Source organism: Pandoraea terrigena (assembly GCF_902459705.1).
GTDB classification, from domain to species: domain Bacteria; phylum Pseudomonadota; class Gammaproteobacteria; order Burkholderiales; family Burkholderiaceae; genus Pandoraea; species Pandoraea terrigena.
In genome coordinates this window covers 55322-166294 of record NZ_CABPRU010000011.1, presented here as the reverse complement: position 1 = coordinate 166294, position 110973 = coordinate 55322, and the positions used below count along the sequence as shown (strand labels likewise).

The 110973-nt window shown below is 59.4% G+C and carries 122 protein-coding genes and 1 pseudogene (1 of these 123 running past the window's edge); 71 read left to right on the top strand and 52 right to left on the bottom strand.

Annotated elements, in window-relative coordinates:
• The 3 genes in view from PTE31013_RS19825 to PTE31013_RS19815 are tightly spaced (at most 29 nt apart) and all read left to right on the top strand, a layout consistent with a single transcriptional unit that may run on beyond the window.
• Positions 1-2311: the 3' portion of a VirB4 family type IV secretion system protein gene (locus PTE31013_RS19825; protein ID WP_150609165.1), read on the top strand. It extends 236 nt beyond the left edge of the window; 2311 of the gene's 2547 nt are visible here — the last part of the coding sequence; its start codon lies beyond the left edge, outside the window; its stop codon occupies positions 2309-2311.
• Positions 2262-3077 (top strand): TrbJ/VirB5 family protein, encoded by an 816-nt coding sequence (locus PTE31013_RS19820; RefSeq protein ID WP_150609163.1) that lies wholly within the window; start codon positions 2262-2264, stop codon positions 3075-3077. Before PTE31013_RS19825 ends, PTE31013_RS19820 begins: the two co-directional genes overlap by 50 nt.
• A gap of 29 nt (positions 3078-3106) precedes the next feature.
• Complete coding sequence (locus tag PTE31013_RS19815; protein ID WP_150614378.1) at positions 3107-4519, top strand: type IV secretion system protein; 1413 nt, start codon at positions 3107-3109, stop codon at positions 4517-4519.
• A 76-nt stretch (positions 4520-4595) separates the two neighbouring features.
• Here PTE31013_RS19815 and PTE31013_RS19810 read toward each other — a convergent pair whose 3' ends face one another.
• Positions 4596-5309: a hypothetical protein gene (locus PTE31013_RS19810; protein WP_150609159.1), complete on the bottom strand. Its 714-nt coding sequence runs from the start codon at positions 5307-5309 to the stop codon at positions 4596-4598.
• 340 nt (positions 5310-5649) lie between these two features.
• Between PTE31013_RS19810 and PTE31013_RS19805 the strand changes: the two genes are divergently transcribed.
• The 14 genes from PTE31013_RS19805 to pilV all read left to right on the top strand — a co-directional run bounded on the left by PTE31013_RS19805 (position 5650) and on the right by pilV (position 20392).
• The gene (locus tag PTE31013_RS19805) at positions 5650-6363 is read left to right on the top strand and encodes a VirB8 family type IV secretion system protein (RefSeq protein WP_174966664.1); all 714 of its coding nucleotides are present in this window, start codon (positions 5650-5652) and stop codon (positions 6361-6363) included.
• Positions 6363-7247: a TrbG/VirB9 family P-type conjugative transfer protein gene (locus PTE31013_RS19800; RefSeq protein WP_174978643.1), complete on the top strand. Its 885-nt coding sequence runs from the start codon at positions 6363-6365 to the stop codon at positions 7245-7247. Before PTE31013_RS19805 ends, PTE31013_RS19800 begins: the two co-directional genes overlap by 1 nt.
• Before the next feature lie 8 nt (positions 7248-7255).
• The gene (locus PTE31013_RS19795; protein WP_150609153.1) at positions 7256-8668 is read left to right on the top strand and encodes a TraB/TrbI/VirB10 family type IV secretion system protein; all 1413 of its coding nucleotides are present in this window, start codon (positions 7256-7258) and stop codon (positions 8666-8668) included.
• Between the two features lie 5 nt (positions 8669-8673).
• Entirely contained in the window at positions 8674-9813 is a 1140-nt protein-coding gene (locus tag PTE31013_RS19790) for a hypothetical protein (RefSeq protein WP_150609151.1), read from the top strand.
• Positions 9814-9872: 59 nt separating this feature from the next.
• Complete coding sequence (locus PTE31013_RS19785) at positions 9873-10367, top strand: toxin co-regulated pilus biosynthesis Q family protein (protein WP_174966663.1); 495 nt, start codon at positions 9873-9875, stop codon at positions 10365-10367.
• 21 nt (positions 10368-10388) lie between these two features.
• Complete coding sequence (locus PTE31013_RS19780) at positions 10389-12053, top strand: hypothetical protein (protein ID WP_150609147.1); 1665 nt, start codon at positions 10389-10391, stop codon at positions 12051-12053.
• Positions 12054-12068: 15 nt separating this feature from the next.
• Positions 12069-12812: a type IV pilus biogenesis protein PilP gene (pilP, locus tag PTE31013_RS19775; RefSeq protein WP_150609145.1), complete on the top strand. Its 744-nt coding sequence runs from the start codon at positions 12069-12071 to the stop codon at positions 12810-12812.
• Positions 12813-12841: 29 nt separating this feature from the next.
• Positions 12842-14137 (top strand): type 4b pilus protein PilO2, encoded by a 1296-nt coding sequence (gene pilO2 / locus PTE31013_RS19770; RefSeq protein WP_150614377.1) that lies wholly within the window; start codon positions 12842-12844, stop codon positions 14135-14137.
• Positions 14138-14219: 82 nt separating this feature from the next.
• The gene (locus tag PTE31013_RS19765) at positions 14220-15791 is read left to right on the top strand and encodes an ATPase, T2SS/T4P/T4SS family (RefSeq protein WP_174978642.1); all 1572 of its coding nucleotides are present in this window, start codon (positions 14220-14222) and stop codon (positions 15789-15791) included.
• Positions 15784-16974, top strand: a complete 1191-nt coding sequence (locus PTE31013_RS19760) for a type II secretion system F family protein (protein WP_150609139.1) — start codon at positions 15784-15786, stop codon at positions 16972-16974. Before PTE31013_RS19765 ends, PTE31013_RS19760 begins: the two co-directional genes overlap by 8 nt.
• 57 nt (positions 16975-17031) lie before the next feature.
• Positions 17032-17514, top strand: coding sequence for a type 4 pilus major pilin (locus PTE31013_RS19755; protein ID WP_150614375.1), 483 nt, complete (start codon positions 17032-17034; stop codon positions 17512-17514).
• Positions 17515-17534: 20 nt separating this feature from the next.
• Positions 17535-18578 (top strand): ATPase, T2SS/T4P/T4SS family, encoded by a 1044-nt coding sequence (locus PTE31013_RS19750; RefSeq protein WP_174978641.1) that lies wholly within the window; start codon positions 17535-17537, stop codon positions 18576-18578.
• A 6-nt stretch (positions 18579-18584) separates the two neighbouring features.
• On the top strand, positions 18585-19070 hold the full coding sequence (gene pilM / locus PTE31013_RS19745) for a type IV pilus biogenesis protein PilM (RefSeq protein WP_150614373.1): 486 nt from the start codon (positions 18585-18587) through the stop codon (positions 19068-19070).
• A gap of 2 nt (positions 19071-19072) precedes the next feature.
• Positions 19073-20392 (top strand): shufflon system plasmid conjugative transfer pilus tip adhesin PilV, encoded by a 1320-nt coding sequence (gene pilV, locus PTE31013_RS19740; RefSeq protein WP_150614372.1) that lies wholly within the window; start codon positions 19073-19075, stop codon positions 20390-20392.
• Between the two features lie 590 nt (positions 20393-20982).
• On the opposite strand, the gene PTE31013_RS19735 is transcribed toward pilV, so the two are convergent.
• Entirely contained in the window at positions 20983-21657 is a 675-nt protein-coding gene (locus PTE31013_RS19735; protein WP_150614371.1) for a hypothetical protein, read from the bottom strand.
• A gap of 245 nt (positions 21658-21902) precedes the next feature.
• Here PTE31013_RS19735 and PTE31013_RS19730 point away from each other — a divergent pair, with 245 nt between their 5' ends.
• Together PTE31013_RS19730 and PTE31013_RS25390 are read left to right on the top strand one after the other, a co-directional pair.
• On the top strand, positions 21903-22361 hold the full coding sequence (locus tag PTE31013_RS19730) for a lytic transglycosylase domain-containing protein (protein ID WP_150609564.1): 459 nt from the start codon (positions 21903-21905) through the stop codon (positions 22359-22361).
• Between the two features lie 207 nt (positions 22362-22568).
• Positions 22569-22736 (top strand): annotated as a pseudogene (locus tag PTE31013_RS25390) (IS3 family transposase); the annotation flags it as partial.
• 218 nt (positions 22737-22954) lie between these two features.
• Here the strand turns inward: PTE31013_RS25390 and PTE31013_RS19725 are convergent.
• The 5 genes from PTE31013_RS19725 to PTE31013_RS19705 all read right to left on the bottom strand — a co-directional run bounded on the left by PTE31013_RS19725 (position 22955) and on the right by PTE31013_RS19705 (position 26495).
• Positions 22955-23341, bottom strand: a complete 387-nt coding sequence (locus tag PTE31013_RS19725) for a hypothetical protein (RefSeq protein WP_150609530.1) — start codon at positions 23339-23341, stop codon at positions 22955-22957.
• 412 nt (positions 23342-23753) lie between these two features.
• Complete coding sequence (locus PTE31013_RS19720; RefSeq protein ID WP_150614370.1) at positions 23754-24398, bottom strand: hypothetical protein; 645 nt, start codon at positions 24396-24398, stop codon at positions 23754-23756.
• A 119-nt stretch (positions 24399-24517) separates the two neighbouring features.
• The gene (locus tag PTE31013_RS19715) at positions 24518-25084 is read right to left on the bottom strand and encodes a FlhC family transcriptional regulator (protein ID WP_150609525.1); all 567 of its coding nucleotides are present in this window, start codon (positions 25082-25084) and stop codon (positions 24518-24520) included.
• 31 nt (positions 25085-25115) lie between these two features.
• Positions 25116-25424, bottom strand: a complete 309-nt coding sequence (locus tag PTE31013_RS19710; protein WP_150609523.1) for a hypothetical protein — start codon at positions 25422-25424, stop codon at positions 25116-25118.
• Positions 25425-25454: 30 nt separating this feature from the next.
• Positions 25455-26495 carry a hypothetical protein gene (locus PTE31013_RS19705; RefSeq protein WP_150609521.1) on the bottom strand — a complete coding sequence of 347 codons (1041 nt, stop codon included), beginning with the start codon at positions 26493-26495 and terminating at the stop codon, positions 25455-25457.
• A gap of 652 nt (positions 26496-27147) precedes the next feature.
• On the opposite strand from PTE31013_RS19705, the gene PTE31013_RS19700 reads away from it, so the two are divergent.
• Complete coding sequence (locus PTE31013_RS19700; RefSeq protein ID WP_150614369.1) at positions 27148-28353, top strand: IS110 family RNA-guided transposase; 1206 nt, start codon at positions 27148-27150, stop codon at positions 28351-28353.
• Positions 28354-28573: 220 nt separating this feature from the next.
• On the opposite strand, the gene PTE31013_RS19695 is transcribed toward PTE31013_RS19700, so the two are convergent.
• Entirely contained in the window at positions 28574-29215 is a 642-nt protein-coding gene (locus PTE31013_RS19695; RefSeq protein ID WP_150614368.1) for a hypothetical protein, read from the bottom strand.
• A gap of 2 nt (positions 29216-29217) precedes the next feature.
• Positions 29218-29979, bottom strand: a complete 762-nt coding sequence (locus PTE31013_RS19690) for a hypothetical protein (protein WP_150609517.1) — start codon at positions 29977-29979, stop codon at positions 29218-29220.
• Between the two features lie 1836 nt (positions 29980-31815).
• On the opposite strand from PTE31013_RS19690, the gene PTE31013_RS19685 reads away from it, so the two are divergent.
• The 4 genes from PTE31013_RS19685 to PTE31013_RS19670 all read left to right on the top strand — a co-directional run bounded on the left by PTE31013_RS19685 (position 31816) and on the right by PTE31013_RS19670 (position 37198).
• Positions 31816-32964: a phage integrase N-terminal domain-containing protein gene (locus PTE31013_RS19685; protein ID WP_174978640.1), complete on the top strand. Its 1149-nt coding sequence runs from the start codon at positions 31816-31818 to the stop codon at positions 32962-32964.
• A gap of 395 nt (positions 32965-33359) precedes the next feature.
• The gene (locus tag PTE31013_RS19680) at positions 33360-33731 is read left to right on the top strand and encodes a hypothetical protein (RefSeq protein WP_150614366.1); all 372 of its coding nucleotides are present in this window, start codon (positions 33360-33362) and stop codon (positions 33729-33731) included.
• Positions 33732-33788: 57 nt separating this feature from the next.
• Positions 33789-35024, top strand: coding sequence for a DUF1173 family protein (locus PTE31013_RS19675; protein ID WP_150609510.1), 1236 nt, complete (start codon positions 33789-33791; stop codon positions 35022-35024).
• Between the two features lie 386 nt (positions 35025-35410).
• Positions 35411-37198, top strand: a complete 1788-nt coding sequence (locus PTE31013_RS19670; RefSeq protein ID WP_150609508.1) for a DUF4942 domain-containing protein — start codon at positions 35411-35413, stop codon at positions 37196-37198.
• Between the two features lie 390 nt (positions 37199-37588).
• On the opposite strand, the gene PTE31013_RS19660 is transcribed toward PTE31013_RS19670, so the two are convergent.
• The 20 genes from PTE31013_RS19660 to PTE31013_RS19565 form a co-directional block, all read right to left on the bottom strand.
• The gene (locus tag PTE31013_RS19660) at positions 37589-38053 is read right to left on the bottom strand and encodes a DUF1064 domain-containing protein (RefSeq protein ID WP_246174740.1); all 465 of its coding nucleotides are present in this window, start codon (positions 38051-38053) and stop codon (positions 37589-37591) included.
• 89 nt (positions 38054-38142) lie between these two features.
• Complete coding sequence (locus PTE31013_RS19655) at positions 38143-38463, bottom strand: hypothetical protein (protein ID WP_150609504.1); 321 nt, start codon at positions 38461-38463, stop codon at positions 38143-38145.
• Positions 38464-38512: 49 nt separating this feature from the next.
• A complete protein-coding gene (locus PTE31013_RS19650) occupies positions 38513-38692 on the bottom strand; it encodes a hypothetical protein (RefSeq protein ID WP_150609502.1) in 180 nt (59 codons plus the stop codon).
• Positions 38693-39002: 310 nt separating this feature from the next.
• On the bottom strand, positions 39003-39356 hold the full coding sequence (locus PTE31013_RS19645; protein WP_246174737.1) for a hypothetical protein: 354 nt from the start codon (positions 39354-39356) through the stop codon (positions 39003-39005).
• 37 nt (positions 39357-39393) lie between these two features.
• Positions 39394-40728 carry a type II toxin-antitoxin system HipA family toxin gene (locus PTE31013_RS19640; protein ID WP_150609498.1) on the bottom strand — a complete coding sequence of 445 codons (1335 nt, stop codon included), beginning with the start codon at positions 40726-40728 and terminating at the stop codon, positions 39394-39396.
• Between the two features lie 10 nt (positions 40729-40738).
• Positions 40739-41062, bottom strand: a complete 324-nt coding sequence (locus PTE31013_RS19635; protein WP_217425204.1) for a helix-turn-helix transcriptional regulator — start codon at positions 41060-41062, stop codon at positions 40739-40741.
• Between the two features lie 628 nt (positions 41063-41690).
• Positions 41691-41906 (bottom strand): hypothetical protein, encoded by a 216-nt coding sequence (locus tag PTE31013_RS19630; RefSeq protein ID WP_150609496.1) that lies wholly within the window; start codon positions 41904-41906, stop codon positions 41691-41693.
• 17 nt (positions 41907-41923) lie between these two features.
• Positions 41924-42175 (bottom strand): hypothetical protein, encoded by a 252-nt coding sequence (locus tag PTE31013_RS19625; RefSeq protein WP_150609494.1) that lies wholly within the window; start codon positions 42173-42175, stop codon positions 41924-41926.
• A gap of 24 nt (positions 42176-42199) precedes the next feature.
• Positions 42200-42517 carry a hypothetical protein gene (locus PTE31013_RS19620; protein ID WP_150609492.1) on the bottom strand — a complete coding sequence of 106 codons (318 nt, stop codon included), beginning with the start codon at positions 42515-42517 and terminating at the stop codon, positions 42200-42202.
• A gap of 17 nt (positions 42518-42534) precedes the next feature.
• Entirely contained in the window at positions 42535-43017 is a 483-nt protein-coding gene (locus PTE31013_RS19615; RefSeq protein ID WP_150609490.1) for a hypothetical protein, read from the bottom strand.
• A gap of 17 nt (positions 43018-43034) precedes the next feature.
• On the bottom strand, positions 43035-43328 hold the full coding sequence (locus PTE31013_RS19610) for a hypothetical protein (protein ID WP_150614365.1): 294 nt from the start codon (positions 43326-43328) through the stop codon (positions 43035-43037).
• Between the two features lie 20 nt (positions 43329-43348).
• The gene (locus PTE31013_RS19605) at positions 43349-43570 is read right to left on the bottom strand and encodes a hypothetical protein (RefSeq protein WP_150609486.1); all 222 of its coding nucleotides are present in this window, start codon (positions 43568-43570) and stop codon (positions 43349-43351) included.
• Positions 43567-44046: a hypothetical protein gene (locus PTE31013_RS19600; protein WP_150609484.1), complete on the bottom strand. Its 480-nt coding sequence runs from the start codon at positions 44044-44046 to the stop codon at positions 43567-43569. The genes PTE31013_RS19605 and PTE31013_RS19600 overlap by 4 nt, the downstream gene beginning before the upstream one ends.
• Before the next feature lie 77 nt (positions 44047-44123).
• Positions 44124-44429: a nicotinamide mononucleotide transporter gene (locus PTE31013_RS19595; RefSeq protein ID WP_150614364.1), complete on the bottom strand. Its 306-nt coding sequence runs from the start codon at positions 44427-44429 to the stop codon at positions 44124-44126.
• Positions 44429-44782 carry a hypothetical protein gene (locus tag PTE31013_RS19590; protein WP_150609480.1) on the bottom strand — a complete coding sequence of 118 codons (354 nt, stop codon included), beginning with the start codon at positions 44780-44782 and terminating at the stop codon, positions 44429-44431. Before PTE31013_RS19590 ends, PTE31013_RS19595 begins: the two co-directional genes overlap by 1 nt.
• Positions 44779-45147: a hypothetical protein gene (locus PTE31013_RS19585; protein WP_150609478.1), complete on the bottom strand. Its 369-nt coding sequence runs from the start codon at positions 45145-45147 to the stop codon at positions 44779-44781. The genes PTE31013_RS19590 and PTE31013_RS19585 overlap by 4 nt, the downstream gene beginning before the upstream one ends.
• 73 nt (positions 45148-45220) lie before the next feature.
• The gene (locus tag PTE31013_RS19580; RefSeq protein WP_150609476.1) at positions 45221-46651 is read right to left on the bottom strand and encodes an Eco57I restriction-modification methylase domain-containing protein; all 1431 of its coding nucleotides are present in this window, start codon (positions 46649-46651) and stop codon (positions 45221-45223) included.
• A gap of 200 nt (positions 46652-46851) precedes the next feature.
• Positions 46852-47655 (bottom strand): CsgG/HfaB family protein, encoded by an 804-nt coding sequence (locus PTE31013_RS19575; protein ID WP_150609474.1) that lies wholly within the window; start codon positions 47653-47655, stop codon positions 46852-46854.
• Positions 47656-47796: 141 nt separating this feature from the next.
• Positions 47797-48018, bottom strand: coding sequence for a hypothetical protein (locus PTE31013_RS19570; protein WP_150609472.1), 222 nt, complete (start codon positions 48016-48018; stop codon positions 47797-47799).
• A 203-nt stretch (positions 48019-48221) separates the two neighbouring features.
• The gene (locus PTE31013_RS19565; RefSeq protein WP_150614363.1) at positions 48222-49148 is read right to left on the bottom strand and encodes a ParB/RepB/Spo0J family partition protein; all 927 of its coding nucleotides are present in this window, start codon (positions 49146-49148) and stop codon (positions 48222-48224) included.
• Between the two features lie 595 nt (positions 49149-49743).
• Between PTE31013_RS19565 and PTE31013_RS19560 the strand changes: the two genes are divergently transcribed.
• Positions 49744-50187 carry a hypothetical protein gene (locus tag PTE31013_RS19560; RefSeq protein WP_150609468.1) on the top strand — a complete coding sequence of 148 codons (444 nt, stop codon included), beginning with the start codon at positions 49744-49746 and terminating at the stop codon, positions 50185-50187.
• Between the two features lie 59 nt (positions 50188-50246).
• Here the strand turns inward: PTE31013_RS19560 and PTE31013_RS19555 are convergent, their stop codons facing one another.
• From PTE31013_RS19555 to PTE31013_RS25015, 4 genes are all read right to left on the bottom strand, one after another.
• Positions 50247-50525 carry a DUF4031 domain-containing protein gene (locus PTE31013_RS19555; RefSeq protein WP_281351835.1) on the bottom strand — a complete coding sequence of 93 codons (279 nt, stop codon included), beginning with the start codon at positions 50523-50525 and terminating at the stop codon, positions 50247-50249.
• 71 nt (positions 50526-50596) lie between these two features.
• On the bottom strand, positions 50597-51634 hold the full coding sequence (locus PTE31013_RS19550; RefSeq protein ID WP_150614361.1) for a hypothetical protein: 1038 nt from the start codon (positions 51632-51634) through the stop codon (positions 50597-50599).
• Between the two features lie 135 nt (positions 51635-51769).
• Complete coding sequence (locus PTE31013_RS19545; RefSeq protein WP_246174735.1) at positions 51770-51964, bottom strand: hypothetical protein; 195 nt, start codon at positions 51962-51964, stop codon at positions 51770-51772.
• 14 nt (positions 51965-51978) lie between these two features.
• Positions 51979-52674, bottom strand: coding sequence for a metallophosphoesterase family protein (locus tag PTE31013_RS25015; RefSeq protein WP_217426245.1), 696 nt, complete (start codon positions 52672-52674; stop codon positions 51979-51981).
• Between the two features lie 1263 nt (positions 52675-53937).
• Here PTE31013_RS25015 and PTE31013_RS19535 point away from each other — a divergent pair.
• On the top strand, positions 53938-56103 hold the full coding sequence (locus tag PTE31013_RS19535) for an LPD1 domain-containing protein (RefSeq protein WP_150614360.1): 2166 nt from the start codon (positions 53938-53940) through the stop codon (positions 56101-56103).
• A gap of 127 nt (positions 56104-56230) precedes the next feature.
• Here PTE31013_RS19535 and PTE31013_RS19530 read toward each other — a convergent pair whose 3' ends face one another.
• The 7 genes from PTE31013_RS19530 to PTE31013_RS19500 form a co-directional block, all read right to left on the bottom strand.
• Complete coding sequence (locus PTE31013_RS19530) at positions 56231-58471, bottom strand: DEAD/DEAH box helicase (protein WP_150609460.1); 2241 nt, start codon at positions 58469-58471, stop codon at positions 56231-56233.
• 10 nt (positions 58472-58481) lie between these two features.
• Positions 58482-59798 carry an ATP-binding protein gene (locus PTE31013_RS19525; protein WP_150609552.1) on the bottom strand — a complete coding sequence of 439 codons (1317 nt, stop codon included), beginning with the start codon at positions 59796-59798 and terminating at the stop codon, positions 58482-58484.
• A gap of 72 nt (positions 59799-59870) precedes the next feature.
• Positions 59871-60140: a hypothetical protein gene (locus tag PTE31013_RS19520; RefSeq protein WP_150609458.1), complete on the bottom strand. Its 270-nt coding sequence runs from the start codon at positions 60138-60140 to the stop codon at positions 59871-59873.
• Between the two features lie 384 nt (positions 60141-60524).
• Positions 60525-60767, bottom strand: coding sequence for a hypothetical protein (locus tag PTE31013_RS19515; protein WP_150609456.1), 243 nt, complete (start codon positions 60765-60767; stop codon positions 60525-60527).
• A 71-nt stretch (positions 60768-60838) separates the two neighbouring features.
• Positions 60839-63061, bottom strand: a complete 2223-nt coding sequence (locus tag PTE31013_RS19510) for a TerB N-terminal domain-containing protein (RefSeq protein ID WP_174966677.1) — start codon at positions 63059-63061, stop codon at positions 60839-60841.
• 399 nt (positions 63062-63460) lie between these two features.
• The gene (locus PTE31013_RS19505; RefSeq protein ID WP_150609452.1) at positions 63461-64276 is read right to left on the bottom strand and encodes a hypothetical protein; all 816 of its coding nucleotides are present in this window, start codon (positions 64274-64276) and stop codon (positions 63461-63463) included.
• A 73-nt stretch (positions 64277-64349) separates the two neighbouring features.
• Positions 64350-65132, bottom strand: coding sequence for a hypothetical protein (locus tag PTE31013_RS19500; protein WP_150614359.1), 783 nt, complete (start codon positions 65130-65132; stop codon positions 64350-64352).
• A 295-nt stretch (positions 65133-65427) separates the two neighbouring features.
• Here PTE31013_RS19500 and PTE31013_RS19495 point away from each other — a divergent pair, with 295 nt between their 5' ends.
• The 12 genes from PTE31013_RS19495 to PTE31013_RS19445 all read left to right on the top strand — a co-directional run bounded on the left by PTE31013_RS19495 (position 65428) and on the right by PTE31013_RS19445 (position 75486).
• Positions 65428-65793: a hypothetical protein gene (locus tag PTE31013_RS19495; RefSeq protein ID WP_150609448.1), complete on the top strand. Its 366-nt coding sequence runs from the start codon at positions 65428-65430 to the stop codon at positions 65791-65793.
• Positions 65790-65933 (top strand): hypothetical protein, encoded by a 144-nt coding sequence (locus PTE31013_RS24905; RefSeq protein ID WP_174966676.1) that lies wholly within the window; start codon positions 65790-65792, stop codon positions 65931-65933. The genes PTE31013_RS19495 and PTE31013_RS24905 overlap by 4 nt, the downstream gene beginning before the upstream one ends.
• A 122-nt stretch (positions 65934-66055) precedes the next feature.
• A complete protein-coding gene (locus PTE31013_RS24900) occupies positions 66056-66805 on the top strand; it encodes a hypothetical protein (protein WP_174978639.1) in 750 nt (249 codons plus the stop codon).
• A 305-nt stretch (positions 66806-67110) separates the two neighbouring features.
• Positions 67111-67575, top strand: coding sequence for a hypothetical protein (locus PTE31013_RS19485; protein WP_150614358.1), 465 nt, complete (start codon positions 67111-67113; stop codon positions 67573-67575).
• Between the two features lie 329 nt (positions 67576-67904).
• Entirely contained in the window at positions 67905-68339 is a 435-nt protein-coding gene (locus tag PTE31013_RS19480; protein ID WP_150609443.1) for a hypothetical protein, read from the top strand.
• Between the two features lie 542 nt (positions 68340-68881).
• Positions 68882-69964, top strand: coding sequence for a hypothetical protein (locus PTE31013_RS19475; RefSeq protein WP_150614357.1), 1083 nt, complete (start codon positions 68882-68884; stop codon positions 69962-69964).
• 159 nt (positions 69965-70123) lie between these two features.
• On the top strand, positions 70124-71164 hold the full coding sequence (locus PTE31013_RS19470) for a hypothetical protein (RefSeq protein ID WP_150614356.1): 1041 nt from the start codon (positions 70124-70126) through the stop codon (positions 71162-71164).
• Positions 71165-71318: 154 nt separating this feature from the next.
• Entirely contained in the window at positions 71319-71672 is a 354-nt protein-coding gene (locus PTE31013_RS19465) for a hypothetical protein (protein ID WP_150609437.1), read from the top strand.
• Positions 71673-71796: 124 nt separating this feature from the next.
• The gene (locus tag PTE31013_RS19460) at positions 71797-72174 is read left to right on the top strand and encodes a hypothetical protein (RefSeq protein ID WP_150609435.1); all 378 of its coding nucleotides are present in this window, start codon (positions 71797-71799) and stop codon (positions 72172-72174) included.
• A gap of 299 nt (positions 72175-72473) precedes the next feature.
• On the top strand, positions 72474-72950 hold the full coding sequence (locus PTE31013_RS19455; RefSeq protein ID WP_150609433.1) for a hypothetical protein: 477 nt from the start codon (positions 72474-72476) through the stop codon (positions 72948-72950).
• A gap of 263 nt (positions 72951-73213) precedes the next feature.
• The gene (locus PTE31013_RS19450) at positions 73214-74035 is read left to right on the top strand and encodes a hypothetical protein (protein ID WP_150609430.1); all 822 of its coding nucleotides are present in this window, start codon (positions 73214-73216) and stop codon (positions 74033-74035) included.
• A 425-nt stretch (positions 74036-74460) separates the two neighbouring features.
• Positions 74461-75486 carry a hypothetical protein gene (locus PTE31013_RS19445; protein ID WP_150609428.1) on the top strand — a complete coding sequence of 342 codons (1026 nt, stop codon included), beginning with the start codon at positions 74461-74463 and terminating at the stop codon, positions 75484-75486.
• 315 nt (positions 75487-75801) lie between these two features.
• Here PTE31013_RS19445 and PTE31013_RS19440 read toward each other — a convergent pair whose 3' ends face one another.
• Both PTE31013_RS19440 and PTE31013_RS19435 read right to left on the bottom strand, forming a co-directional pair.
• Positions 75802-77034, bottom strand: coding sequence for a site-specific DNA-methyltransferase (locus tag PTE31013_RS19440; protein ID WP_150609426.1), 1233 nt, complete (start codon positions 77032-77034; stop codon positions 75802-75804).
• 79 nt (positions 77035-77113) lie between these two features.
• Positions 77114-78922, bottom strand: coding sequence for a DNA cytosine methyltransferase (locus PTE31013_RS19435; RefSeq protein WP_246174733.1), 1809 nt, complete (start codon positions 78920-78922; stop codon positions 77114-77116).
• Between the two features lie 677 nt (positions 78923-79599).
• On the opposite strand from PTE31013_RS19435, the gene PTE31013_RS19430 reads away from it, so the two are divergent.
• The 10 genes from PTE31013_RS19430 to PTE31013_RS19385 all read left to right on the top strand — a co-directional run bounded on the left by PTE31013_RS19430 (position 79600) and on the right by PTE31013_RS19385 (position 87788).
• Complete coding sequence (locus tag PTE31013_RS19430) at positions 79600-80055, top strand: hypothetical protein (RefSeq protein WP_150609422.1); 456 nt, start codon at positions 79600-79602, stop codon at positions 80053-80055.
• 283 nt (positions 80056-80338) lie between these two features.
• Positions 80339-81094, top strand: coding sequence for a hypothetical protein (locus PTE31013_RS19425; RefSeq protein WP_150614355.1), 756 nt, complete (start codon positions 80339-80341; stop codon positions 81092-81094).
• A 150-nt stretch (positions 81095-81244) separates the two neighbouring features.
• Positions 81245-82513 (top strand): site-specific DNA-methyltransferase, encoded by a 1269-nt coding sequence (locus PTE31013_RS19420; protein ID WP_150609418.1) that lies wholly within the window; start codon positions 81245-81247, stop codon positions 82511-82513.
• A 276-nt stretch (positions 82514-82789) separates the two neighbouring features.
• Positions 82790-83320, top strand: a complete 531-nt coding sequence (locus tag PTE31013_RS19415) for a hypothetical protein (RefSeq protein ID WP_150609416.1) — start codon at positions 82790-82792, stop codon at positions 83318-83320.
• Between the two features lie 134 nt (positions 83321-83454).
• Positions 83455-83940, top strand: coding sequence for a hypothetical protein (locus PTE31013_RS19410; RefSeq protein WP_150614354.1), 486 nt, complete (start codon positions 83455-83457; stop codon positions 83938-83940).
• 131 nt (positions 83941-84071) lie between these two features.
• Entirely contained in the window at positions 84072-84377 is a 306-nt protein-coding gene (locus tag PTE31013_RS19405; protein WP_150614353.1) for a hypothetical protein, read from the top strand.
• Positions 84378-84517: 140 nt separating this feature from the next.
• Positions 84518-84796 (top strand): hypothetical protein, encoded by a 279-nt coding sequence (locus PTE31013_RS19400; RefSeq protein WP_150614352.1) that lies wholly within the window; start codon positions 84518-84520, stop codon positions 84794-84796.
• 153 nt (positions 84797-84949) lie between these two features.
• A complete protein-coding gene (locus PTE31013_RS19395) occupies positions 84950-85837 on the top strand; it encodes a hypothetical protein (RefSeq protein ID WP_150614351.1) in 888 nt (295 codons plus the stop codon).
• Positions 85838-86171: 334 nt separating this feature from the next.
• Complete coding sequence (locus PTE31013_RS19390; protein ID WP_150609406.1) at positions 86172-86669, top strand: hypothetical protein; 498 nt, start codon at positions 86172-86174, stop codon at positions 86667-86669.
• Positions 86670-86807: 138 nt separating this feature from the next.
• Positions 86808-87788 carry a hypothetical protein gene (locus PTE31013_RS19385; RefSeq protein WP_150609404.1) on the top strand — a complete coding sequence of 327 codons (981 nt, stop codon included), beginning with the start codon at positions 86808-86810 and terminating at the stop codon, positions 87786-87788.
• Between the two features lie 288 nt (positions 87789-88076).
• Here the strand turns inward: PTE31013_RS19385 and PTE31013_RS19380 are convergent, their stop codons facing one another.
• On the bottom strand, positions 88077-88607 hold the full coding sequence (locus PTE31013_RS19380; RefSeq protein ID WP_150609402.1) for a hypothetical protein: 531 nt from the start codon (positions 88605-88607) through the stop codon (positions 88077-88079).
• A gap of 181 nt (positions 88608-88788) precedes the next feature.
• Here PTE31013_RS19380 and parS point away from each other — a divergent pair, with 181 nt between their 5' ends.
• From parS to PTE31013_RS19275, 22 genes are all read left to right on the top strand, one after another.
• Positions 88789-89424 carry a type II RES/Xre toxin-antitoxin system antitoxin gene (parS, locus tag PTE31013_RS25185; RefSeq protein WP_150609400.1) on the top strand — a complete coding sequence of 212 codons (636 nt, stop codon included), beginning with the start codon at positions 88789-88791 and terminating at the stop codon, positions 89422-89424.
• Complete coding sequence (locus PTE31013_RS19370) at positions 89421-89900, top strand: RES family NAD+ phosphorylase (RefSeq protein ID WP_150609398.1); 480 nt, start codon at positions 89421-89423, stop codon at positions 89898-89900. The genes parS and PTE31013_RS19370 overlap by 4 nt, the downstream gene beginning before the upstream one ends.
• A gap of 72 nt (positions 89901-89972) precedes the next feature.
• The gene (locus PTE31013_RS19365) at positions 89973-90329 is read left to right on the top strand and encodes a hypothetical protein (protein WP_150614350.1); all 357 of its coding nucleotides are present in this window, start codon (positions 89973-89975) and stop codon (positions 90327-90329) included.
• 49 nt (positions 90330-90378) lie between these two features.
• Positions 90379-90924, top strand: coding sequence for a hypothetical protein (locus tag PTE31013_RS19360; protein ID WP_150609394.1), 546 nt, complete (start codon positions 90379-90381; stop codon positions 90922-90924).
• A gap of 246 nt (positions 90925-91170) precedes the next feature.
• On the top strand, positions 91171-91542 hold the full coding sequence (locus PTE31013_RS19355; RefSeq protein WP_150609392.1) for a hypothetical protein: 372 nt from the start codon (positions 91171-91173) through the stop codon (positions 91540-91542).
• A 309-nt stretch (positions 91543-91851) separates the two neighbouring features.
• Positions 91852-92421, top strand: a complete 570-nt coding sequence (locus PTE31013_RS19350; protein WP_150609390.1) for a hypothetical protein — start codon at positions 91852-91854, stop codon at positions 92419-92421.
• Positions 92422-92556: 135 nt separating this feature from the next.
• Positions 92557-92787, top strand: coding sequence for a hypothetical protein (locus PTE31013_RS19345; protein ID WP_150614349.1), 231 nt, complete (start codon positions 92557-92559; stop codon positions 92785-92787).
• A 147-nt stretch (positions 92788-92934) separates the two neighbouring features.
• Entirely contained in the window at positions 92935-93630 is a 696-nt protein-coding gene (locus tag PTE31013_RS19340) for a hypothetical protein (protein WP_150609386.1), read from the top strand.
• Positions 93631-93778: 148 nt separating this feature from the next.
• The gene (locus tag PTE31013_RS19335) at positions 93779-94276 is read left to right on the top strand and encodes a hypothetical protein (RefSeq protein WP_150609384.1); all 498 of its coding nucleotides are present in this window, start codon (positions 93779-93781) and stop codon (positions 94274-94276) included.
• A 63-nt stretch (positions 94277-94339) separates the two neighbouring features.
• The gene (locus PTE31013_RS19330) at positions 94340-94723 is read left to right on the top strand and encodes a hypothetical protein (RefSeq protein ID WP_150609382.1); all 384 of its coding nucleotides are present in this window, start codon (positions 94340-94342) and stop codon (positions 94721-94723) included.
• A 367-nt stretch (positions 94724-95090) separates the two neighbouring features.
• Positions 95091-95597, top strand: coding sequence for an LURP-one-related/scramblase family protein (locus PTE31013_RS19325; protein WP_150609380.1), 507 nt, complete (start codon positions 95091-95093; stop codon positions 95595-95597).
• A 394-nt stretch (positions 95598-95991) separates the two neighbouring features.
• Positions 95992-96261 (top strand): hypothetical protein, encoded by a 270-nt coding sequence (locus tag PTE31013_RS19320; RefSeq protein WP_150609378.1) that lies wholly within the window; start codon positions 95992-95994, stop codon positions 96259-96261.
• A gap of 124 nt (positions 96262-96385) precedes the next feature.
• The gene (locus tag PTE31013_RS19315) at positions 96386-96943 is read left to right on the top strand and encodes a hypothetical protein (protein WP_150609376.1); all 558 of its coding nucleotides are present in this window, start codon (positions 96386-96388) and stop codon (positions 96941-96943) included.
• A 148-nt stretch (positions 96944-97091) separates the two neighbouring features.
• Positions 97092-98531, top strand: coding sequence for a DNA cytosine methyltransferase (locus tag PTE31013_RS19310; RefSeq protein WP_246174731.1), 1440 nt, complete (start codon positions 97092-97094; stop codon positions 98529-98531).
• 69 nt (positions 98532-98600) lie between these two features.
• Positions 98601-99644: a phosphoadenosine phosphosulfate reductase domain-containing protein gene (locus PTE31013_RS19305; protein WP_150614348.1), complete on the top strand. Its 1044-nt coding sequence runs from the start codon at positions 98601-98603 to the stop codon at positions 99642-99644.
• Between the two features lie 127 nt (positions 99645-99771).
• Positions 99772-100200, top strand: a complete 429-nt coding sequence (locus PTE31013_RS19300; protein WP_150609372.1) for a hypothetical protein — start codon at positions 99772-99774, stop codon at positions 100198-100200.
• Positions 100201-100420: 220 nt separating this feature from the next.
• Positions 100421-100687, top strand: coding sequence for a hypothetical protein (locus PTE31013_RS19295; protein ID WP_150609370.1), 267 nt, complete (start codon positions 100421-100423; stop codon positions 100685-100687).
• 451 nt (positions 100688-101138) lie between these two features.
• Positions 101139-101285: a hypothetical protein gene (locus tag PTE31013_RS24895; RefSeq protein ID WP_174966674.1), complete on the top strand. Its 147-nt coding sequence runs from the start codon at positions 101139-101141 to the stop codon at positions 101283-101285.
• Between the two features lie 508 nt (positions 101286-101793).
• Positions 101794-102075 carry a hypothetical protein gene (locus tag PTE31013_RS19290; RefSeq protein ID WP_150614347.1) on the top strand — a complete coding sequence of 94 codons (282 nt, stop codon included), beginning with the start codon at positions 101794-101796 and terminating at the stop codon, positions 102073-102075.
• Positions 102076-102092: 17 nt separating this feature from the next.
• On the top strand, positions 102093-102452 hold the full coding sequence (locus PTE31013_RS19285) for a hypothetical protein (protein WP_150614346.1): 360 nt from the start codon (positions 102093-102095) through the stop codon (positions 102450-102452).
• Positions 102449-102907 carry a hypothetical protein gene (locus PTE31013_RS19280; protein WP_150609364.1) on the top strand — a complete coding sequence of 153 codons (459 nt, stop codon included), beginning with the start codon at positions 102449-102451 and terminating at the stop codon, positions 102905-102907. The genes PTE31013_RS19285 and PTE31013_RS19280 overlap by 4 nt, the downstream gene beginning before the upstream one ends.
• Positions 102908-103661: 754 nt before the next feature.
• Positions 103662-104006 carry an Rmf/CrpP family protein gene (locus PTE31013_RS19275; RefSeq protein WP_150609362.1) on the top strand — a complete coding sequence of 115 codons (345 nt, stop codon included), beginning with the start codon at positions 103662-103664 and terminating at the stop codon, positions 104004-104006.
• Between the two features lie 48 nt (positions 104007-104054).
• Here the strand turns inward: PTE31013_RS19275 and PTE31013_RS19270 are convergent, their stop codons facing one another.
• The 5 genes from PTE31013_RS19270 to PTE31013_RS19250 all read right to left on the bottom strand — a co-directional run bounded on the left by PTE31013_RS19270 (position 104055) and on the right by PTE31013_RS19250 (position 107230).
• Positions 104055-104399, bottom strand: coding sequence for a hypothetical protein (locus PTE31013_RS19270; protein ID WP_150614345.1), 345 nt, complete (start codon positions 104397-104399; stop codon positions 104055-104057).
• Between the two features lie 153 nt (positions 104400-104552).
• Positions 104553-104747 (bottom strand): hypothetical protein, encoded by a 195-nt coding sequence (locus tag PTE31013_RS19265; RefSeq protein ID WP_150609358.1) that lies wholly within the window; start codon positions 104745-104747, stop codon positions 104553-104555.
• Positions 104738-105304 (bottom strand): hypothetical protein, encoded by a 567-nt coding sequence (locus tag PTE31013_RS19260; protein WP_150609356.1) that lies wholly within the window; start codon positions 105302-105304, stop codon positions 104738-104740. The genes PTE31013_RS19265 and PTE31013_RS19260 overlap by 10 nt, the downstream gene beginning before the upstream one ends.
• Before the next feature lie 578 nt (positions 105305-105882).
• Entirely contained in the window at positions 105883-106098 is a 216-nt protein-coding gene (locus tag PTE31013_RS19255) for a hypothetical protein (RefSeq protein ID WP_150614344.1), read from the bottom strand.
• Positions 106099-106240: 142 nt separating this feature from the next.
• Positions 106241-107230 (bottom strand): deazapurine DNA modification protein DpdA family protein, encoded by a 990-nt coding sequence (locus PTE31013_RS19250; RefSeq protein WP_246174730.1) that lies wholly within the window; start codon positions 107228-107230, stop codon positions 106241-106243.
• Between the two features lie 723 nt (positions 107231-107953).
• Between PTE31013_RS19250 and PTE31013_RS19245 the strand changes: the two genes are divergently transcribed.
• Positions 107954-108385: a hypothetical protein gene (locus PTE31013_RS19245; RefSeq protein ID WP_150614343.1), complete on the top strand. Its 432-nt coding sequence runs from the start codon at positions 107954-107956 to the stop codon at positions 108383-108385.
• Between the two features lie 243 nt (positions 108386-108628).
• On the opposite strand, the gene PTE31013_RS19240 is transcribed toward PTE31013_RS19245, so the two are convergent.
• The 4 genes from PTE31013_RS19240 to PTE31013_RS19225 all read right to left on the bottom strand — a co-directional run bounded on the left by PTE31013_RS19240 (position 108629) and on the right by PTE31013_RS19225 (position 110774).
• Positions 108629-109045: a hypothetical protein gene (locus tag PTE31013_RS19240; RefSeq protein ID WP_150609346.1), complete on the bottom strand. Its 417-nt coding sequence runs from the start codon at positions 109043-109045 to the stop codon at positions 108629-108631.
• Positions 109046-109178: 133 nt separating this feature from the next.
• A complete protein-coding gene (locus PTE31013_RS19235; protein ID WP_150609344.1) occupies positions 109179-109460 on the bottom strand; it encodes a hypothetical protein in 282 nt (93 codons plus the stop codon).
• Positions 109461-109588: 128 nt separating this feature from the next.
• Entirely contained in the window at positions 109589-110212 is a 624-nt protein-coding gene (locus tag PTE31013_RS19230) for a DUF7007 domain-containing protein (RefSeq protein WP_150609342.1), read from the bottom strand.
• Positions 110213-110357: 145 nt separating this feature from the next.
• Complete coding sequence (locus PTE31013_RS19225) at positions 110358-110774, bottom strand: hypothetical protein (RefSeq protein WP_150614342.1); 417 nt, start codon at positions 110772-110774, stop codon at positions 110358-110360.
• Between the last annotated feature and the right edge of the window lie 199 nt (positions 110775-110973).

Genomic DNA, 110973 nt, shown 5'->3' with positions numbered 1-110973 from the left:
GCGGATCACGCTTTGGATCACAACCAAACGAAAAAAGGCGTACAGCTACCTCAAGCAAACCTTCAAGAACGAAGTTGCCCGCCGAGTTGACGATGCGTATGCGCGACCATTTCTCAACGGATCTTTCTACCAGATGCACCACTGGCTCTTCGTGCTCTACACGGGGAACACGGGTGTCGATGGCGTGATGGACCGGGCTCGCCATATCGAGGCCGAAGAGCAGATTTCGGGGCCGCTGGCGTACCTTAAGGCGATGAACGGATCAGTATCAACGGCCTCAGGGCTTGCGCGCGATCGTCGACAGCTCGAAATGAACTGGAAGGCGTTCGAGCAGATCCTCTCCGGGTTCATCGGCGCCTCGCCTGCTTTGTCCTTCCGCCGGCTGCAGGAGCGCGAATTCGACCAAGCACTGTTCCAGATCGTGAATCCTGCCAGCGAGTTTGAGGTCGTTGAGCGACCGGACTACGCCATGCTGGATGGTTGGCTGCCGGCGGATTCGGTCGTCGTGGGCTCCGACGTTATCCGCTTCACGGGCAACCGCGGTGACCGGTATGCGGCGATCTACGGTGCAAAACAATGGCCGACCCGATCGAATCCGATGCTGCTCGAGAACTTGCTCCGATCCGACAACGAACTGGTCGTGACGCAGATCGTGCGGTGCATGGGTAAGGAGGCGAGTGAAAAGGAACTGACGGACGTCCGGAACTTCCTCAAGATGACCCAGTATTCCTTGGCCGCGACGATCATGTCGAAAGCAACTGGTAGGAAGCCGGAGGCCGCTCCCGGGAAGGCGGAGCTCGTTGCGGACGCCGAAGGCGCCCTCAAGCGCCTGACAGGCGGTGGCCCGAACGCAGCGTATTACAACTTGTCGGTAATGGTCTTTGACCGTAGCCGAGAGAATCTCGAGAGGCGTTGTGCACACATTGAGCGGCTGTTCTCACTCAAACGTCTCCTTACGCTGCGTGAGAGAGAGAATCTAGGTCCGAGCTACGCGGCAATGATGCCGGGAAATTGGCAGTGGCAGGCTCGCTACCATCTGATTCACGTGGACAACGTGGCAGACTTGGCGCCGATCTACACAATGAATCCGGGCCCGCGGATTCACGCTCACTTCTCCGAGGTAATAAAAAAGCGGATGCCTCCGCACGCAATGTTCATTGACAGCTACGGTTGTCAATATCGGTGGGTGCCGCACGTCGGCCAAGTCGGCCATGCGATCCTCATCGCTCCAACGGAGTCGGGCAAGACGACATTCGTGAACTTCTGCTTGTCACAGTTCCAGAAGTACGGCGATGTGAACACCTTCATCTTTGACCGAGATGGATCGGTTGAGATCACGACCTTCCTGCATGGCGGCAAGTACCTCGACTACAAGGCTAGGTCGCTACGGTTGAATCCGTTCAAGCTGGTCGACGGCACGGACTACAGCCGCATATGGGTTCGCGAGTTCCTCATGCGGATGCTGGAACTCTCGGGGTACGAGGTTCTGCCGGAAGATCGCGAGGAGATTGACCGAATCCTCGGCAACATGTATGACGAGCACTTCGTCAGCCCTAGGACAATTGCAACGTTCCATGCACTTTGCCCGCCGCAGATGTCGGAGGCCATTGGTGAATGGCTGCATGATCGACCGTATGGGATTTTCGACAACGAGGAAAATGACTTAAGTCTCGAAGCATGGACTGCGATCGAGATGAAGGAACTGGCAGCGACTCCTCGTCTGTTCGAGATGTTCATGGAATACGCGTTTCGATGCATTGACATGTCGCTCGATGGGCGACCGACTTTCATCTACCTGGAAGAAGCATCTTTTCTTCTTCAAATCGAAACGTTCGCAAAAAAAATCGGCGACTGGCTCAAGACATTCCGGAAGAAGAACGCTTTCGTATGGCTCACGGTGCAGAGTCCTGGCTCGATTAATGGCCCCGTACGCGAGGACCTTATCGACAACATCAAGACGACTATCCTGATGTACAACAACAAGGTCGAGTCACACCGCGAGTTCTACAAGAAGAACTTCGGTCTTAATGACACGCAGATAAATCGGGTTGGTCGTCTGCGACCTCGCCTCGATTACATGTTCGTGCAGGACAACTTCACAAGGGTCGTTCAAACGGTGTTCACCCCGGAAGTTCTGAATTACCTGCGGTCGGAGAAACACCTGCACACAATCTTCAAGAGGCACAAGGCTACCGAAAAGACTAACCCCGACTGGCTTGACGACTACCTTGCCGAAGCCGCTACCATTAAACGAGTGGATTATGACAGTGAACCTGAAAGTGAAGAAGACGTCGACGCGCAGACTGCCTAAGCTCATCGCGCTCCTCACGCTGTCCGCGAGTGCAATTCCAGCTATCGCTGGCGGCGGGGGCGGGGGTTCAATCGTTTTCGATCCGACAAACTTTGCGCAGAATATCCAGACGGCTGCTCACACGCTCGCGCAGGAGCAGCTGCAGATCGAGTCCGCGGTGCGTGAAGTTCAGATGCTGCAGAATTCGATTAAAAACTCCGCAAACACCGTCACGAACCTATCGGGTATCAGTTCGGCCGTGGGCGCGGACCAGGCTGTGTCGGGGCTGATGAATCAGTGGAACGTCGACGCGTCGCTGATGCAGCAGTTGGGTGGTCAAGCCAACTTCGTTCAGGGTGTGATGTCGCAGTATGCGGCTAATCCGACGAACGGCAGTTTCTCGAGCTATATGCAAAACCTCGCGGGCCAGTCGGCAGCGGGGCAGCAAAATGCCACTTCGCTGATTGCAAACTATACGAACATGTCGAACGAGTTGCAGAAAACCATGCAGCAACGACAGTCGATAGTCACTAAGAACACGGGCCTGCTCGGTACGAACGACTCGATCGCGATCACGAACGCTTCGCTCGACAACATCTCAGAGATTAACCAGGCAACGCTTCAAGGTATCCAGACGCTAGTGCGCCAGGAGGCGTATAAGCAGTCCGTTAACGCCGCAGACACGCAGTCGTCGCAGCAGGCAATTTCTAACGGTAGCGCAATGGCACAGAAGGCTGCGAATGGTGTGAGGGGCGTTTCCACCGCCACCAACATCCTTGGCTACTAACCTCGACAGTCTTACGTGTGAGAAATGGCATGATCATGGACTTTTGGAAGCGAACCATCTTGATGTTGGTTTTGCCGCTTTTGTTGGTCATGCCGGTCCAAAGCCGCGCAGAGGGTGTGGGCGACCTGGCAAATGCTATCAGCACGTCTGCTTGCACGCCCTTATCACCTGGTGACACGGCGAACTGGACGGCGATAAGTTCGATCTCGAACATCATCCTGTCACCGATCAATAGCGCGCAGTCGACCATTGCCTCTAAGGCAAACTCCATGGCATCTAGCGCCACTCCCATCGCGCTGACGCTTGCAGGGGTTCTCGCGCTGTCTTATTTCCTGTGGGGCATTCTGGATTCCTTTGCTGGAAGTGGAGATAGCTTCATGGGGATCGTGGTTGGCTCGTTGGTTCCAGCCGTGATCGTGGCCGCATGCCTAGGCTCCTATGCTTCGCTAGTTGGCACGAGCGGTGGCCTGCAAGGACTTTTGAGCTCCTTTACGCAGGCAGCGACAGGATCGTCATCTGCGTCGAGTGCCATCTCTACTTTCATGCAACATATCTTCAATACGTTTGCTTCGACGATTGTGGCCTTCTTCCAATCATTGGGCTGCATACCGTTGCTTAAGTGGACGATCGGCATCATTGCGCAAGTGATTCTGGGCTCGGTAATTATTCTTGCGGCACTGATCTTTGCCGTCATTTCGGTAGGTGAGCTAGTCGGGGTAATGCTGACTGGGATACTTATGGTCGCCATTGGTGTTGCGGTAGGACCGTTGTTTGTTGCGTGCGCTGTGTGTAAGTGGTCGAGCGACTTTTTCAAGGGCTGGCTAAAGTTCCTTTTGGGCGCGTCTGCGTATCAGATGGTTATCAGTGTTGTTTTGTCACTTGTGTCCGCCATGCTGACCTCTGCGCAGTCACAAATCTCTAGTGCGAACCCAGCAACGATTGACTCTACCTCGGGCATTTCGATTGCGGGCCTCCTAGGACTGCTGGGCATCACTTGGATCCTGACCCATCTGTTTAAGGAAATCCCGCGGATCGCGAGCTCGCTGTTTGGTGGCGCAGCGGTTGGCCACGCGAGTTTCAATAAAGCGGCAATGGCAGCTGCGGGGGCTGCCCTGGGTGCTGCTGCGGGGGCAATGGCAGAGGGTGGCAAGGAAGCCGGCGGAGAAAAGGGGGCGGATAAATCGGGGGGGGGCGACGGAGGAGGAGGGGGAGATGGGGGCGCGGCCCGCGCTGGTGGTCCGTCTGTTTCGAGCGAAACGGGATCGTTCAGTGCTACTCCGGCATTGCCTGCTCCGAGTGATGGTAACGCCGGATCCTTTGGCGGCGGTCCTCAATCGGGCAACTCTGGCGGCACCGGCCCAGGCTCAACCCCGGGTGGTGGTGCCGGAGAGCAGTGGCACGACTATGGCGGCGGTTGGGAGGTGGATGTAGGCCGTTCGTGACCGCCGGCGTGTAACGCCACCGTAGGATTGGTGCGACTCTTTTGCGTTTCCAAGCCGGGAAGTTGCGTGCTCGCGGTTACTTCGTGTGATGCCGGCCGATGACGCTAACCACGGTCTTCCAAGGGTCTTCCTCCCACAGATTGCACTCGACGTGGCTGCCATCCGGCAGCACATGGCGGATAGTCCCCGGCGCCGGATCGTTGCCAGCGACGCGCCATGCGTACATGACGATGTAGCCGTAAGCCAAGAAAGCTTCAGGTGTGTTCCACTCCACCACAACCACGCCGCTTTGCCAGCCCATTCCACCGATATGCGCTCCGATTAGCTTCGGCGCATCCTTTGCGAGCGGGTAAGGGTGGCCCGGCACATGAAGGGCGCCTATCACCATCCCAAGCGAAAGCGTCCTTGCACCGTCTTCAGGAAAGATGTTGCCGCGAAAGGGAGCGCCCCGCTCGACCTTCGTTTCGTACTGTTCCGGGTGAGCGTTCGGATCGCCGACCACGACCGCTCCGTCCAGCGTCACGTGACGGAGGAAGGGAACATCGACCGAGACTGCGACATGCTTCCACGCCTGGAGGAGAAGCCCGGAATACTGGACGAGGGCGGCCCTGCTTCGGTACTTGATGGTGACGACGTTATTCACGTCTTCGATGCCGAGGATTTGTGTGCCCGGATCGAAATATCTCATGGCGCTCTCGTCGGGCCTCTCGAGAACCTTCATTGCGCCGTAGACGTAGGCGTACCGCTGGGCTCGACCACGATGTTCCGGGACTACTGTAATGATGGACATTACAACCTCGATGGTTGTTGGGGATGCGCGAAGTGATATCTCCGCACTTGAAGCAATCATATCGTCTAGTCGCCACGTGGCAAACCGCAATGATGAATCGTGTCTCCGGTCTCATTCATTCACCCGAACGTCAGACTAAGGTGATTTGGCGCGACGAGAACTGAAAATAGCTGGATATACAAGTCCTTGCGCGCTGCGGCCTGTTCTGACCGAACGCGTCGAAGAATATTACTGACAGACTGAAGCCCGAGGTTTCATGATTCCCAGCACGTAGAAAACCCCCGGATTGCCGCTCGCATTCAAGTCCCGATGCATGACGCTCATCAGGAGAATGTGTGGCATGAAGACATCTAGCCAAAAGCCCACTAATCGGGCTGAATCGTCCAAGCGACCGTCGGTTCCACCGTTCACTCCAGGGCCGGTCAGGGAATCCGCGGTGCGGAAGTATTTCGCTCGTGGAGAGATGGAGCGGATCACTGCCAATCGCTGGTTCCTGGCTACGGTATTCCTAGGCGTTCTTACACTCGTCAATTCGGTCGCGTGGGTCGTGCTCGTGCCCTTAAAAACGATCCAGACGATCGTTGTGCGCGAAGATAAGGGCGGGCGACTAACGTCGGACCTTAGCGGCCCTTCCTCCTACGTGCCAGACCGCGACGCTGTTGCGTATTTCCTTTCGGATTGGATCAACAACGTCTACGACATCAACGCGTCGACGATCGATAACAATCTGGCGCTCGCCGGGAAGATGACCGTCGGCCAGGCGACCGATCAGCTCAACGCGTTGCTGCACAAAGAAAATCCTTACTCCCGTCTGCACGATACGCCAACTTTGCGCCGGACGTTCGATCGCCTGACTGTCAACTTCATCACGGATGACACAGTCATCATCCGATTCACTCTTACGGAGCGCAGTGCATCGGGCTCTCAGCCGAAAGTTTCGACCTGGGCCATGACCATCACCTACACGCGTATCCCGACGACGACCATTGAGCAGGTCAAGATAAACCCGGGCGGAATCTATGTGAAGAGCTTCAACGTCAACCAGGAACAATGATGGCGGCTTCCGTGACGGTGGTCGCAGATCCACGACAAGGTTTCTTTATGAAAAATTCGGCCCGCTCGATCGCTCGCGTGATCCTGACCTCAGCATTCCTCGGCTTGGTGGCCTTGGCGCATGCTAAGGAAGGCGCCACTCGCAATCCGGCCGAAACTCCGACGCCGTCGCCGTTTGACGATCGGATAGTGACATTCACCTATAGCTCGGATGCGGTCTTTCCTCTGCTCACTCAGTCGGGCCAGGGGACCCATATTCAGCTGGAGCGGGGGGAGGGTGTTGTCGAAAAGCCGGTATTGGGTGACTCCATCCAGTGGCGCATCAGCGGCGGGCCGACCCATCTGTATGTCAAGCCTGTTCGCTCGGGTATCTCGACAAGCCTGACACTGGTCACCAACAAGCGAACCTATGAGTTTTACCTCGTCGCTTCGGATCCGGGTGGAAAGTTCTACCAGCAAGTTAGTTTCAACTATCCGGAGGAGGTGAAGGAGGTACAGCTTCAGGCGCAAGCACGGGCGGAGTCATTCATTACGGAGAAGCGTCGCTTGGACAGCCAGGTTCTCACTCCGCCGCTCGATCCGACTTCGTTTCGCTACGGCTACGAGATCAAGGGGGACGCACACTTCCGGCCGATCGATGTGTTCGACGACGGCACGAAGACGTTCTTCCGGCTGCCAAGTGTTCAAGACATGCCAGCAGTCTTCGTCCCTGACGACCACAAGCGTCTCCAACTTATCGTCACGCGCCTGAGGGGAAACTTCATTATCGCTGACCGAATTGCTGATCGTTTCGTGCTCAAGCTGGACGACCAGGAGGTCTATGTCGAGTCGGGCCGGGGCAAGCACTGGTGGAACATTGGTTCCAAAGATAACACTCAGAACTGAGGCCAAAGATGTCTGACGAGTTAGAGGTCCATGAGTCGCCGTTCGAGCAAGGCAACCCTGCCCGTAGGCGGGTGGACCGCAACGACATTCCGGATTCCCTCCAGTCTCCTGATCGCGAAGCGACAGAGGACCTGACGCGCGGGAAGCGGAAGCAGGGCAAGACCATAGGCTTTCTAATAGTCGTGTCACTGCTTGGTGGTGGACTGTATTACCTCTATGGCATGCCTAACACGCCGATGTCTCACCGCAGGAAAAGCACTGATACGTTCACGCCATCAGATACGGCAGGCGCACAGGTGGTCAAAAGTGCGAAGGACGCTGAAGCCCAGGCAGAGGATCAGCGGCGGCGAGCCGCACTTGCTGCGTCAGCTTCCGCGACCAGTGCTAAGGCGCCGGATCCGAATGCAGCGGCTGCTGCCGCTATCGGTGCGCAAGGTGGGACAGGACCGGCCGGTGCGAATGGTACTGCTGGTCAGATGTTAGCGTCCGCGGCTCAAGCCGAAAAGCAAGCTGCTGATGCGAAAGCCGAGCGCGAAGCACAAATCGCCGCTTCCCCGCTTCAGGCGAACGACGTTCAGACGCTTCGTTCGAATGACACAGGTCGCGCATCGCCAGCACTGTCGCCATCTGAGCAGCTTGCCGCGAACCTGAAAAATCAGATGCGGGAGAACCAGTCCGTGGTGGACAAGCAGATGGACCGTGTCATGCAACTTTCGTCGGCGTACGGCGGCAGCCAGGGAGGGAGCGCAGTAGGGGTGAGCACTCGGTCGGGGCAGCAGGATCAGTGGCTGGCTTCCCAGAAAGCCGACGATGGCGTGCCGACGAGAATGCATGCGGCTCCAGCCATGCCCATTGTAGGGGAGGGTACGCCTGTTCGCGCGGTCCTCGTGACGGGACTGGATACCGACAATCCAGGGCAAGTAACCGCAATGGTGACGAGCGACGTCTACGACACCCTTACCGGTCACTCTCTGATGATCCCCATGGGGTCGCGTTTGATGGGGGAATACAACCACGATGTCCGTGTGGGACAAAGCCGTGTGCTTATCGCGGTGACACGCCTTGTCCGGCCGGACGGGTCGTGGATTGATTTGTCGGGTACGCCAGGTGGCGAGATGGATGGCTCGAGTGGTCTCGAGGGCGACGTCAACAGCCACTTCTTGAAGATCTTCGGCAGTGCGCTCGTGATTGGGGCTGCGACTCTTCTGCTCAATACGACCCAGCAGAACGTCACGGTAAACCAAGGTCTTGGCACTAGCCAAATGGGCGGAACGATCTTCGCTCAAACGCTGCAGCAGGTGGTGACGAATCTGCTCTCAAGAAACAAGGACATCCCGCCTACGATCACGCGCTCCGGCGGTACCCAATTCACCTTCTTGGTTCGTCATGACCTTGCACTTACGCCGTATTACAGGAGGTAATGGCGATGAGACCGAATATTGGAAGCTGCACTGCGCTGCGGAGCACATGCGTTTTCTTCGTGTCCGGCCTAGTGATCGGGCTAAATACCGCATACGCGGCGCCTGCGCTCGACTTCGGCTATCGGATTGATGGTCCAGTGCACGTTCGGCCGACGCTCGTCTTTAATGACGGCCAGGATACGTACATCCAGCCATCCGGGAACGCGCGCACGAATGTGGCAGGAGCTCTGTCGGATGGTCCGTACCTGCGCCTGCCGGGTACCCCAGAGTCGTTCACGGTCCGTGCTGGGGCGATCACGCTTCATGTCCAGCATGCTGGATTGCCGTCCGCCCCGACGGCGCAGGCCGTCAACAACTCGTCGCCGGCGGGACGCGCGGACGCGAACTCAATCCTTCGTGCGGTGCCAGGTGGGTATGCCACCGGGGTTACCATCGCGGCCGGCGGAAATGCTGCCGACAGACCGGCTACGCCTGCGTTGACAAGCCCTATCGTCAGAGTGAGTGCACGTATCGATACGGACGGAAAAAGGCCGCCAGTCGTCGGCGAACCCATTGTTTCGCAGTCGGTTGCGACCACGGCTATTTCTGCAGCGCCGGCATCCGGTGCCGTACCCCCAGTAGTCGTCAAGGAAGCGTCGCCGAACATTTCGTATCTCGCGAAAGATTTCGGCGCTGACGGCATACGGGATGGCTCCGGCGGATCCATCCAGATCCACTTCCGTGCGCGGCCGACTGCGGCCATGCAGTTTGCGTCTGCAGATGGGAAGCATTTGGGGTCGTCTTGGGATGACAGTGCGAGCGTCATGACGATCAGTGCCGCGCCAAAATTCGTTGTCCGCGATGGTCAATCGAGCGTGATCGTATCGCGCGAAATCGCTGACACCTTCCATTACCCAACCCATAACGCAGCAGGCCTCGAGGAGGTGTTCTCGGAGTCAGGTGCGGTCTACCTCCGCGTGGCCGAAGGCACGAAGAAGGTCACTGTGCGAGTCGACGGCAAGGTCGTGCCGGGCAAGCAGAAAGGCCGCTACTACCGTGTCAGCGGGGCTGGCGACAGCTTCGTCGTCGACGCCGATGGTTTCGGCGTGACCGTTACACGCTCTCGGTCAGTTCGCTTTGTCGACCACGAGGGCAGTACATCATGATTTCCTCACCTTCACATACCCGGCAGTCCGTGACCCAGGTCCGCCCACAGGAGTCTTCTATGTGCATTCGTCCCGCGGCTACGGCGATTGCCGCGCTCGTGGTTGCTGCTAGTTCCTCGATGACGTGGGCGGCCAGCGATTCGTCTGTACTCACTCGGGCGGGATGGCAACCGCTCGCGGGTAGCGACACAGCCGCGACCGATGCTGGCTCCACGTCTGCTCCTGATGTCACATCTGGCGCGACGTTACCGGCAGCGCCCATCAACGCCGCCGTGTCGGCTACGAAACCTGCGGACACATGGACTATTCGCGAAGGCTTCCCAATCGGCGAAGAAATCAAGGATTGGGCCAAACGCGCGGGCTGGAGGGTGGTCTGGCAAATGCCCCGCGATGTGATTGCGGCAGCTGCGACGAGCTTTACGGGGGACTTCCCTAGCGCGGTGACGGACGTCGTGAAGACGCTCGCAGCCAACGGTGCCCTGATCCGTGCCAAGATTTTCGACGGTAACCGCACCGTTCTCATACAAGGTCCGGGCGTGGCCCCCCAGCAGTAATTCGAGGAAAAGGAAACGCACATGAATAAGATGAGCGAATCGCTGCCCAAGGTATCGCGCGCCGTTCTGGGCACCATGGCCGCCGCAACCTTCCTTGGTGGTTGCGCAAATATCACGGATGCCGGCAACGCGGTAACGAAGACCGCCGATATGGTCGTCGAGGAGCAAGCAAAGGCATCGCTTGAGCATGCTGTCGTTTCGCGGACTTCCGGCGCCTGGCTGCTTGGTGACACGGTTCAGGTTAGCCCAGAGATCTCACCGATCCTGAAGCGCCAGATTGCATGGGAACCGCCGAATAAAGTCACGCTTTCCGAGCTGGCTGCGTATATCACGCGGCAGGTTGGGCTTCCCGTCGACATCTCGGAAGTTCAACGAGCGGGCGGCGGGGACACGCTCAACGCGAACACGACGGGGTCCGGACAACTTCCTTTGCCGCCGGGATTGCTGAATGCTCCCGGAGCGAGTCAGAAGGGGGCCGGCGGGAGTATTGCTCACGCAGCACTTCCGACTATGCGGGTTTCGTACCAAGGTATGGTGAAGGGGCTGCTGGACTTCGCTGCCAATGAAGCAGGTCTGTGGTGGAAGATGGACGAAGGCGTGGTGCGGTTCTATCGGACTACCTCCAAGACCTTCTATATCTCAGCGATCAACCGTAAATCCACTGGGCAAAATTCGATCGTTGCTCAGACAGGTCCGGGTACTCTCAATGGCAATTCCGGTGCGGGTACGGTGGGTGGTACTACTGGTTCGACAACGGGCAAGTCGCTTGCGGGCGATTCGTACGACGTAGACGTCTGGAAGACGATTGCAGCAACGGCGAAGACGGTTGCCGGTTCGAGCGCTAGCGGCGCTGCCGAAATTTCCGCCGAGCCGTCGCTTGGCAGTATCACCGTGACGGGTTCGCCCACGCAGGTCAAGCACGTCGAGGAATGGGTCAAGAGCTTGACGGACAAGCTGAGTCAGCAGGTACTGATCTCTGTATCCGTTTACTCGGTAAATCTCTCGCACGGAGATAACTATTCGTGGAGCCCGAGCGTCATTTACAGCAAGCTGTCGACCATGTATGGCCTGTCGCTCACGCCTCCTGGAGTTCCACCCAGCTCGGGGAGCCTTGCCCCTTTGGTACTGTCAGGAACGGCGGGTAAATCGTCGAGCTTAAATGGCTCGCAGCTCGCATTCAATGCGCTGTCAACGCTTGGCCAAGTCTCCGAGACAGTGACGCAGTCTGTCGTCACGCTGAACGGTCAGCCTGCACCGATGCAGGTCGCGAATGAGGTCACCTATCTGGCGCAAAGTGGCACGACGAACACGGCCAACGTAGGGTCGACGTCGACTCTGACTCCGGGGGTCGTAACAACGGGCTTCACCGCTACGTTCTTGCCCCAAGTCGTGAACGGCCGGATTCTGCTCTCGATGGACATGACAAATTCGGTTCTCAATGGCATTACTACCGCCTCGAGCAATGGCTCAAGCATTCAAACGCCGAACGTTTCGTCCGCAACGTTTCAGCAGAGCGTTTCGCTAACGCCAGGCGCAGCGCTGATGCTCGCGGGTCTGCAGCAGGACAACTCGGCCGTTACCCGCAGTGGCGTGGGTTCGCCGACCAACTGGCTCTTCGGTGGGGGCGTTGATGGTGGGCGTCAGAAGAAGTTGATTGCAATCGTGATCACCGCCCGCGTTCTTTGAAGGAGACGAACCTCCATGAAAACCCGGTTCAAATTGCATGTTTGGCGCGCCGCGCTGCTCGGTGCCGCAGTATCAATGTTAGGTGGTAACGCCAGTGCTGCGGCGCCGGCGGCTAGCGCGCCGGCGGGCACGTCAGACTCGTGGGATTTCGGAGCACCCGCCAGTACGTCTGCAGTTGGCGCACCCAGCAGAGTAACGGCCGCTGGTGTTGCTTCCAGTGCCGGTGCTCCTGCTCGCAGTGTCGCTGGAGATACCGCTACGGGACCTGCCTGGGCGAATTACTACCGGTCGGTGGATGCGATTCATGCCGACAGCCAATTGACGGAAGTACAAATCGAAAACGCCAAACTCCACTACAAGCTCGATCAGGCACGTCGTGGAATCTTCAACGACAACGGCGTGTCACAGGCATTCGCCGGCGCAGCCAATATGACGATGCAAGGCCAGCCGTTAGCAGCTCCGGGCGCTTCGCCATTGATTCAACGTGACGCGGTTGTTCAGGAAGTCAGTATGGTTGATGGCCGTTGGACGGCAAACATCCAGTTAGGGGCAGGGGCACGCGTGTCGGTGCACCCAGGTGACTCGGTTCGCGGTCTCGGCAAGATCGAGAGCATCCAGCTGGGACAAGTCATGGTGGCTCAAGGCGGCAAGGTGTTCTCGCTCCAATTCGCGGGAGCGACGTCGCAAGAATTCTCGGCACAGTCGAGCGGGCAGCCGAATCACGCGATCCTGGGCGCGATGCCCCTCGGGTTGCATTAAAAGCTCTCGTGGCTCCTGACCAAACGAACATGGCAGATTTGAAATACATCGGGGATTCCTACGGCGCAAGTGCGCGCGCCGCTCCGCCTTCTGTTGGGCGTGCTGAGATCGTGACGATCGGCCGCAGAAGATGGCTGATTGGCATGCGCTGGCGGTCGTACGAGGTGCAGCCCGAACGCGCGGAGCTCGCGGAGGAAGCAGCAACGATGGGCACGGACTGGATCGCGCGTCGAGTTGGCGACGAAGCAATTCAGGTGGGTTTCAGCCCTGCGCTGAGCAGCGGGTGGCCGAGCAAGGTGTACAGCCTTGCGGCACTGTTGGCGGATTCCCATAAGGTACCGTGGGCGGGGGCATTCGACCTCGGGGACGGACTGTGGTGGTACATCGCAGTCCGGGACAACTACGGGATGATGCCGGACGGTGACGTCGTCGGCTCCTACGAGGACATTCTGCGCGCCCGCCAGGAGCACGGGTCCCTCGAGGACTTTAACCACGTCAACGGTACGCTCGGGAATCTTGAAGAGCTCATTTCTCGCGCGAGAGCAAAGCGTACTGGTATTGAATCGCTGACAGCGTCACGATATTCCGCGCGTGTCGTGTTGGGGGGCGTGGCCGCAATTGTGTGTCTGGGAGGCGTGTACCTCAGTTACCAGCATTCCGCGAATGTTAAGGAGCAGAAGCGCCAGGCTCTAGTTCACGCACAGGTAGCAGCGAACGCTCGCAAGGCAGCGCAGGACGCTGCGCCCGACTCCGGAAAGATCCTGCGCTCGTCGCCGAATCCAGCCGCCTGGCTTGATGCATGCCGTCAGGCCGTCTACACGCAGCCGCCTTGGCATAACGGATGGCAACTCGTCACGTTTCACTGTGCGGGTTCGCGGTTATTGGTGGGTTGGAAGCGTGGACCGGGCGCGACCATTGCCTATGCTCCGCCAGACGCTGTTATATCCGAGGATGGAAACGGCGCGTCGCAGTCGGTGGTGCTTCCGTTGCCGCCCGGCCCGCAAGGCAAGGACGATGCGATCGCGCTGCGTGACGCTCGTGCTGCACTGATCTTATGGTCTCAGGAGCATGGAATCGCCGTCTCTATATCCGCGATGCCGGGTTCGCCTCCGAAGGAGCGCGGCGCTGCGGCGCTGGGCAAAGCTCAGCCAGCGCCCGTGCCCGCAATTCAGTTTTCCTTCTCAGTTCCGGCGGCTCCGTTTGCTCTGGATTTTAGTAGTGTGCCGGGCCTTCGCTTGAGCGAAATGGACCTGGGCGATGTTGCCGGAAAGGCTGGTGGCAGGGCGGCGTACTGGAAGATATCGGGGGTGGTGTATGGACGTTAGGAATGACGTAGGCGGAGCGCGGCGGCAGTTCATCCCGCCAACCGAAAAGATCGCGTCGAATATCGCGTTCGATCGGGTGACAATGACTGCGCATGTCGACAAGAGAACTGCGCAAGATCCGCTTTACCTCACGTGGATCGAGCGCAACAAGTTCGCCGGCTTCGAGATCAAGCAGCATATCACTGGCCTAGCGGAGGTGATGCAACTGCGGGACGGTCACGGCCTTCGTTACAGCAAACGCGACGCCGAGACGTCCGAGCAAGAGGGCTACGAGAACCGAGGGGAAGCGCTTGAGCTCATTGAGTGTGCGGCTTACTACCGGGCATCCGATATCCACTTCCTGCTGCGGGGTCAACATGCCATTGTGCAGCTGACGGTCAACAACGACCTTCGTCACTTTCGCGAGTATCAGCAGGAGAAGGCGCAGTTGCTGGTTCGCGCCATCTGGCAAGGTCTGGTGACCACGGGCGACTCGCAGTGGCGTGACCACGAGCGACAGAACGCGCAGGTGACGGGCGAAAAGCTCAATCCTGACACGGGTATAACGTCGATCCGAATCGTGCGTGGCCCGATGTTCCCGGCTGCCCAGGGCGGCCAGTTCATGGTGCTGCGCTTGCAATATTCGAACACGGTCAAGGCCGAGCGTCGTGCCGGCCTGCCGATCCTGAAATTTCCGCCGGCCCCGCGCGGCGACTTTCTGCTACCGAAGATGGGTTTCACGGAGCAGAACATAGCAAAGCTGCGTCACATCATGTCGATGCCGGACGGAATCTTGCTTATCACCGGCCCGACAGGTGCCGGGAAGTCGACTACCGACTACGAATTGCGAATGGAAGAGGCGCGTGTGCGTCCTTACCTTAAGCAAATCATGATCGCGGACCCGATCGAGTTTCCGGAAGAGTGGTCCACGCAGCTTCCAGTGACAAATGCTCTGGACAAGGCAGCTACGGCTGAACAATACGCTGAGTCGATGGCTGCTGCGCTGCGGATGGCACCCAAAATCATTTCTCCGGGTGAAATCCGAGGCGCCGAGGTAGCGCTTATGGCGTTCGAGGCGTCGACGACAGGCCACAAGGTGACGACGACCTTACACGTGTCCGACGCATTCCTGTGGCCGGAACGTCTCGAACTGATGGACATCACGAAGCTAAAGCGCGCGATGTTCTGCGACCCGAAGGTCGTGCGGGGCGTAGTTGCGCAGCGTCTGCTGAGCCCTCTATGCCCGCATTGTCGCGTGCGCGCGGAAGACGCGCCTAGTCGCGTGAGTGAATCGGTCATGGCCGCATTGAAAACATGGTCGACAGACGGCGACCTGAGCCAGATCTACGTGCGAGGCGAGGGCTGCGAGCACTGCAATCACGAGGGAACTGGCAGCCGGTTCGGAATCATGGAAGTGGTTGTGACCGACGCGAAACTCATGGCTGACTTTATCCATCGCGGAACCGCGATGGCGCGGCGCAACTTCCACCGCCGTCCGGACGCGGATCCCCCACTCCTGGAGACGGCCATCCGACATGTCCTTACGGGGCGAGTGGATCCGAACCACGTAACGGAAATGGTGGACGTAATCGTGCCAAAGGACATGTTCCATGACGTCGTGGACCTCAGTCAATACGGGCTCGACCGGCCGGCACTGGAGGTGGTGAATGGCTAAATCAGGCGGGCTACTAACGCAGATGCTGAGCGCTATCGGGATACGTCCCCGTGCACCTCGAAAACATCGGATCCTGACCCGCAAGCGAACCGGATGGTGGGGCAAGCTATCGGATGCGGCCGACCGCAAGGCGTTCGACTGGAAGACGCGGGAGGCGCTCTATATGCACCTAGCCTCTCAAGTGGAAAACGGCGTGTCTGTCGAGAATGCGCTGGACGGTTTTGCCGACATCCTGCGCAAGCGAAAGCGAAAGAGCTCTCAGGCGCTGATCGAGAACGTCTGCCGGCGCATGCGCGAAGGACTGCCCTTGCGTCGCGCGATCGCGATCGCCGTCCCACGTGAAGAAGCGGCCATGATCGCCGGCGGTGAGATGTCGGGGGAGTTGATCAACGCCTTCGATCTGATCGTCGACTCGCATGATCGGGTTGAGTCAGTGATCCGAGCCTACAAGGCAGCCGCTGTGCGTCCAATCCTGTACCTCGCGATGACCTATGGTGTGATGTGGGCCGTGGGCGCTTACGTGATGCCGAGCATCGTGCAAGGGTTGCCGGAAAGCAAGGTGCAAGGATTAGGCATTGTTATGTACAAGGCGGCTGATTTGTCGCAGTCCTGGCTGTCGATTGTGCCGCCACTAGTTTGCGTGGCTTTAGTCTATGCGGTGCGCTTCTCTTTTCCGCGTTGGGTTGGACCGCATCGTATCAAAGCGGAGCGCTACTTCCCGTACTCGTTCTACCGCGATATCGAGGGCTACAAGTGGCTCTCGTCATTTTCTGGACTGGTCGCCGCGGGCGTCCCGGATGTTCACGCATTGGATCGCCAAATGGAAACGGCGAGCCCATGGCTAAGGGAACGACTCTGGCATGTCCGTTTCCGCATGACAGAGGGCGGGATGGAATTTGCTGATGCGCTTGAAGCTACAGGCGCAAACGGTAAGTTACCGCCCTTCGAATTTCCGAACCCGGCCATCATCGACCGCATTCGCTCGATCGCCGTAGCGAAGGAGTTTCACGAGAAGGTAGGACGCCTGACAAAGCGCTGGTCGGTTGAAATCGAACGAAATGCACTCAGTCAAGCCAAGAAAGCAGGCTTCTATGCCGAGATTGGAATGTACGCGCTTATGGGCTTCCTGATGTACGCAATCAATGGCGTCACGACGCAGCTGGGAGCGATCGGCGGTAGCTAAGCGCGTGCTGAACTCCAAAATTCTTCATTAATGCGAAACATGAGACGGAGGTGAAAGTTGGATGAAATTATGGGTTCATGGTTTAAGTACCTGGTGCGCCTGTTGGGCGTTGCAGCGGTGGTGGTCATTCTGGTGGCGATTTTCCACAAGAATAAGGCTGCCACGGAGGTAAGCAACGTCACGCAGCTTGCTACGAACATCGCGAATACTTACACGGGGCAGACGGCATTCACCGGTTTGACGACAGCGATTGCAGCTAATTTGGCTCCGTCTAATATGGTGGCGGGATCTACGTTGATCAACCAGTGGGGGGGGGCGGTGACGGTGTCCGTGGATGCGAACCCATCGCAGTTCGACATTGTGGAGGCAGGCGTACCGAGCGACGGTTGCGTGGACATGGCAAACAAGGCATCGAACTACGTCACCATGACGCTTAACGGCACGACGTACAGCCAGTCGAACCCGCTGGATGCTGGTGCGGCCGTTACCGAATGCAACAGCGCGGCAACGCAGACGATCACTTACGTGTACGGCCACTAATTGCGATTCCGCATCCTAACGTGAATAAACTGAAGGACCTCATTTGGTCGGACCTCTGCGTGAGAGAAGATCCATCGAAGGGCTGGCTCAAGGCGGCCTCGGATTCTATGGTGGTTTCGCCGCTGCCATCGGATTCTTGGGAGGAACTGAAGCAGCTATTTCTTGCGCTGAATCGATCATGGGATCACCGTGGTGCGGTAGCTTCCCGCTATGGCTTCCCGATGGAGTGGCCTCCAGAAGATGGTATGCGCTTGCGCGCGAAGCGCATTCAGTTAGCGAACGGCGAACATGTTTATGTCTGCCGAGCGTTTCGCTTCAAGCCATTCCGGCTGCAAGACACTGGCATCGCAGCGCCGCTCGTCAATAAGCTATTGTCGCCCGAGATTCGGGGCGGGATCGGCATTATTCTGGGGCGTCCTGGCGCGGGCAAGACCACTACAGCCTACTCGTTTCTCCAGGAACGAGCGCGCCGTCTCGGTGGGGTGACGTGGACAATCGAGAGCCCTGTCGAGATGGATCATCTCGAAGGCCGGTATGAGAATGGCTACATCCATCAGATTGAGGTGGAGACCCCGGAGATCTTGTACGAAACCGTAAAGGATCTGGCTCGCGCGACGCCCAACGTACTGTTCGTGGGCGAGGTGCTCGATGATCAGACGGCCGAGGTTGTGGCACAGGCTTCGAAAATGGGCTTTTTGGTTCTGTGCACGTATCACGGGGGTGATTTGATCAACGGAATCGAGCGATTTGCGCGCGCGGCCGGGCATGGCATCGTGTCGGCACAATTCGTCGATGCTTTTCGCTTCGCAGTGCATATCGATCTTCGTATGGTTGAGACGGGGGGCCGTGCACGACCGATCAACGACAGTCTCATCAGTTCGCTGGAGACGGGCAATCCGCCGCGAGTCTTGTCTGCACGATCGCTCTTTTGCATCTCGGACGCTGACCCCATCCGCGGTCATATGAGAAAGGGCGAATTCGCGCAGCTGCAGAGTGAGATCGACCGTCAGAAGAACGAGCTATTGAAGCAACAGTCCGAGATGAGTCTCGGGCGGGTGAGGTAGGTTGTCATGCGCTTGATGGCTCTCCTCGTACTTGCCGTACTTACATCAACTTTGGCCTATCAGACGGCCACGTTCCAGGCTATCAAACCTACCGCACAGGAAGTTTCGGTAAACGATGCAGCGGCACAATTTCTGAGCTATCGGTCGGCTGTCATGGCCTTCATGACGGACAATCCGGCCTTCACCGGCACCATCCAACCGAGCCAATTGAGTGCCTATTCGCCAAAGTACTCCTCGGTGTTCATCGCGAAGTTTGCCGCGAGTAATGCGGTGACCGTGTCCGGAACTGGGCGACTGATCACTGCGTATGCCGCACTGCCAACTGGTACGTTACAGCAGGTATTGGTGCGTTCCGAGAATGACGCTTCGATTGGCTTGTCGGCGGGAAGTATGTGGATAGCATGCGCGAGCGGTGTGAATACGGCGCCACAACCCCTGAATGTCACCGTCCCAACGGGGGATGTGGTGTCGGTCGTTAAAACTGGAAACTGATTATGAGCGAAGTTCTTGGAGCGCTGTTCGCCCTATTGGTCGGCATGATGTACTTGCCGAAGATCCAAAGCGGCATCGCGACGGAGCGGCACGTCATGACGGACGTCACGACTGCCCAGCAACAACAGCAGTGGGTGTCCGCTGTGTCTAGCTACGTGTCCCAGAACAATGCCACACTTCTTGCGACAGTCACGACGACCCCAACTCCGATATCGGTTGCTGCGGTGAAGGCTGCGAATGTGGGTCTTCCGGTCGGATTCACAGGTACAAATCCCTTCAATCAAACGTGGGCGGCAGCGGTGACGCAGCCGTCTGTTGGCAATCTACAGGTGCTCATTTACGCTACTGGTGGCACACCGATCAACGACCAGGAACTGGGATCGATAGCGCGGGCCGCAATGGGCGTGGGTGGCATGATCCCGACGAACAACTCAGGTGTGTATCCGGGCGGCGCTGCGACCGCTTATGGGGCATTTGGTGCGTGGCAGATTCCGACTGCTTCTTATGGTGTAGCGGGCGGCAGCCCGGCGTCTTTGCTGACCTTCAACAAAGGTACGTTGACCAGTAACTACCTCTACCGCAACGCGGTGCCGGGTCAGCCGCAGCTAAACACGATGAGCACGAACCTGAGCATGGGTGGCAACACCATCACCAACGCTCAACAAATTCAGCTTGCAGTAGGGAACGGCGTTCAGGTCGGGAGCACGTATTACTATGGGGACAGCACTAACTCAGCAATCCGCCAGAACGGCACGCTCTATATCCAAAACCAGGCTGGAACAGCACCTGCATCGCTGAACGCCGGAAACACCACGACGCAGAGTCTCACGGCAAACGGCAATGCTTTCGCTGCTGGCTCCATTCAATCAGGTGGTCGCATGACGACAGGCGAATACCTGCAGGTCAATGGATTCGCTTCGGCGGGCAGTTGGTGCCCCTCAAACGGGCTGGTCGGACGTGATGGCACGGGCTTATTACTATTTTGTCAATCCGGCGTGTGGAAGCCAGCCGGGGGTGGAGGCTCAGCCGTCGCCTATTGCAAGTCAACGTCCTGCGGCATCACTTTGCCGAGCGGAGGCACATGGGACATTTCCGGCGTTAGTTACGCACAGCAAGCCGCGTGGAATGGGGCGGCATTCTGGATCAACGGGGCCTTGGTAGACACGAACGTGGACTGGGGCGACCAAGAAGGAACAGGATACGGGATCATGACGGGAACGTATCAAATAACCGTGGGCGGCCCCACGTACATCCCTGCATGGACCTCCTGGAGCTCCGCTTGGGGCGATTACACGATCACCCTGCACGCAACGAAAGAGTGACCCATCGTAGCGTGCAGATTCCCTAGGTGGTCAAGATTTGATATGCGCGTATTGTCTACGAATCGAGATTGATGCGGTGTTCCGGACGGGAATGGATCCGTCTAGACCGTCTTGATGGCGGTGAACTCTGATGACGAAGATCTCGAGCATGCGAGCGTTGGGATGTTCATATTCGGGGTACCTGCTGGCCTGGCATTCCCCGTCGCATTGTCTTGCCTGTGAGCTCTACGCGCGTTCTCGTCTGGGCTACACGCCGCTCGGCGCAAGGAGGCTTTGTCGGAGCTTGCGGGCGTCTCACGCCCGATGTGCTGACTTTTTGGGCCCGGACCGCGCATTCGACAAAATGGGGACGATCGTAATGAACGCGCTAGCCTTTGTCGGAAGGCGGCGGCGGGGCGTGCCATCGGCTCGCGCTGCGTTCAACGCTGCCTCCCGACACTCCGTCGTCCTCGTGTACTTGCGCTTCACTTTATTCACGGTGGCCAGCTTGCGGCACTCACAGCCGCTGGAGTGCGCCAATGTTGGCGCACAAATACAAGCACCCCATCGAGCGATGGGGCGTCCGTGTGGCAATCCTGCCGAATTGTCGATTAGAAGAATCGGTAGGTCAGGGAAACTTTAACGATCGGGTAGACCGGGAACTTGCTCGCCTTCGAACGAAGGTTCTGTTCCTCAGCCGCCACGTTCTGAGCGCCGGCCGCACTCGCAATATTCTGCGGAACGTCGAAGGTGACACTCGGCTTGCCGATTGCGACGCCAGCATCGAACGCCATCGACAGGCCCTCCTTCGCATTCGGGTTGTGACCGAAGCCGATGCCGACGTACGGACGAACGGCCGGGAACTTCAGGCTGGCGTGGACCGATTCACCCTGGGTCGGCACCGTCACGCCGTTGAAGGTGTAGGTTCCTTGCGAGCCGGTCGCGTTGCCGCTGAGTTGATCAGCGCCCACCAGTACCCCGACCGTCAGCCGAATCGGGAAGAACGACGGTGCGGGAAAGTAGTCACCCAGAAGCGAACCGTGGATCAGGCGGAGATTGGCATCGTAGTGCATGTCGCCAGCGCTAAAGCCATGCGAATAGCTGAAGCCGCTCACTTCGACTCGGGTGCCGAAGTGCTGGCTGATGCCGTACCCGTAGCCGAGACCCACTCCGTCCGTACCGACGGAGCCGTAAACTTCGTTGCGAACTTGCGCGTGTGCACCACTCGAGGTAACGCCGGCGATCAGAAGAGCGGAAAGAACTGCGAGGATTTTTTTGTTAGCCATAATATTTGACGAGTTGTTGAAATGTCGCGTCCTGACATGGACATTTCCACTCTAAATGCCGTATCGACTAGCGCAAGTCGACTGCGCGGTGCGAGTTTTTGGCAATGCGTAGGGCGTAATCTCACGGAAAAAATTGGATTCCGATTGGACTACTTGGTTGAGGAATATTTGGTTCTTTGATTCAGGTGGATGTGGGGAAAATTAAATCCCGCTTCATTCATTTTTTCCTCTGTCCGACGACTACCATGCGCCCGCTATCCTGCCTTCGCTGGCTGTGTGTACCGCTCTTGATCTCTATACATGGCTTGGCCTTTGCCGACTGCTTCGACGACGCAGCGAGCTTTCATCACGTCAATCCCTTGATCCTGAGAGCCATCGCGATTGTCGAGAGCGGCAATCGGGCGAATCTGACGAACACCAACCGAAATGGTTCGATTGACTATGGCCTGATGCAAATCAATTCGATTCATCTTCCCGAGCTTGCCCGGTATGGCATTGGGAAGGCCGACCTGTTCAATGGCTGCAAGAGCGTCTATATGGGCGCCTGGATACTCAGACAATCGATCGAAAAATATGGGAATACGTGGGCGGCCATCGGCTCCTATAATTCCGCTACGCCGGCCTATCGGGATCGGTATGCGGCCAAGGTTCAGAGGGTTGTGAATAAGCTGCTCACGAACGGCTATACAGACGAGATGCGGTAGCGCGACGGTGATGACTTCGCGATCCCTGCCGTTTCTAAAGACACCTTGTTTAAGGTGTGACGGTGTAGTCGGAAACGGCATGTGGAAGCTAGAGGAGTATTGAACGGATAGTTCAAACTTGTGGCGGTCAATCTGCTCAAGGAGCGCTACTGCGGTGGCGCGAGTAAGACGTGACGAGCCGGCGCGGGCCGAGATTAAGCCTCACTAAACAGTTTAACGACGAATGAGCGCGCAGCCCGCATGGTGCATCTAGCCGGCGAGCACTCGCGAGGCGACGTGTTCGAATAGATGGAGCGGCTCTACAACCCGACGCGCCGACATTCCACCCTAGGCTACGTCAGCCCCATTGAATTCCAGAAGGCGCAAGTAGCTTAGTCCGGTTCGCACCGAATAGGCAGCGGCCGAATCCCACGGGTCAAACCTTCAGTCGGGTTGACTTTGCGGAGTGTGCGTGTGGGTGGGGCTTGTCGTGGTGGAGGAGCCCCGACAGTTGCGATCCGGACCCGGAAAAAGGAGCTTCTGGACGGCAACCGCGACTTACACGGCATGACCGTCCAGAACCAGGTGCCACTGCAAATTGGGTGACGGGAGCTCTAGAAAACTTGATCCGCGCTCTCTCGCAGCTTGCTAACCACGTATGGCACGCAATCACAGCAGATTTTCATGAACCACGCGAACGAGATAGTTGCGAGAACCTTCAGCGCCAAACCGATGAGGTCTGCAAAGCTCGCGCATCCCGGCATCATCTCGATCAGAGTGTCGCAGCCGAGGTTCGTCAGCCAGATGGCGATTGCGTAAACGCCGATCGTCATCGCGACCAGCAGTGCGAACGCCACCAGTACGCCCGCGTTGGCGACCGCGACTTCCGCTTTCGAGTGCTTGTCGTCGGACCGGAACGGTTGCCACAGCTTCGTTTGGCGCGGCGTGTTGATGACTTCGTTGAAGGTGGGATAGTCGTCGCTCTTCTTAAACTTGCTCATCGCGTACTCCTTGGGTGTCTATTGATTTCGCGGGTTCGTTACTCAACGTCCCGCGCACTGAGACAAGAATAGTGTCGTCGGAGGGGAACGCAAATGAACGTTGCGCAATGCGTTGAACTAGCTTCGCGAACGACGCCAAGTGATGATTCTGCGGATGAGGCCGCGTGAGGGTTGTTGCCTTGTCTGTCGGCGACGACCCAGATTTCGTTGCAAGACGAAGCCGACGCAGAATATCGCGACGACATTCATCCATGGGCCGGCCGCAGAGACCTTGAACGTAGTCCTGTCGAGGATCAGCACGATCAGCACCGCCGCGGTTGCGACGCCGTCAATCCGCCATTTCCAGTTCGGGGCTAACTGTGCGATTTCCGTGCAGAGGCGAGCGGCCAAAATTCGCACCATCGCGTACCATTTACGGTGGGGGAGTAGGGACATTTTCTTGGACTTGTTCAAGATTCACACAGTCGCAACTATCGGCTAGGGCCGGATATCGCGACGCGATGAGAGCGAGCTTGCGTTTGAGGAGCAAAGTGCGCGCGTCCTTGATGCCGGGCTGGCCGTGGAACACGTCCAGTCGTCTGCTGGAGTCCGCGAGTATGCTCAGAAGGAGACGCACGGCGCGATTCTTCTTGTTGGCGAGATCACCGGCGAGAGACGGGATTTCGTCAGCCCGCACCGATTGCGCAACGGCTTCGATGTCCCGGTCAGGGAGAGTCAACTCGAGGCTTGACGCGAAACGCATTAGCGATGCGCGGCGTTCTTGTTGGGAGCGGCGAGCGAGAGATGATCGTTCCAGTGCCGTACGTCGCGCCAGAGAGAATGCAACCATGCGTTCGGCATCGCGAACACGACTGATTCGAAAGAGTTCGGCCGGACGTCCGCCGCCTCCGCGCGTGGCGGGCCGACGTGCGTCTGGAACACCAAGAAATCGGGCGACCATCTGGCGAGTCCACCCGCGGTCCCTCAGTTGATTGATGTCGAGCGTTCCTTCTGCGGGCATGGTGTCTTCAGCTTGTAATGGCAGCAGGTCCGCCACCTGGTCCTGCATCGTATGCAACACGGTTCTCCACGTGTGAATGTCTTACGTGGATAGTAGCGCCCTATTCGTCAGGCGCGGCGCCGGAAGTCTGGGGCGAGGGCACGATTTTTCAATCGATGATTCAACTGTGACCGACATTAGGTTTTCGATGCTCGACGCCCCTTAGGCTTGTGGGCGGAGCAATGGTATTCGGTGTAGTGACGTGGGATGATCAGCGGTAGTTTGCAGGTCGCACAGCGGTGGAGTTTGATTTCTGCCGCCTCGTTGCCGCGCTGGCTAATTGATTGGGCATCGGCGAAGGTGCGGATCAAAGTGTAGAGGCGCTGCGAACTAATGACGGCTTTGTCCTTCCCTCCGCACATTTCGTGGTACCAGGTAAGGGTGCGAGTGAAGGCGACGCGTGGAACGCTATCTGGCATGATGCCCTGAGAGGATGTGCCACGGAGGGACTTATGGATGCGGTGATAGGCCAGCAAGAGAAAGGCGCCGTGCATCTGGATGCGGTGCGTCTTCGTGAACCACTCCAGACTCGAAGGCAATTGCCCAGACGATGAGTTGCGGCCGATCTCCTGAGAATACATCTGGTCGATCTTTGGATCCGGAACTCGACTGATGCTCCTGACCACCGGCCGCCTCGTTCCTGAGAGAATGAGCACGCGAGCAATGCGTTCGTTGAGGGTAGGTGCACTTCCAGCGGTCAACATGTCATATTCCTTGTCGGATTCGTTCGCTTCGTCAGAAGGTCATCAGCAGGGATGCGATCACCTGCTCACGATCCAGTTCAAGATTTCCGTCGGTCATCTTCAGCTCGAAGCGCGCATTCCAGAGCGGCAGACCTTCGTTCGCGAGCCATCGAATGTCCGAATGGCTCAGTTTCCGAACGATCTCGAATTGCTCGTCGGAGAGACCAAAAGTGAGGGCCGCAGCAGGATCCGCATGGTCCTTGAGGCTGCGATAGCATTCGAGGATCTTGATGTTAGCTTCTGCCATCGCTATCTTTGCCAAGGGGGGAAGGAACAGTTCGGGTCCGTTACCTCTGCTCATGATTTTCTCCGGGATCGGTAGTGGTCGTAATTAGGCGATTTTCTTTGAGGCCAGCGTGTCGGCCAGGGCGCGAAGCTGGCCCGCGATCGCGTCGATCTTCGTGCCGATCATCGGATTGGAGCCGCGCATCTTGAGGACGAGCGCCGAGGGAAATGCGGCAATCAGGCCACCCACGCCATTTTCGAGTTCGTCGATGGATTTCGACGACTCGCGTGCATCCGCGATCATGCTTTCGAGATCTTGCAGTTCTTGTGTCAACCGTGCTTTGCGAGCGCTGACCTCGGCTAGTTCTGTCCGCGCCTGCTCCAGACTCTCGACATCAGGCGGAAGCACCTCGACTGTCTTGTCCACGTACTGGATCTGAGACTCAGCCTGGCGAAGACGGTTGATATCTTCCTGGGCTTCCCGGAGGTCGTTAAGGATCGCCGAGCGGTCAGCCTGAAGCTCTGTGGCCAGCTGTTCCTGGGCGCGGAGTTGAACCACCACGCTGTCGTGTTTGGCTTTAGCGCTTGCTTCTCCTATCTCCGCATCCTTCGCGTGTGCCTGCGCTTCTGCAGCCGACGCGGCCAATTCCACGACGCGCGCGTTTGCTTCGTCGAGATCGCCGCGCAGATCGGCGGTCGCCTCCGCAATCAGTTTTTTGACTTGAGGCACCGTCAGCGGACCGTTCTGTGCATGTTCGGCGATTGCATCGACGACGCGCGCGTCTATGTCGTCGTCAAGCAGTTGGAAGGTTTCGAGCGGAAGACGGGTAATGTGCATCGGGATGTAACCTTCCGGATGCGTGAAATGCTTGCTGACGATCCTGCCGATGCCGCGGTAATTGCGGAAAGTACTGGGGGCTTTTCCCGTTACTTGGCAGAAATAGGCTTGTGCCTTAACAGAGTCACCGATGATCTGGGAGAGGCGGTACGTGATCAGCGCGATCTGTACGGCCGTTTGCAGCAGGCCATTGAAATGTACACGCAGGCTGACGGCGAGGGCACTAAGTTCTTGCTGCGCCTCGTGAGAGAGGCCGTCCGGCATGGTGGGGATCGGATCGGCGGAATGAATGGGTGCCATGGCTGACATGATTGAACTCCTATTTATACGGAAGCGTGTTACTTGCAGGCGAGTCGGTCAGTGACGGGAGCGGCAGTCAACGGGCGCCCCGATGAATGGGTATCCACGGCAAGCCGGCGAAGTGCTTCCTGTCACGCGGCGAAAAGCTCGGCTTTTGCATCGTTGCATAAGCGATGATCTCGCCCACGCGATGCGCAATCAGCGCCACGCGGGGACGCGCGACGCCCGCTTGAGGTGCGCATTTTCCTACCTTGACGTAGATGCATCGTAGTCCGGTCCGCATCCTAATAGATAGAGCTGCGGTCATCCTCCGCAACGGCGAAGTGGGAGTCTTGGGTCGCATGATCACGCGATGTCCTATCTACACGTTAGTGGAGGAAATGCTGGTGTCGATATAGAGCAGATACGGCGCTTCCAGCAGAAGTTTCACCCCCGTTACTATCTTCCTGCCTCGATAATCGAGGTTTTGGCCAGCCAGGTCCGGCATGATTCTCGCCCCCAGTCGCACTCATGATCCGGGGGGTGTTGTCACCGGACCTGGTGGGTGGCTGGTGATCGCTGATAGGGGTTTGGCCGGGATATCCCTGCGCCGTCCGTAACGTGGATGCCGAGACTTGCCACCGTTGTTGCAGGCCAATCCGTTCACTCTGCATAAACTGCGATGCAAGAAATTCAACAACATGACGCCGCCGATGTCTTCGTTGGCGTTGACGTCGGCAAAGGCCAGCATCACGCCGTTGCGCTCGATCGTAGCGGCAAGCGCCTGTACAACAAGGCGCTTCCCAACGACGAGGCCAAGCTGCGCGCCCTCATCGCCGAACTCAAGGCTCACGGCCGAGTCCTGTTCGTCGTTGACCAGCCCGCCACCATCGGCGCACTGCCGGTGGCTGTTGCGCGCGACGAAGGCGTGATGGTCGCCTATCTGCCCGGACTATCCATGCGCCGTATCGCCGATCTGCACGTCGGCGAAGCCAAGACCGACGCCCGCGATGCCGCGATCATTGCTGAGGCCGCCCGCTCGATGCCGCATACGCTGCGCTCCCTTCGATTGGCCGACGAGCAGCTCGCTGAACTCACCATGCTGTGCGGCTTCGACGACGATCTCGCCGCCCAAGTTACCCAAACCAGCAACCGCATTCGCGGCCTGCTCACCCAGATCCATCCCGCGCTTGAGCGCGTCCTCGGCCCCCGTCTGGACCATCCAGCGGTGCTCGATCTGCTCGAGCGCTACCCGTCGCCGGCCGCTCTTGCTGCAACCAGCGAGAAGACACTCGCCAACCGCCTGATCAAGCTCGCTCCGCGCATGGGCAAAGGCCTCGCGGCCGAAATCGTTCAGGCGCTGAGCGAGCAGGCCGTGATCGTCCCCGGCACCCAGGCCGCCACCATCGTCATGCCTCGTTTGGCCCAGCAACTCGCCGCCTTACGCAAACAGCGCGACGAGGTCGCCGCCGAAGTTGAGCGGCTGGTGCTTGCGCACCCTCTTTGGCCGGTCCTGACCAGCATGCCGGGAGTCGGCGTCAGGACTGCTGCCAGACTCCTCACCGAAGTCGTGCACAAAGCCTTTGCCTCGGCAGCGCACCTCGCCGCCTACGCGGGACTAGCACCTGTCACGCGCCGTTCGGGCTCGTCCATTCGCGGCGAACACCCTTCCAGACGCGGCAACAAGGTGCTCAAGCGAGCACTTTTCCTCTCCGCGTTCGCGGCCTTGCGAGATCCCATCTCGCGGCACTATTACGCCCGCAAGATCCAGCAAGGCAAACGCCACAACCAAGCGCTCATCGCCTTGGCCAGACGTCGCTGTGACGTCATGTTCGCCATGCTGCGCGACGGTACCTTTTATCAACCCAAAGCCGCCCCTAGCGCTTGACGAAACACATAGGGGCACCCCCCATCTAAATAAATACATTGCGCTCCGCACATTTGATGCCAGAAGGCGATGGATGAATCACAGGGGCCCCATTCGCGATGGAGTGCGCGCCGAGATGATTTCAGTGTGCCGTGAATGGAAAATAGCCGCGAAAACAGGTGTCTTCGCGGCTATTGGTGTCATGACCGGACAGCGCTGTGGGATGAAGAGGACGCGGCCTTCAGTGGCCGGTTGGTACGTGAGAAAGTTGTCCGACCAGGATTGCGATGGCGGCCAGAGCGACGCAGACGCTTGCGACGATACTCACAAGATGATGAACGTCGCCGCTCAGGCGCAACAAGTAGATGTAGCAGAGGCGGGCTCGGCTCAAGAGCCTCCCCTTTGCTGTCCCCTCTGGTTTGAGCGGCGGAAGACTCGGTTTGCCGGCGTTCGCGTCGTGAAGATTCCGGACGATCTCGTGCACATTCTTCTCGATGCGGGCTCCGATGTCTCCTAAGCGCTTGGCTTCGGCTTCTGAATGAGTGCCGAGTCGCGCCCAGATGTCCAAGGCCAAGGCATCCGCGAGCCTCTTGTGAATCTCGGTTACGTCTGCCGCGTTGAGGACTGCCTGAACTCGATCCGGCATCGAGTCCGCCTGGCGCGCGAGAGATTCAAGCGCGTTCGCGATGGTGATCAGGGCAGCGACGGTCTCGAGGATCTGGTGATCCGCCGTTTGCCGCCGTTCGGCCATGGCCAGATTATGAGTGTGGTGGGCATGGAGTATGTCCACCACCTCACGCATGTCAGCACGAAGGTTTGTAGCCTCCTCCGCTTGCATAAGATAGATCTCTTCGGCCGCGCTGTACGGTCCACCATACAGCATGCTTACTCCTTCGCCTTAGTGTTGTCTGCGGGGAGACGGAGCGCAGCAAACGCGTGGTCGAGATCTTCTTTGGCTCGGGCCACGGCGCGCTGGAGTGCGAGCATGCGCACTAAGCGGAGAATCTCCGACCCTCGCGGGTCTAATTTTTTTGCTTCGTCGAGTGCCTGCCGGTAATTCGTATGGTCGTTCTCGATCTGGCGGAAGGACAAACCGGCCTCACGAAGGTCCGCGTGAATGGGGCTCTCGAACAAAACGAGATCCTTATAGTAAGGAATCTGTTTCTCAGAGAAGAGATGAGCGATGACATCTTCGAATTGACGCTCGAGGTTTCTACCCTTGAGTACAGCAGCCCGGTTGAAGATGATTCGCAATTTGTCCATCTGCAGATTCACCTGCCGGAGGCTTTCAATTGTTGTCAGGGTCTCCTCTTGGACGCGCCCGTTGGGCGTAGTGGGGACAATGACGACATCGAAGTCATTGATGACGCCGCGCCCATGGTCGAACGCGTTCATGACCTCTGCATATTGCGACGCTCCGACGTCGACGATCAGATCGTTCGTTTCTAGCTCGACGTCTTCCATGAGCCGCTTGAATTCAGAGGCGTGATAGCGCGTGACGTCGATACCGTACCGCGCTGCGTCTTGATTCTGCTCTTCGACGGAGAAGACCCTCGGTGATTCGAGTCGCGGATGCAGTAAGGTCGCGACGGTCGTGCTCTTGCCCACCATGCTGGTGGAATGAATGACGAGAAGTTTGAGTGGCATGGCTATTCCCCTTGTTCGTGAAGGTTACGTCTTGGATTTGCTGTTCGTTTGCCTAAGTGCGGCAACTTTCGCCAGATGCTCTGGGGAGTTCCGGTCATATTTAGCCCGGACTTCCGCCCGCGGCGCCTCGGATGTATGGATTGCGTCGCCTTCACTTCGGCGCTGGTCAGTGAATGTCTCGCTTGAAGCAGATGCATATTCTTGTGTCGCGTTTGGGGGGCGCAGATGCGGTTGTGCTGCCGGTGGGACAGTCAGACGTGTCGCCGGAGAACCGATGTCGAACGCGGGCGGGGCCGACTGTTCGCTCGAACGGCTTTTCAGGTGCCTTTGCAGTCCACCACGAGTGACCGTGAGACCGTGCTCGATCTGGAGATACTCAGCGATTTCCTTGTAGCTCGCGCCCAGATCCTTGAGGGCTCTAATTTGGTTTGTGAGCCCAGCAAGTTTCCCTCGGTTTCGCTCCTGTCGCTTTCTGGCCAAAAACTCGTCTAACGAGGTCACGGTGCAATTTTTGGTTAGGGGTTGCGGTTGTTGAGAGATTTACATAGATCGATACGGAAAATTTGAATGAATCCCGGAGAAAGTTGGCTTTTATTAAGTCGATCGAGGTAGCAACGTTAATTAACGTTGAGCGAGATGATGAAGTCTGTTTAGTAAAGTTGAGTAAATCGTTGAGAAGTGGAGAGGGATGTTGAGAGAAGCGTTGAGAACTGAGGATTAGTGTTGAAAAAAGGTGATCATTGTTGAGCAACGTAGACTGTATGTGCGCACCATCGTTGAGTTTCGCTGATACATGGGCGATGAGTGTCGAACAGCGGGGCGATACGGGGAGTATCGTGGGACGCTGCCGTCGTGTGCGGAAGGGTGCGGGGTACCGGTCAGAATGCCCCTAGTCCTTTTCACATGGTTCCGCAGGACGGACACGAGACCCTCGCTGAGGCGCTTGCAGCAACGCTCCAGATGTGATTTACTTTTGTCCATCGGAGCGCAGTGGCTCCAGCCAGTAGTTTCCTAAGCCGCGTTGGCGGCATGCGAATCCCTCGCCGGATTCGCTCTCCCCAGTGTCAGTTGGTAGCACTATCACTGACCACGCCATTAGGTGAATTCGTCGTAGGACGACCACCTCGAAATGGTGAATTCGCGCGCAAGCGCGTTTTTTTTCACTCGGTTCAATTCGAACGACAATCGAACACAGAGGGGGCGCAAACCCCTTATCGCGTGTGGCAGAGCGTCCGGTGTTGAACATCAGAACGTACACATACAAAAAGTTCCAAAGGGTCGTACGACCTGCGGTAGAAGAGGCTTTTGCTGCTCTCCGATGACGTCGGTGAGTGGGCTATTTGATCGGGTCGCAAGACCGGCGGATAGAGGGCCCAGCCAACATGCTTTAAGGCATGTGGGAGATAAACGAACAAGGCTCGTGCCGGGCCTATATCGTCGCAAGACGAACCGGTGCAGTATGGTCCCTGCTAGAAAGGCCAGTTCCAGCCCGCATGGGAGGGAGACCCGGTTAGCGGAAGCGCCGGGGTGATCGCTGAGCAGCAAAAGTTGTAGCTGGAGCCGGCGACACAAACGCACATTTTTACGAAGGGTTCGCTCATACCCCTCAAAAGCTACTGTATGTGTGGTACCCCGGCGAGATCGGGCGCGCATTTCACAATGCGTAACGCACGCGGCGAGGCGTGATCATTGTGTGATGAACGACTTATGGAGGCTGGGATGAAAAAACTCATGGAGCTAGGTGCTTCGCAAGCGACTCCTGCAGTGCGTACGGACACTCATGGAGGCTGGCGGAGAGAACTACAGACCGTCGTGGACCGGCATGCTGGCGTCCGCGTGAACGGTAATGTAGCCTCTCACCGGACGCGAGAACTGACGGCGTCGGTATTGTTTGCCGTATTCGGCACGCTGACCGTGCTCGGTTTCAAGCTCCAGAATCCGCGCAACCTCGGTGAACGGCACGTCGACGTGCTCGTGAAACATTGGCATTCGGAGGGCCGGGCTGTTGCCACGATGCAAAATGAACTCTCGGTGCTGCGCAAGTTCGCGATCTGGATCGGCAAGAAGGGCATGGTGCGAACGCTTCAGGATTATCTCCCCCATGTGCCGAGGGCTGAACTGCAGCGCAGGACTGTTGCTACAAAGTCAAAGTCGTGGTCGAAGAACGGCGTTAACGTCGAAGAGAAGATCGCCCAAGCGGATGCGCTCAATGAGCGTTTTGGCCTGATGCTCCGTCTGGCGATTGCGTTCGGCCTGCGGCGCAAGGAAATCCTGATGCTCAAGCCCTGGAAATGCGACCACGGGGACTACCTCGCCGTCTACCCGAACGCGGGACCGAAGGGCGGCCGGGCGCGAAACGTGCCGATAGAGAACACCTTCCAGCGCGAGATGCTGGACTACGTGAAGGCACGCATGCCGAAGGGCGATTCTATGGGTTGGAAGACGACGCGGAGGGGAAAACCCGCGACCCTCGCGTATAGCTGCCAAGAATACATGCGACGCATGAGTGAAATGGACGTCACCAAGAGCGCCGCCGGCGTTGCCGGTCACGGTCTGCGTGCCGAGTACTCGGAGAACGCTGGTCTGGTAAACAAGGATCGGCCGTTCGTGCCTCCGACGCTTGGCGGAACGGCCGATCAGATGCCCGCTGAGGAGCTGCATTTGGCGTTGAGCCAAGTTAGCGAAAAGCTCGGCCATAGCCGCACGAGCATCACAGGCTCGTATTATGGCCACTTCAAGGGCCTCCGTCGCCCACCGCAGAAGGTCAGCGACGAGGAGCGCCAGGCGCGATCGGCAAAGTCACGGCCGGTGCTGCGTGGAGTCGTTCCGGCGTCGTCTGCATCGGCCCCTAGTGGTCCGGTTCAAGATAAGGCCGGGCGGCGCCGGACGGATGCGTTGCTTGATGTGCGTCAAATGGATCTGCCTCTTAAAGACAGTGTGGTGCTTTTCAAACCGCGCGCCCCCAAGTCAGGCGGGGAAGGTTGAAAAATGGCGCTCAATGCAGCGCAGTTGGGTGGCTGTGTTGCACGGTCGGAACAGCCGCGCATGCCGTCCGTGCGCGAATCCGAGGATTTGGGAAACTGCACGCGTGCCGCCGGTACTTCGGCATCCTGTAAAGGTCTTATCAAACGACCGATTGGAGCCAAATATTCTGGGGGAAATTCTGTATTTGTTAATATAGTCAACCCCAGATGTGAAAATGAAAAAGATTTAGTATAGTCTGGCTCCCGCAACGCACGGTTGCTTATCAATTCCACCTCATTGTTCCAACTATGCCCGTTCAAAGGCGAATCTATGCCGGTCAAGAAGTGCTCGTTTCTATGTCGCGAGACAGGCTTCTTGTCGCCCTACGACTTGGCGACGTCGCCAAGGTCGTGGGCATGGTTGAAGGTGCTGACCTCGACGCTCTCGTGAGCGCCGCCGACATGCAAGACGAAGTGTGGCCGAGCCCGATGCCAGAGGGCGTGGTCACCATGATCACACTTCAGGGCGTTCATGGGCTGATGAAGGCGAAGGGCGACGTCGATGCGCAGGCATTCTCCACGTGGCTGGACGAAGAATTTCGAGAGAACGCGTTGTTTAGCTCGCTGAGCGATGACGAACTGCTCTCGGAGAATTTGTATCGAATTGGCGAAATTCGCCAAGAAAACCCAGGCATTCAAACGTGTGAAATCGCGAGTCGTCTTAGTATCTTGGAAGACGATGCGCAGCGATACGTCTCCTACCTCGACCTCCTGCGCGAACTCAAGTAGACCAACGCAGGTGTTTGCGAGCGCTTCGTCTTTCGTGCGCTCGCTTCCGGGGGACGCATGGAAGGCATCGCGCACAACGAGCGCATTGATCTGGCCGGGCACGCACTGCTGCTCGAGGACATCCTTCAGGAACCCGAGCGCTATTGCAGGTGGTTCGAGTTGGCCCGCGCCACACAGGGACATGCACGATGCCTATGCGTGCCTGGTGGCCGGCGACTGCAGATCCGGCTGCGCGACGGGCTATACCATTTGGCCGTCTGGCCGGAAGATGCGCTCTCCCATCACCAGAAATGTACTTTCCGCATGCGCGCGGAAGCGCAGAGCGGTCGCGCGGGCTACGCAAAGGGCGCGATTATCGAGAAGCCGGACGGGTCAGTCGACATCAATGCGGATGTGCCTCTTAAGGTTCGCATCGAGGCAAGGATCGGGGCGGTCCGGCGCAGCGAGGAGCCGAAAAATGGCGGTAAGGCTCGGGCGAAGGTTGGCTTGCTAGGGATGCTTCATTCGCTGTGGGAGCGTTCGGGTTTGAACGAGTGGCGCCCGGGGTGGACGCGCGACTGGTGGCGCTGCCGCCGCGCGCTCATCAACCTTGACGGCAAGGTGAATGGTGAGCCGGTCGAGAACGCGCTGTATTGCGTACCGGCTTGGCGCGAGACCGAGCGCGAAGCGATCGAATCGTCTTGGGCGAAGTTCCGCTCGCGCCTAGAGGTACAAGGCGACTATAGGCTGCGCGGCATCGTCATCGGCGAGCTGAAGTCGATGGAACTCTCCAAATTCAGCCACAAGGTTAAGCTCAAACACCATATGCATGCGTTCTTCGTCGACACGGCGATCGTCGAACGTGCGCAGCAGTCAGCGCCGCCGGTCGCCGCCCAGATGGAAAATCCTGATGCGCACATTATTTTAATCATGGTGGTTGAGGTCACGCGCAACGGGACGCTCAAGGGCGTCGACATGTCCTTCATGCTGACGAGCCGGCACTACATTCCCGCGGACTCATCCTACGAGATGCAGATGGCTGAAGCGCTGGTTGATGCGGGCCGGGCTTTCACGAAGCCGCTTCGCTATGACGGCGCGGCCGAGTTCCCGGACTTCTGCCTGCAGGATCAGGAAGGCGAGTGCGTGGTCGAGGTCTGGGGGATGATGGGCAATCCGGAGTACGAGGCGCGAAAGGCGGAAAAGATCAAGAGCTACAAGGCACGGAGCGTGCAGGTCATCGAATGGGACACGCGCCGCAAGCTGCCAGATTTGATGCGTGCTGGCGGCGCCGGACAGTTGGCCCATAAAGGATGACTTTTCGATAATTCGCGTCGATGACGAGCGGCAGGGTAGGCGCTGGGATCGTCTATGCGGCTGGCGCGAGGACGAGTTTTCGGTCTGCTCGGAAATGGCCCTTTGTGCGCGACGACCACTCGTCCCTGTTCCAGTTGCGCCGACAAGTAAGGAATTGCATCAGCCGGATTTTGACTTCCTGGACTGTTGCCACGATCACGCTTTCTCGCTAGACTTTGTACTAGCCGTTCGATCGGCAATGTTCGCCACCATCCTTAGCGATCCGGCTCCCCCCGGAAACCTCTCGCCAGACCGGCACTTTCCGCTCAGCGTCTCAAAGCGCTTACCCGAAGCTGCCAACTCTCCTGTTTTTCAACGCGCCATCGGGCGCAATAAGGAGAGAGTCTATGAACACGCAACGAAACGGCACGCGTGACCTGTTTCAGTTCTACCCCACGCCGCCTGATCTCGCTAGGCGAGTCTGGAGCAAATTGAACAACAAGCACCCGGACCGAGTACTCGAGCCTTCCGCTGGGAAGGGTCATCTCTTGAAGGGTATGCACGAACGCCGACACTCCTTTGGCACCCAACCGTACGCCCACGTGGAATGCTGCGAAATCGATGTTCGCCACCACTCTGAGCTTCGCGAACTTGGCGTGAAAATTGTAGGTCACGACTTTCTCGCGATGCAGTCGGGTGCCTGCTACTCGGCGATCGTCGGCAACCCGCCGTTTCACAACGGCGAGAAGCACGTGCTGAAAGCGTGGGACTTGCTATGGGATGGCGAGGTGGTGATGATCATCAATGCCGAAACTGTCCGAAAACCGCTATCGGCAGAGCGCAAACGTCTCGTCAAACTCATTGCCGATTTCGGCGACGTCGAATTTGTCGAAGGAGCTTTTGAGGTCGATGACGCGGAACGCCGCACGCCAGTGGACGTGGCAATCGTTCACCTCGTGAAGAAGGCTGAAGTCGGGTCGTTTGTGACGATGGATCTCCTGCGTGGCTTGCAGCGAGACACCGTCAGCAATGAGGAACTCGGACATGGATATGCCGAGCCTCGGCAGGTGGCATTGCCCGCGAACGAAATCGAAAACCGCGTCCTTATCTTCAACGCAGCGGTGATAAGCGCCCGCGCAGCAATTTTCGCGGAGGCTCAGGCCAGTGCGTACGCGGGCATGCTCGGCGAATCGATAGGGCCACGTTCTCCTGGCCAGTCGGACCGGGTGGTCGCACCTAGGGTTGAATTGATTCGAGAGGCCCTCGGAAAGGCGTACGGTGACTTGAAGGGGCGTGCCTGGGCATCGGTCGTTAGGTCCGCCGATGTGACAAGCCGGCTGTCGAGTCAGGCTCAGAAGCGGGTCGAGTCTGAGTTCAAGCTGATTGCAGAGCTTGAATTCACGGTGGAGAACATCTACAGCTTTCTGATCGGGATCTGCGAGCAACAGGGAAAGATCCAGATCGATATGCTGTGCGACACTTTCGACCGGATTACTCGCTACCATAGCGACAATGTCGCCTACTACCGTGGGTGGCGCAGCAACGACAAGCACTACCGGTCCATTGGGCGGCGGATTCGTTATACACGTTTCATCATCCCTGGCTTCCCCGCCGATACGTGGAACAGTTCTGCACCATGGGAAATGCAAAGCTTGCTTGCGGACTTCGACAAGGGGTTTGCGTTGTTGGCTGGAGATACCGCTCCCGCGTTGAGTCTGGTCAGTGCGTGCAACTCGTGCTGGACTGAGTTGAAGCATGGGGCGCGAGTCGAATCGTCGTACTTTGACATCCGCTACTACCCGGGGATGGGAACCATTCACTTTTTTCCTCGGGACAAGAAGCTGATTGACCGTCTCAACCGGGTAGTTGGACGTCACCGCGGTTGGCTTCCTGCTGAGAACTTGAAACTGGAGTCAGCCGGCTTCTGGGATCAGTATGAGAAGGCTGAAAAACTGGACAAGGAGATCCGGAAAGCTGTAGCCAAGAGTGGCGTTCGTTCGTACGATGATCCGTTCAGATCCATCGATAACGAGTCGTGGGACGGCCACGAGCAGGCCTGCGAGAGGATTGACCAAGCGATGAAGGAAGTGCACGAAGCTAACGGCATCCACGTCGAGTTTCGGCTGGCGTCTGAGCAATCCAAGGGCGCCTGCGCTGTTACTCAGCATCAACTGCCGCTTCTTGCAGCGGCATAATAGACGCAAAGAAATCGATAACCCGTAACCCACGCCCACCGAGCATTCCGACAGGAGTGCCGGTGGGTTTTCTCTTTCTAGCGGACTGATGTTACCCCAGAGGTGTACCTCCGAACCCCGCGTGGGCTAAATCCACGGTCAGGCTGCTCTCTGTAGTATCTTTTCCCGCATACTTCCGAGCCCACAGCCTGCGTTGTGCCGGCGTCCTTTTGGCGCACGCGTGCTCATGGCGGCGCTTCCATGTCTTGCACAAACCCTGCATGTCCCGGTTGAATATCGTGAAGAGGCGATACTCTGCACCACAGAACTTGCAACGGGCGAAGCCTGTGTTGTTGATGCCCATTTTGTTCGGCCTTCGTTTCCAGGCGATTCATTGATCGTGTCCGAGGATTAAAACTCCTCGCGCCGCCAGCCGCCGCCGTCGCGCTTCCTGATCATCGTGAGGGCGACGAAGCGGAAGATCGGGTACAGGTAGGCGGCGCTCTTGATCTTTACCCGAGCGTCGTCCTTCCAGAAGCCCTTCACCTCGTGAAGCTCGAGCTCGCCGCTCTTGAGGCGCACTGCAAAATCGGGCGTATAGAAGGTGTTCTTGCCCAGCCGCAGTTTGATCGCCTCGAACTGGTACCAGGTAATCTCGCCGGCGTGCTTGAGCATCTCGAGGTGCGCGGCATATGCAGCCTCGGTCCGGTTCATCTTGCCTTGCGGCAGCCTCCCGAGAGCGAGCATGCGGTCTTGAGGCTTCGGCGCCGCGGGCTCGGTCGTCAGTGCTTCGACCGCCGGCGGCGCCGCGCGCGATCCTGTGCGTTGCTTCAGCGCCTTGTACTCCTCCTCCGAAAACCGCAGTCCTGTTGCCATGGATACCTCCTCGAAAGCCATTGGTCTATCGAGGCTACCCGTGCGAATCAGAATGCAAGCCAGCCTACGAGCGCCGCCCGCCCAGGCTATCAGCGGCGCGTGAGCATGCAGGCGTCACAGAATGCCATCAGGCTAGATTCGTAGCCCTTCAGCGGGGTAACCTCCGGTACGTAGGGGCCACTCGCGATCGACGCCGGCTTGGCGCTGCGGCGCGGGCGCTTGAAGAGGCGGTATTCGGGCAGGCCATTCGTACGGTACGAGTCGATCGAAACTTGGCGGGCGTCTATCAGGTCTTCGAGCTTCGATAGCACGGCGACGTGCGAGTGGTTGAGGATCTTGGCGATCGCGAAAGAGTCGAGCGGGCCGGCTTCGAGTTGCCCGAGGATGTCTTCGGTAGTCACAGCGTTCATGCTCAAGGCGTTCTCCGTTGTTGAGCAGGGTCTGATCAGGAAGGGCGGATTACGCGGCCTGTGCCTGACGCGACTCGAGCAGCAGGGTGATGATCGTCGTGGCGGATTCGCTGGTAAGCGACTTGAGCGCGGCGCCGAACAACGTGGTGCCCGGGTGCACGGTCACGTCGACGCCATGTTGCGCGAGCTCCTTCACAAGCCCGCGAACGCTGTCCGGGTTGCGGATCATGGTGAGGTGTGGATCCTGGTCGAGGTTGCAGGGAAGCGCACATGCTCCGCCTGTACGGTCTCAGGGTAACGAAGATCGCTCGAAATCACGGCGCGAAATAGCGGGTGAAAGCGGACCGGATTTATAGCGTTTGCTTCAGGACGGGCGGCGTAGTACTCGTGCGCGCGGGCGTGATTGCCGAGAAGGGCGGCTCATTTTCATACGCCAGAAGCCGCGGTCTTCGGACGGGCAGTACGCTTGACCATGGCGAGGGCCTAATTGAGGCAGCGCGGCGTCAGACTGGCAGTAGCGCCTGCTGGTGTAGCCCGCTTCAGACGTCGACGATCTCCGACAGTCCGTCGAAGACCAGATCAGGGAAGCGGGCTCGCCAGGCGCGCAGTTCAGCCTCGAGCTCGTCGCTGGGCTGGCGGCGCTCCACCTTCACGCCCTCCTGCGCAGCCAGCATCGCGCGGTACGCGTCTGCCAGTGCCGGCCCAAGGCCAGGGCATTGCGTCGAAGCGCCGCCCGACGTACAGACGCGAACTCCATCAACGGTCGGTCCGTTCTTTGGCGCGACCTGGACGTACAGATCGCCGTTGCCGCCGAAGAAGATCACGAGGCGGCGCTGCTCCTCGGCCGGCAGATCTCGGTCGTCGGTGAGGTATGAGGCGGCGATGGTGTCCATCACGAGTTCTCCACGGGCAGTGTGCGGGCCAGGGTGGTCAAGCCATTGGCAGTAGCAGTGACTGGATCTTCTCCGTGCTCTGCTCGTCGACACCTGCTTGAGCCGCAAATTCAGGCCACCTAGAGACGGCTTCCTGAACCTCGGCGATCACGCGCCGGATCGAGCCGATGCCGAACAATTCAGCCTCGGCTAGGAAATCGTCGATCGTGAAATCCTTAAACTTGCCATTCACGGACATCAGGTGCTGGTGCGTCCATTCCCCTTGCGGGTTGTGCGCAAAGGTCACGTCATAGGCGGGCGCTAGTTCCCACGCACGGCCACGGCGCAGGCGAAACGAGAAGTTCTTCGTGTGGTCGTCGCAGTTGCGCGCCATCACGTTGAATACCATCCGACGGAACGCTTCTTCCATATCTTCGTAGGAGAGGTCCAGATCCCGAATGGTCCCGAACAGCTGAGCATAGGCGTTCGTGCCCTTCTTCTTGTAGTCGAGGTGAGCCATCGCGCACAGCGTCTGCATGTGGTGGCGCACATTGCCAGCTTCGCGGTCGAATCGACGGGTCATAAAATGCGCTCGACCGTTTTCTTCGAGCAGCGTGCAAGGCGACATCGTGATCTTGGCGGCCGTGGCCATCTGGTAGTAGGCGTACTCGATGCGGCCATAGCCCTGGCTCGTGCCAAGCTCGTTGTCCGGACCCATGCCGTCGAACTTGAGCAGCCAATGCTCGTACCCGTCCGGCACGTCCATCTGCCCGGACAGTATCTCCTTCGTATCCGGATTTAGGGCGATAACAGCCTTCGCGCGAGCGCCGCCGGCCGACGTGCCGACGTCGATGATGCTGCGCAGTGCGGCGTTCGTACCGTCGTCGTCAATCGCGGCGCCGTGCACTGCTCGGCGGGCCTCTTCAACGAGATCGCTTAGTTTGATCGACGTCGGCACGTGTTTGCGACTGCCGCGCGACGGCTTGAAGATAAGCGCACCCATCGCGCGCGAGTTCATGTATGCCAGTCGGTCGAGCGGCGTAACGCCCGACGCGGAAATACCCTGCTCGGCCATGTAGCGGTCGATTAGGGCGTTGCCGAAGTCGTCCGGTAGCGCGTCCGCCAGCATCGCGGGCAGGCGCTTGTACGTCAGGTCCGGCAGGTTCGGGAAGATGAACGGACCAGAGCGGTCGGTCGGCATTTGCAGCGGTGCTGGCTCGACGCCCGATTCGATGAAATCGGGCGACCAGGCAAAGGCGTAGTAGCCGTATGCCGGATCGAGCGCGACGGCGCCGACCAGTTCGTCCCAGAGGTAGACCTCGACGCGGTCGACATGCTGATAGGCGGCGCGGCGCGGCGCTGAGCGGCGGGTTTTCGGTGCGATAGTGGCCATAGAGTGTTGTTCAGGAGGAGCGGGAGCGGCGGGCCGACTTCACGCTCGCGCGTGTACGGGTGACGCCACTGCGGGGCATCGTCATCGGGTTGATGGTTGCGACGGGCGCCAAGCTGTCGATCCACGATTCCTGGCCCAGCGCGCGCAGCACGCTCACGAGCGTACGCAGCGTGCATCCGCTGCCGTTCTCCAGGTTCTTGAGGGCGCTGCGGCTCACGCCAGCGCGCTCGGCCAGGGTGAGTTGGTCAATGTTCCGCTGCAGTCGCAGCGCCTTGATGTTTTCGCCGACCCGAGCAACCATCTGGTCAGGGGTCATCGATTTCAGTATTGCCATAGCGGCCTCATTTAAGATCGCAGACTCGGGATGCGGCTAACAGCGGCTCTAAATGAGACCATTATAGCAAGCAATATCCGTGAGCAACATATAGAGCCGGAACGGATTCAAATGAAGCCATAGAATGGAAATTTGTGCGTCAGTGGCTTCAAATGCATCCGAAAATGAATGAGATGCGCTCTTTGGGCAATTCAGGTCGCGCTCGGGGCGGCGCTGTTAGAGCGAGGTGAGCGATTCCGCCCCCGGACTTGCGTTAGGCGCACCGAGACGTGGTCGGCGCAATAGGGGCGGGCAGGCGATCGTGGGCGGCCTGTGCTCGTCGCCCGCGCGAGCGACGACGATTTCATTCGCAATGCAATCCCACCACGCGCTGGGCCGCAGGTGCTCAGGCTGCGAAGAATTGGCGAGTAGAGAGGGGGAACGGATGTAGAGCTCAGGCAGGCGGTGGAATTTTGGCAATCACCTGCTCTGGATTCGCCACTTCCTGCTTCCCTCTGCTTTACAGCTGCCGCCAGAATGGCTTGGGCCTACCGGTCACAATGGCCGAGACGTGGTAGCGGTTCGTGCGCTCGTGACCGACCGCTGGACTCGGAGTCCGGGCCTTCGGCCGTCACGCGTCGCGTTTTTCCTAGGCTTGATGAACTTCGAAATGCACAGCGGCATACGTCGGGTTGCACGACCAAACCTCTTTGCCTCCCTTGTAGAACCGCGCCCATCCGTTCGAAACGATCAGATCGGCCATCGGGAAGACGTGCGAGTGACCGGCTGCTACAGCGGCCAGGATCGTCGTCTGCTTGCACTTGGCCGTGTACTTGCCGTCCTTGAGCGGTTTGACGTTCTTCATGGCTCTTTTTCCTATCGTCATCGTACCGCTCGCGCCGCATTGCGCAGGTCGTACAGCCAACCCTTGACATCGAAATCTGCGCGATACTGTGTATGTGCCATCAGGACCGATTTGACAGCATCACCGATTCGACTTGCGTCATGCGAATCCAGTGCGTCTTCCGCTTCCTCAATCCATCCAGCCCAAGCATTTGGTACCTCACGAGGCTGCTCCTTGGCTGTCAGCACTGCACAGCGAAGCGCATCTTCCATTGATACGGTTTGTGTCACGGCGATCTCCGGCCTCTCTTTCAGTTACTTGCTGGTCGGGGCCGACTCCACGCGCGCCCAAATCCTTCCCGACTTCCAGCCCGTATCATCCCAGGCGCGATTAGCGGTACGGCCGGTCTTCTCGTTGACCAAGTGCGCGACCCGCTTCTCGACGCGAACCACTCGATGTCGCACACCCCGCGAGTTCTCCCACACATCACCAACCCGGAACTGAGCGGCATCCGGCTCAATCACTGCATCAACCGAGCTGACCGGTTGCTTCAACACAGCCTCGCTAAACTTCGTTTTGTCGCCGGCGGCCACGGCGCGGATAGCGGTGCGCTCGGCATCACTCAGAATCATGATCGAACTTTCCTCTCTCAAACCTGTGCAATCGCGACGTAAGCCGCACCGAGTTTCGTGATTACCGCCTCGTCGCCATCGCGGACGACAATGCCCTTCTTCACGAGACCGGCAACAGACCGGCCCTCTGTGTGATCAATGCCTACACGCATGCCATCAGCGATCTTCCCGTGAGCCGCATCGAGCGTGGCGCGCACGAAGGCCTGCTCGCCCGGGGACAGCTTCACCCGACGTGCCTCGAGCGACAGCAACACGCTATCAATCGATCTGCGGTCATGCGCGCTCCTGGCCCATGATGCAAACGATTCTAGGCTCACGACCGATTCACTACCGATGAGCGATTTCATCGCGCGAGACTCGTAGTCATACGCTTGCGTCTGCTTCGCCGCCAACACCCTGTATTTGACTCGCAGCGGCGCCCCTTCGATAACGATCACCTCACGCACACCCGCCTTTGCGTCGTGGTAAAACATGCCAGCTTGAATTTGGTCGTGCTTCATGACTTTCCTCCTCTGTGTCAGATCGCGTTGCCGAAGTTGAAGCCGTATTCGTACTCGTCGCGCGGTAGCTGACTGACAATCAGAGCCTTTTCAGCGGCCACCAACGCTAGGCGCAGGAAGCCAGATCGGACGGCAACGCGGGCGTAGTCAAGTTCGCGCTGCTCCCATGGGCCAATGGCCCCTTCACGCTCCTCCTCCATGGCGCGCTGGCAGTCGTCAATGATTTCCAGCACGGTCTGCTCATGACCAACATAGGAAATGGCCGCGAGTACGAGGCAATTCCCTATGGCATTCAGTTGATCGAGGTACATGGTCACCCTCCTTCAATTCTTCAGAGTTGCTGTTTGCGACGACGAGCGATGGCGTTCTCCAGAGCCGCGACCGCCCAATCTGGACATTCGCGCGAACTGGCCTTGTCCGGATCATTGAGCCATGATCGAACCGTCCGTACCGAGCATGGCCGCTGCGTTTGCTCGCAGATCAGAACCGCGCTCTCGGCCTGAGTCAGTCCATGCGCGATCAGCAACTGCCGATAGCGATCTCTGTTGCTCATTTGTCGGCGGCGCTCGACACGATGACCATCATCGTCCCCTCAGCGGGAACTTCGAGCAGTGAGCGGATGTGGCGGCTGATCCTAGCTTCGAACTCGTTCACGTACCCCATTGGATACGAAAAGAAAGCAATATAGACCGCGTGAATAACCATGGAAAACAACCAGCCAGTCCAAATCAGGCTACAGAGCTGTTGGTTGAGCAAAGCTGGCGTAGCCTGACGAAGAACAGCGATGACGTTTGTCACGGAAGAGGGCGCAAAGACCTCGGCAGCAACCAGCATGACGAACCACAAGATCGGTACGCGGCGTAGCGACGAGGTAAGAAACCGCCACAGTACGCTGCAGTAGTTCACGGCCTGCACAACGTAAATGCGTCTGTTAGCGCGCACCGTGTTGACGATCTTGTCGTATTGATCGGCGGGCAGGGCGCCGACCTCGATATCGTTCACATATACCCTGGCGATTGCGTTGGCCATAGCGGTTCCGTCGGAATTGAGAATTTGGATAGGCACATGTGCCTATTTGGTTGCGCGTTGATGATAGGCACGTGTGCCTATTCGGTCAAGCGCCGCCGCGACGTTAGGGATTCGTCGGCCGCACTTCGGGGCGGCGCTTGGCGACGGAGCCGCGACCGAAGACCAGGAAAGGATCGATAAAGCCCGCGAACGGAAGACAGAAGATAGATCGCCTGCATCGCGAGTACGCCCCACGAATGGATCGACGCAAAGTAGGCGATCAGGCAGGCGTTAGATCCGATCCAGATCGGCCAGGCGTAGCGGGAGAACGCGCGATTTTCCGCCAACAGGTACGAACCGATCACGCCCAACACGGCTCCAGCCCACTCGAGGAAGTGAAGCATTAGATGTCCCCGTCCATTCTTTGACCAATCAGTGTGATGCGGCGCGCCTCGCCCGCCGGCCCACGTCCGAGTGAACCGGCGTAGCAATTGGGCTTGGCCGGCTTGCGCCGGGCCCCGCCCACGCGCGCGATCGCACGGTCGTGCTGCGAGGCAGTGAGCGCCGCCGACGTGGTCGCGCGGATGGCCCATTCCGACAGTGCCTGTGCGTGCCACAGCGCCGTCCTACTGCGGTGGCTGGCGAAGAGTGCGTTGCGCCCGTCGTGATGTGCCTCATTTATCGCCTCGCACGCCTGGTCGCGATCCGGCAGGGCCGGGATTGGAGCGGGCGCGGAGGCCGCTTGCAAGCGCTTCATGCGGGGATGACCTCGTCGAGCGCTTCGATCACAGGTGCGGTGTCGCCGTCCTTCGCGACGAACGCGACGGAGTCGAGCAGCTTGCGGGCCGCGCGTATCGCCTCGGCTGCCTTGCCCGCGCCGCTCGTGTCCGCTTCGTGCGACAGAATTGCCTCGCTCTGGTCAAACTCATACGGCGAGTAACCGAGCGCGGCGATCAGGTCCGATTCTTCCCACTCGTCCGCCATCTCGGGAAGTTCCGGGTGCGCTTGGGAGTAGTCGTAGAGGCGCAGCGCGTCGAAGGCGTTGCGCAGGCCAAAGCTCAGCTGCTCGTCGTTGTAGCCGAGCCAATCGGCCACAGCAGCGAGTCGTTCACGTGCATTCATGGTCCTCTCCATTAGCGTGTGTGATTCCAGAATACGGGCCGGGTGGCGAGTGCAAGCTCGCTCGAGCTGCAGGTCACGCCGGCACGTTCGCCATTGGCATGCGTCGTAGAAGTGTCGTTGTAAGCGACAGGTAGGCGTTCTCAAGGCGCCTCGCGTAGTCGCGAGCCCACTCCGCCGCGACTGGCGCCGCCAGCGCATCCTCGACCTGATCGAGCGTGGCGGCGCTGCCAGCGACGATGCTCAGGTTGTGATTGATCGGCAGGACGCCCGGCGGCACGCGCACGGCCTTGGGCGTCTTCGCGATCCGCGGAACGATCAGAGACTCGCGCGACAAATCGAGCGAGTGGAACGACTCCGGAGGCATCCAGGCCTTGCCCTGCCGGCCGCGCTTGGCCATCAAGTGCATCCGGCTCCCCAGGTGCGCCATGATTTCCGGGCAGGGTTCCTCCCCTGGGTGCGTGCGAATGGCCCAGCGCGTCGGCGTGCCGAGCTTGCCGTTCTGGATATCGTCCGTATCCACGGCCGGTACCAGGCACTCGGGTGGCAGACCGCGCGCAGTCGCGGCGTCGACCACGAAGACGCCTTCGGTACCGAGCCACGGCGCAATCCGTACTTCCGCGAAGTCGCCGAGCAGTCGCATGCCCTCGTACCGACTCTCGTCCACGCCCGGGTGAATCGGCCGGCGGGTCAGGTTCTGCTCAGCGCCGGCATCCGACACCAGCACCACGGAAACCGGATGCACGCGCGGCGGCGAGCCGGCTCGGCGCTGCTTGGGCCGATAGAAGGCAGTCTCGGCACTAAGGCGCTCCGCGTGGGCGAGCGACAGGCGCTGGCCAAGACGCTCGCGCAGACGGCTCGCACCATCGTTGAAAAGCCAGCGATCGGCCGTCACGAGCCCGATGCGGCCCGCGGGGCGCACCGTGCGGCTGCAACGCTCGAGGAAGCTGTGCAACATGTCGCCCCGTGCGTAGTCCGGCACATGGCGGCTGTACTCGGTTCGGAGAAGCTCCGGCACGTTGGCCGCGCGTAGATATGGCGGATTGCCAGCCACGATGTCCCACTGTGGTGTCGTTGGCCCTTCGGTCAGGAAGTCCCGGTTGTGGATCATGTCGTTGGCCAGGGCCGACGAGCGGGAGGGCGACCAGCCGTGCGAGACGAGGACGGCCGCGATGCGCGATCGCGCATCGATGCACGCCGCCGGGTGAATCTCCCACCCTTCGATCTGGCCGCGTGGATCGAACCCGGCGGGCCGGGCGTCGAGCAGCGCGTCGAGCGCCCGGGCGAGGAACATGCCGTCGCCGCAACTCGGATCGACGAGACGGCTGGCCGCGTCCGGCCAGGCGAGACGCTTGAGAAGGTCATCGACGACCGGGCTGGCGGTATAGATCGCGGTACGAGCGTGCAGCACATCGACCGCCGCCCGCCGCGCCGTGGTTGCCGCGTCGTCGAAAAGTAGCTGCCCCTGCGGATCTGCGGAGGCGTTGTTGAGGTAGGACGTGTGCATGCTTATGCCATCTCGCCGGGTTCTGCTGTGTCGAGCGAGACGATCGCCTCCCGGTCGTGCATCGGCACGCGCATCCAGTCGGGATCCGTCAGTGCACCTGCAATCGCCTTGGCGTTCATGTTGTCTCCTTCAGACGAAAAAGGCGCCCGCCCGCAAAACCGGCTGCGGCCGGGGAAGGTGAGCGCCTGGCGGGGAGGGGATCAGTCGACACGAAGCTGGCCGACGGTGCCGAGGCCGCCCTTCACATGCTGGCCCTTGTACTGTTTAACCGAGTCGATGAGGTTGTTGAGAGAGTCGGTGAAGGCGGCGATGATGACCTTGCCCTCCGGCGTGTCCGAGTAGCCCCCTACCGTGCCAACCGTACGAGACGACGTGAGCCCCGCGATCGCACCGACGTCCATGCTGCGGGCCGATCCGGTGGCCGCCGCGATCTGTACCGTCGAGCGGTTGTCGACCAACGTGAGTGTCGTCGAGGCCGACTTAGTGTTGATCTGGCCAGCGACCTGGGCTGCGTAGACACCCACGACCGGGATCACCGCCAGCACGCCAGCTATGCTGCCTGCGTTCTGATCCGAGAACGTGATGCTGGGGGTCATTGTGTAGTTGGCGACGACCATCTTGCCCTTCCTGATCCTGTTCGACGCACGGAGCTCACCTGCCTCGCCCAACGCACGCTCCTCCATTGCTTGGTTGAGGGCGCGGCCTCGATCCACGATCACGAAGCAGTTGCTCTCCTGGACGAGCATTTTGAGCACAGGAACTGTGCTGCCGAGATGATACTGGCCGGTAAGCAGCGAGTACCACGATGCCCCGGTGTCCTCTTCGATCGCGATAGTGCCGAGCGGGGCGGCGCAGCGGTGCATGTTGTCGGCCGTCGGCGCGTGCGTGCCGGCCACGGCAGTGCTGTCAGGGCTCTGGCCGCCGCCGGCGATTTGCATTTGCGAACAAGCGCCGAGCAACGTGGTGAACACCGCGGCCGCCATGGTGATGAAAGTCTTACGCATCGCTTGTGGTCCTCGTAATTGTGGTGGTGAGACATGCCGAACAGGTCGGCGTTAAATGGATTCGCGTCCGACAAGCCCGGTGATCGCGGCACTGTCTTGCCTGCGAAATCAGTGTCCCTTGTGACGTTCGGAATGCAAGTCCTACTCGCCACGCTCAGCAGCGAGCTTTTGCGCGTGCGCGAGAATCTCGTCGGCACGGAGCGTCATCAGCTCGAGCAGCACCTCGACATCCTTGATGGCATCCAAGGGGTCTTTGGTGCTCAAGTAGGACACGGCGCTTTTGAGCCAGTCGGATGCGTCGAATGCCCGCTCGATCTGGACCTTTCGGCGGTCGAATTCTGGTGTGGGTGAATCGAAGGACATGTAGGCTCCAAGGTGGTTTGTGGCATCTCCATAAGCGCCGCCAGCTACGGCGCCAACCGGTTTAGGAAAGGCATTTGCCTGTGCTAAACGAGATGAAGACGCCCCTGCGCCACCCCCTCAGAGTGAGGGCAGACGACAGGGGCAAACGGAGACACAGAGATTCCTTGAGACGCGAAGGGCTCGGCTCACCTAGATCATGGCCGTCACTCCACCGTTTCCGTCGTTGCTTCGGCCGCGGCAGCCGCTGCTTTCGGTGCCTCGGCCGCTGCCTTCTCGCTCGCTTCGAGCGTGCCGAGCAGTGCTTCGAGCTTGTCGCGAAGCTCAGGCGAAAGCGCGGAGAAGCCAGGGTCATCCTTCACGCTGCGCAGTGCTTCCGCCATGACGGGTGCTTGCTTCTTAATCACCTTCGCGAGTTGGGCACCCGGCAGGCTCTTTTCGGTAATGCGCTTCTGACCCGATGCCGCGGCTTGCTCGCTGGCGGTCTGCAGGATCCCGACCGCTTTGGTGCCATGCTTCTTTATGGCGGCGAGCGCGTTCTCGGCGGACAGCTTGCCGGCCTGGACCAGCATGCGGATCTCTTTCGGCGCACCCATCAGCGTTAGCAGCTGGCCGACGTAGACCGAAGAGATTTTCAGGCGCTTCGCGATCTCGGTGCGCTCCATTCCATAGCCCTCGAGGCGCTTGCAGACGATGCCCTTCTCGAACGGAGTGAGGGGCTTTCCCTCGTTCGACGTCACGAGCGCGACCGTGAGGTCCTCGATCGAGGTCGCCGCCGACTTGAAGACCATCGGCACCGTGGTGATACTGGCACCCTGCTTGTTCGCCCGCGCGATTCCCTTGAAGCGGCTGTAGCCGTCCGTCAGGTAGATCACGTTCTTGCCGTCGACGTTGCCAACGTAGCCGGCAAGCGGCTTGTCTTGGTAGAAGCCGTTCTCCAGAATCGATTGCGCGAGGTAGTCAACGTGGGCGTCGTAGACTTCATCGTGGACGCGGACGTTGAAATTCGGCAGTTCTTGGATGAGTTCGATCGGCACCTGATACAGATCGCGGCTTTTGGCCTTGATCAACGTCATTAGGCTCTTCACACCGCCGAATGCGATATCGGTGTTGAACGCGAGCTGCGCGTCCAACGTGGCGCCGAAGAGTTCGTTGTTTTCTTGACTAGTGGCTTTCAAGGTTTTCTCCTGTTTGCCCGAACGGGCTTCTGTAAAGGGAGAGGGCGATGTCCAGTGAAGGTTTGTCCTTGACGGGACATGCGAGGGCCTCGTAACGACATGGTCCGACGCGAAGGTCGGAATGCAAGTCGAGTTAAGAGGCAAAAAGGACCTACGACCTAGACGGCTAGGACGCGGAATTGATGAACTTTGGGATGTTGCTGACTAGAGAAAACGCGGGTCCGGGACGCGGGCGCTCAGGACAGAAGGGCGTGAAAGTCAGTTTGGTGCAGATGATGCCGCTCGAGGGGCTGGAACGAAAATTACCACGGGGCGTGCGGGCTTCGCAAGTGGTCGTGAAATGGACCCGTTGTTAGTCCAGTCTTGGTGCGCTAGAATAGCTCAGCCGTTCAATCGGCATCATTTGTCATTGGCTACGCGCCGCCCCAATCTCCTGCCCGGAGAGCCTGAAAAGTCCCTGAATGTCCCGAACGCTGCGATGAGTTCTGCTCATCCGAGCGTTTTCGCTCGCTCCTTTTTTTCAATCGCCCATCGGGCAAAGGAGTCATTCATGAACAGCAATACCGAGATTGGCATTCCAAAGTGCTACCGCGTCGAAGTACACGGCGGTGGTGAATTGGACAACGCTCCCGGCGTAGCAATATTTCAGGTGAGCAAGCAATCCGCCCAGGATATCGTCAGCCTATCGGCGGTCGTCAGGGCCAACAATCTGTACAAGGTGGAGAGGTTCGACTATCGCGCAGAGTTCCTGCGGTACGATCCGTTGGTCGATGTGGACGACGCGCAGGACGCAGGTGAAGAAAATTCGGTACGCACCGAGTGCGACGTTCTCGTTGTTACCGAAGCCGAATTCTTCTTCCGGGCCTATGTTAAGCACACGGACGACTCTGTCGAGTGCGCGGCACAGTCGATTGCGGAGCTGGCGAGGCATTTCGGCATACCTTTCGGGGAGCCGGGACATACGAAAAGCGAGCTGCTTTCGCCGAACACATAATCAATCAACTAAAACTACGCCCACTGCGCTCCCGTTGGGAGACGGTGGGCGTTTTGTCCCTACGTTGTTGTCAGCAAGGCATCGCGCCGGGCACGCCAAATCGCGCTTGCCTCCCGTCGGCCGACTTCGATAGCCCCGAACAACACAGCCGCCGTGCGTCGGTTCGCCGTCAGGTCATAGTGGGGCGCTACCCTGTGAATTTGAAACCATGTCCGTCGCATCCCGATTCGCTCGGCGAAGGCGTGGAGTTCCTCCAGGTCCAAGCTGTCCGTGAACATATGGCAACTGCGGACCTCACGTCCTCGCATCTTCCAGCCCCAACTCTCAAGCGCATCCACATAGATCGCCACGACGCTATTCCCCGTTTTCCTGTGCCCATTACATCCGAAGTTGCGGTCACTCCACGTCACTAACCGGCACGTCGTGTCGGCGGCTGGGCACGTTCTCGGTGCCGGTCCACGGCCGGATCGGGCAACACCGCGTCAAGCAGATCGGGCCGTGCCGCAACGTGGGTCAGCAGGGGGCCGTTTTGATCAGGATGTGTGGCCGAAATCAGCCAGCGTCCGTAATCTGTCATGTAGGTTCGGCCGAATGGGCCTAGGCGCACAGCACCGATCTCGGCTAGCGTCTGGACGTCCTCCTTGCTTTCCGTACGGCCGTCGGCCGTCGCGTCTGCGCAGACGTTCGCTAACCGCTGCAGGCACTTGAGCAGTTCGGGCGCCGGCTGCGGAAGAGACTCCAGGCGCGCGTTGCTGCTGTGCGCCGCAGCGCCTTGTGTGGCGAATTTCAGTGCGATGTCCGCCCCAAAACGCTGCGTGTCAACTTGGAGAGCGCCGGCGCGAAGGGCGGCGAGGCACAGCTCCCATGCTCGCGTCCAGATCAGCCGGCAGACCTGCTCGTTCACGAGCTGGTGGCGTTGTCCGGCGTACCAGAGATCGAACGCGGCATCGGCGCTGACTGCCGTGCAGGCGTGCGCCTCGGCGATTGCCGCGCGCGCCGCGCGAATCCACAGGGCGTCGTAGCCAGCGCACTTTTCCGACACTGGAACGACGACCTGATTGCGGATCTCGAGAATCCGCTCGTCGGTCAGGGGCGCGGGCCAGTTGACCGGGCTTGCGAACGGGTCTGCCGGTTGCTGGTCAAGCTTGGCTGGCGGCGCCGCGAGCAGAATGAAGCGCGCCTCGGCGATGCGATCGGCGCGCTTGCATCTTTCGTCCTTGCTCCACCAGATCTCGAACTCCTCGTCCGACCACTCGAACTGATTGCACCGCTCGCGTTCGAGCGCCTTGGCGGCGCTCTCTGCACGAGTGTCGAGATCAGCCGGTGCCAGCGCCGCGAGGGCGTCGTCGAGCGCCCGGGATTCGGCGCTTTCCTCTACTGAGAACGGGGCGTCGCGATTGCAGGCGCGCGCGTAGTTGACGATCAGGGTCTTCAGGTCGTTGGTCATGCGATTTGTGCTCCGAGTAATGGCGAAGTGGCCATGGTCAGCCTCGCGTGTTCTGGTCGTTGGCCTGCGCGTCGCAGGGCGCGAAGGGTACTTGCTCGTTCGGATCAGCCATGGAATTCGTCTCTCAAGAGGGCATCAGAACAGCTGCGGCTGCATCCGGTGCAGGTTCTTCCACTTCACGGCGCTCATGCGCATCTCACCGTCCTCCGTCAACCACTGGATCTTCGATCGCTCACCCTGAGCAACGCCTACAACCCGCACGATGCGGTTCTTGTAGCGGGCGAGCGACCCTTGCTCAGGGCCTTGAGATGAGGAGGGGATGTTTGTCACGCGCGCTTTCCTGTTCAGGCAGCGTTGGGGAAAAAGACGGGGATGCCGGGCAGTGTGCCGGGCATCCGGCGGCGCACCGCAGCGGGCACGGCCATAACGACGCCGTTCACGGTCGGTAGTGTGTCCTGCGCCTCGAAAGGTGTGCCGGTGCCGAGCACGACCCACATCGATTCGTCCGTGTCCACCAGTGCGACCCACTCAATCTCGCCTTCCTGGTCGGCGAGCCCCTCGACTTCTACGACGCCGGCATCCGGTAGCACGATGCGGCTGTAGGTGTAGTCCACATCGACCTCGTCCATGCCGAAAAGCGTGGCGATACTGTCTGCCTCCTGCAGGCGGAGATTGTTCGCGACAGCGTAGTGTTCCCAGAGCGAAGTGAGTTGGCGAGCGTTCATGGTTCTTGTGGGTGATGGTCGAGTTAGGCGACGGCTTCTGCCTGAAGGATTGGACCGGCGGTAGGTAAGCTCCGGACAAGCGTTAGCTTGTTCAACGCCCGCGTCGATGTAATAGACGTTAGCGAGGCGGCAGATCTGTCTGAGCGGTGTGTGGCCAATCCTCTCACCAACCGAGAACACGCGATCGACTGCCGGGGAGAAATTTGCTTTGCGCAGGGCCGTATCGAGGCTGGTGAAGTGGCCATGAATATCCCCGACCGCTAAGTCGCGGCCTTGGGCATCGCGTGGGTAGGACAGGGCTAGACTCGACATCATGGCGTCTCGATGAGTGCGTGACGATACGAAGAGCAGCGTACCTAAGGGGCAATGAAACACAAATGGCCTCAGACAAACGCTCGGTTGAGGACGGGCTCAACGAAGCTGATTGACGAGAGGGGGCAGGTCCGCCCGGTTGTGCTAGCGGCGCGCCTGAATGGGATTGCGACGAGAAACACCGAAAACCTGATGGTTGCTGACTACTTCACGACAGACTGGCCGCCCGCGGCCGGCACCTGAACTTTGTGCTCCAGGTCTGCAGGACGAAGCTCGGTGGCCGCACAGATTGCACTGCGCAGGACCGCTGCCGCAGGGAAGCCCTGCTGCCGCTGGGCGGTGCATGCGGGTCATCGCTGCACCAAGCTTGCCATAGGGTGACGTGGCCGCAGACGTCCCACGCGCGCGGTGAAGCTTTGGACGACTTGCTGGGTTGTGAGCCGGGGCGAAGGCGGCGCGAGTGCTTGCTGATTAATGCTTTCTCCATTTTGCCCGAGAGGGCGATGAAAAAGGAGAGAGCATTGCCTCTGGGGAGACGGTTCTCCGCGGAGTATGCCGCCAGATAGGGGCAGATGGATGTGGGTCTTGACGAAAACTGCCGATTAAACGGCTGCGATGATTATAGGCCATTTGTTCGGCGACTGCGCATGCGTTTACTTCACGCTGCTCGCGCAGTGGGGGGAGTGGTGGTATGCTTCGAGCAGCCGTTCGATCGGCATTCCCACAGGCGCGCGTCGCCACTCATAACTTTTCAAGGCTTTTCCGTCTCCCGGATCGAAAAGCATCGGCACACACCCGGATGATCCGAGGAACGTGCTCGTTGGGATCCGTCTGCATCTACTCCAGTGCCGTACCTTCACGATGAAGGCCCCACTCGAAGCAATCATCTCGGTGCGGTCGGGGTCGCGGTGGGCGGGCAAGGGCGTATATCGCGTCGAATGCCGCAGCGTAGAAGCCTCCAACGTCGATGATCTGTTTGACGAACTTGCTGAGATGGTGAACAGCGAGATCGACACAGTAATGTCTCAGCGTACAGAAGCGGTTTAGTCGATGTACTTCTGACATCGAGTCCACCGATCACCCTTCCTCGGGGTGACGGTGGGCAGTAACCAATGCGGTGCGATTTGCAGTCACTGGAGTGGTTGCAAAAAGTGCTGCACATTCATGTTCACGCCTGGCCAAGCCCATCGGCTTCGCCAAGCGCATCCAGCAAGGAAGCAGCTTGACTCTTTCAAATCGCCCCCAAAGGGCATGAAGGAGGAAATCATGAATCAAGCAACTATCGCGACGAGTTCGGATCCGAGACAGCTTTCGCTGTTGTCCGCCGAACCGCCGAAACGAGTCCCCCTCGAGCTGAACGACCCAAAGAGTGCCAACTATCGATACGCAGACACAGGCTACATTGCCGGGTCACGTAAGGAGGAGGCGGCTTCCAAAGTCATTCTTCGAGCCAAGAAAGAAGGTCTTCGCGTGCACGCACGAACGATCGATTGGGATGACCTGGAAAGCAATCCTCGCGAAGCAAAGGCGCTCATCACGAAGTCGAACCTGTTCGGCGCCGTGGACTGGGACAGCCTGCGCGCCGCGGGCCTCGAGCCGGGGGCGGGCTATCTCATCGATCGAGTGTATGCCGCGATCGGCAACGAGCCGGATCAAGATGCGCCGCAAGCCCGCAAGGATTACACCTTCGGCCTGCAGATGCTTCGCGATCGCCTGGAAGTGTGCAAGAAGGTCGACGATGTTCTTGCCGCGCTCGCGGAGTTTCGTGAAGAGTTCGATGGCATCAAGCTGGTCCAGCAAGAGGCCGACGAGATTCGTATTCTCATGGCCCGACGCGAGGAACTTGGAGAGCAACGCGCAGAACTCCAGCGCGTGAGCGACGAAGCGTACAAGGCGTATCAGGAAGCGTCGGCCAACTACCTCGTCGTTGACCGAGAGGTCGAAAGGCGTAACCGTCGTGGTTGGAAGGTCGCGCCCGAACTCGATGCACGTTGGAAATCGGCGAAAGCCGTCGAAAAAGCACGTCAAGACGAGTGGGTCAGTCTGTGCCAAGAAGGTAAGGACGGTCGCCGACGAGGGATCGACGAGCAGCTCACCGCGATCCGTCGGCAAGCCGAAGCGGTCTACGCCCGCGCGAAAGCTCGCAACCTGATTGAAAGCCGGTTCCATCGGGCCCTAAACCTGATGGGCGGGCGTCTGGTCAAGGTGCTCTGGTATCGCAGCGCGGTGAAGGGTTCGGAAGCGTTTGCCAAGCATGTCGCAGCGGCGCGCACGGGCCTCGTTGCCGACTGGTCGTGGGCAGAAACCTCAGTGTCGCGCGCGCCGCGCGTCACGAAGGAATCTGTGCGCTTCCAGTTTAAGGTCGCTGATAGGTACGCACGTGTCGGTGGTCGAAACGTAATTCCGGGCTCGACAGCAGAACTGAAGGAGATGTTTGGTCTTCGGGATGTTCAGTCCGGCAACTGGGTGCTGCGCGACGTCGTTAGCGGGAAGTTCCATACCGAGCAGACTGCTACGGCTTTTGCAGATTTGGCCGACCTGATGGGTATCGCGGATCGTGACATCTCGCACGGTGGGCGTCTCGCCGTGGCATTCGGAGCGCGCGGTAAGGGCGCAACGGGTGCAAAGGGCGGTGCTCCCATGGCGCACTACGAGCTGATTCACCGAGTCGTGAACGTGACGAAGGAGAAGGGTGGCGGCGCTTTGGGACACGAGTGGTTCCACGCGCTTGACAACCTGATCGTCGAAATCGTCACGGGAAAACCCGGTTCGCTCGAGTTCGCCACAGCAAATCCCGAGATGCTACCGGCCGGCGGCCTGCGCAACGCGTTCCGCGAGTTGCGCGTCGCGATGACGTCCGGTAACCACCAAGCGACGCAGATCCTGACCTATACATCAGAGGATGTGAAGCTGGCGAGCCGGAACGTTCGACCGAGCAGCGCGACGAAGATCGCCAGGTTGATTCGCGATGCAAGTAACCTCGGAGAGGCCCTCCAGGGCCTTGAGCAAGTGTTCGGGCTTCAACCCGGGCAGGTTCCTGCGGGGCGCAGCAAGAGCAACTATCTCGGCTGGCGCCGCATCGCGATTGCCCACCACGGTGGCAATCCGGACGGCGGAGAAATCGAGGTGCGCTGTGGCCCGAAGATGTCGTCCTTCATGGCGGAAGCCGTAAAGCTCGACGGAAAGGGCAAGCCGTACTTTACTGAAATCTATGAAATGGCCGCGCGAGCGTTCCAGGCATGGATTGAGGATCGTCTGGCGGAGCAGGGTCGACGCAACGATTATTTGTCGGTGTTTGCCGACAATAAGTTCCATATTGACGCGTTGACCGGAATCGAGTGGAAACCGTATCCGGAAGGTGAAGAGCGCCAGCGCATCAACGCGGCATTTGATGGTCTTGCTGCTGCGGTTCGCGAGTGCTTGAAAGCCTAAACGAAAGATGTAACCCTTGCCCGTCGTTCCTCCCCTTCGGGAGGGCGGCGGGCATCTTCATTTTGGGCGACCCTATGGGGAGATCCGCCAGTCAAAGCAACGAATACCGGTCGAACGGTTGCTTGCTTCAATGCGAATCCGACGCATCCAAATGGTGACGCAGGAATGCGTATGTGCCGGGCAGGTCGAGAAACTGGGACGCGTAATTCACCTGCAGCAGTGGCGGGGGGAGGAGGGAATCCCACTTCTCAACGGCCAGGTTCTCAACGTGACGCAGTAGGTCGGCGGCATGCATCGGCTCGCCTTCGACCAGGCGCGTCATCAGCCGCTCGACTTCTTTGATCGACGCGCCGCCCAGCCCAAGGCACAACCCCTCGTTTGCTGCTTCCATGCCGAAAAACTTCAACATCAGCGCCAAGGTCGTCTGAATCTCGTCTCCCTGCCATAGGAAAAGCCGCAGAGTTCCGCCATCGTCCGCGTGGCATGCTTTATCCAGTCCGAACGACTGGTATGTCGCCCGTGCCCCGTTGAGCAGCCGCTGGGCCTCTTCGTCAAGGAACGGCACCGGTGTCTCAGTAGCGAGGATTTGGCGCATCTGCTGGCGCACGCGCGTGTGCACCATGCCCGGCGAGCCGCCGAACGACGGCGCCCGCCCGCCGGCGGCCGGCTCAACTTCAATCACTTTCTGGCCGTCGTCAATTCGCACGACCTTCCAGCGGCGACCCGCGAAAAGCAGGAAATCGCCCTCGGCGAGCGGGGAGGTCATCGGCAATGAGCCGAGTGTGCGGCCGCGCGAGACTAGACGGAACTCCTCCGGGCTGGAGAAGGCCGCGTAGAAGCTGTAGTGGCCCGTGATTGCCTCCCCGGCCGGACCGTGCAGCAGGAGGCCTGAACTGTCCTGAATCAGAATTTCCTTTGCGCCCAGTGCGCGCAGGACCGTGACGAAGTCCGCTTGCGTGACCGATCGGAACGGACCGCGCACGCAGAGTTGGCGGAATGCGTCGGCTGCCATGACGCCCCCGCGCTGCCCGATGAGCGAAAGCAGTTGCTGGATCAGCGTCGAGAGGTGCATACCGCCCACGCGCGGCGGTTCTACCCAGCGCTGCAGCAGCAGGTCAACCTGTGCGATGAGCTGAACCATATCTTCGCGCAGGCGATCAGGCACGGTGGAGCGGGCATCGAGTGGCGCCTCAAGCGCGTAGCCGCGCAGGATCGCAGGTGTGCCCTTGCGCCGGCCGGAGCGGCCGAGCCGCTGCCGCAGGCTGGAGACGGACGGCGCCGGGCCGATCTGAACGACGGATTCGACCGGGCCGATGTCGACGCCTAGTTCAAGCGTCGACGTCGCGACGGCGGACGCTGGCGTGACGGTTTGCTTGAGCGCGCGCTCGGTCTCCTCGCGCAGTTCCTTGGAAAGGTTACCGTGGTGCGGCCAGAATTCGGCCGGCACGCAGTCGCGCTCACACATTGCGCGCAGGAGGGCGGTGTATTGCTCGACCTTCTGACGGCTGTTCGGAAAGATCAGGTGATTCCGGCCGCGTAGGTTGTCGTAGACGTGGCGCCCGATCTGGAGCATCCCAGAGCTGGTCGTCTCCATCGCACTTACCGGCTGTCCGCGCTTCACACGCTCTTCGACATCCTCATCTGACAATTGCGGTGGTCCATCTTGATACCCCTTGATCAGGATGCGGAGGGATGATGACGACTGCGCGCTCTCGATGATTGTGACTTTGGCACCTTCGCCGGGGCGGAGAAACGCGGCGGCGAGCTGTATGTCGCCGAGCGTGGCAGACAGGCCGATACGCGGCACGTGCCGGCCGAGCGCCACCTCGAGGCGGTCAAGCAGGCTCTGCAGTTGCATGCCGCGCTCGCTGCCCATGAAGGCGTGCAGTTCGTCGACCACGACGTAGTCGAGGCGCTCGAACAGGCCCACGATACCGGAGCCGCGGTTGTAGAAGAGCGCCTCGAGCGATTCCGGAGTTATCAGTACGCAGCCGGATCGCTTCTTGGCAAAGACCTGCTTACGGCTGGCAGCCACATCGCCGTGCCACGGCACGATCGGGATCTCTAACGTCTCGCATAGCTGCGTGAGGCGGTCCCACTGGTCGTTGATCAGCGCCTTGAGCGGAGAGATGCACAGGGCGCTGTGGCCGGCCGCATCCGGACCAAGCAGCCGGCTCAGGATCGGCAGGAACGCGGCTTCGGTCTTGCCGGCGGCGGTGGCGGCAGAGATGATGACGTCCGTGTTACCTGCGATGATGGGCGGGATCGACTTCTCTTGAGCGTCGCGGAGCTCCGTCCAGCCAGCCTGCCAGATCCATTGCTGAATCAGCGGGTGCAGGAGTTCGAAACTGGAGGATTGCGTCGACATGGCCTAGTGATCAGAGCTTGAACTCGGCGAGGCCTTCATCGCCCTTGTCGTCCGAGATTGTCTCGGCTTCCACGGCTGCGCCGTCGTCCTTGGCGACTTCCACCCGCTCGATCAGCGAATCCCAAGGCGTGTCCGGATACTGGTCGAGCAAGGCAAGCAGGTTGATGAACGAAGTGATCGTCGTGCGCGGCGTTCGGAAGTAGGCCTCGCCGACCCTCCGCTCGCAATGGGACATGAAGGCTGCGATGCCTTCGTCCGGCAATAGGAACTTTGCCGGGTCGCCGGACGCATAGACGAGCCGGATCTTTTCAAGCAGCACGAAGAAATCCTCGCGCGTCAGTGCGCTCAGGCGCAACACGGGATGGCTATAGTCCACCAGTCCGCCGGACGAGAAGGTGTTCTCGGCGAGGCGAGACTGCAGGGCTGCGTAGCTGTAGATGCCTCGCCGCGTGTCAAGCAGCGAGTCTGGCGTGCAGCCGATCAGGAAGCCGAGCCCCTCAATCGTACCCTGCAGGACGTCGTTCAGAATGCGCAGCAACTGCTCGTAGTTCGCGTTGCGTGACTGTGTGTTCGCCAGCTTGTAGAGGTTCACGATCTCGTCCAAACCGACAAGCAGACCACCGTACCCAGCGAGCCGCACGAACGTGGCCATCAGCTTTATGTGGTCGTAGACGGTTGAGTCGTCCACGATCGTACGTACGCCGAGCGCCAGGCGGGCGTCGGTCTTGGTTGTGAACTCACCTCGCATCCACCGGATCGCGTCGAGCTTGAGCGTTTCGTTGCCATTGTTGTGGCCGCGCCAGTAGGCTGTGACCACCGTGGCAAAATCGTATCCACCGACCATCTCGGTAAGCTGCGCGCACTTGCGGAAGATCAGTTGGTCCGGGTTGTCGCCGCTCGTACGCGATTCATCGAGCACCATGCCGATGAATTTCTCCAACACGCTGGCAAGTGCACCGCCATCCGGCTTGCTTCGCGTCGCCATATTCTTCATCAACTCGGCGTAGAGAGAGCGCGCCTGGCCGCCAGTCGCGTGAAGGCGCCGGTCCGGGTTCAGATCCGCGGAGATCGCGACAAGCTTCTTCTCAAGGGCGATCGCGCGCACCTGATTTAGGAAGAAAGTCTTGCCCGCGCCGTAAGCTCCGACCACGACCCGAAAGGTCGTGCCGCCCGCAGCGATGCGATCGATGTCGGCGATCAGCGCTTGTATCTCGCGGGCGCGACCGACCTGAATGAGGTATTGGCCAGTGCGCGGAACAACCCCGGCTCGGAGAGCCTGGAGGAGGGCGTCGCGATCGCGCGGGCGGATTGTAATCGAGGTCGTCACTAGGATTCCTTCGAGATTATCTGGTGAATATGGGAGCACATATGCGTCCACTTTCGTCTCGGCATTCGTCGCCTATTGTACGTAGTCAGAACCTCGACGGTCGGCCAGCCAAGCCCATGCAATCAACCCGACTACAAGCCAAATGAACAGGGTGATAAGCGTGGCTATAAGCGCATCGTCAAAGAACTCTTGAAGCACGCTCCATGAAGTGCTATCCCAACCGACGATCAGCTGCTTCCAGATTCGAATGGTAGCTACCGTTACGGGGATGTTTGCAGCCGTCAGCACGAGAAACGCCAGCCCCGTGAAGATAGGCTGGCGTCTGCGGTACTGAATGAGCACTTGCCCTGCTCGAGTGCAATGCTTGCTCATGATGTTGAACCAGCCCAAGGGGCAGCGGTTCAAGGGTTTGAGGCCAAACCACGACCGCGACCAGCGATGCAAACATATCGGAGCGGGGCGTTCAGCGTTGCAACCATAGGTCGGATTCCTCGTCGCGAAATATTCGTTTTCAACGAAGCGTTACGGATCGAAAGTCGGACTTCAGGTACAACAGTGGCCTGGTTAGCCGACCTTAGCTTGTGACAGGCAATGGAGATCAGAATGGAGTTGACACACAACCTACCGCCAGTCGGTACTGCCACGTTCTCTTGCCCCTTCAAAAACTGATCTGAAGGGGTGCGAGCATTCCATCTTACGCCCGCACCGGGCGCGGCCGCTAAACGGCTAGTGGCTGGCGGGCTGATACGCGTTCGCGCCGTGCGCGGCGGCGAGGCGCTGCTGGCGCTCCTTCTTGGCCATGTGGTGGCCGATCGCGCAACCCGCCATCGCGCCCAAGACGGTGTGGTGGCCCGCGAAGTGGCCGGCCACTGCGCCGACTGCGGCACCCTTGAGACAGCCTTCAGCATGCGCATTGGCAAGCGGAAGTGCAAATGCGGCAGCGATCAGTGCGGTCTTGATGAGCTTCATATCGGGTTCCCTCGGACGTGTTAGATGTCTTCGAATATATGGGCGCCTCAAGCGGATGCAAACGAACCTTCTTAGCTTCGCAACTCCGCTAGCGGCCCCGGGTTGAACTCGATTGGATCGTCGCCTTCGAGCAGAGCCTCATCGAATGCATCGAAGGCAGCGTCGTTTATCCGTTCGATCGCGCCGGACGACATCAGGCCGCGTTCCGCGCACAAGGCAGCGAAAGCCTCGCCGGTCCACGTTGCCTGAGCCAGCATAGCCCGCAGCAGATCGCTGTGGCGGGCGTCCAGCGAGGGCAGCGCGGAGAACGAGGCATAGCCCACGGCGGCCGGTGCCGTGACGTTGTGATCAGGAGGTGCGGCAGGCGAGGCGGCGATCGCTGACGCTTGGTCAACTGCCCCGTCCACATCATCTGTGAAGATAGAGCCGAGCACCGTGTCGACCCGGGCCGTCTCCTTGCGCAGGGCAGCGATCCGGGCCGTATCAAGCACTCCTGGTGCTGCGGTCGCGCGCGGTGCCGGTGGCGCTGACATGCCAAGTCCCAAGCTCGTATGCGCCATGTCATAGAGGGCCTTCGGATCTGCACCGAGCAGGGCAAAATATTTCTCCAACTGGCGGACCACCGCGACCTGCTCGAGCGCACCGCCCGCCCGAGCAACGGCGACTAGCTCGTGGGTGAGAGATACCCGATCGGGCGCGTCGATCAACGCTAGTTGCTTCTTGAGCGCGCTCTTGCCCTTGAACTCAGGAGCTTCCGGAGCGGTCAGCGCGATCAACAAGGCCTGCAGGCGCACGTGGGCTGCGGCTGTCAGTCCTCCCCACTCTAGTGCAATTGCCTTCGCCTGTTCAAGCGCGGCGGCGGAATTCGGCAGGCCCATGCGGATCAGGTCTGCGAGAAATGCGACGCAGGCCACCCGCGCGTGGTGCTTGAGATGGACCGGCAGCAAACCTGCGCTCTTACCGCGCGACGCTTCCGGCAGGGGCAACTCCCCCGAACGGAAGAAGACGATCGGTGTGGCGGCGCTGGGTGCGATCGATCCGTGTCGCGGATCGGGCTCGACGCCAATGCCCATGTAGCCATCCATCTGACCCAGCAGGGCCGCAATCGGAATCTTGGTAAGCACGTCGTCCGCATCGAGCGGCGCAAGGAATGCCGCAAGAGTCGAGGGCTCGGTCACATCGACCCCGGCATTCAGTTCTGCGAGGATCAGCGCAAGGCGCTCCCAGACCTGGCCGGGCCAGAGCGGGCAGGGCAGCATCAGCCGCGAGACCGGATCGTCGGCCCGCTCAGCGCTCCTGGCGACGTATCGGGAATACCGGGTGAGTTCCTCTGTTGCGGACAGAGCGATGGTTTCGACGAGCCGGCCGAGTCCGGCTTCCTCGCAAGTTAGATCGGCCATGGCTACCGATTCCTGAACCTCGCTCAGCACCATTGACACAGGCTGATACGACAGTTGGAGACTCTTCGTCGAAAGGGGCGGGCTCCAGGTCGCTAGGTTGTTGCGGAACTGCCGGTCACAAAGGTCTTGGAAGATAGCGGCGAACTGCAACTGATGTCGCTTCACCACGGCTGGTTTGTTGAAGCGGCCGTCGCTTATGTACCATGTCGCCAGCCACTTCGCGGGAAGCTCGTGGCGCTCGTGGTATGCCTGCGAGAGCCCGATTCGGCAAAGGTCCTTTACGACATGCGGGTTACCTTCCAGCGGCAGAGCTGGCGGCGTGAGGTCCACAGCACCGTAGATGTAGCGGCAGAAGGCTAGTAACTGTCGGGCTCGCCAATTGAACGTCCCGTTTTTGTATGTCTCGATCAGACCTTCGAGCTCAGCGCAGATGGCCGGTATCTCGTCTCGCGCCGCTTGGTCGCTACGCGCGTCAATGATCGCGCGACGCTCGAGGCCATAGAAGAATAGGTATACGTAGCCGAGACCCGCGTTCGGGTGCCGCCGGCCGCTAATCAGCCAGTTAATGTACGCGGCGCGCGCGGTCGGACTAGCGCCCTCGTAGGTCGGATAATACGGCAGGTGGTTGACGGTGAAGTCTTCCTCGCGCCCAATCTGCAGGCTTTCGTCAATCAGGCTCGGCTCGGTGCGCTCGAGGCGATTGCGCTCAGCGCTACTGCAGAGATACACGAGGCCGTCTGGCAGCGAATATTGGCGCACCTGTACGCGAACGCCTGGCGGTACCCAATGCGTAGCCAGGTCCTGCGGGCGGACCGGGTTCGGAGAGGACCGAATGACGAAGACTTCAGGCTTGTCCGATTTCAGTTGGGCCTCAAAGAAATGGTCTGAGTGCATAGTCCCGATCGAGGCTGAGGAGGATGTTGTGGCGCGTGGTGCGTCCCTGGGCTGCCGCGGGGGCTTGGCCGGAACCTGCTCAGGCTCAGGAGCTGCGACGAGGTTGGGCGCCGGTTCTGGTACGCCAGTGCTCCTATTCTTCCGCGATCGTCGCGAGAGCACAACGGCAACGAAGAATAGCCAGTACGCAGCGGCCGCAGCTGCGGGTAGGGCAGAAGCCTGCACGCCCAGGCCGATCAGGAAGAGCACTACCAGCAGCCAGCCCGCGCCGCCGCCAGACTTCGGTGCGCGGCCAGACGTTGTCTTGCTTGTGGGGGTATGCGTGCGACGGGAAGCGCGGCGGCTCATGTGGTCTCCTGTAGCTGGTCCCCAACTGTCCCGAATTCACGAAGCATAAAATCAGTTGCCCTTAAGTACGCCTGAAAGCCAACCGAAGAGACGGCCCGAGCCAGCGTCCGGCGCTGCGTCGTCGACGTCGAGGGCCTTGTCTTCTTCGGTGTCCGGCCCATACGGTAAGCGCGCGTACTTGCAGTCAGGGCAGGAGCGTTGTTCGGGATCGATGTCCAGACGCATCTTGATGCCGTCAGCGACGCGCAGGCTGATGACTGTCTCGGGGTCGATTTTTGCGTCGATGAGGACGTGGCGAAACCAGTTCCAGACGCCCGGGTGACCGAGAATGTTCTCGAGTCCGTACGTGTCTATCCAGTCGCGACAGACGGGCGGGCGGCGTGCGTAGTGCGTGTGCACCTTGCCGTCGAGCTCGAAATAGATGAAGACGCGCGGCCGTGGCCACGAGTATGTCGCGCTGAGGTGCTTTGCCTCCCACGCGCGCAGGGCCACGGGATTGAGCTGCCGGCCGGCGATGCGCCGCTGCACCTCAACGTCGATCGCGCCGCCCTTGTGCTCGAACTCGTCCAGGTCGAGAAGTTCGGCGATGACGGGATGGCCGTCTTCGAAAACACTTTCGTTCAGCGTTACCGCGCACACGATGATCTTGTCCCGAGCGGGCACATACAGTCCGAGATAGCCGCACTCCTGATCCGTGTAGCTCAGAAGAACCGCGAACCCGGTGCGCACGGCGGCCTCGAGATCAGACGGTGGTAAGCAGGCCACCGACTGCGCCTGCTCGCGCGCGAGGCGGCCCAGACGGATATCGCCTATGACATGGCTATAGCGACTTAGCGCGTGGCGGCGCTTACCTTCTCGTATGCTCAAGCGAAAACCTCAGGTGGAACAGGGCCAATCGAGTTTACGCGATTTCCGTCCTATCGGCGGATTCCGGCAGAACTTAACGAGCCAACTGATCTTCTTGAGCTGCGCTCGCCGGGGCGAAATCGGAGAACATACCATTGGCCGGGTTTTGACCCGAGCAGCATGAGCATGGTAGCGCCGCCGCACTAACGTCGAGCTCAACAGGATGGGTGTCCGCGATGCGGATCGCGACCACACGCTCGATCGGGAGGCCATGCTGCTCTGCCTGAGCGCGGTACCAGTCGAGGAAGCCAGGGTGGCCAGCCGCTTGTTCGAGCGAGTGCGTCTCCACGAAGTCGCGGCAAACCGGGGCGTTGTGAAACACCATCTGCGCCGGACGCGCCCCGGGCGCGTCATCGTCGCGGCGGAACCAGGTCGTGACGCGGTATCGCGCCGCCGGCAGCACGCCACCGAAGTAGCGCAGCTCCCAAGCGCGGAACGCCACCGGGTCGAGCGCCTGGAAGGCTGCCGTGCGCATGCGTGCGACCGAGATTGGGCCCGCGTCGTTCTCGAACTGCACCTGTGTGAGCACCGTAACAATACAGGGAGGGGCATCCGGCGCCGGATGGTGCGCGAGGACGGCGACAAAAAACGCGTCCTGTTCCAGGTTGTAGAATAAGTGATAGGTGCGGATCCGGTCACCTGTTTCGCTCTGCCACGGCAGAATAATAGCGCCGCCCCGGGCGATGAAACTGCGCAGGCGCTCGCCATGGAGGCCAGTACGGGAAAGGGTGCGCTCGCAGGCGTGTAACGTCAGGTGCAGGCCCGCCATGCGGGGGCGAAGTTCGTGGCCGATGGCCGACGGGTTGGCGTAATGCATGATGTGCTCCGTGTGATGCCTTTCGGCGGTAGAAACGCCTTCATGCTCTCCCACGGCCCCTTGAATGCAACTGGGGCACGCCCAGCGGCGCTTGTCACTCCGGCATCAGCCCCGGTTTCGCTCACGCCAAATCGCGTGTGCTATAGTCCTACCCAGCCGTTAGATCGGCATCCCACCTCAAGGCGCCAGCCGCCACACCAAAAATCTGCTGCAGCTTTGCCGGGTCACGCCATCCCGCAGAGCGTGATGCTCCCTCTTTTTTCAACAGCCCCAAGCGGGCAACAGGGGGAAAGCCATGAAATCCATCTTCGAGGTCCGGATCCACTGGGCGGAAGACGATGACGAGCAGGGAACCTTCACTGGGCAGGCCGAAGCCAGTACCAGGGACGAAGCGATCGACGCCGTGGCGCGGGAGATGGCGGTATGTCGAGACGGTTGCGGTTCGGCTGCAAGCGAGGAAGAGATCCGGGGATTCATTGAACGCGCTCGTGCGCGCGTCGACCATGTCTGGAGCATCACTGAGCACGTGTTCAGCGACCTGCAGATGGTGCTGGAAAGCGAACTGCAGGGCCGCCGTCTAGACCCCGCTGCGCTCGTCTCCCTCATAAGCGAGAACCTCGATCGTATCGCTCCGGCCGCCGACAACCGGAGGGCCGCGTGAATATGAAGTTCGGTGGCTACGAACCAGAAGTCATTTACAGCTGGCCCAGCTGCTTCGAACGCATCGAGCTGGAGTGTGTCCGTGAAGGCGACGGGCGCTGTGAAGTCGACAACAAGGCGCCTGAGATTTTCGCCGCGTAATCCATGAACGCACCTGATTCGCCCTTGGGGCGGGTTGGGTGCGGCTCTGGCCATCAAGCATGCCCCGAGCCATCGCTCGCTCCTCTTTCGACCGCCTTTTCAAGGCATAAATGGAGCACACCATGAATCCGAAAGCCAACGAAGCGAAGAGAACTGACAGCGTTCCGATCATCCCGCGCACGTTCTTCCCGTACTCGGTGAAGGTCATCGCGACGGACACTTGCTATCCGATCGACTTCGAAGCAAAGGGGCTTCTTTACGAGACGGGCGACGTCGTGATCGAGTACCCGTTCAAGGACCAGGCGGGCAATGCTCCTCAGCTTGAGGACGATGGCGCCGCAATCGACATCCACACTATTGTCTTGCCGAATGGCGTGGAGATGGACAGACACGACTGGACGGAAGTCGCGGATGCACCAACTTTCGACCGCCGGCTGATGGCATCGCTCTGCATGATGGGTGATGCGGAGTTCGACTATGGAGAAGGCGGTGGCACGCTCCTGTTCGAGCAAGCCGTCCAGGCCAAGGCGAACGTGTGCAAGCTGAACGGTCTGCCGTACGCTTTCCTCCTCGGGCAACTAGGGATCAAGGAAGAGGGGGCGGCGCGTGTGTTCGGCGCGCCGCAGACGGTTCTTTCGCTGATGATGCAGGACGTCGTCGACGACTATGACATACCGGACCAGGTGCCGGAGTGGAAATGGGTGGAAACGAACGCTGCCTACGTCCACAGTCGCAACGGTAAGTACGGCGTTTGGGAGTTTATGCTAAACCTCAGTGTCACGTTCAAAGGTGATCCAGGCCGCCTCGGGCCGGTGATCGCTGCCGCGCGTGCTGAGGGAGCGGCGTACATTCTCATCCATCAGGGAACCTGAAACGCATCCGGGACACCTCCTCGCGCCGCCAGTATGGGGCGCGGGCGTGGTGGGCCAGCTTTATGTTCGACCTGGCGTCGCGACCAGTCAATCTGACGCTCACGATGCGATGCGACCGTGTCGCACCCCGATGTCTGGGATCGGAACCAGGCCACCTTGTGGAAGCAGCTCGGGGGCTAGGTGATGCACATCATCGGATGGTCGGAGAATTAATTCCCCGCGACGTTCGGCCAGGCCTATGCCTCGCCGAGCCTTAGGCTCTCTCGTTTTCTAACCACCCCGACGGGGTATCAAAGGAGAACGATATGAACGGCAATACTCAATCGCAACGTCCGGAAATCCGAGATTCGCTGGGTGCTGTGGTGCCCGGTACGGGAATGCTGGTCGGCGCGGGCGTTTCGGCGGTAGACCGGCTGACTTACGCAATGGACCGGGCGGCGGAGTTCCTTCGGGATACGTTCGACGTCTCAGTCGAGAAGCGTTACAACAGCAACGGTCGTTCTGGTGGAGCCTTCGTCATCACGGATCCCGACGCTCGCGGTATCGGAAGCAACAGCTCGATTGGCATCTCGGTCGGTTTGACCGCGGAAGACAGTCTGCGCGTCAATGTCTACGTCGAGGCCGTGTACCTGTACGACACGACGCTGGCGACGAGAGAAGGGAGCATGTTCGGAGCGTATGCGTATCACCCAGTCGGCTCGGTCGAGGAGGCGCTCAAGTGGATCGCTGAGAACGCCAAGGTACCGAGAATCAATAGCGACTCGGTCTAGTCCGGGATCAGGTAAGGGGCACGTACTATCCGAGCGTGGAGAAGGTGCCGAAATACCGTATGGACGGCCGATCTGTGGTGCCGGTTCTGGCCGCAGTTCATCAACCTTAAATTTGCCCGCCGCGCCGCCCATCTGGGCGGCCGGTGCGGCCGATAACCAGCACCTTCCGGGGTTTAGTCGCCCCCACGCCGTTAGTTCGGCATCTCAGGGTGCACAACCCTTTTCAATCCTCCAAGCCGCATCGCTGCGGCTCGGCCAGTCCGCCAGACTCGCCGAGCTCTCGCTCACTCCTCATCAACTGCCCGACTAGGGCATCACAGGAGCGACGCATGAACAGCGACACCAAAACGAAATCGACGAACGCGAAGTACGTGGTCATGGACGAGCACACGCTCGGATATTTGATCGATGAGACGCCGAACGTCATGGGCGTGCTCGCCGGCAGCGTGAAGCGCAGAGGTCACAACCCCATGAACGGACCTGCGACGATCGTGCACGGGAACACGCGCCTTCGACCTGCGAACGAGATCGACTTCGAATTCTTCCGGGTCGCGCTTCCATCGGACTTCAACGCGGATGATGCTGCCGGAGATTGCCAGATCGAGGCCGCGCCGAAGGAGCTTGCTGGTTGGGTGAAGGCTCTGGTCAAAGTCACATCCGAGTTGGTGCAGGCGGTGGAATATACGCCACTCGGCGTCCGGGGCATAAAGGCTGTACAGGCAGCCAAGAAGGCGCTGGGTAACATACCTGGCTCGGGGTGCTGAGCAACGACTGATCGGGATGTGCCAGTTCTCCCACCTTTGATGCTGAAGCGACGTGCCTAGCTTTGCTTCGTCGCGGCCCAGATTCATGGCGGACCCGATAGCCCTGCTCACAAAGCAGGTGACTAGGGAGGGCGGCATCGTCGAGATGTGGCACTTGGTGACGCCTGAGCAGTAACAGGCCTTCATGGAAAACGATTCAGTGCGAGAGCGCTTGGAGCCAAATCTGCCAAATGAGGTCTTCGCTACAGCATGACCGGAGCGGAGTGTCGACCAGCAGATCGCGCACAAGCCAGCGGCGTAGAGGAAGTAACCCGTCAACCTGAAACCAGCCCACCGAGCCGCCCACTGGGGCGGCCGGTGCGGCCCAGAATCCGCGCCTCCTGTGGTATATTATTTGCACGCCGTTAATTCGGCATCTCAGGGCTCTTAGCCCGTCTCGATCCTCCAAGCCGCATCGCTGCGGTTCGGCCAGTCCGCTAGACTCGCCGAGCTCTACGCTCCCTAATTTTCAACAGCCCCATTTGGGCAATTAGGAGCGAACCATGAACAGCAAAGTCGAATCGCAACTGTCGCAATGCCTTCGCCACGCCGTTGAGCGTGTGCGAATCGCCAACGCGGAAGGCAACCCCATTCTGTCGGCGTGGCTCCCGGACGCGGAGGCTTTGCTGGGCTTGCCGAAGGGGACATCGCCTATTGGCGCGCGGACCGTCTACTGTGCCGCGCTGGAAGGTGACACGGTTGGCGGCGTCGACTGGTATCCAAATGCGTCCACCCGCGCGGAGAAGCACCACGACCAGAAGGACGTTTGGTTCGATCTCCACGTTCCGGAGGGCGCATCGAACGACGAGATCACAGCTCTGGCGGATCGAGCAGCGTGGGAGAAGTGGTACGACGCTGGGCGGCTTGAATGCCGAAAGATTGCCAGGAAGCTCCCGGGACATAGCCTGGAGGTCGACTTCATTTCCGTGTGGGCAGAGGGCAACGTCAAGTCCAAGGCGAAACTGGACTTCATATCCGGCCACGTATTTGACATCGAGATGTCTGACGAAGGCGCAGACTACGTGACGCTCATGACCGAGAACATCGTAGTCGGCAACAAGGTTATGCCCGTTTCGAAGCGGGACGGGGATGGATACTTCCTGAGCGCCGAACATCTAGCGAGGCTGACGGACCCGCATTCGGTGACGTATGAATCGGGCACCGCAGTCGAAATCGATTTCCACGACAAGGCGGTGATAGGGTTCGTGAATACGGACTTCAACGCTTTGAACGTGGTATCGGCCAGCGTCGACGGTACGGTGTTCGTTTTCCACTACACGGAGATCTTGGGGACGGTGACGTCCCAGGTCCTGGCCGAGCGGTATCCGGTCAAGGGCTCGATGCCGCTGCCAGTTGTTCACCAACTGTATCAACTGCGCGAGGCGGAATTTGAAAGGCTAAGCCAGCGTGACATGATCGTGGCGGCCGACCTGCGGGGTTTGGATCGCGGCGTTCGCTTCGCAATCGCGGATATGCTCTTCGCGAAGTGCGATGCTGCTGCCCGTCATGCGCTCCTGAACGACGAACACCCACACGTGCGGAGCAGCGCAGCCATTTCGCAGTCGGATCTTCAGATCGCTTCGTAATCGCCGTTCCGGCAAAGGAAACCAAGCCCGCCGTGCCTCCCCTCGTGGGGGGGGCGGCGTGGCGCACAACAGTTGTCAGGTTCGACAAGGCAAGCCGTCTTGCCGAGCTGCATGCTTCTTCCTTTTTTCAACGGCCCAACGGGCAAAAAGGATAGAGCGATGACTAGCAATATTCAAACGAAAGCACCGGAACCTCAGGCAGCTACGTGGTTCGTTGGCGTGCTGCAAGAGCGCAACGGTGAGTATATGTATGGGCACAAGGTTCTGCTGCAGGTCTGCGGCTCACCGGAAGACAAGCTCCGCGACATCGCCCAGTCGTTTTACGACGAAGAGGGCGAGCCGAGCGACAACGGTTTCTATCACAACGGTCGTGAGCTTTTCCTTTCGCCCGCCAGCGTGACGCCCATCGAAGAGAACGAAGCCAAGGTCCTTCAACGCTTCCTCGTGGTCTGCAGCGACGATGCGGCTATCGAGTGGATGTCGGTCGAATCTGCGGAGGCTACCAACCCGGAGAAAGCATGGCACGACGTGTGTAATGTTCAGGGCTGGAACGCGGAGTCGCAGATCATCCACCTCGAAGGCTTTCTGCGCGATCGCAACCTCTTCACCGAGTTCGCAGCCTATGCGAAGCGATCTGCTGATGAGGAGGACGAGGCTGGCGCCTCTGACGTGAACGCGGCCCAGATCCTGCTGACGCCTTCGGTGGCGGCTGCGGTCTACACCGACGCAAAGAGCATCACCGTCAAATTCGATGCGGCCGCGTGGTTCGCGGTAGCGACCGATCAGGCAATCATCGACCTGCACGGTATCGGTTGGACGGGAGATTATGCAGCGGATGACGTGGCGAGGCACTTCGAGGACAGCAACCCGGATATCGAGGGACTGTTTGCATTTTGCCGAGCCACGAACGGTACTCGTGAGCAGCAAGGCTTCGAGTGCTTGGTGGACGAGCGCGAGGCGATGGGCTGGCTGAGGCAACATCGCCGTGGCCTCTGGGCCCGCCTCCTGTGCGAAGACAACAATGTCAAGCTAGTCGAAGCCCAGAAGCCTGAAGTTCACGGCATGTGGAATTGGCTGGGCGATGAAGGCAACGGGTGCGAGCGTAGCTTTGCGACGGTCGACGAGGCGGCGCTCAACGCCGTCGACGTCCTCAAACTCGAAGTGGCCGTTCATGCGGGCCAGCCGACGCCGAGCGAGTAACGTATCAACCTAGTTTTGGCTCTGCCGCGCTGCCCTTCGGGGCGGCCGGCAGAACCCCGATCCCGATTATCCGGTTCAGCCAGGCAACGTGCCTCGCTGAGCCCGAGGCTCACTTCTGATCAACAGCCTCACTGAGGTAAAAAGGGAGTTCCTCATGAACAGCAACGCTCACGTCGATGCCACTGCGCAGCGTACGCTCGAGATCATATCGGTCTCGCTCGACGAAGGCCCATCCTATCAGGCCTATAGCTGCGGCGAGCGCTGGAACGGGTGGCATTGCCCGTACTTTACCTTCGAGGAAGCAATGAAGGTCACAGAGCATCCGCATCTTGTGGGGCTCAAGTACGTCGCGGAAAAAGACCAATTCATCCTAGATGATCCAGATTACGTCAACGATCCGATGTACGTGCCCGAGATCTTCGAGCCAGAAACCGTAACGGTGGATGGCCGGCAGATCAAGCTCTACGCGATCGGTGCGTTTGGCTGGTGCTGGAACAAGAACGACTGACCGTCATCAACGCGCAACGGAAGCCCGCCGATGACCCATCGGGTTTCCCCGTCCGTTCGGACGGGAAAGCCACTGCGGCTTGACTCTTTACCCACAGCCCATGAGGGCATCAAGGACGAAAATCATGAATTGCAACACGACCCGTACCATCGAAGCGATCGACGCAGAGATCGCAAAGCTGCAGGTAGAGCGCGCGCAACTCGTTCGTGCCAGGAAGGATGACCTGAAGTTCGGACAACACGACAAGGTCGCCGTCGGCACGCCGGGGCGCCTCGTCACAATGGACGAAAGGCCGATCGCCGGCTCGTACGAGGTGATGAATGGTATGAGCGGCATCACGACCGCGACGCGCAAGCCGGACGGCTCACTTAGCTTCGATTTTGAAGGCGGAACCGAGGTGTACTGGGACGGCCAGCGGACGGTCCGGAGCCCTTTGGAAGAAATCTTGTTCGTCGACGAAGACGGTGAATTCGTTCACGAAAGCCAAGTCAAGCTCGTCTGAGTCGATGGCTAGGAAGGTGAGGACGAGGAGAGCGGCGAATAAGTGCCGCTCGCCTTTGCTTGTTCCATGGAAACCACGCTCGCCGGCATCCCGTCATGGGACGCCGGCGGCGGTATCTTCGCGATATCTCTCCGTGATATAGTGACAGCAGCCGTTAAATTGGCATCTCAGGAAACGGCATTTTTTGCCGGCCGATACCTTCTTCAAAGAACCTTTTCCGTCGACGAGACCGAAAAGCGTCAAATAGCGTCAGCTTCTCTCCTTTTTCATCGCCCTGTTAGGGCCTCAAAGGGGAACTCATGAACCGCAATTCGAACGACTACGTCCAGGTTGCCGAGCGCCTTGCTGTCGTGAGCAGACACGGCGGATTGTGCGTCGTCACGTTGGATCAGGACGGTCACGATCGCACCTGCGACTATTGGTACTTGGTTAAGACGGACTGCTGCACCGCGCATACCGCCTTCAACAAGCGGGAACATTTGCTGAAGTGGCTCGATGGACTCGGACTAACGCTCGACGGCGAACTTCCGCCGCATGGAACTCGCGGTGTCGTGTGGGTCCGCGGAGAGTATCGCAAGGCGATGCATCTCTCCTACGCCCTGTTCGACCGACACCGAGCTAGAGGGGCTATCGGCCGGGCGCTGTCGAATGGGGATTACACCATGTCGATCATTACCCGAGATGAAGATGGCGTCCACACGATCCATGTGTTGAATCCAAATCTGACTTTGCGCACGGTGTACGACTATAAGGAAAGTCGCGCGATGGTGGGCTAGTTTTCAGGTCCAGAAGTCTAGCGTGCGGTCTGCCGCCCGGCAATCATGAAGCGAGTCCGACCGGCATCCCGACACGGGTGTCGGCCGGGTCTTGCCACAGTGCTGATAATGCACGTCGGCGATAACCTGCAACCTTAGGGATTCCCCCATTTTTCAACAGCCCAACGGGCATCAATGACCTGATGTTCAAGCAGTCACTGACTGCCTGAGCGCGAGTCGCTCTCGCTTTTTCAGTCGCCTCAGAGAGGCAAAAGGAGAGCACCATGAATGGGAAACGCTTCAAGACGAACATTGAATACTACGTTTGGCATGGCGAAGGAGAGTGTGACAATAAAACGCACGATCTTCGTGAAGCACTGCATATCCGTACCGATTTGATCGCGGACGGCCATAAGTCGGTCTATATCACCGACAACCATGACGACGAGGTCGACGATAACTACATCGCGCGCCTGTTCGTCAACGTGCGACTGGTCAGCGAGAAGGTCGGCAATTCGGAAGACGAGGGCGCGGCAGGCCTGTATAAGGTCAACTTCGGCCAGGCAGTCCAGAATGATCAGACACTGTGTCGCGAAGAACTTGCCGAGATCGCGCTCAAGGTCTTCCACGGCCATCAGGGTATCGAGGACCTATCGGATTTCGAGATCGAGGTAGTCGATGTGTTCGGCTGTGCGGTCGAACCCGGTATCGACTACGAGGGTTTCGGCGAAGATGACGGCGACGTCGAGAAGATCACCGAGCCACTGACCGAGCTGCACGAGTCGAAGGGCCCGGATAGCTTGCTCACGAAGCTCGGCAATCTCCGCTTTGCAAACCAAAGCCTCACGACCGCGCTGTCCGAAGTCGCCGCGTGCCTGGACGGACTGGGCCGAGCGATCACGTTCGATTCGGTCCACGGAAACGAAGTCGACTGGGTCACTCGTGCGCGTTACGTTGTAGAAGTGGCCCTCGGCCGCCGCGTGGCGTACCCGGATATCGACACGGTTGGGGAGTGGGTAGGCCTGCACTACCACCGCAACTTCGACGCTGAGCCGATCGAGAAGCGCGCGGAGTGGGTCGGGCGCTACATGGAATCCCATCAGTAACCTGAAGACGGCCCCGCCGTCATGAAACGCACCGTGTTTGCCGCGCCCCTTGGGGCCGGTGAACGCGGGTTTCTCCGCGGATTATCCGACTGTGCATTAGCGGACAAGCTGTCGTTGTTGCGTTCAGTGGCACCAAGAATCGCGGCCCGGTCCGCGCGATCGCGCTGCACGCCGCCACGGCCTGCGACAGGATGCTTCGGTCGGCACGGCGGCTTGTCTCCCGGCCGGCAGGGAACGAAGTTGGTCAAATGGCCATGCCTCGAAAGCTTTGGAGCTTCCGAGTCAGTTATTGCGAGCAACGTCTGGCTTCTTAATCGCCATCTAATGGCACGAGTTCGTTGACACCGATCAACAGCAATTTTCAAAGCCCGCGGGGACGCGCTCCCCGTTGGGGACGCCTCCCGCAATCAATTTGGAGAGGCAAAATGAATGCAGCGAAACTGTCGAAAGTTGAACACCGGGAATTCGAAATCCAGTTCGAAGACGTGGGATTCACGACCTCGGACCTTTCCGGTCGGGTACTCAGCGAATCCGAGGCGGCTGGCTTCACCGAAACCGCTACGAAGGAAAAAACTCTGCCGGCAGGAGTTGTGGCTATCGTCGGCGGTTACATCACTGATGATGATGGGCAAGGAGACAAGATCGGAAAGAAGGTATTCCTGTGCATAAAGCTGCGCGTATTGGCCGTCGACGAGGACGCAGCAGAGGCATTCACTCCACCGCGAGCATTGTTGGCCACGTTGGCAGACATGATGGTCAGGGACGGTGAAGGCAATATCGACCTGGATCTCGAAGGCAACTGGGAAGTCTCCGAAGGATCGGCCGAATTGGTGGGCTCGGTCCACGATGATGTCGACTCGAAGGAGCCGGAATCGGCGGCCGACAAGGCCTATCGCGTACACCTGTACGCCGTCGTCCGGGTGCCGGTCGAAGTGCCGAGTGCGTCGTCACAACTCAATGCCATAGAGAAAGCGGAAGCATCCGTGGATCTGTGCCGGGAATTCACGCGCGGTGAGTACGCGGATGAGGTTGTAGGAGCGCTGGTCGATGAAGTTGGAGATAGCGACGAATATCTCAACTCCAGAAACTACGTTCCTACGACGCAGTTCGATGCTGGGACGGAATGCTGGAAGGTGGAGTCGCAGCGGACCGAGGCGCAGCGCCATGCTGATTGCGACGGGGCGAAGCTCTTCTTTATCGAACTGCTGGCCTCCGTGGAAACGCTCGACGGGATTGCGGACGAGCATGGTATCAGAACGCTGACGGACCTGATGTACCTTCAGCAGGCAATCCTCAACGGTGAAGCCATTGAGGTCTGGCCCGGAGAAACCGCAGTTGCCAAGGTGCTTCAAACGCTGCCCTCGGCGGATCGTTGGCTGAAGTACACGGACCTTTCGGACGAATGGAAACAGCATTGCGAACGAGCGGATAATCCGTCGCCTCGCGTGTAACTATCAACCTGAAACCCTACCCGCCGTGCTCTTCGGAGCCGGCGGTTTTTTTATGGGGAAGCGAAGCGTCTATTGACCTCAATGGTCCTGAGTGAGACGCGTGACTAGCCCGACCTCGCGCGAAGCAACAGGTCATGCCTGAGGACGCCCATCTGACCGAGATAACCTATTACGTGTGCGAAGTAGCTAAGGCCGACGATTCATTCGGCGGCCACGCGAAACGGGTCTAGTTCAATTACAACCTCGTTCCGATCGATCTTCGGTCGTCGCGGGGATGTCGTCGCCCTGATGGGGGCGGACGCATCCTTTTCCGCTTCACGTGGTCAGCGGCAGGTGGATTTCGACGTCGTCATCAGTCGTGAAGCGTTCCGCACCGCCGCGCACATAATCGTAGACGAGCTCGGTCGACGCCCAGCGCCGCCCCTCGCTCTCGGCGGCGAGGCCCGTCGTCATCGACCCACCAAATGGATCCACGACCAGTTGCTCTGCTTCGGTCATGAAGCGGATCAGCTTACGCGCGAGCGCAAGCGGCATTGGTGCGCCGTGCGCCTCGAGGCCAAGCTCGCGGGCCCGCTTCTTGTACGCTCGCTGGCTAGCGCAGGTATTTGCCTCGTAGATCACGTTGCGCATGATCCGGCCTTCGGTCGGGTTGCTGTACGCCCCGAGCACCTGCCGGTGCGCGCCGTCGCTGCACACGCGCGCCTTCTTTACGCCACCCGCGGCAATGAACTTCTTGTGCTTCTCGGTATGCGGCTCTAGTACGCGGCGATTGTCGGCAATGCACTGGCGCGGATCGTTGCAGAACCAAAGCAGGTACTCGTAGCCCGTGTTCAGTTGCATTCGGTGTTTGCTCGCCCACTGGAAGGGGCCGGGCGCCTGGTTGCTCACCCATATCAGCTTGTCCATCAGGCGCAGACCAAGGCGATCGCACAGAGCGATGGTCAGGCGGTCCAGATACAGCGAGCGGGCGGGTGATCCCTCCTCGAAGATGTTCGGGGAGACGGACAAGACGATGTTGCCGCCAGGAACAAGGTTTTTCACGATCGGCTCGACATGCCGCGTGATGAAGTCGGTGTACTCGGCCTCGCTCGGGCCTCCGTACGCGCGGTGGCGGCGCAACGGGTAGGGCGGCGAAGTCAGACAAAGGAAGATCGGTTCGTTCCAGGACGAGAACACGCGGTGCGCATCGCCCCAGATCGCGATACCAAGCTTCGTGTCGAATGCGAGTACTGAAACGCCGGAGCGCGCCTTCCTGAGCTTCTGCTTGCCGGCTTCAGTTAGTTGCCAGACGCCGCGTGCGTCCTCTACACGCTCGAGCAAGCCTTGGGCCTTGAGCGACTGGCAGTGCCAGCGCACTTGGCGCTGCAGGAGGCTGCGCTGGGTCTTCTTCTCACCGACGGGGGATCGGGTGTTCATTTCCTGCATAGGGATTCCGGCGCGGCCGGCTGCGATTCGGTAAAGCTCCTGCATCGTGAGGCGGCCGCTCTCCGGCTGGGCGAAAGCGCCGCCCACGTGGTCGAACAGATCAAGCTGGCGGTCAGAGAACATGAGGCTGAGATTAGGAAAGTTGGATCACAGTTGCAGGATATGGGCAGGCGGCGCAGGTGCAAGCGCGCCGCCACTGCCGTCAGGCGACCAGCCGATCGCCACCGAGATGCGGCCCGCTGATCGTGCGACCACGGCCGACCGCCTTCGGATGGTCCGGCGGCACGACAAGGTGCGGCAGGTTCGCGCGAACGTAGGCAGCCGCCCAAAGCGGCGGGACGCTGTTGCCGCACATGTGGATCTGCTTGGTCAGACTGAACGGCCGGCCGTCGTGGCCTCGGTCGATAATGTAGTCGTGCGGGAAGCCCTGAGCAGTGAAAAGTTCGCGCGGCACAAGCATCCGGAGGTGTACGTCAACGATTGCGTACTGCACGCCACGGATATTCACGAGCACGCCGGAGATGTCGTCCTCGGCGCCCTCCGGGATAACTCCGTACCGGCGCAGAAATGCCGCCACGCGCTTCGCGCCTTCGAAGTCGTCCTGTGACAGGACGCACTCTACCAAGCCGTGGTGCTGGCCACCCGCGCTGATCGTGTGTAGCGGTGCTTCCACGCTGCGGGAATCGCAGTTGCCGCGCAGGTGCACGAGGTGGCACGTTACGAGCTGCTGCTGGCTGCCCTTCTGAGTGATGCTCGACATGGGCTCGCGCAGGTCGCGCCCGGGAACGCCGCGGACATCGTTGAACCCGCCGTTCATCTGGGCGAGGTACGCTACGCCCAGCGCGTGTTTCCCGCCACCGGCCACGATGGTGCCGAGAGGCTGCTTCAGATCGAGCACGCGAGGTGCTTGCCCTTTGCGCTCGCCGTAGCTGGTCTGTACGAGCACTGGCGCCGCGAAGGCGAATTCTCCGCGATGGGCGCTCGTTATTGTCGGCAGTGGGTGCGTGATCGGATGGACGCGGTCGCCTCCCTGGTGCGTTAGTGAGATGATGAACGGATTCGCCTCGCTCAGGACGTGTCGGCCGATGCCGACGGCGAGGCGGCGTTGCGTCGCGTCCGCCAGGGATTTCTTGCGGCCGAAAATACTCTTGCCCGGGATGGAGAAGTCGATCGCGTCGGCGGCCGGCTTGAACGGCAGTTTGTCATCGGTCGGGTCCTTGGCGTGGGTTGCTTCGGGCCAGACAATGGGCTCGCCGTCGCAACGCGCATACATCATCAGGCGTTCGCGGAAGGTGGCCACGCCTTGATTACAGGCGCGGTCGACGCGCCAGTCGACGACATAGCCCATGCCGCGCAGGATCGCCACGAAACGCTTCCACGTTTCGCCGAGGCGCTTCCGGTCGGGCACGAGGAACTGTGCCCGCAGCGGCACGTACTCGCCTTTGGATGCCACGGTTCCGTCCAGTTTCACAACGCGGCCGGTTTTCGGATCGCGCTTTGCGACCAACGGGCCCCACCTCAAAATGGGGCTGACATTTTCGAGAGAGATGCACTCCGGGCGCACCGTGCCAGCCCAGTAGATCGCCACCCATGAGAGGGCACGGATCTTTCGATCGCGCGGCTGGCCGCCCTTAGCTTGCGAGTGATCTCGGCAATCTGGTGACAAATGTAGTAACCCTACCGTTCGGCCATCCGCGACGTGGTAGGGGTTAACCTCGCGCACGTCTGCGATCAGATGATGCGTCTGTGGGTGGTTCGCCGCATGCATGCTGATCGCATCGGCGTTGTGGTTGAGCGCGAAGTCGGGATGGCGGTTGAGCGCGAGCTCGATACCTTCGGACATGCCCCCGCCACCAGCAAACAGGTCGACGATGATCTTTTCCTGAATGTCCAAGAGCATCTGGCGGCGGCGCGGTTGCGCCTGAATGTCGAATACGCTGTCTCGCTTCATCTGGTTCTCCATGCAGGTCTGTTCGCTAGTTTTCGGGGGCCGCGGGGCACGCCCGACCATGAAGCCAGTGTCCCTTGAGACCATGCGAATGCAACCTTGCTGGAGATATCCGCTGGAGTGTCTACCGGTGAACCCGTCCAGGATGGGCCAACGCCGCTGATTGCTCCTCCTGATCTGGGTTACCTGCCGCAGCCGCGTTGTCGTCGTCGGCGAGTCACGAGACTCTGGCGGTCGCAATTTCCACGGGCATGCCAACGACGCGGATGAGGGTGTTGCGAGCGATCTGAGTAAAGTCGAGCCGCCGGCCCTAAGCGTCAGGAGCGTCCCGCGCGGCCGAGCCTGCCCTGAACGAACCGTTCACCAGGCACACTCGCTTGGATCTCGCGTGTCTCATGCCTCCGCTGAGCACGACCAGAACGCGCCCATCGTGCGGAGGTGGATGAGGCTCCCACTTGCCCGAGAGATAGGATAATTCCTCCAGAGTACCCGCCGGCGAGGGAAGGCAAGCGGCAGCGTTGCCATCCCCGCTCTCGGCGGGCTAAAATGGTCGAAGCCGTTCAATCGGCATCAGACGTTCATTGGCCCCGCGCCACCTCAGCCTCCTGCACAGGAGCGCGCTCGATTCCCCGTCATCTCGTACGCTGCGATGAGTTCGGCTCATCCGAGCGTGGTCGCTCGATCCTTTTCAACCACCGCCAAGCGGTACAAAGGAAAGAGTCATGACTTGCAACACTCAAATGAAAACCGCCATGGGTTGCGGGAAAGCGCCCATCACCGCTGCGCAGCGTGCCCAACTGGCGCGCGATGCCCGTGACCTCTACGGCGCGGCGAAACGTAAGGGCTGCACGCTCGATGTATGGGATCACGCGCGAGAAGCTCCAGCTGCTCGAGAGCACTTCGAGCTCGGCTGTTGGTTGTATTACTTTGTTCGTCTGGATTACGCCAACAAGGCAACGCTCAATCTGCGGATTGACATCGTGCGTCGCCTGTTCGAGGCCGGGTTGCACTCGCCGGGATACATGTTCTACACCGTGTTCGATTTCGGGGAGCGTCAATTCGACGGAGTCTTCGAGCAGGGTGATGCGGAGCAGGTGATCGAAGGCTTACGCGCATTCCTATGCAACGACAAAGTTCGCAAGGGCTTCGAGTATTTCGGATGGTCACTCGAAGGCGCTCAAGTCGCGCTGTTCTGACTGAGTAACCATCAACCTGAAACCGCGCCCGCCCTGTCCCTCAGTGGGGCTGGCGGGCCTTCTCATGTCAAGCGACCGCGTTGCCAATCCCGTTTGTGGTGCGCTAGAATCGGCCCAGCCGTTCGATCGGCATCACGTTCCATTGGCCTAGCGCCGCCTCAGCATCCCGTCTGGGAGCGCCCGCAATCCCCCGGCATTTCGTACGCTGCGATGAGCTCCGCTCATCCGAGCGTTACCGCTCGCTACTTTGCAACTACCGCCAAGCGGTACAAAGGAAAGAGCCATGAACGGGAACATTCAAGTTAATGTGGGACTGACGGATCAGGAAGTTGTCGATGGTGCCGAGCGTATGGCTCGCGTGCTGCTGACATCGCTCGGTTTCAAGTTCTCCGGGGAGTTTGTCCGGACTAGCTCGAATCCTCGTGCGATTACCGCGTGGGGCGCCGTGACTGCGATGCTTGAGGAGTACAACGGCACGGACCTCATCAGCGCAGTCGCTTCCATCGAGTCCGACGAGTTGGCGTCGGCGCCAGTCGAGTCCCCGGTGATCGCATTCGAGCGAAAAGTGACCGAGACTCTGCAAGCAGCAGATGGGCTGAAGGTAGTTTTCAGTTCGATGCTTCAGGAGCGATCCAAACACAATGCCGTGTACCACGCCCATTCGGGCCAGCAGGCAACGATCGTCGGCGTCGGCATCAATCCCGAGCAGGAGCAGGCCTGGGATGAAGAATTCCTGCCGTTTCTGAAGGTGCGCTTCGAGGATGGCGTCGAGGTGGCCGCGTTTGGTGAAGAACTTTTCAGTCAGGATGAACGCTTCCTCGCCCTGCATACCGCCGTTACCGGCGGATATGCAGTGGCGCGTGATCTCCCGGGGGCGTTTGTCGGCCCGTACCATCTCGCAAGGGAAGGTAGTGAGGCAGACAAACGAGCTTACTTCGCCGCACTCAATGCCATGGAGTCGATCACGGAATGCGAACAAGCGCCGTGGACGCCGATGGAATTTCGTGTGAGCGGTAGTGCTCAGAGGACGTCCGTGTAATCACTCAACCGCAATATTGGCCCGCCGAGCTTCCCTCCGGGAGGCCGGCGCGGTCTCAAATCGGCCGTTCGGTTCGGTCAGGCATCGTGCCTCACCGAGCATTGTCGCTCGCTCGTTATCAATCACCGCTAAGCGGGAATGGAGAAGAGCATGAAACGCGACACTGAAACGAAGATATTGTCCAACTCACGGAAGACATTTACGCAAGAGCAATTTGTCCTGCCGCTGCTAGACTGCCTGGAAATCGAAGGAGGGCGTGCTCGCACGCGGGATCTGTGCGATGCCGTAGCGGTCAAGATGGGCATCGAAGAAGCGACCCGCGACGAGATGATCGAGATCGGTGGCCAGGAGTACAACCGATTCGATCGAACGGTGCGGTGGGCACAGCAACGTGCAAAGGCGCTGGGGCTAACCCTTCCCACAGGGAAAGCGACGTGGGAATTGACCGGCAAGGGCAAGGAAGCGTTGCACCGTGCGGCGCCGGGACTTGTGATCACGATTTTCACGACAGCGGATGGTGTTGCATTGTTCGGTCGCGCTGAAGAAGCCGTGGCGCATATTGACGACGGAAGTGTGCGTTTGCTGTTCACCTCTCCGCCGTACCCGCTGCTTCGGGAAAAACAATACTCGAACAAGGCGGCGAACGAGTACGTTGACTGGTTGCTTAGAATTGCCGAAACGTGGCCGAAGAAGATGACACGGGATGGTTCCGTGGTGATCAACCTCGGGGATGTGATGAATCGAGGCGAACCGACGGTCTCGCTGTATCAGGAGCGTTTGCTGGTACGCCTCGAGGACGAGCTCGGTTGGAAGCTGTGCCAACGCTACGCCTGGCACAACCCGTCGAAGCTTCCAGCTCCTGCGGAGTGGGTGACGGTTCGGCGGGTGCGCGTCAAGACATCACTCGAACAGTTGTACTGGCTTGCACCGAACGATATGCCCTTTGCGGACAATCGTCAGGTGCTCGTCCCGTACAGTGAGTCGATGAAATCGACGCTCGCGCGGGGTGGCGAAACCGGGGCCTTGCGTCCGAGCGGCCATCATCTTGCCGCAGGTGCGTTCTCCGTGGACAACGGCGGTGCGATAGCGTCGAATCTGCTGAGTCTGAGCAACAGTTCTTCCAACGATGCGTATCAACGACTGTGCCGCCAAAACGATCTGCCGATTCACCCAGCTCGTTTCCCAGCAGGTCTGCCCGAGCACTTCATCAAGATGTGTACCGAGCAAGGTGATACCGTCTTTGACCCGTTCAGTGGATCGTTCCAAACCGGTGCCGTCGCCGAGCGGCTAGGGCGGAAGTGGATTGGAACGGAGCTACACCTGGAGTATCTGGCGGGCGCAGCACTACGATTCCCTCATGCCACGATTCATCAACCGCAACTCTTGCACGATATGAAGCATTCGAGCGTTCTGCTATGAGCAACGTTATTTGGTAAATCTGGCCCTGACCGTCCTTTGGACGGCGGGGTCACGAACTCGGATGTGTCGGAACCCGGTTGCCACTCCCACTCCCCGTAGGCTAGAATGGGCTTAGCCGTTCAGTCGGCAGCAGATTTCATTGGCCTAGCGCCGCCCAGCCTCCCGCCCGGGAGCGCCCACAATCCCCTGGCATTTCGTACGCTGCGATGAGTCCCGCTCATCCGAGCGTCGCCGCTCGTTTCCTTTCAACCGCCCACTGGGCAATAGGAGCTGAGCATGAATCAGAAAGTCGTTTCGCAAGAACAGGAAGGAACTCGGTCGCCCGAGTCGGTGCTCATCATCGGCGCCAATCAGGACCGCAACACGATCCTTGCCGCACTTCGCGTCTATCAGGAGGCTGGGATGGGTGAACCGATCAATCGACCGGATGAAATCCACGACATCGCCTGTGGCACCTGTGCGGATCTTTCGAGGGAGGATATCTCGATGGACGAGGAGGGCATTGACGATCTCTGTGAGCGTGTCAACTTTGCGCCGTCTGAATATGGGCTCACGGACGTGAGTACGGAGGCTCTCTTCGCGGAGCTGCGGCGGCGAGGGGCGATGACGGGTCTGCACGGCGCTATCGGGGCACTCTACGATCAGCTGGAGCGGCAGGGCCAAATTCCGGGCGACTCCCGCCTGCTCAATTACCTGGCGTGTCGTCTGAGGCGCGAAGAGGCGCTGGTGTCCGGTTTGCCGGGAGCCAAGGACGCTGCGCAGGTCTGGCAACTGAAAATTGACGAGAACGATCAGGCTAAGAACTGATCCTTTGCAGCAACCTCGCCAGCCTCCCGGCCGACGAGACCCAACGCTGTCGGTTGGGTCATCCCTACGCGGGATGACCGAGCCCGCGGCGCTCTCTCTTTCAACCGCCACCACTGGCAGAAAAGGGAGAACCTATGAATCAGCAATTTCTATCGGGCATCCCGAAGTCGGCAGGTCTTTCACAAGCCGCCGAGACTTCGCTGGATATCGACATCCAACTGGTCGTCATCGACGAAACGCGTTACTACAGCGACGACATGCGGAAACTGGCTGGCAAGGTCTTTCAGGTCTACGCCTACGATGCCAACCGTGTCACGCACTGCTGCGAAATCACGCCGAGCTACGAGCTGCATCCGGTTGCGACCCAGGCACTGGACTGCCCGGAGTCGGACGCGGAGCGCGAGAAGATCGGCGAGATGGAGCGATCGGCGCCGCAGGATGTGATCTATATGCACTGCCGCGCCGTCGAAGTTATGTCGGACAAGTACCGTCGAGCTCACCATGTGATCGAACGGGACCTGGACGAGAGCCACGACAAGCAACTCGAGTCGGTTCTTGAGCACATCCGGTGCAATCCACCACTCGTCGCACCGGCGCGAGCCGGCTGCATCATCATCTAATCCTGAAGCAGGCGGGCGGCGCTTAGGTAAAGCGCTGCTCGCCTCCCACCAAAAGGTACCTTTTCCGTCCATCGGACAGACAAGCGTCAGCGGCTTTTTCACTAGCGCCTAATGGGCATAAAGGAGGTCTCATGAAACTGGAAAGCGACCGCGCACCGCGCGATCTCACGAACCCGGAAAAAGTCGAAGAGCTTTTGTCACGCTGGGGTGCCCTGCCAAAGTCGATGATTGTCATCGAGTACGGCGGCACGGGCGATCCGTTCTTCGGCGGCAACGCGGACGATCGCACGCTCGGCATCGATGGCCTCATCCGCCTGCAGACGTCGAAGGTCGAAACCGCGGAGTTCAACACGATTCAGCAGGCACACGAAGCCGCGTTGAAAGTGACGAATCGACGCCCCAACACGATCCTGGGGGTCGCGCCTACCTGGAACTGAACGAGCAACACAAAGCACGTCCCGAGAGGGGCTGGCGGCCGGTCCCACAATTGTGGGGCTTGGCAGGTCAAGCGACCCGCCAAGCCGACGAAACGACTTTCTCGATTTTTAGCGCCCTATGGGCAACTACGGAGAAAAACATGAATCGCAACAGCAACGCTGAAGTGCAACAACCGGCGGCCACATCGACGGGCAAGGTCTCGGTGTCGATTCGGCGCAGCAATGACCACATGTTCGTCGAGATCAGGTCTGACGGCCATGACATGTCGCTGAGAACGGACAACGGCACGGCTGCCGAACTGCGTGCGATCGCGACGGAAATGCAAGAAGATGCCAAGCGCCGTCTCAGCCGAGCGGCCTTCATCCTCAAGGGGGCGGACGCGTTGGATCGCGTTGCCCAGGCGCAGAAGGCTGCCTAGGAATTTTCGAAATCATCAACCTCATCGTCTTCCGTCGGCGCCCATAAAGCGGCTCCGGCGGGGACGAACCTCCATCTCGGCCGGGCGAAACCACCTCGCCGAGATCACATCTCGACTCCTTATCAATGCCCATCGAGGCAAAAGGAGCTCTTCATGAAGCACAACGCTCAACAGAAACCGATTGCGACTATGGATGTCCCGTCGCTTAGCCTATTTGTCATCTCAGGAGCAGTTTTTGGCGACGACAGTGACACGGTTCATGTGATCGCGGCAGAGGCGGTCGGAGTCGCCATCGACGCATTCAAGCGTCGCCTATTGGATGGTGTGTTCGGCGCGGATTCGGAGGATCTGAATAATCCGAACAATCCGGAACTGATCATCGTCAACACCGAGCAGATCGGGTCGCTCATCGGAACGAACGTCCTGATCCTTGAACGGGAATATCGGCCGGCATTGCCAGCGGCCGCGAATTCGCGGCTCACGACGGAGCAGGTCGAGGCATTGCAACTGATAAACGTTGCGCTGTCGGTTGCCACCGACTCAGGCCTGTTCGACGAGTTGCTGGCGCATTGCAAGAGCCCGGACAGCATCAACGACCTGTGCGATGCGGTGGCGGAATTGGCGACTGGAGGCTTGGTGGCCAGTCCGCCAGAATTCAGCGTAGCTCCCGCTAAGTGCAGCGCGAGCAGTACCTGCAAGGCAATCGATCCGCGAATTGGCAAGCTGAACAGCGGGCAGTTTTACGCCTGCACCAATGGTTACGACAAGCCTGAATTCGTCGGAACTTTGGAAGAAGTCGAGGCGGCGCTGGGGCTTCCTGTCCGTGTGCCGAAGAAGGCAGACACCGCACCGCTCAAGATGTGGAATGTTGTCGTTCGGTTCCAATACCCATCATGGGATGAAGTGGACGGGCTGCTATATGAAGGCATCTGCGCGGCAAGTAAAGCAGACGCAAACAAGATCGTGCGCCGTCGCGCCTCCGACGACGGACACACGATCGGCCGTCGTACATGGCTGACGGCTACGGAGGCGAGCGAATGAAGATTCGCATATGTCGAATAAGTCGGCGACACGTAGTCCAGATTAATTCCTGGCTGCATTGAAGCAGAAGCCGTCGCGCCCTATGGGCCGGCGGCTTTTTTCGTAGGAGAAACCGTTCATCTGGCCATGCCGTTGCTGGCACAATGGCCGTCCTCGCAAGAAAAGGGCCTTTGAGATCAGTCCATCTGTGCTAGAGTAATTGCCAGCCGTTAAGTCGGCATCCAAGCGGCCAGCGCCGCCCATCAAAATCCCTCCAATAGCTTTCTCATCGCCTGATTAGAAAGCGCCGGTTTTTCTCCTTCGAACTCGCCCCTTCGGGCACCAGGAGAAAATCATGAATCGCAATACCCCAGCAGTGGTGTCGTCGACGCCGCGGTACCGTACTCGCGCATGGGAACGTGTCCGTGTCGCGCATCGCCGTGTTTCGCCCGCATTTGCCCGCATCCTGCGAGAAGGCGCCCGCCCTAACCAAATCGCCTACCAGAGCCTCATGGCTCAGTATGGCGGCGAGCCCGTCGGGATCGAGTGCCGCAATTCGAATCGGGAGGCCTGGGCCTTTGTTCTGCCAGAAGCGTCTGGCGACCAGCCGTGGCGGATCCAGCAGTTCGATCAAGATTCGTTCATCGGACACATGTGCTTTGACACCATCGAAGAGGCCGTCGAAGAGATGCTGCGGATGGGCTACCGGCGAGTCGATGTTGGTGCCCTAGATCGCGTCGCCGCAACGGACCGATGGGCGCTCGGCGTTCGCCGCTCGGCCATCATGCAACGTCACCAGGAAGGTCTGATTTCGTACCGCCAGATGGCGGAGGAGCTTTCCTCCACGGTCTAAGTAACGAAGCCAGCCATGCCGCCGCGCCTTCGGGCCGGTGGCGCTAAACCGGGTATCCGGTTCGGCCAGGTCGCTTGCCTCGCCGAGCCTACGGCTCACTCACTTTCAACCGCCCTGAAGGGCAGAATGGAGAGTGCCATGAACAGCAAAATTGAAGAGCAGTACATCAAGATCGCGGCCAATTCGATTGGGGTATTGCGCAAGGTCGACGTGTTTCGCGTTCTCGATTCGGTTCGCGCAGACAACATCGACGGCATGACGCGTACCGATCTCGCGTCGTTTATCGTGAAGCAGCGTCCGGATCTCGTGGACGAGGTGGAGGAGGTCATGCAACAGGAGTTCCCCGGCGACCATTGGAGCATTGATGGTCTGGCGGCCCATACACTTCCAAGCCAGCAGGTCGTGCTCGTCGTGGACTACGTTAATCCGGAAATGGACGCGAAAGACCTGTCGAATCTGGCAACGTGGGCGCAAGGCTGTCTAGGCCGGTCGTTCCATGTCAAGGTCACTGCGCACGCCAGTGCGGAACCGCCGCAGTGCATTGATAATGTTCGCAAGGAGCTCGCGTCGTTGGTCGAGATGCATGCCAATGGTGAGAACGCTGTTTTCCGTCCCGAGCTTTCCGGATACGCAGGGCAAGCGGCAGCGAAGGTATTACTCGAAAACTGGGGGCAAGCCTTGTTGGAGGACCCCAGCGGCGAGAAGGTGGGTAACTTGGTGGGCGACGTGGATGACACGATCGCCGCGCTCAAGGTATTCCGCGATCGCGCTACGAGCATTCTGCCTGAGCGGTTTTGTACCGATCCTTCGTGGAAAGCGCCCGAGCCGGCAGTGACGATCGAATCCGGTTGCGACGAAGAATCGCAACTGAGTTCGTTTCAGAATGGCACGCTACAGCGCTTCGGTAAGCGCTTGGCTGTCACCGTGCAGGCCAATGTACTGGTTCCGCACGAACTGGCCGACTGCTCGGAGCACGAAGCGGAAGCATATCTGCGCGACACGCTGGAGGCTGCATCTGCCGCTGCGAGCGGTAGTCTGAAGTTCTGCGTGCAAATTGGCCCGAACGAGGAGTTCGCGGGCGAGTTGTCTCGACGCGACTCCCACTCGCACAGCATTTAACCATCAACCTGTAACCCCGGCCCGCCGCGTCTCCCATGTGGAGACTGGCGGGCTTCCTTTTTTGTGCAAAAGATTTGCGTGTCCCGCACACCACTCCAAGGGTTCCCCGGGCAGCTTGACACGTTTCGTCGAAGGATTTTTGTCCGTTCGTCTGCTGGCTTTGTGCCGATGGAAGGAGAGACGACGACCTGAATGCTTGGTAGCCTGAATGGGCCGCCCGGTGGTTCTGCTGAACGGAGCGGCCGCACCCCAAGATGGTCTATGCGGCGTGGCTACTGCGCCGACACTTCAATCACGCCGAAATGCCAGGTAGGTAGCACAGACGTAGGCCACGGTCACAAAGAAGGCTGCAGAGAATGCCACCATGACGACCGACAGACTCAGAAAAAGCCAGGAAGGTGCAAGGTATTTGATGCTCGCGAAAATACCCACAGGGACGCCGATGGCCAGCAGCGGGTGCCATGACTCGGTGGCGTTGCCATAAAAATCGACAACGGTGAGGACCAGCAAACTGATTCTTCGAAAAAAGGTGTCCATCGTTTCCGTCCTTGTTGATCGCTTGTTGTTCGGCCGATTCAAGCAGAAATGTGAATACAGCGCAAGGTTTGCTGGATCTGCCGCCGAGAAGGCGCGCGTCTCGCCGACCGTCTCCGCACTCGCGTCGCTCGAATCCCACGATTTGGCGCCGGCCGGGGCGCGCGCCTTGGGCATCATGCCGAAGCCGGCTAGTACCGCCTCGCGTGCGCTGGCTGCGTCAAGCCGAACAATTGGCACGAGATAGTCAGGCAACGAGTCGGCAATGAGGTTGGTGCTGGACAAGGTTAGTTATGTCGGGGTATCCGGTTTTGGCTTGATGGACATCATGAACGGCCGATGTTCGGGTACGGGTTTGGTCCGAAATGATGCCAGACGGAGCAGCGTCCGGAACGAGGGCTGTTCACGCAGTTTTCATGATATTTTGTCCATATGGCATATAATTAAATCCCAAATGGAGATCACCATGAACACGACACACACGGAAAAGCGCAGCCCAGTGAAGAAGGTGGCCTCCGCCACCAAGCGCGTGACCACAGTGGCCGGCAAAACGGCCAAGGCCGCCGCCCCTAAGGCCGCCGCTCCTAAGCCCGCCACCGCCGCTTCCCGGAGTTATGACGTGCTCTTAGGTGGCGAAATTCCGGTTACTGGGGTTGTAGTCATCGCTTCTGGCACGAGTCATTTCTATGACGTCTTCAGGGCTGCGGCGCCCGAACGCATCGATCTGATTAAGCGTGGCGTCGCGGCGAAAGAAGTACCACGCATGGCCGAACGTATGGACACGACCCATGATCGCTTGATGCAATTGCTCGGCTTCCCACGCACAACGGTGGCCAGGAAAATCAGGCTGAAGCAAGACCTTGCACAAGATCAGGCGGAGCGCTTCGTCGGCCTGTCAGCGCTCGTCGGCCAAGTCGAGGCGATGGTCACCGAGTCGGGCAACCCAGAGGGGTTCGACGCCGCCCAGTGGGTGGCGCGGTGGCTAGAGCAGCCCAATCCGGCGCTCGGCAACCGTCGCCCAGCAGAGTACATGGATACCGTGGCCGGCCAGGAGTTGGTGTCGGCATTGATTGCGCGGATGCAAAGCGGGGCCTACGCATGACGGTCTCGATTTGGCGCATCGCAACGGATACTCGGGAGTATACGGCCGACGATCTCTCTGGTGCCGGGGCGAAGAAGACGGGCGGGCGCTGGAACCGCCAGGACACACCGATGTTGTACTGCGCCTCTAACATCGCGCTCGCATGCCTTGAAACCATAGTTCATATCGCTGTCGGTCCGCTGCCGCTGAATCGTTACTTGGTGAGGCTCGACGTGCCCGATGATGTATGGGAGGCGGCGCAGACCTTGACGCCTACGGCGGCACCGGTTGGATGGGACGCACTGCCTGAGGGCAAGGTTAGCCTCGACTACGGGACGCAATGGGCCACTTCAAAAAGCACCGCGCTGCTGTGCGTGCCGTCCACGGTCGTGCCCGAAGAATGGAACGTTCTCGTCAATCCCGAACATGCGGATGCTGCGAGAATTACGGCCACGAAGCTGCGCAAGTGGGTCTATGACGCACGCATTTGGGCATGACCGAGCCGAAATCGCAGCAAGCGTTTCTGCGCGCAGCGCATCAGCGTACCCGATAAGACGCTGGATAAGTGGATGCAGCCGAGCGGCAATAGTGGCTTTCGTAGCATGCCGGAAGTTGCTTTGGCTGACGTTCGAAAAATTATGATTTGGGATGCTAATAGATTGATATGCCAGCATTGGGTGTGTACGATTGTTCTTCCGTACGATTTGTGGCGTGCCGGGAATTCGCTGAGTATGTTTTGGGAATTGAAGTCTGATATGGATGCGCGCAAAGGCGGCGAAACGCAAAAGGCCATGGAAAAGGCTCAACAATGGATCTGGCGGCTCCCTAGGGAGGGTACTACGAGGGGCGGCCTTGGGGAGGCCGCTGGCGGCATCGCCAAAGCCATCCCTGGCTACTTTGGTCTCAGGAAAGCACGCGGCGCGTGAACGCCTTGCACACCGGCCGGACGCCGGTATCTCAGAGAGGAACAAAAGAATGAAGAAAATCGTGATTGCTGGAGCCATCTTGATCAGCTCAGCTGGTGCTTGTTACGCGGGCGACGGTGCTGTGACAAACGCTGCCGTTGGGTCTCCCCAAAGCGAGTTGATCGTCTACAAATTGAAATGGACGAAGCAAGATGCAGGGCGCGAAAAGACCGTCGCTGAAATGACGCTGTCCGGTAGGGTTGGAGACCAGATTGTGCATTCGTCTGGCGACGAACGTCCCTATCTGCGTAGTTGCACGGTCAATGGCAACGGTGCCGCAGTTCCCAAGATGGACAGCCTAAAGCTTGGAACATTCGTCTCGGTGACAACTCGGCAGGTCGATGGCAACGCAATTTCTGCGGACGTCCGGATTAGTGAGAGCGACCTGACGGCGATGCACCGTTCGAATACGCCTGGCGGGTGTAACGTGGAACTACCCGATGTCGCCACATGGAACGACGAACGGGTCATGCCGCTTCGGGACGGCGAGGAAGCGGTGGTGGCTGAGAGCGCTGGATTGAAAGTCACCATTGTGGCGCGCCGCATAGCGGGATAACTCCACACACCGAGGAAGAAAGCCACTTAGCCCGGTCGGCGCTCCGCGCTGGTCGGTCGCTGGAGATGGAGCCAACCTATTTTAAAGCTGATCTGGGTTTTCATCACGCGCAACACATTCATTGCGATCCCGATCGGGATCATCTATAGCATTGCCGTGGCGCTCAATTTGATTGACTGCGACACTCGCGTAAAGGTGGCAGTCAATCCAAGCAGCGTGCAGTGCGAACAGTAGGGGGACCAGGCGATGTTTGATTGGCTATTCCATTCCCGTAAGCGACGACGGGAGATCGCCCACAATTGCGCCGTTGCTGAAAGCGCATCGATCAGCCCCGTTTGCAGCGAAGGAAGCCCTTCAACGTTCCTGATTGTGGTCAGGGAGGAACTGAAGTCGAATGAAATAGCGTGGTTCGTGAGAACCATTGATCGACGCATCAACGCGATGTGCGCCGAAGATATGGAGCGTTATGAGCGCCAGCGGTTGGGCATCGCATTCCCAACTAAACCGTTACTTCAAGATGCGAAGCGCGTGGTCATGTGCGATCACGGAACGGCATTGCGTAATTCACACGTATTCGTTATGCAGTGGACCCCAACGGTCCATTACAACCTCGGGTGACCCGTGGCTTTCGGGGGAACTAATCGCGCAGAGAATTACCGCTCATAGCGGTGCCGGCGTCCCTCCAGGAACTCATCGAAAGAACGCATGGCGCTCTTCCAGAGCGGAAGCAGGAAAAGAGACTTTTCAAACGCGATAGGGGGGATGCCCGGCAGGCTAAACCCGTGATATAGTGAACTCCGCCGTTAAATCGGCATCTATCCGCAATCGGGGCTCCCGGCCCTTGTCCCTCTCCGCCGAGTTTATCGCTCCGCAGAGCCAAACGCTCCCCTCTTTTGAAGCGCCGATACCGGCAGAAAGGAGCGAATCATGAATCAGCAACTCACCGCGGAAACCCGGGCAGCTAGCTTTTCCGCACTTGAAGCTTGGGCTAGCGCCGCGCTCGCGAAACTCGAGCAAGATCCTGCCGAAGCATTCGAGCACGATGTCGGCTACGTCGTCTCGGTCGACGCGTATCACGCAGCCATCAAATCGATCCTGACCGGCTCGCTGAACCGCAGCTACGCGGACCCATTCCACTCAGAAGTCCTCAAGCCGCTTCGGTGGGGCAAATGGGAACTGACGTTGCGCGTCGATTCCGGCCGTCGTCCCGAGTACGGCTATTTCGGACTAAGCGACGCGGGTCGGCCGAAATGCCTTCGCGTCCAGGGCTTCGGCCTAGGCGGACGCATCGATCATGCCATCGAGTGGGATACCGTCGACAAACTCATGGCTGACCTGCTCCGTAGTGTGGCTGTTACCTTCGAACAGGCCTGGTTCCTGTTCGGGATCGGATGGGCGCCGGCAGGGCTCTCACGCTGCAAGGTGACCGTCACGACTCTGAAGCCCGCCGCTGACAACTTGCACGGGCATGAACCCGCAACCGCGTCGCTAATGTAACGAGCGCCGCCAGCACCGAGCGATGCCCCGATTGAGGTGTCGCTCGGCTGCTTGCTATTTGTTCGGCCAGTCGACGACTCGCCGAGCTCGCGCTCGATGCTTTATCAAAGCCTCGCGGAGGCACAAAGGAAAATCATGAACGTGGAACTGACTGCCAAGAAGTGGGCCGCTGCTGGCCAGATCATCGCTGCTAGCGCGATTGAGCATATGGCTGAGGCCGAGGGGATCACGGTCGAGCAAGTTCGGCTGCTGATCTCAAGTCAACATGAGGGTGGTCTGCGACGATTTAAGCAGTTGATCACGCTGGGCATCAATGAAGCCTTCCGTCTGCACGACGCGGGAAACATCTGCATGCTCGCGGAGTAACCACCCGGCAACCATCAGTGCAATCCCTTCCAGTCCATGCGTTTCGGCATGCGACTGGTGCGGGATGCCACGCTCACCCGAGTCCGCTCCGGTGAGCCGAGGCTCTTCTCCTCACTACGGCCCATCTGGGCATCCAAGGAGATAGACATGACGAGCAACATCAAGCGGGAAGTGCGTCCGAAGGGCGAGAACGGGTTCGGCGTTTTCCTGGTCCGGGTTGGCGATGACGTCGCGATCGACTGCGTCGCCGAATACAGCGGTCCGCTCGCGTACGAGTTGGCTTGCCGCCAAGCTGCGCTAGGCGAAGCGCCGTGGATCAGCAATGTTCCGGGCGATCTGCCGCAGGCGCAATCGAACCTGACAAAGCCCCCATTCCTAACCACGGAGCGCGGCCAAGTACGGATCCATGACGGCGTCACGGCCGCTCCGCTTGCGGAGACGTGGACGGGAGTTTGCTGTGATTCCAGCGTGAAAAGCTTCTGGTACATCGGCCGCGAGCAGAACGAGCAATCGTTCAACAAGCTCGAGGCGCGAGACTACCTCGAAGCGGTTCAGGAGGCGCGGGATCTGGTGTCGGCGAGGCAATCTGTGAGCCGCTATCCCGGGTCGCAGTCTCTGATCCGAGCGTACTCGCAACAATACCCGAGCGCCGACGATGCTCGAGATGCGCTGGCCAAGACCAGCGCACTCGCGGGTTTCGTGTTCGGCTATGTCGATGAGACCAGCTGGCGCACGGTGACGTTCCATGTCGATCGCTTTCCGGCTCAAACCGATCCGGAGAGTTGCTGCATTACACCCGTGTTCAGCTACTCGCGTGAGACCGCGCCGGCAATCTCTACCTAATCAATCAACCTTGAAACTTCGCCCGCCGCGCCGTCCCTTGAAGCGGCTAGCGGGCGCCGAACCTACCAACGGTTCGGCCAGGCGATACGCCTCGCCGAGCTGATGCTCTCTCTTTTTCAACAGCCCCACCGGGCAAGAGGAGAGAACCATGAATAGCAACAATGGCAGCACGGCACAGTGGATGGATTGCCGAGTCGTGTTCAGTGCCACGAAAGACGGACGCCGCGCGGACAACATCGAGATCACTGGCAGCATGGCGTGCTTCGACCGCAAGAAGGATCTCAGCGAGCAAGCCGGTGCCGCGGTCGCAGACTGGCTAAGCCGGAAGGAGCGGATCCACGGGCATTCGTACCACGATGCCGAGATTACGTACCTCGAGGTGCAAACCCCGGACGGTCGGTATCTCAATGCAACGAGGCACGGCTGGGGCGTGCTCGACGACTCGCTTCGCCGCAGGGCTATCGAGCAGTCAGGCTACAGCATCCGCAACGGCGGGTTGATGCACAGTTGGTACGCGCTACTACCCGGCGAGACCGAGATCAATCAAGACGAGGACAACCACAACTACATCGGCTTCTTCTCTTCGGAGGAGGAGTTGATCGAGGAAGTCTACGAGCGCGTCGTTGGTGAGACGGCTGCGGTCTGATCGGTCAACCCGCGCGGGTTGCGCGCAGAACGCTGCCTGGCCCGCGCATGAAAGGAGTTCATCATGATTTTGGAAGCACACGACGTGTTGGAGATCATCGGTGGCGGCATCACGATTGTTACGGCCGTGCTCAGTTTTATTCTGCGTTACCACACGGCTGTGGTGAAACGCTACAGGCGAGACAAGGACATTGCCTGTGGTGACATCGCTTTCCTGTTGGCGATCGAGGCGGAGTACATCGTATTGCTTCGAGAAAGGGATGTGGCGATGGAACCAGGTATCAAGGTCGCGATGCGAAACCGGGTACGGGCAAATGGTCTCGAGTTTTCCGGGAAATTCACACCTGGTCGCGTTGCCGCTTCGCGGGCGTCGCACGGACTCAAACCTGCCTTCTACCGCGTTAAAGCCAACCTTGACGCAATGGGCGATCGCTCGGAACCGGCCTGATCTGAGCGCCGCCGTCGCGTTAGCCTGACGGGAAACTATGACTTGAATTGCATCCGCCGTCTTTCTCTCCGGAGAGGATGGCGGGCGCCGAGCCATCCCGGTTCGGCCAGGCGTAACGCCTCGCCGAGCTTCAGCTCACCACTTTTCAACCACCTGATACAAAAACATGGGAGATGAGCACGGACGGCACCGCTCATTCACAATTGACGAAGCGCACGAAATACATCGTCATGTACGAGCACGCGCTGGGGTACCTCGTCGTGCACGAGGAGAAGGCCGAACGACTGGAGCGGGCAATTCCACGGGCGAATCCGGATAGCCAGAATAAGACGCATGCCCGATCAAAACCAACGATACGAGGTAGAGGATGCCCAGAATTCTGTGCGTTGCCAACAAGCTGCTGTCCATTCGCGACGCCATCGACATAACCGATGGTGAAGGGAATCCGGCATATCGCGGAAAAGGGCAGTTGGTTTTCTTACTTTCGTCGAAGTGGCAAATCTATTGCGGAGACAGCCACGTCGGCAGTATTCGGCGCCGGATCCTTGCGTGGGCGCCCACGTGGGATATCTCAGGAGAACTCGGGACGTTCGCGATCAAGCGAAAGCGCTTCGCATTGACGCGCAAGTATTATGCGGTCGGCGGCCCCGCGCACGGCGCCACCGTGACCGGCAACTTGTGGGACCGAAAATTCCGTGTCGCCCGCGAGGGGGAGACGCTGGCGAAGGCCACGGGACGCGTGCTGGCGATGCGTGATCGACACATCGTCGAGGTGCTCGGCCAGCCCGAACTCTTCGTGGTATTCGCAATGTTGGTCCTACAGATGGACCGCCGCGACGAACGACGCAAGAAGCAAATGAGGCGAGAGAGATAGCCCGCGACCAACGACGACGAGGATATGGCAAGGAGTGAATCTGTGCCGCCGGTGATCCACAACCCCTCATAGGGGTATCAACGAGCGGCTCCAGATGATCGCCGCACTGCAGTTGTTCAAGGCGTGCAGTCGGCATCTTTACTCAAGGTCGCCCCCGGTCTCATCCAAGATCTGCGGGGCTATGCCCCGGAGCAGGCCCGCAGACGGAGCATCCGCGGTGTGGACGTGCTGGGTCCATGTGGTATAGTTGGCTCAGCCGTTCGATCGGCATGTCTCTCTGGCGCCTGCCGCCACCTCAGCGTTTCAGAGCAATCGCTTCGCCGGGCCCGCCAGCCACGCCGAGCATCTTGCTCTCTCCTTTATCAACGCCCACTAGGGTACGAAGGAGAAACGCATGAACAGCAAAATCCCGAACAATACGGAATCGCCGAAAAGCCCCCTGCAGCTCCTGCAGGAAGTCGTCGCGGCCCAAATGCGTCTATGGGACGCTCGCTTGGCTCTCGAGAAGGCCACCGCGCACGACGGTGCGTATTCCGACCGAACTGACGAAGCGGTCCTCGAAGAAGTCAACTGGCTCGCGGCCGGCCTCAACGACGCCGATGAAGCGTACACGCACGTGGCCGACGAGCACCTGCAGAAAGTGCTTTCCGTCACCAACCGGTAACCAGAACGCCTGCCATCCTGATCTAAGGGTGGCAGGCCGCAGTTTCTCAGCCGGGCACCAGGCCCCGCCGAGCATCTTGCTCGCGCCTCTATCAACGCCCGACTGGGCATCGAAGGAGGTAACCATGACCAGCAATCCAATCATCGAGTCACCGTTTGCGCACTGCGTCAACCACAAGTGGTACCTGAGCAGTCACGCGGTACCGGCGGTCGATACGATCAAGGCCTATCGTGAGCAGGTTCGGCAGTCCTACGGACAGCTGCGGGGCGTGAAATTTGCAGCGCAGGGCATCGACTACACGCATTTCGTCCTTCGGGACGGGGTACTCAATCCCGAGAGAACGAATTACGACATCGGCAGCATGTTGAAGTATTGGGCTCTCGCCAATCAACCGAGCGGATACCAATATCCCGTTCATGACTCGCCCGTTCAGGTGCGGTTCGTGCGTGAGGACGGAAAAGCGAGTCTTCGTCTGAGGCTCTACGACGTGAAAGGGCCGGAAGGAACATTCACTCGCCTCGGCGCCTACGTCAACGACGACACCGACTCGAAACACACGATCGACGTTCCATTGTCGGAAGACGGAGCGCTCGAAAGGGCCGTTTTCCGTGCGATCGAGGAATGTCTCGAAATGATCGACAGGCGCGAAAAGCGCGCCGCGCAGCAGTTGGCAGCCGCGTAACGGTCGCCCCGCGTTCATCAACCAAAGCAAGCTTCGCCGTCCCTTCGGGGGCGGCGATACCGCCTCGTCTACGCTCAGCCAGCCACGCCGGCCCGCTGAGCTCTGCTCGCTCCTTTATCAGCCCGTGAGGGAAAAAAAGGAGAACCCGATGAACAGCAAGAGATCACTCCAAGGCATGGAAATCCGGAAGATCGGCAGCAACAGAGGGAGACCTCGGCTGTGGATCGAAGGTGCCGTTGCAAGCCGCGCGTGCTTTTTGCCCGGCATGAAAATCAGCGTCACCCTAGACGAAGAAAAGTGCATGCTGACACTGGAAGCCAATGAAAGCGGTGAGCGTGTGGTGTCGAAGAAGACCGTGCGCGATCGTGACGTCCCTGTTGTCGACATCAATAGCGAGAACCTGCTTGGCATTTTTGTGAGGATGGGACTCACGGCCGTTCGCCTCGTGGTGCAGTTGCACAGGATCTTCGTGCTTCCAATCGCATCGGAAGTGCGAGCGAAGGAGCGGCTCGATCGTCTGAAGTCGAAGCTCGAGAACAATGAACCGCTGCTCATGGGTTCTTTCTCGTCGGGCATTGGTATCCTCGATCGTGCGGCACACACGGGGTTCGAAGAAGCTGGGATTCGTACGCGTCTCGCGGTAGCTAACGAAATAAGGCTCGATTGCATTGAACACGCCGTCGAGCGCAATCCGGTCTTCGATGGCCAGACAATCCTCCTGACGGCACCAATGCAGGAGGTGGTGTTCGACAACTGGGTCATGTCACAACTGCCGAAGCTCGACGGCCTGGCTATTGGTATCCCGTGCAGCGGGGCATCGAACGCCGGCCGTACGAAACGGAAGCTGGAGTTTCCGGAGTCACATCCCGATGTCGGACATCTCGTCGTGCCGTTCCTGGCGGCCGTGGCGCAGACGTCTCCATCTTTCGTCGCAATTGAATGCGTACCCGGCTGGCTAAACACCGCCTCCGCCGCGATTGCGCGCTCCATGCTTCGAGACCTTGGTTATGTCGTCCACGAGACGGTGTTGAACGCGGCCGACTGGAACATGCTCGAGCATCGTGAGCGCATGTGCATTATCGCGGTCACGCAAGGAATCGAGTTCTCCTTCGATCTCGTCGATCGGCCTGAGCGTCGTGCTCGTAGGTTGGGTGAGATCATGGAAGCGGTGGCGCTGGACGATAAGTGCTGGTCCCCGCTGACGTACTTGAAGGAGAAACAGCTAAGGGACGAGGCAGCAGGCAAGGGATTCAAAATGACGATCGTGAACGAGGACTCCCCGAAAGTTCCTACGCTCAACAAGACGCTTCACAAGCGTCAAAGCACCGGAACCTTCTTCCAACACCCAGAGAACCCCGATCTTCTTAGAATCCCTACTTTGGTTGAGCACGCGAGATGCAAGGGCGTATGGGAGGACATGGTCGAAGGCGTTACGCAAACGTTCGGTCACGAAACATGTGGCCAAGCCGTAAGCGTTCCGCCCTTTGTCTCCGTGTTCAACGCACTCGGCCGAGCACTTCAAGCGTTCAAGCAGGCAACTTCGATTTCGTTCTCGTCTTTCGTGCGAGCCGATATGGTCGCAGCCTAAGCAACTTTTCAACCCCGGCGGGACGTCGCTCCCGCTGGGGGCGATGCTAGCCATGCAGGCCGTGAGGCCATGGAGAGCATTTTGAAATCACTAAACTGTCAGCCTCCGCAGCAGCAATCGCTATTCGAGGCGGAACTTCCCGCTGTGACTGGCTCGCCGGTAGAGTTTGATCGGTACGCGTACGATAAATACGTGGTCATGTTCAGCGGGGGCAAGGATTCAGTAGCAACGGTGCTGCACCTACTCGACATTGGTATCGATCCAAATCGCATCGAGCTCTGGCATCACGACATCGACGGCCACGGCGAATCCTTCATGGATTGGCCTGTGACCAGCGACTACTGCCGGCGGTTCGCAGCAGCATTCGGTCTGCCGCTGTACTTCAGTTGGCGTGTGGGCGGGTTCCTGCGCGAGATGCTTCGTAAAGACCAGTGCACCGCGCCCGTTATGGCCGAAACGCCAGACGGGCTAATTCAGGCGGGCGGGACAGGGCCGCAGAACACGCGGCGCAAGTTCCCGCAGGTGACGGCGGCTCTGTCGCAGAGATGGTGCTCGGCCAGTCTCAAGGTCGACGTCGGCGCCGCAGCAATGAGGAACCAGCCCCGATTCTTGGGCATCCGCACCCTCGTTTGCACGGGGGAGCGCGCGCAAGAGTCCGCGGCGCGGTCGAAGTACCTCACTCACGAGCCCGATCGCTGCAACACGCGGAGCCGGTACGTTGATCATTGGCGTCCGGTACTGCAGTGGTCCGAGGAGCAAGTGTGGGACATCATGAAGCGCTTCGGTGTTCGGCCACATCCGGCGTACTACCTGGGCTTCAACCGTGTGTCCTGTGCACATTGCATATTCTCGGATTGCCACCAGCGGGCCACTGAGCAACAGCTGTTGCCCACGCGCTTCAAGCGGATCGCCGATCTGGAAAGCGAGTTCGGACTGACGATTCACCGCACTAAGTCGGTAAGGCAATTGGCCAACGAGGGCACGCCGTACATGTACGAGGAAGAGGTTGCTGAGCAAGCTATCTCGACCAAATACACGGTACCGATCCGGATTGAATCAACTGGATGGAAGTTGCCGTCTGGAGCCTTTAAACAAGGCTCCGGCCCACAGTAATGTACGAAACCACGCACCATTTTCCGTTACCGGCGATTCAAGGTAGGTGGTCTCGATCCAAGTAACTTAACCCCTGGCGGGACGCCGATCCCGCTGGGGACGGTTCTCGCCAAATCTGGAGAGTCGTATGGAATTGATCGGCGTTGGCTCGCTTCGCAACTGGTCGCCACCTCACACCGTAATGGACAATCGGCCAGGTTACACTTTCGCCAAGTTGGAGAAAATGATGACCAAACTCGATACTACTGAAGAGATCACCCAGCATTTGATCGACTCAGGCTTTACGGAACATTCGACCGGCGGCGGCTTTTCTGCCTGGTTCCTACAATTCGACGTGCCGGCCGGCCGCTGGCAGGTCATGCTGACGGATATGGAAACCGACACCGCTTGCCTTAAACCAGGAAAGCCCGCTGAGATCGCCCTGTATGGCCCTGAAGGAGAGGGGGCGCAGGTGCTTTTCGAAGTGCTCTCCGAGCCTGCAAAGCTGCCAGAGGCGATCGCGCGGTTCACCAAGGAGGGTGAGGCACGATTTGGCGCAGGAACCAAGGTTCAGTAACGAGAACATCAGCAACATCTGATGATCGGAAAATGACTCGCTGGAAGGCATCAAGTGCTTCGGCGGTAATCTTCAACCTGCAGCACCTCGCCGCTCGCCCTCTCTAAGGGGGGGCGGCGATCCTAACTAGTCGTATGGTTCAGCCAGGCCGTCGCCTCGCCGAGCTCCGGCTCTCCCCTCGTCAAAAAGCCCACAAGAGCGGGCATTCAAGGAGAGCACCATGAACAGCAACATCCAACCGCAGAAACAGTCGGTCCATCGCTATCAGGTGGGCATGCAAGTCGTCGACTCCGACGAGAAGATCCTGGGCGAGATCACCTCGTTGGTTCAGGAAGACGGCCGGATCTTCGCCGTCGTCAACGGCGACTACGAGGTGGACCTGGCCGGCTCATCGGAAGTCATTGACCTGACCGGTACGGCGCGGGCGTACAACCCGGCGCTTAAGCCCTCGTGGATCCGGCTGAACGCACTGACGAGGCGTGTGTGACGCTAAACTGAGTGGTAAGCCGGCACGCCCCTACGGGGGCGTGCCGGCTTTCATCCAACGGTTCGTTCGCGCCGATGGTGGGCATTTGATTCCGCGCCGCACGGACGATCAGATATTTTGCGTGGCCGGCTCGAAAGCCTTCAGCGAGATCAACGGTCTTCGTGAAATGCGTGTCTAGCCGATGCTCGGAGTATGGGCGACGTTTTTCAGCTTGACCTTACTTCAGAACATACGTAAAGTAGAACCAGCCATTAAATTGGCAAGATTCAAAAAAACGTGGCAGACCAAAGTAACATGGTCAACGCGTAAGACTTCGGAAAAATTCAGGTTCGGGTATTTTCCAAATCTGAAAACTGTTCGATGGTGTCGACAAGTTCGGCCAGCCACCCATGGCTCGCCGAGCGGAAGCTCCTCCTTTTTCTACCGCCTATAAGGCAAAAAGGAGAACACCATGAATAGCGACTTCAACGACAAGCCGTCTTTTCTTCAGAGTGCTTTGTACTACCTCAACCATGGCCGCGACATCATTGTCGTTGGTGCAGTTGCAGGTACGCTCGCAATCGTTATTTCGACCGTATGCCATTTCCCCGGCTGGTAATTTGACGCAGGCCATAGTACCTATTTACCGGTGCTGCTGACGTTCTATTATCCATTGGAAGATTTAGCGAATGACGACACTCGCCATGTAATTCGTCAATTCGAAACGAAGCCCGCCGTCTACCTCTCAGGTAGCGGCGGGCTTTTTTTTATGCCTGCCACTAGACCGGCGTGCGCGATGGACGCGATTTCAATTTTCTCCACACCGGGTGCGCGCTGTATTCCCAGTCGGCAAGTGCATGGTTAGACCGAGCGTTTGGTGGGCGAGGGCGGCGCTCTGAGCGGAATACCAGTTCGAACCCGCGCCCGCCACGCAACCATCATGATAGACAGCGTGGATTTGCCCCCGTACTTCCGGACCCAGCGTCACTTCAGCGGTGGCGCTATCTGGTCGATAACGAGATGTAGAACTCAACTATTCAGGGTTGCAGTACTCTGAGCCTGTACGACAATGGCTTCGCTGGTATCGAACGGCCGTTCGGCCAACATCAACCAAGGGACGCATCAACATGCCTGCAAGAGCGAATTTCCTCAACCAGATCAAGGAAGCCGGCGATCCGATCCGCAACGAAGGGGGGCTGACGGAAAAGGCGCGCCTGGTGCCGGACTGGCCGTCGGCCGTGGAGGACGCCGCGGCGACTGGCCGTAAGGAAGGTATGCTGTTCGAACGCGTGACGGCCAGCGGGCCTACGTACGAACGTCTGGCCACTATCCAGAGCAGGTTCAGCTTCACGCGGTTCGAAGCGAGCGCGGTCGTCAACAAAACGCCGCTGGCTGGCCAGCGCGCGTAAGAGGAGGCACGTACTACATGCTCGATACTCGACGCGTCATATCGCTCGTCCTCGGCATCTTCCTCATCGGCGGTCTCGGCATCTCCATCACGCGCATGGTCGGCAAGAGCGATGGCATTGCATCGCGAGAGCGCCTCGAGATAGTTTGGCCGGATCTAGCACAGATGGGGGACCGTGATCGCGCACTGCTCGCCAGCTTGGCGATGAGCTGCCGATTGCAGGACCGGAACAAAGATCAGGCGGATGTGCTCGCCTGCCTGCAGGATGCCGTGAAGGACGAGCAACCGCGGTTCCCATATGGGATGAGCCGCAAGCAGGCGCAGGACCGCCTTGATGAACTGTTCCCGGGGCAAGGCCGCACAAAGGAGGCCTCATGACCGGCCTGATCCAAGACGGCTTTCTGGAGTCCATCCTGCCGAAGACACTCGCATGGGCGAGCGAACAGGCGAAGAAGGGGCTGGCGGCCGGTCGCGCGCTAACCCCGGCTGAGCTCGACGATGCCCGTCAGGTGGGTGTGTCGGCCCCGGAGAAGATTCGGCTTTCGCTCGTCGACGAGGTCCCGATACCGGACGATCCGCAGCTCCGCGATGTCGCTATCCGCACCGGCATGCTCACTCACGACATCGCCGGCCTGGCGCTGGGCTACGCGATCTTCATCACGCCGCGGCACCTCTCGCGGCGCCTCCTGACGCATGAATGTCGCCACGTCCATCAGTACGAAGTGGCTGGCTCGATCGACCAGTTCATGCGGGAATATCTGCGCCAGATCATGACATTTGGGTACCTTACTGCGCCACTGGAAATCGACGCAACCCAGCACGAACTCGTCTGAGGGGGTGCTTGTAGGTTCCACCGCTAATGGAAAATGCACAACGCAATCTACAAATGCCCGTTGATATCTGCGAACCGGTCGAGCTCTTCTGGGCGCTAAAATGTCCGCTATCACAAGCAAAATAAATGACTTGCGATTACGCCAGAAGTCAATCCTTGGCCGTCAGGCCAACGATTGGACTAAGGAACTTCAGCGTCTTGCTCTGTCTGATCGCGTCGATCAACAGAACCAGCGCGACGGAAAGCGGGAGAAAGCATCATGAGGAATAAATTCGCATTGCTTTTGGGACGCGTTGCGCATCTAGCGCTTGTGTTCGCCTTGACTACGATAGTCTGGTTTGGAATCGGCTCGCTCGGTCGATCATCGATTTGGATCTCGTTGTCTACCGGGACGACGTTGGAGAGAGTGAGTCAATGGGGCGCGAGTGTGGTGGTCGCCCTATGGATGCTCAAGCTGGTTTGGAGCATATCCGCGTCGATCGCCACATGGGTATTCCGGCGCACGACTCAAGAGCAATCGACCGTCTAGACCACGGAATCGCGTGACAAGACGGAAAAATCGAATGACGCTGATCCTCATAGCGGTTGTAGGTTCCACCGCTAATTGGGAAACCACATCGCTATTTGCGAAAGTCCCTCGATATTTGCGAGTCGTGCGCACTCCTGCAGGTCAACGGGTTTTTGCTGCGAAAGAGATATCGCAATATTAATCAATCACTTGGGTTCATGGCCGACAAGGCTCTATGGGGCGAGAAATGACGCACGGCATTGAGTCCGGCGAATACTGGGACGCCATTGAAGGCGAAGCAGTTCTTGCGGTCGAACAGGGTATGGATGCGAGCGCCTGCCCCTACGTTGCGGGCAGCGACGAAGCGAATTATTGGTTGTTCACGTTCGAGAACTTCCGCGCCCGGCCCTATGTCGAGGGCGGCGGGCGAGCGGCGCGTGCTGGCCAGCCCATTACTGCGTGTCCTTCCGGCTTAGAGTCGTCTTTGCGTGAAGCGTGGGAGCAGGGCTGGCGTGTGACGAACGACGGCGAGTTTCGCCGGTTGAAGGATCTCGAGATCGAATTCAGGGTGACGGGCGCCATTCGCAAATAGCGATTGAAATTTTCCGCTGGTTTGCAAATATCGTTCGAACTTACATTGCTACTCCGGGAGGTACTGCGGGAAGCGGTGGCGGGTCAGGCTTGACGAGTGCGGTGCCGGAGCCACCTTGGCCGCCGGCATCCAGAAGCATCCGCGCTCGAGCTGCTCGATCACGTCGAAGTGTTCGGACTCAAGCGTTAGGCACTTGCCGGAGCGGACACCATTGATCACTGCGAACAGTTGCCACAGGGCAGGCCATTGCTCATCGCCTTCGATAAGGAAGCGGAATTCGCCGTCGATGCGTATCTCGTACGACGTCGCCGACACACGCGTTGAACGAACTCGGTCCGCGTATGGGCTCGTGCGTGTGGCGTGGCGGGGCAGGGACTGGGCAGACTGACTCATGGCGGAACCTCCAAGGATGGGAACATCGTCAGTGTGTCCCGTGACACTGAAGATGCAAGCCAACGAAGCAGGCCCGCACATAAATTTGGAGAGGGAGGAACGCCTTGCGGCATCCCTCCCTCCTGTTCCTTTCGGCTTAAGCCGCTCTACACGTCAGTGACGGTGCTGCGCTACCCGAAGCCCGTCGACGACCCGTTGGTACTTCTGCAGGCTGTCCAGCACGCCCTGCGTTGCAACCATCAAGGCCTGCGTTTCCGCCTGCATGGCCGGGTGACCGTCCTTCAGACTCTCGTTGAGCGTTTTCATATAGGTTGTGTAGCTCTCGATGTGACCGTCGATCAGGCGCATGCGTCCTCCGCCGTCTCGATACGTTTACGCGCTACACACTGAACTGCGCGCGAGAGCGAGGTGTTTACGCGGTCTACGATAGCGGCACACAGTGCCTCCAGCGTATCGGCATAGACAAATCGCTCGTTGTCGACCAGGTGCGTCGTCGACTGGAACGCCCAGTGCGGCCCGGTTTCCACCCAGAGGTGCGCGGCGAAGCGTACGTCCAAGCTGTGCCGGTACCTGCAAATCTTCCTGCTGTGGCGATACTCCGCTGTCGGCATGAAAAGACGGATCTCCGCGCGAATCGTCGCCTGATCGCCGTAGATCTCGTCAGCGGACATGCCAGGCACCAACTGTCGGTCGATGTACAACGAGAAACCCATCCCTTCGGTTGAGCGCACCGGACAGCCGTCCCAGAACGACAGCGCATCATCCGGTATCCGCCACGCGTGCGCGTCAGGAAGCTTGATCCCGGCCGTCAGGATCTTTTCCGCCGCCTTTGCGCGCTCCATGATCAGGGCACCCAGTTCCTGCACCGTCGGCAGCTGCTTTTCGGTTTGCTTGTTGCTATTCATAAATCCTCCTTTGTGCCCGAATGGGGCGGTAAAAAAGGAGGTACCCGATAGGGCTGGGCCGGACTTCGCCCGGCGCAGACATGTCACGTCGGGTCTGATCACCTGACGTGAGAATGGGACTTACAGGGTGCTGGAACGCGATCAAGCTCAGGGCGAGCGGCATTCCGGTGAAATGTGTTGCCGATCAAACGGCTGCCAGCATTTTCGCAGAGCCGTTCCATACGGTCAACGCGCCATCATGGTCGGTGGTAGCGAGCGGGACCTCACAGCAGTGGCTCTGCCACGTCCTCGCGTAATGACCATCCGCCGACAATGGATCGACCGGCCTGGTGCGCGGAAGTGCGATGCGGAAGCACTCCCCACAGTGCCATAGCTTGCCTGGCGGAAGAGCGGGAACCAGTTCGAGAAGGGGAGCTGCGAACGGCATAACGTTGCTTGAGATAGTCGATTTGCTTGTATACGGTAGTTCTGTCAAATGCTTCTGGGGCGTCCTCTAAATAATCTTCGGTGACACAATACGGAAATCGGCCAGATCACGCGCTCGGCGTGTCTGGCGCTCCGTGGTTCCGATTTGATGCTTAACGGACTTCGTTCGGCAGATGGAAGTCGACGAGCAGACTGTGACCGCCGCCGTTGGGGATCTGGCGCAGCAGCGGACCTTCCGGTTCGCGGTCGTCGCGTCCGGTCTGCCAGAGATCAGTGAGTTTCTTCTTCCAATAGCGGCCGTGGCGACGTGCGAACGTCAGCAGCGCGTTGGCTTGGTCAGAGGTCAGCGATTCCTTGCGGTGCTTCATGGTTATCTCCTTCGTGCCTCTCGGGCGGTATAAAGGGAGATGCTGCAGCTCAGGGGACCTGGGGCCTTCTGAGATGCCGGAAGCGCGCACGCCCATGGGGCAGTGCGCGTTTCGGTTTAAGCTTGGATCGTATTTCGTCGGCTCAGAAAGCAAGCCGGAATTGGTCTCCCGATTTCGGTTTCATCCGCTCAATGGCGGTGTTCATCCAAGTGTCCATTTTCTCGGCACGGTGTGCCATGTTGTTGGAGATGCCGTGGCGGAACGCTTCCTGTCGCGCTCCGTAGTCCCAAGCCATGCTGTCGCACGATGCAACGATGTGGGAGTACATCTTGACGCGCTCGAGCGCAGCGCCCTTCACTCCGAACAGATGCAGCTTCGTGCCTCTCGGCAGTCGTCCTTCCAGACCGTCGAGAATGGCGAAGAGCCCGTACTTTGGATGGTGAAGGTCGCGTCGACAGACCGAACCGAGACCCATCAGCGAAGGCGGTGCCAGCCACGTGTGCCGGTCCCACACTTCCATCGTTAAGTCGAGGCTTTTCAGGTAGTCGTCTAGTTCCCAGCCCTGGCAAATCGGCACCGGCGGCTTGAGGTCGTTCGCAATCATCACCGATCGCGCCCCCTCAAGCGCGTAGTCGGCCTGCCACTTTTCGATGATCTGGAGGAGAGCCTCAAGCATCGTTGCCGTTGCCCTGATACGCCAGTCCGTGTGGATCCCACCGTTCGTGGCTTCCGGTTCGCAGCACAAGTCCATAGCGCTGTACCAAGTCGGTCGAAGCACGGCGGCGAGCTCGAGATAGTCCGCGTACGACCATGGATAGATCCCCCCGACACCAGCTTGTCTGCCCTTTGACTTGAAGTTCATCATGGCGACAAACCCTGCGGAATCCAGCGCGACGTCGACGTCCTGAAGCGGCGAATGCTGCGGCACGTCGAAGCGGCCCGTCCTGTGATTGAAGAATGCGTTTGCCGAGACCATCACGGGATATCCGCTCTCGAACGCGTGGATCGCGAGTTTTCCTCCACGGTGGGGGATTCCCGTGCGCATCACCAACTCGTCGCCGATAGGTGCGTTGATTTGTCCGTCCGGAATGACTCCTACGGGCCCGAGCAAACGCTCCATCTTACTGTTCATGTTGATCTCCTCGTGCCCGAGATGGGCGGATAAACTGAGGAGCTTAAAGCTCTGCGTAGCTGGAATGGCTAGGCAGAACGCGACGCGACGAACGAGCGTAACCTATAGACGGTCAGCGTCAGCGGATGGGGGAGGATTAAGATCGGCCAGAGGGGCCAAAGTGACTTTCGACTACGCCGGCGGCGGGCAGGCCCGGATTGATGAGATGCCGATCAAACGGCTGCAGAAATGATACCCGGATGCCAGTACGGGCGCAATCGCCGATATCCGCGGTGTATGCACCGTAGTCATGTCAGCCGAGGTCGTGGTCGACGAAATTCCGCTCGCAAGGCTTGACCACAGCCAATTCAGCCCAGGCGACTTTCTTGCACTCTCAGTAGCGAAGCGCACCACGGCGCCGATCGAACGGCTGTGGCCTGCCTACAATTACTCCGCCCCCCTTGTCGATATTCGAAAATTCGCAGTATCATTCGGTCACGCCGTTAGTTCGGCATCAATTCTGAGTCTGCTCCTGCACGCGTCCGTGACGTCCTCCCGCAGGCCTCCGGCAGACTATGACCACACGTAACGCATCCAATACGTAGCGCTTGCACAGCGGAGCACCCGCGGCAGAGTTATTCGCTGCACGTTCGACGTTGCTGACTTCCCGTCAAGGCTGCTGCCTTCACGGGGTGATAGGCCCTAGTCGTAGCCCAACGAGGCTAAAAGACCACGGAGAACAACATGTGCGATTCCGAATTGAAGCGTTTGTGGGTTGTTGCAGTATCGGCTGATGCAGGCGTAAAGCCCAGCGGCCTCATCTTCTTTCAGGCCACGGCGCCGACGAGCGCTCAAGTGCTTGAGCGCTCGGGCGGCGCTGTGGTCCTGCCGGATGGCATTGTTCAGGCACTGGACCTGACGAGCGCCGTCGCCAGAGACGCGGCGAGCCTGACGAACCTCGACGCGTGGGCGCGGGAGGTGCTGGCGGAAGGCCTGTCCGTGCGACCGCTGATTGAGGTGCCGGCGCACGCCTTCTCGGTTGTACCGAGCAAGCGGGTGGTCTACCGTAGCAAGGAGCAGTACTTCGACGACGGCGGCTGCCTGCAGGGCGAGATCCATTATGGCCGCGACGGCCAGCCGAGCAGGTGGCTGCTCGATCGCCGATTCGTCAACTGATTGTTCCTCGGGCTGCCAGGGGCAACGAAAAGGCCCGCCGTTCTCGAAGAGAGGACAGCGGGCCTTATTACGTCACAGCGCCAGTGCGCGAAGCTGAGAGTTCATTGCGCGCGTGCGCGCGCCCGAGGAAAGCACGTTTACAGCTCCAGGTAGGAGTGAGCGAACTCGACCGGAGAGGCCCCCGAGGGGTCGACAAGATTGCCAGCGGGACAGGGCCGAAGCCCCGTCCGTTCATAGTTCCCCTCAGTACGAAGCGTTGGTGATTACGCTGACGTCCACGGCGAACTCCGCGGCCGCCTTCGCAAAAATGTCATTGAGCGACACGCTCACCATGCGGCAGACATCGCCGTTGCGGATGTATGCCTTCGCATATCCCGATGCGTAGCGGGCCTTCTCGCTACCTGCCTCCATCACCACCAGCACCTCGCCTTCCTTGATGTGCGGCATCAGCATCGTCGTGACGTCGAACTCGACATCGTCCTCGAGATCCTCGTCGTACGTGTTCGATGGCCAACCGCCGTCGTCTGTATCTGCCACAAAACCGATGCGCTCGTCCTCGCTGATGACGCGCAGATCGAAGCGCTTCGCGACCTTCTCGATTTCCTCGAGGTTGCCGGGGAAGACGTAGTTCGTGCGCGCAATTCCGGTCCAATTTGCCATTTGATGCTTCTCCTTTAGATGCCCGTAGGGCGAAAAAGGAGCGGGCCGTGGCCCTGCTGAGCGGCGCTTAGCAGGATCCGGACGCGTTTTGAAGGGGTAGGTGGGGCGCATCCTTGCGGAGCGCCCCTATTGCTCAGTTCCAGTCATCGGAACCGCCGTGATGGTGATGGCCGTAACCGAGACACGAGTCGTCTTGCGACGATTGGTTCATCGCGTCGTTGGGCCACTGGTCATGATGGTGGTGATGCTGGTACGAGGAGTCCTCGTAGTGGTTGCAATTACAGGGTAGGTAGTTCCCGCACTGAGGGCAGCGGTCGAGTGCGTCCGATGCTTCTTCAATTTCGTTTGAGCCTGCTCCTGCGCGCACTGCTGCGATGAAAATGAACGCTACAGCGGCGGCGATGATCATGGTCATGATTTTCTCCTGATGCCCTGCGGGCGTGAACAAGAGAAATGGCGTTTTGTGCCATCCAGGACCCGACCGACGGTCTGGGATGGATCGGAAGCGCCGCACCCGAAGGTGCAGGCGCCGCCGATTGATGATTACGCTGCCTTGACAAGAACCTCACGCGGCCACGGCTGATGACGCGACGGGTCGATAACGAAGTCACCGGTATAACCGGGCTGTTCGTGAGCGTCAGCATATTCGGCTTCGTCGACGAGCCAGTACGTCTCGGGTGGTTTGAGCGTCCCGGAAACGCGGCCGCCGGTCACGGCAACAACGCCGACCATGCCTTTCGGCACCGTCTTGTCCCAGCTGCCAAAAGCCGCCACGACAATCTGATCGCTCTTGTGCTGTTCCAGAAAAACTTCCCGCGCGCGGCGATGGCTCATCGCCGGCGTGACTTTCTCGCCCGTCCAGGCTTCCCAGACTTCCGGCATCCAGTTCACAACCGTGCGCCGCGCCACTTGGATAGCGCCATCGTCGAAGTACATCTGGAAGGCAAGGGCGACGAGCGTCCATTGCTCGTCCTCTTCGAACCAGGCGCCACAATCTACCTCGAGTTCCTTCGGGCGAAGGCCGTCGGGCATGGATGCGACGCGTTCCTGGCTGAGCCAGTATCCACCGTGACTGCCAGTCGTATACCGCACGATGCCTTCCGCAACGATGGTGGTCGTATGCGGGGCGCCCCAGGGAGTGTGTTTCGGGTAGATGGTGGTGTTCATGATTCTCCTTTCTGCCGAGTTGGCGGTTAAAAAAGGAGGAGGCGATAGCCCTGAGGAGACGTGCTCTCCGGGGCCTAGCAGATCATTCGGATAATGCCTGTCCAGAAGGACAGGCACCGCCGAAAGCTACTTTGATGCTTGCGAGTTATGCCGCGACAGACGAGTTGAGTTCACGGATCATCGTTCCGGCCGTCGAATAGCCGTAGTGAACGACCGCCGCGGCGACAATTTCGGCGCGGGTGGCATTCGAGATGTTTTCCTCGACCCACGTTTCCGCAGCGACCAACGCTGATTCCTGCTCATCGCGAGAATCGCCCGCCATGTTGGCGCACTGGCTGCCCAGATGCGCCTTCAAGTCGTCGACGATGGTCCACCACGTATCCTCGTCGAACTGCGCTACGTTGCCACCGCTCTCGAGCTGCTCGATCAACGTGACAACGGACGCATCGGCCAGAGCCTCCTTCAGTTCGGTGCGAAACTCCTGAACCAGGATCAGTTGATCGCCGAACACGATTTCGTGCTGCGTACGGATAACGCAAAAGGCTTGAAGATTACGGTTCATGGTGCTCTCCTGATTGCCACAGTGTGGCGATGAAAAAAGAGAGCTCCGTGGACACTAGCGAACCTATATAGAGCGGGGTTCAGCGTGCCGGAGGAAGGTCGACGCTCAATTGAACGACGTTCAGTTGAGTGTGACGAGGGGGACTTGATGGAGTACAGACAATGCCGACCGAACGGCTGAAGACATTCTATGCGACTGC

Coding starts and splice junctions, on each gene's coding strand:
- PTE31013_RS19735 (WP_150614371.1), bottom strand. CDS start 21,657: ATGGCTAACAAAAAAATCCTCGCAGTTCTTTCCGCTCTTCTGATCGCC.
- PTE31013_RS19285 (WP_150614346.1), top strand. CDS start 102,093: ATGCTCGATACTCGACGCGTCATATCGCTCGTCCTCGGCATCTTCCTC.
- PTE31013_RS19295 (WP_150609370.1), top strand. CDS start 100,421: ATGAACAGCAACATCCAACCGCAGAAACAGTCGGTCCATCGCTATCAG.
- PTE31013_RS19515 (WP_150609456.1), bottom strand. CDS start 60,767: ATGAAGCTCATCAAGACCGCACTGATCGCTGCCGCATTTGCACTTCCG.
- PTE31013_RS19310 (WP_246174731.1), top strand. CDS start 97,092: ATGAACAGCAAGAGATCACTCCAAGGCATGGAAATCCGGAAGATCGGC.
- PTE31013_RS19445 (WP_150609428.1), top strand. CDS start 74,461: ATGAATGCAGCGAAACTGTCGAAAGTTGAACACCGGGAATTCGAAATC.
- PTE31013_RS19640 (WP_150609498.1), bottom strand. CDS start 40,728: ATGGCCACTATCGCACCGAAAACCCGCCGCTCAGCGCCGCGCCGCGCC.
- PTE31013_RS19360 (WP_150609394.1), top strand. CDS start 90,379: ATGAAGAAAATCGTGATTGCTGGAGCCATCTTGATCAGCTCAGCTGGT.
- PTE31013_RS19365 (WP_150614350.1), top strand. CDS start 89,973: ATGCAGCCGAGCGGCAATAGTGGCTTTCGTAGCATGCCGGAAGTTGCT.
- PTE31013_RS19820 (WP_150609163.1), top strand. CDS start 2,262: ATGACAGTGAACCTGAAAGTGAAGAAGACGTCGACGCGCAGACTGCCT.
- PTE31013_RS19815 (WP_150614378.1), top strand. CDS start 3,107: ATGATCATGGACTTTTGGAAGCGAACCATCTTGATGTTGGTTTTGCCG.
- PTE31013_RS19615 (WP_150609490.1), bottom strand. CDS start 43,017: ATGAAGCACGACCAAATTCAAGCTGGCATGTTTTACCACGACGCAAAG.
- PTE31013_RS19290 (WP_150614347.1), top strand. CDS start 101,794: ATGCCTGCAAGAGCGAATTTCCTCAACCAGATCAAGGAAGCCGGCGAT.
- PTE31013_RS19335 (WP_150609384.1), top strand. CDS start 93,779: ATGAATAGCAACAATGGCAGCACGGCACAGTGGATGGATTGCCGAGTC.
- PTE31013_RS19530 (WP_150609460.1), bottom strand. CDS start 58,471: ATGTCGACGCAATCCTCCAGTTTCGAACTCCTGCACCCGCTGATTCAG.
- PTE31013_RS19690 (WP_150609517.1), bottom strand. CDS start 29,979: ATGCCACTCAAACTTCTCGTCATTCATTCCACCAGCATGGTGGGCAAG.
- PTE31013_RS19725 (WP_150609530.1), bottom strand. CDS start 23,341: ATGAGCAAGTTTAAGAAGAGCGACGACTATCCCACCTTCAACGAAGTC.
- PTE31013_RS19450 (WP_150609430.1), top strand. CDS start 73,214: ATGAATGGGAAACGCTTCAAGACGAACATTGAATACTACGTTTGGCAT.
- PTE31013_RS19475 (WP_150614357.1), top strand. CDS start 68,882: ATGAACAGCAAAGTCGAATCGCAACTGTCGCAATGCCTTCGCCACGCC.
- PTE31013_RS19760 (WP_150609139.1), top strand. CDS start 15,784: ATGGCTAAATCAGGCGGGCTACTAACGCAGATGCTGAGCGCTATCGGG.
- PTE31013_RS19585 (WP_150609478.1), bottom strand. CDS start 45,147: ATGAATGCACGTGAACGACTCGCTGCTGTGGCCGATTGGCTCGGCTAC.
- PTE31013_RS19695 (WP_150614368.1), bottom strand. CDS start 29,215: ATGCTGTATGGTGGACCGTACAGCGCGGCCGAAGAGATCTATCTTATG.
- PTE31013_RS19765 (WP_174978642.1), top strand. CDS start 14,220: ATGACTGCGCATGTCGACAAGAGAACTGCGCAAGATCCGCTTTACCTC.
- PTE31013_RS19645 (WP_246174737.1), bottom strand. CDS start 39,356: ATGGACACCATCGCCGCCTCATACCTCACCGACGACCGAGATCTGCCG.
- PTE31013_RS19245 (WP_150614343.1), top strand. CDS start 107,954: ATGTGCGATTCCGAATTGAAGCGTTTGTGGGTTGTTGCAGTATCGGCT.
- PTE31013_RS19790 (WP_150609151.1), top strand. CDS start 8,674: ATGAGACCGAATATTGGAAGCTGCACTGCGCTGCGGAGCACATGCGTT.
- PTE31013_RS19350 (WP_150609390.1), top strand. CDS start 91,852: ATGAATCAGCAACTCACCGCGGAAACCCGGGCAGCTAGCTTTTCCGCA.
- PTE31013_RS19280 (WP_150609364.1), top strand. CDS start 102,449: ATGACCGGCCTGATCCAAGACGGCTTTCTGGAGTCCATCCTGCCGAAG.
- PTE31013_RS19315 (WP_150609376.1), top strand. CDS start 96,386: ATGACCAGCAATCCAATCATCGAGTCACCGTTTGCGCACTGCGTCAAC.
- PTE31013_RS19440 (WP_150609426.1), bottom strand. CDS start 77,034: ATGTTCTCTGACCGCCAGCTTGATCTGTTCGACCACGTGGGCGGCGCT.
- PTE31013_RS19510 (WP_174966677.1), bottom strand. CDS start 63,061: ATGCACTCAGACCATTTCTTTGAGGCCCAACTGAAATCGGACAAGCCT.
- PTE31013_RS19325 (WP_150609380.1), top strand. CDS start 95,091: ATGCCCAGAATTCTGTGCGTTGCCAACAAGCTGCTGTCCATTCGCGAC.
- PTE31013_RS19395 (WP_150614351.1), top strand. CDS start 84,950: ATGAAGCACAACGCTCAACAGAAACCGATTGCGACTATGGATGTCCCG.
- pilO2 (WP_150614377.1), top strand. CDS start 12,842: ATGGCAGATTTGAAATACATCGGGGATTCCTACGGCGCAAGTGCGCGC.
- PTE31013_RS19455 (WP_150609433.1), top strand. CDS start 72,474: ATGAACCGCAATTCGAACGACTACGTCCAGGTTGCCGAGCGCCTTGCT.
- PTE31013_RS19470 (WP_150614356.1), top strand. CDS start 70,124: ATGACTAGCAATATTCAAACGAAAGCACCGGAACCTCAGGCAGCTACG.
- PTE31013_RS19660 (WP_246174740.1), bottom strand. CDS start 38,053: ATGGCAACAGGACTGCGGTTTTCGGAGGAGGAGTACAAGGCGCTGAAG.
- PTE31013_RS19485 (WP_150614358.1), top strand. CDS start 67,111: ATGAACGGCAATACTCAATCGCAACGTCCGGAAATCCGAGATTCGCTG.
- PTE31013_RS19500 (WP_150614359.1), bottom strand. CDS start 65,132: ATGCATTACGCCAACCCGTCGGCCATCGGCCACGAACTTCGCCCCCGC.
- PTE31013_RS19630 (WP_150609496.1), bottom strand. CDS start 41,906: ATGAAGAACGTCAAACCGCTCAAGGACGGCAAGTACACGGCCAAGTGC.
- PTE31013_RS19655 (WP_150609504.1), bottom strand. CDS start 38,463: ATGAACGCTGTGACTACCGAAGACATCCTCGGGCAACTCGAAGCCGGC.
- PTE31013_RS19580 (WP_150609476.1), bottom strand. CDS start 46,651: ATGCACACGTCCTACCTCAACAACGCCTCCGCAGATCCGCAGGGGCAG.
- PTE31013_RS19595 (WP_150614364.1), bottom strand. CDS start 44,429: ATGCTTCACTTCCTCGAGTGGGCTGGAGCCGTGTTGGGCGTGATCGGT.
- PTE31013_RS19240 (WP_150609346.1), bottom strand. CDS start 109,045: ATGGCAAATTGGACCGGAATTGCGCGCACGAACTACGTCTTCCCCGGC.
- PTE31013_RS19635 (WP_217425204.1), bottom strand. CDS start 41,062: ATGGCAATACTGAAATCGATGACCCCTGACCAGATGGTTGCTCGGGTC.
- PTE31013_RS19400 (WP_150614352.1), top strand. CDS start 84,518: ATGAATCGCAACAGCAACGCTGAAGTGCAACAACCGGCGGCCACATCG.
- PTE31013_RS19680 (WP_150614366.1), top strand. CDS start 33,360: ATGGTTGAAGGTGCTGACCTCGACGCTCTCGTGAGCGCCGCCGACATG.
- pilV (WP_150614372.1), top strand. CDS start 19,073: ATGAGCGAAGTTCTTGGAGCGCTGTTCGCCCTATTGGTCGGCATGATG.
- PTE31013_RS24895 (WP_174966674.1), top strand. CDS start 101,139: ATGAATAGCGACTTCAACGACAAGCCGTCTTTTCTTCAGAGTGCTTTG.
- PTE31013_RS19480 (WP_150609443.1), top strand. CDS start 67,905: ATGAACAGCGACACCAAAACGAAATCGACGAACGCGAAGTACGTGGTC.
- PTE31013_RS19370 (WP_150609398.1), top strand. CDS start 89,421: ATGACGGTCTCGATTTGGCGCATCGCAACGGATACTCGGGAGTATACG.
- pilM (WP_150614373.1), top strand. CDS start 18,585: ATGCGCTTGATGGCTCTCCTCGTACTTGCCGTACTTACATCAACTTTG.
- PTE31013_RS19610 (WP_150614365.1), bottom strand. CDS start 43,328: ATGTACCTCGATCAACTGAATGCCATAGGGAATTGCCTCGTACTCGCG.
- PTE31013_RS19495 (WP_150609448.1), top strand. CDS start 65,428: ATGAAATCCATCTTCGAGGTCCGGATCCACTGGGCGGAAGACGATGAC.
- PTE31013_RS19255 (WP_150614344.1), bottom strand. CDS start 106,098: ATGAAGCACCGCAAGGAATCGCTGACCTCTGACCAAGCCAACGCGCTG.
- PTE31013_RS19345 (WP_150614349.1), top strand. CDS start 92,557: ATGAACGTGGAACTGACTGCCAAGAAGTGGGCCGCTGCTGGCCAGATC.
- PTE31013_RS19305 (WP_150614348.1), top strand. CDS start 98,601: ATGGAGAGCATTTTGAAATCACTAAACTGTCAGCCTCCGCAGCAGCAA.
- PTE31013_RS19320 (WP_150609378.1), top strand. CDS start 95,992: ATGAACAGCAAAATCCCGAACAATACGGAATCGCCGAAAAGCCCCCTG.
- PTE31013_RS19810 (WP_150609159.1), bottom strand. CDS start 5,309: ATGTCCATCATTACAGTAGTCCCGGAACATCGTGGTCGAGCCCAGCGG.
- PTE31013_RS19710 (WP_150609523.1), bottom strand. CDS start 25,424: ATGAGCAGAGGTAACGGACCCGAACTGTTCCTTCCCCCCTTGGCAAAG.
- PTE31013_RS19420 (WP_150609418.1), top strand. CDS start 81,245: ATGAAACGCGACACTGAAACGAAGATATTGTCCAACTCACGGAAGACA.
- PTE31013_RS19465 (WP_150609437.1), top strand. CDS start 71,319: ATGAACAGCAACGCTCACGTCGATGCCACTGCGCAGCGTACGCTCGAG.
- PTE31013_RS19260 (WP_150609356.1), bottom strand. CDS start 105,304: ATGAATAGCAACAAGCAAACCGAAAAGCAGCTGCCGACGGTGCAGGAA.
- PTE31013_RS19705 (WP_150609521.1), bottom strand. CDS start 26,495: ATGTCAGCCATGGCACCCATTCATTCCGCCGATCCGATCCCCACCATG.
- PTE31013_RS19415 (WP_150609416.1), top strand. CDS start 82,790: ATGAATCAGAAAGTCGTTTCGCAAGAACAGGAAGGAACTCGGTCGCCC.
- PTE31013_RS19410 (WP_150614354.1), top strand. CDS start 83,455: ATGAATCAGCAATTTCTATCGGGCATCCCGAAGTCGGCAGGTCTTTCA.
- PTE31013_RS19435 (WP_246174733.1), bottom strand. CDS start 78,922: ATGGTCGGGCGTGCCCCGCGGCCCCCGAAAACTAGCGAACAGACCTGC.
- PTE31013_RS19600 (WP_150609484.1), bottom strand. CDS start 44,046: ATGGCCAACGCAATCGCCAGGGTATATGTGAACGATATCGAGGTCGGC.
- parS (WP_150609400.1), top strand. CDS start 88,789: ATGAACACGACACACACGGAAAAGCGCAGCCCAGTGAAGAAGGTGGCC.
- PTE31013_RS19730 (WP_150609564.1), top strand. CDS start 21,903: ATGCGCCCGCTATCCTGCCTTCGCTGGCTGTGTGTACCGCTCTTGATC.
- PTE31013_RS19430 (WP_150609422.1), top strand. CDS start 79,600: ATGAAAACCGCCATGGGTTGCGGGAAAGCGCCCATCACCGCTGCGCAG.
- PTE31013_RS19275 (WP_150609362.1), top strand. CDS start 103,662: ATGACGCACGGCATTGAGTCCGGCGAATACTGGGACGCCATTGAAGGC.
- PTE31013_RS19590 (WP_150609480.1), bottom strand. CDS start 44,782: ATGAAGCGCTTGCAAGCGGCCTCCGCGCCCGCTCCAATCCCGGCCCTG.
- PTE31013_RS19390 (WP_150609406.1), top strand. CDS start 86,172: ATGAATCGCAATACCCCAGCAGTGGTGTCGTCGACGCCGCGGTACCGT.
- PTE31013_RS19225 (WP_150614342.1), bottom strand. CDS start 110,774: ATGAACCGTAATCTTCAAGCCTTTTGCGTTATCCGTACGCAGCACGAA.
- PTE31013_RS19715 (WP_150609525.1), bottom strand. CDS start 25,084: ATGTTGACCGCTGGAAGTGCACCTACCCTCAACGAACGCATTGCTCGC.
- PTE31013_RS19535 (WP_150614360.1), top strand. CDS start 53,938: ATGAATCAAGCAACTATCGCGACGAGTTCGGATCCGAGACAGCTTTCG.
- PTE31013_RS19405 (WP_150614353.1), top strand. CDS start 84,072: ATGAAACTGGAAAGCGACCGCGCACCGCGCGATCTCACGAACCCGGAA.
- PTE31013_RS19785 (WP_174966663.1), top strand. CDS start 9,873: ATGTGCATTCGTCCCGCGGCTACGGCGATTGCCGCGCTCGTGGTTGCT.
- PTE31013_RS19300 (WP_150609372.1), top strand. CDS start 99,772: ATGGAATTGATCGGCGTTGGCTCGCTTCGCAACTGGTCGCCACCTCAC.
- PTE31013_RS19675 (WP_150609510.1), top strand. CDS start 33,789: ATGGAAGGCATCGCGCACAACGAGCGCATTGATCTGGCCGGGCACGCA.
- PTE31013_RS19265 (WP_150609358.1), bottom strand. CDS start 104,747: ATGCGCCTGATCGACGGTCACATCGAGAGCTACACAACCTATATGAAA.
- PTE31013_RS19385 (WP_150609404.1), top strand. CDS start 86,808: ATGAACAGCAAAATTGAAGAGCAGTACATCAAGATCGCGGCCAATTCG.
- PTE31013_RS19230 (WP_150609342.1), bottom strand. CDS start 110,212: ATGAACACCACCATCTACCCGAAACACACTCCCTGGGGCGCCCCGCAT.
- PTE31013_RS19800 (WP_174978643.1), top strand. CDS start 6,363: ATGGCGGCTTCCGTGACGGTGGTCGCAGATCCACGACAAGGTTTCTTT.
- PTE31013_RS19250 (WP_246174730.1), bottom strand. CDS start 107,230: ATGAACAGTAAGATGGAGCGTTTGCTCGGGCCCGTAGGAGTCATTCCG.
- PTE31013_RS19270 (WP_150614345.1), bottom strand. CDS start 104,399: ATGAGTCAGTCTGCCCAGTCCCTGCCCCGCCACGCCACACGCACGAGC.
- PTE31013_RS19560 (WP_150609468.1), top strand. CDS start 49,744: ATGAACAGCAATACCGAGATTGGCATTCCAAAGTGCTACCGCGTCGAA.
- PTE31013_RS19355 (WP_150609392.1), top strand. CDS start 91,171: ATGTTTGATTGGCTATTCCATTCCCGTAAGCGACGACGGGAGATCGCC.
- PTE31013_RS19330 (WP_150609382.1), top strand. CDS start 94,340: ATGATTTTGGAAGCACACGACGTGTTGGAGATCATCGGTGGCGGCATC.
- PTE31013_RS19460 (WP_150609435.1), top strand. CDS start 71,797: ATGAATTGCAACACGACCCGTACCATCGAAGCGATCGACGCAGAGATC.
- pilP (WP_150609145.1), top strand. CDS start 12,069: ATGAAAACCCGGTTCAAATTGCATGTTTGGCGCGCCGCGCTGCTCGGT.
- PTE31013_RS19620 (WP_150609492.1), bottom strand. CDS start 42,517: ATGATTCTGAGTGATGCCGAGCGCACCGCTATCCGCGCCGTGGCCGCC.
- PTE31013_RS19575 (WP_150609474.1), bottom strand. CDS start 47,655: ATGCGTAAGACTTTCATCACCATGGCGGCCGCGGTGTTCACCACGTTG.
- PTE31013_RS24900 (WP_174978639.1), top strand. CDS start 66,056: ATGAATCCGAAAGCCAACGAAGCGAAGAGAACTGACAGCGTTCCGATC.
- PTE31013_RS19780 (WP_150609147.1), top strand. CDS start 10,389: ATGAATAAGATGAGCGAATCGCTGCCCAAGGTATCGCGCGCCGTTCTG.
- PTE31013_RS19340 (WP_150609386.1), top strand. CDS start 92,935: ATGACGAGCAACATCAAGCGGGAAGTGCGTCCGAAGGGCGAGAACGGG.
- PTE31013_RS19235 (WP_150609344.1), bottom strand. CDS start 109,460: ATGACCATGATCATCGCCGCCGCTGTAGCGTTCATTTTCATCGCAGCA.
- PTE31013_RS25015 (WP_217426245.1), bottom strand. CDS start 52,674: ATGATGTCGAGTCTAGCCCTGTCCTACCCACGCGATGCCCAAGGCCGC.
- PTE31013_RS19650 (WP_150609502.1), bottom strand. CDS start 38,692: ATGATCCGCAACCCGGACAGCGTTCGCGGGCTTGTGAAGGAGCTCGCG.
- PTE31013_RS19425 (WP_150614355.1), top strand. CDS start 80,339: ATGAACGGGAACATTCAAGTTAATGTGGGACTGACGGATCAGGAAGTT.
- PTE31013_RS19670 (WP_150609508.1), top strand. CDS start 35,411: ATGAACACGCAACGAAACGGCACGCGTGACCTGTTTCAGTTCTACCCC.
- PTE31013_RS19605 (WP_150609486.1), bottom strand. CDS start 43,570: ATGAGCAACAGAGATCGCTATCGGCAGTTGCTGATCGCGCATGGACTG.
- PTE31013_RS19805 (WP_174966664.1), top strand. CDS start 5,650: ATGAAGACATCTAGCCAAAAGCCCACTAATCGGGCTGAATCGTCCAAG.
- PTE31013_RS19570 (WP_150609472.1), bottom strand. CDS start 48,018: ATGTCCTTCGATTCACCCACACCAGAATTCGACCGCCGAAAGGTCCAG.
- PTE31013_RS19795 (WP_150609153.1), top strand. CDS start 7,256: ATGTCTGACGAGTTAGAGGTCCATGAGTCGCCGTTCGAGCAAGGCAAC.
- PTE31013_RS19700 (WP_150614369.1), top strand. CDS start 27,148: ATGCAAGAAATTCAACAACATGACGCCGCCGATGTCTTCGTTGGCGTT.
- PTE31013_RS19550 (WP_150614361.1), bottom strand. CDS start 51,634: ATGACCAACGACCTGAAGACCCTGATCGTCAACTACGCGCGCGCCTGC.